Origin of the sequence: Rhizobium acaciae (genome assembly GCF_025941625.1) — a bacterium.
Classification (GTDB): Bacteria; Pseudomonadota; Alphaproteobacteria; order Rhizobiales; family Rhizobiaceae; genus Rhizobium; species Rhizobium acaciae.
Window position 1 is genome coordinate 1 of sequence record NZ_JAPCZO010000024.1, and the last position, 115343, is coordinate 115343.

Annotated in this window: 104 protein-coding genes and 2 pseudogenes (1 of these 106 running past the window's edge); 73 read left to right on the forward strand and 33 right to left on the reverse strand. The window is 59.8% G+C overall.

The annotated features are described in order from the left end of the window. From OLZ32_RS30265 to OLZ32_RS30275, 3 genes are all read left to right on the forward strand, one after another. Positions 1 to 458 (forward strand): hypothetical protein (locus OLZ32_RS30265; RefSeq protein WP_264424224.1); only part of this gene is annotated, 458 nt, incomplete at its 5' end. A 764-nt stretch (positions 459 to 1222) separates the two neighbouring features. Next, positions 1223 to 1789 (forward strand): sugar transferase, encoded by a 567-nt coding sequence (locus OLZ32_RS30270; protein ID WP_264424226.1) that lies wholly within the window; start codon positions 1223 to 1225, stop codon positions 1787 to 1789. Between the two features lie 124 nt (positions 1790 to 1913). Continuing rightward, complete coding sequence (locus tag OLZ32_RS30275; RefSeq protein WP_017992439.1) at positions 1914 to 3929, forward strand: polysaccharide biosynthesis protein; 2016 nt, start codon at positions 1914 to 1916, stop codon at positions 3927 to 3929. Between the two features lie 28 nt (positions 3930 to 3957). On the opposite strand, the gene OLZ32_RS30280 is transcribed toward OLZ32_RS30275, so the two are convergent. The 3 genes from OLZ32_RS30280 to OLZ32_RS30290 form a co-directional block, all read right to left on the reverse strand. After that, positions 3958 to 5256 carry an O-antigen ligase family protein gene (locus OLZ32_RS30280; RefSeq protein ID WP_264399141.1) on the reverse strand — a complete coding sequence of 433 codons (1299 nt, stop codon included), beginning with the start codon at positions 5254 to 5256 and terminating at the stop codon, positions 3958 to 3960. Between the two features lie 298 nt (positions 5257 to 5554). After that, positions 5555 to 5806, reverse strand: coding sequence for a hypothetical protein (locus OLZ32_RS30285; RefSeq protein WP_003549579.1), 252 nt, complete (start codon positions 5804 to 5806; stop codon positions 5555 to 5557). 53 nt (positions 5807 to 5859) lie between these two features. Further along, on the reverse strand, positions 5860 to 6264 hold the full coding sequence (locus OLZ32_RS30290; protein ID WP_264399142.1) for a DUF2934 domain-containing protein: 405 nt from the start codon (positions 6262 to 6264) through the stop codon (positions 5860 to 5862). Between the two features lie 268 nt (positions 6265 to 6532). On the opposite strand from OLZ32_RS30290, the gene OLZ32_RS30295 reads away from it, so the two are divergent. Further along, positions 6533 to 7255, forward strand: coding sequence for a GntR family transcriptional regulator (locus OLZ32_RS30295; protein ID WP_264399143.1), 723 nt, complete (start codon positions 6533 to 6535; stop codon positions 7253 to 7255). Positions 7256 to 7299: 44 nt separating this feature from the next. Beyond that, on the forward strand, positions 7300 to 8487 hold the full coding sequence (gene uxuA / locus OLZ32_RS30300; RefSeq protein WP_003549568.1) for a mannonate dehydratase: 1188 nt from the start codon (positions 7300 to 7302) through the stop codon (positions 8485 to 8487). Between the two features lie 71 nt (positions 8488 to 8558). Here the strand turns inward: uxuA and OLZ32_RS30305 are convergent, their stop codons facing one another. Continuing rightward, positions 8559 to 9206, reverse strand: coding sequence for a TetR/AcrR family transcriptional regulator (locus OLZ32_RS30305; RefSeq protein ID WP_264399144.1), 648 nt, complete (start codon positions 9204 to 9206; stop codon positions 8559 to 8561). A 132-nt stretch (positions 9207 to 9338) separates the two neighbouring features. Between OLZ32_RS30305 and OLZ32_RS30310 the strand changes: the two genes are divergently transcribed. Together OLZ32_RS30310 and OLZ32_RS30315 are read left to right on the forward strand one after the other, a co-directional pair. Continuing rightward, positions 9339 to 10523 carry an HlyD family secretion protein gene (locus OLZ32_RS30310; RefSeq protein ID WP_017992435.1) on the forward strand — a complete coding sequence of 395 codons (1185 nt, stop codon included), beginning with the start codon at positions 9339 to 9341 and terminating at the stop codon, positions 10521 to 10523. A 24-nt stretch (positions 10524 to 10547) separates the two neighbouring features. Continuing rightward, a complete protein-coding gene (locus tag OLZ32_RS30315; protein WP_264399145.1) occupies positions 10548 to 12137 on the forward strand; it encodes an MDR family MFS transporter in 1590 nt (529 codons plus the stop codon). A 99-nt stretch (positions 12138 to 12236) separates the two neighbouring features. On the opposite strand, the gene OLZ32_RS30320 is transcribed toward OLZ32_RS30315, so the two are convergent. Both OLZ32_RS30320 and OLZ32_RS30325 read right to left on the reverse strand, forming a co-directional pair. Then, complete coding sequence (locus OLZ32_RS30320) at positions 12237 to 13106, reverse strand: aldose 1-epimerase family protein (RefSeq protein WP_264399146.1); 870 nt, start codon at positions 13104 to 13106, stop codon at positions 12237 to 12239. Between the two features lie 104 nt (positions 13107 to 13210). Next, positions 13211 to 13540 carry a DUF6665 family protein gene (locus OLZ32_RS30325; RefSeq protein ID WP_032986963.1) on the reverse strand — a complete coding sequence of 110 codons (330 nt, stop codon included), beginning with the start codon at positions 13538 to 13540 and terminating at the stop codon, positions 13211 to 13213. A gap of 205 nt (positions 13541 to 13745) precedes the next feature. Here OLZ32_RS30325 and OLZ32_RS30330 point away from each other — a divergent pair, with 205 nt between their 5' ends. The 4 genes from OLZ32_RS30330 to OLZ32_RS30345 all read left to right on the forward strand — a co-directional run bounded on the left by OLZ32_RS30330 (position 13746) and on the right by OLZ32_RS30345 (position 16824). Continuing rightward, entirely contained in the window at positions 13746 to 15368 is a 1623-nt protein-coding gene (locus OLZ32_RS30330; RefSeq protein ID WP_003549557.1) for an ABC-F family ATP-binding cassette domain-containing protein, read from the forward strand. A 101-nt stretch (positions 15369 to 15469) separates the two neighbouring features. Next, entirely contained in the window at positions 15470 to 15862 is a 393-nt protein-coding gene (locus tag OLZ32_RS30335; RefSeq protein ID WP_264399196.1) for a VOC family protein, read from the forward strand. A 107-nt stretch (positions 15863 to 15969) separates the two neighbouring features. Further along, complete coding sequence (locus tag OLZ32_RS30340) at positions 15970 to 16560, forward strand: hypothetical protein (RefSeq protein WP_003549554.1); 591 nt, start codon at positions 15970 to 15972, stop codon at positions 16558 to 16560. Positions 16561 to 16659: 99 nt separating this feature from the next. After that, complete coding sequence (locus OLZ32_RS30345) at positions 16660 to 16824, forward strand: DUF1328 domain-containing protein (RefSeq protein ID WP_003549551.1); 165 nt, start codon at positions 16660 to 16662, stop codon at positions 16822 to 16824. An 82-nt stretch (positions 16825 to 16906) separates the two neighbouring features. Here the strand turns inward: OLZ32_RS30345 and OLZ32_RS30350 are convergent, their stop codons facing one another. Together OLZ32_RS30350 and OLZ32_RS30355 are read right to left on the reverse strand one after the other, a co-directional pair. Continuing rightward, on the reverse strand, positions 16907 to 17266 hold the full coding sequence (locus OLZ32_RS30350; RefSeq protein ID WP_003549548.1) for an EF-hand domain-containing protein: 360 nt from the start codon (positions 17264 to 17266) through the stop codon (positions 16907 to 16909). Between the two features lie 19 nt (positions 17267 to 17285). After that, positions 17286 to 17534, reverse strand: coding sequence for a membrane protein (locus tag OLZ32_RS30355; RefSeq protein WP_003549546.1), 249 nt, complete (start codon positions 17532 to 17534; stop codon positions 17286 to 17288). Positions 17535 to 18099: 565 nt separating this feature from the next. On the opposite strand from OLZ32_RS30355, the gene OLZ32_RS30360 reads away from it, so the two are divergent. Both OLZ32_RS30360 and OLZ32_RS30365 read left to right on the forward strand, forming a co-directional pair. Continuing rightward, positions 18100 to 18621: a DUF992 domain-containing protein gene (locus OLZ32_RS30360; RefSeq protein WP_003549545.1), complete on the forward strand. Its 522-nt coding sequence runs from the start codon at positions 18100 to 18102 to the stop codon at positions 18619 to 18621. Positions 18622 to 18698: 77 nt separating this feature from the next. Beyond that, entirely contained in the window at positions 18699 to 19190 is a 492-nt protein-coding gene (locus tag OLZ32_RS30365; protein ID WP_264399147.1) for a GNAT family N-acetyltransferase, read from the forward strand. A 32-nt stretch (positions 19191 to 19222) separates the two neighbouring features. Here the strand turns inward: OLZ32_RS30365 and OLZ32_RS30370 are convergent, their stop codons facing one another. Continuing rightward, on the reverse strand, positions 19223 to 20152 hold the full coding sequence (locus OLZ32_RS30370) for a LysR family transcriptional regulator (protein ID WP_264399148.1): 930 nt from the start codon (positions 20150 to 20152) through the stop codon (positions 19223 to 19225). A 72-nt stretch (positions 20153 to 20224) separates the two neighbouring features. Here OLZ32_RS30370 and OLZ32_RS30375 point away from each other — a divergent pair, with 72 nt between their 5' ends. From OLZ32_RS30375 to OLZ32_RS30445, 15 genes are all read left to right on the forward strand, one after another. Continuing rightward, positions 20225 to 21142 (forward strand): DMT family transporter, encoded by a 918-nt coding sequence (locus tag OLZ32_RS30375; protein ID WP_264399149.1) that lies wholly within the window; start codon positions 20225 to 20227, stop codon positions 21140 to 21142. A 97-nt stretch (positions 21143 to 21239) separates the two neighbouring features. Next, a complete protein-coding gene (locus OLZ32_RS30380) occupies positions 21240 to 22013 on the forward strand; it encodes a DeoR/GlpR family DNA-binding transcription regulator (RefSeq protein WP_003549541.1) in 774 nt (257 codons plus the stop codon). 120 nt (positions 22014 to 22133) lie between these two features. Next, positions 22134 to 23648 (forward strand): glycerol-3-phosphate dehydrogenase, encoded by a 1515-nt coding sequence (glpD, locus tag OLZ32_RS30385; protein WP_003549537.1) that lies wholly within the window; start codon positions 22134 to 22136, stop codon positions 23646 to 23648. Positions 23649 to 23689: 41 nt separating this feature from the next. After that, a complete protein-coding gene (locus tag OLZ32_RS30390) occupies positions 23690 to 24766 on the forward strand; it encodes an ABC transporter ATP-binding protein (RefSeq protein ID WP_264399150.1) in 1077 nt (358 codons plus the stop codon). A 9-nt stretch (positions 24767 to 24775) separates the two neighbouring features. Further along, positions 24776 to 25846, forward strand: coding sequence for an ABC transporter ATP-binding protein (locus OLZ32_RS30395; protein WP_264424229.1), 1071 nt, complete (start codon positions 24776 to 24778; stop codon positions 25844 to 25846). Positions 25847 to 25849: 3 nt separating this feature from the next. Further along, positions 25850 to 26716 (forward strand): carbohydrate ABC transporter permease, encoded by an 867-nt coding sequence (locus OLZ32_RS30400; protein WP_003549532.1) that lies wholly within the window; start codon positions 25850 to 25852, stop codon positions 26714 to 26716. A gap of 15 nt (positions 26717 to 26731) precedes the next feature. Then, positions 26732 to 27553, forward strand: a complete 822-nt coding sequence (locus OLZ32_RS30405) for a carbohydrate ABC transporter permease (RefSeq protein ID WP_130785530.1) — start codon at positions 26732 to 26734, stop codon at positions 27551 to 27553. A 13-nt stretch (positions 27554 to 27566) separates the two neighbouring features. Next, a complete protein-coding gene (locus OLZ32_RS30410) occupies positions 27567 to 27848 on the forward strand; it encodes a DUF2160 domain-containing protein (protein WP_003549529.1) in 282 nt (93 codons plus the stop codon). A gap of 77 nt (positions 27849 to 27925) precedes the next feature. Further along, positions 27926 to 29650: an ABC transporter substrate-binding protein gene (locus OLZ32_RS30415; protein WP_011649612.1), complete on the forward strand. Its 1725-nt coding sequence runs from the start codon at positions 27926 to 27928 to the stop codon at positions 29648 to 29650. A 150-nt stretch (positions 29651 to 29800) separates the two neighbouring features. Next, the gene (gene glpK, locus OLZ32_RS30420) at positions 29801 to 31303 is read left to right on the forward strand and encodes a glycerol kinase GlpK (RefSeq protein ID WP_264399151.1); all 1503 of its coding nucleotides are present in this window, start codon (positions 29801 to 29803) and stop codon (positions 31301 to 31303) included. Between the two features lie 247 nt (positions 31304 to 31550). Then, positions 31551 to 32414: a helix-turn-helix transcriptional regulator gene (locus tag OLZ32_RS30425; protein ID WP_264399152.1), complete on the forward strand. Its 864-nt coding sequence runs from the start codon at positions 31551 to 31553 to the stop codon at positions 32412 to 32414. 107 nt (positions 32415 to 32521) lie between these two features. Further along, positions 32522 to 32959, forward strand: a complete 438-nt coding sequence (locus OLZ32_RS30430; RefSeq protein WP_264399153.1) for a VOC family protein — start codon at positions 32522 to 32524, stop codon at positions 32957 to 32959. 40 nt (positions 32960 to 32999) lie between these two features. Next, entirely contained in the window at positions 33000 to 34046 is a 1047-nt protein-coding gene (locus OLZ32_RS30435) for an ABC transporter substrate-binding protein (RefSeq protein WP_264424231.1), read from the forward strand. A gap of 8 nt (positions 34047 to 34054) precedes the next feature. Beyond that, complete coding sequence (locus OLZ32_RS30440; protein WP_026160366.1) at positions 34055 to 34843, forward strand: ABC transporter ATP-binding protein; 789 nt, start codon at positions 34055 to 34057, stop codon at positions 34841 to 34843. Next, positions 34840 to 35610: an ABC transporter permease gene (locus OLZ32_RS30445; RefSeq protein ID WP_264399156.1), complete on the forward strand. Its 771-nt coding sequence runs from the start codon at positions 34840 to 34842 to the stop codon at positions 35608 to 35610. The genes OLZ32_RS30440 and OLZ32_RS30445 overlap by 4 nt, the downstream gene beginning before the upstream one ends. Before the next feature lie 88 nt (positions 35611 to 35698). Here the strand turns inward: OLZ32_RS30445 and OLZ32_RS30450 are convergent, their stop codons facing one another. Continuing rightward, entirely contained in the window at positions 35699 to 36601 is a 903-nt protein-coding gene (locus OLZ32_RS30450; RefSeq protein WP_264424247.1) for an alanine--tRNA ligase-related protein, read from the reverse strand. Between the two features lie 124 nt (positions 36602 to 36725). On the opposite strand from OLZ32_RS30450, the gene OLZ32_RS30455 reads away from it, so the two are divergent. Then, the gene (locus tag OLZ32_RS30455) at positions 36726 to 37157 is read left to right on the forward strand and encodes an antitoxin Xre-like helix-turn-helix domain-containing protein (RefSeq protein ID WP_003552236.1); all 432 of its coding nucleotides are present in this window, start codon (positions 36726 to 36728) and stop codon (positions 37155 to 37157) included. Next, a complete protein-coding gene (locus OLZ32_RS30460) occupies positions 37154 to 37636 on the forward strand; it encodes an RES family NAD+ phosphorylase (RefSeq protein WP_264424234.1) in 483 nt (160 codons plus the stop codon). Before OLZ32_RS30455 ends, OLZ32_RS30460 begins: the two co-directional genes overlap by 4 nt. A gap of 184 nt (positions 37637 to 37820) precedes the next feature. Here OLZ32_RS30460 and OLZ32_RS30465 read toward each other — a convergent pair whose 3' ends face one another. The 6 genes from OLZ32_RS30465 to OLZ32_RS30490 form a co-directional block, all read right to left on the reverse strand. Then, positions 37821 to 38228, reverse strand: coding sequence for a type II toxin-antitoxin system VapC family toxin (locus OLZ32_RS30465; protein WP_264424236.1), 408 nt, complete (start codon positions 38226 to 38228; stop codon positions 37821 to 37823). Continuing rightward, positions 38228 to 38482 (reverse strand): type II toxin-antitoxin system Phd/YefM family antitoxin, encoded by a 255-nt coding sequence (locus OLZ32_RS30470; protein WP_011649626.1) that lies wholly within the window; start codon positions 38480 to 38482, stop codon positions 38228 to 38230. Before OLZ32_RS30470 ends, OLZ32_RS30465 begins: the two co-directional genes overlap by 1 nt. Before the next feature lie 169 nt (positions 38483 to 38651). Beyond that, positions 38652 to 39638, reverse strand: coding sequence for a 4-hydroxythreonine-4-phosphate dehydrogenase PdxA (pdxA, locus tag OLZ32_RS30475; RefSeq protein ID WP_264424239.1), 987 nt, complete (start codon positions 39636 to 39638; stop codon positions 38652 to 38654). Positions 39639 to 39668: 30 nt separating this feature from the next. Then, entirely contained in the window at positions 39669 to 40802 is a 1134-nt protein-coding gene (locus tag OLZ32_RS30480) for an iron-containing alcohol dehydrogenase (RefSeq protein WP_264424241.1), read from the reverse strand. Between the two features lie 338 nt (positions 40803 to 41140). After that, on the reverse strand, positions 41141 to 42328 hold the full coding sequence (locus OLZ32_RS30485; protein WP_264424243.1) for a sialidase family protein: 1188 nt from the start codon (positions 42326 to 42328) through the stop codon (positions 41141 to 41143). Between the two features lie 11 nt (positions 42329 to 42339). Beyond that, positions 42340 to 43245 (reverse strand): dihydrodipicolinate synthase family protein, encoded by a 906-nt coding sequence (locus OLZ32_RS30490; RefSeq protein WP_264399162.1) that lies wholly within the window; start codon positions 43243 to 43245, stop codon positions 42340 to 42342. A gap of 325 nt (positions 43246 to 43570) precedes the next feature. Between OLZ32_RS30490 and OLZ32_RS30495 the strand changes: the two genes are divergently transcribed. The 7 genes from OLZ32_RS30495 to OLZ32_RS30525 all read left to right on the forward strand — a co-directional run bounded on the left by OLZ32_RS30495 (position 43571) and on the right by OLZ32_RS30525 (position 51096). Next, positions 43571 to 45205 carry an ABC transporter substrate-binding protein gene (locus OLZ32_RS30495; RefSeq protein ID WP_264399163.1) on the forward strand — a complete coding sequence of 545 codons (1635 nt, stop codon included), beginning with the start codon at positions 43571 to 43573 and terminating at the stop codon, positions 45203 to 45205. 129 nt (positions 45206 to 45334) lie between these two features. Beyond that, positions 45335 to 46291, forward strand: coding sequence for an ABC transporter permease (locus tag OLZ32_RS30500; protein ID WP_003549486.1), 957 nt, complete (start codon positions 45335 to 45337; stop codon positions 46289 to 46291). 2 nt (positions 46292 to 46293) lie between these two features. Further along, positions 46294 to 47250, forward strand: a complete 957-nt coding sequence (locus OLZ32_RS30505; RefSeq protein ID WP_003549485.1) for an ABC transporter permease — start codon at positions 46294 to 46296, stop codon at positions 47248 to 47250. Then, entirely contained in the window at positions 47247 to 48254 is a 1008-nt protein-coding gene (locus OLZ32_RS30510) for an ABC transporter ATP-binding protein (protein WP_003549484.1), read from the forward strand. Before OLZ32_RS30505 ends, OLZ32_RS30510 begins: the two co-directional genes overlap by 4 nt. After that, positions 48254 to 49246 carry an ABC transporter ATP-binding protein gene (locus tag OLZ32_RS30515; protein WP_319641144.1) on the forward strand — a complete coding sequence of 331 codons (993 nt, stop codon included), beginning with the start codon at positions 48254 to 48256 and terminating at the stop codon, positions 49244 to 49246. The genes OLZ32_RS30510 and OLZ32_RS30515 overlap by 1 nt, the downstream gene beginning before the upstream one ends. Beyond that, a complete protein-coding gene (locus OLZ32_RS30520; RefSeq protein ID WP_264399165.1) occupies positions 49243 to 50307 on the forward strand; it encodes a four-carbon acid sugar kinase family protein in 1065 nt (354 codons plus the stop codon). Before OLZ32_RS30515 ends, OLZ32_RS30520 begins: the two co-directional genes overlap by 4 nt. A 24-nt stretch (positions 50308 to 50331) precedes the next feature. Beyond that, positions 50332 to 51096 carry a FadR/GntR family transcriptional regulator gene (locus tag OLZ32_RS30525; protein ID WP_003549481.1) on the forward strand — a complete coding sequence of 255 codons (765 nt, stop codon included), beginning with the start codon at positions 50332 to 50334 and terminating at the stop codon, positions 51094 to 51096. Between the two features lie 95 nt (positions 51097 to 51191). Here the strand turns inward: OLZ32_RS30525 and OLZ32_RS30530 are convergent, their stop codons facing one another. The 5 genes from OLZ32_RS30530 to OLZ32_RS30550 all read right to left on the reverse strand — a co-directional run bounded on the left by OLZ32_RS30530 (position 51192) and on the right by OLZ32_RS30550 (position 55602). Beyond that, on the reverse strand, positions 51192 to 51500 hold the full coding sequence (locus OLZ32_RS30530) for a HigA family addiction module antitoxin (protein ID WP_264399166.1): 309 nt from the start codon (positions 51498 to 51500) through the stop codon (positions 51192 to 51194). Positions 51501 to 51574: 74 nt separating this feature from the next. After that, positions 51575 to 52027 (reverse strand): DUF421 domain-containing protein, encoded by a 453-nt coding sequence (locus tag OLZ32_RS30535; protein WP_264399167.1) that lies wholly within the window; start codon positions 52025 to 52027, stop codon positions 51575 to 51577. A gap of 10 nt (positions 52028 to 52037) precedes the next feature. Further along, positions 52038 to 53270 carry a protein-L-isoaspartate(D-aspartate) O-methyltransferase gene (locus OLZ32_RS30540; RefSeq protein ID WP_017992409.1) on the reverse strand — a complete coding sequence of 411 codons (1233 nt, stop codon included), beginning with the start codon at positions 53268 to 53270 and terminating at the stop codon, positions 52038 to 52040. A gap of 182 nt (positions 53271 to 53452) precedes the next feature. Then, on the reverse strand, positions 53453 to 54478 hold the full coding sequence (locus tag OLZ32_RS30545; RefSeq protein WP_264399168.1) for a sugar-binding transcriptional regulator: 1026 nt from the start codon (positions 54476 to 54478) through the stop codon (positions 53453 to 53455). Between the two features lie 89 nt (positions 54479 to 54567). After that, positions 54568 to 55602 carry a sn-glycerol-3-phosphate import ATP-binding protein UgpC gene (locus OLZ32_RS30550; protein ID WP_003549474.1) on the reverse strand — a complete coding sequence of 345 codons (1035 nt, stop codon included), beginning with the start codon at positions 55600 to 55602 and terminating at the stop codon, positions 54568 to 54570. A 156-nt stretch (positions 55603 to 55758) separates the two neighbouring features. Between OLZ32_RS30550 and OLZ32_RS30555 the strand changes: the two genes are divergently transcribed. From OLZ32_RS30555 to OLZ32_RS30615, 13 genes are all read left to right on the forward strand, one after another. Continuing rightward, positions 55759 to 57117 carry an extracellular solute-binding protein gene (locus OLZ32_RS30555; protein WP_264399169.1) on the forward strand — a complete coding sequence of 453 codons (1359 nt, stop codon included), beginning with the start codon at positions 55759 to 55761 and terminating at the stop codon, positions 57115 to 57117. 13 nt (positions 57118 to 57130) lie between these two features. Next, the gene (locus OLZ32_RS30560) at positions 57131 to 58096 is read left to right on the forward strand and encodes an ABC transporter permease (RefSeq protein WP_264399197.1); all 966 of its coding nucleotides are present in this window, start codon (positions 57131 to 57133) and stop codon (positions 58094 to 58096) included. Positions 58097 to 58098: 2 nt separating this feature from the next. Further along, a complete protein-coding gene (locus OLZ32_RS30565) occupies positions 58099 to 59019 on the forward strand; it encodes an ABC transporter permease subunit (RefSeq protein ID WP_264399170.1) in 921 nt (306 codons plus the stop codon). A gap of 28 nt (positions 59020 to 59047) precedes the next feature. Then, positions 59048 to 59776, forward strand: coding sequence for a glycerophosphodiester phosphodiesterase family protein (locus OLZ32_RS30570; RefSeq protein WP_003549466.1), 729 nt, complete (start codon positions 59048 to 59050; stop codon positions 59774 to 59776). Between the two features lie 3 nt (positions 59777 to 59779). After that, positions 59780 to 60502, forward strand: coding sequence for an HAD family hydrolase (locus OLZ32_RS30575; RefSeq protein ID WP_264399171.1), 723 nt, complete (start codon positions 59780 to 59782; stop codon positions 60500 to 60502). A 114-nt stretch (positions 60503 to 60616) separates the two neighbouring features. Next, complete coding sequence (locus OLZ32_RS30580; RefSeq protein ID WP_017992404.1) at positions 60617 to 61345, forward strand: SDR family oxidoreductase; 729 nt, start codon at positions 60617 to 60619, stop codon at positions 61343 to 61345. A gap of 55 nt (positions 61346 to 61400) precedes the next feature. After that, positions 61401 to 63038, forward strand: coding sequence for an FGGY-family carbohydrate kinase (locus OLZ32_RS30585; protein WP_264399172.1), 1638 nt, complete (start codon positions 61401 to 61403; stop codon positions 63036 to 63038). A gap of 109 nt (positions 63039 to 63147) precedes the next feature. Next, positions 63148 to 64095 carry a formylglycine-generating enzyme family protein gene (locus OLZ32_RS30590; RefSeq protein WP_264399173.1) on the forward strand — a complete coding sequence of 316 codons (948 nt, stop codon included), beginning with the start codon at positions 63148 to 63150 and terminating at the stop codon, positions 64093 to 64095. A gap of 104 nt (positions 64096 to 64199) precedes the next feature. Then, positions 64200 to 65432 (forward strand): ABC transporter substrate-binding protein, encoded by a 1233-nt coding sequence (locus OLZ32_RS30595; RefSeq protein ID WP_264399174.1) that lies wholly within the window; start codon positions 64200 to 64202, stop codon positions 65430 to 65432. Positions 65433 to 65460: 28 nt separating this feature from the next. Next, positions 65461 to 66348: a carbohydrate ABC transporter permease gene (locus tag OLZ32_RS30600; RefSeq protein ID WP_264399175.1), complete on the forward strand. Its 888-nt coding sequence runs from the start codon at positions 65461 to 65463 to the stop codon at positions 66346 to 66348. After that, on the forward strand, positions 66348 to 67184 hold the full coding sequence (locus OLZ32_RS30605) for a carbohydrate ABC transporter permease (RefSeq protein ID WP_264399176.1): 837 nt from the start codon (positions 66348 to 66350) through the stop codon (positions 67182 to 67184). Before OLZ32_RS30600 ends, OLZ32_RS30605 begins: the two co-directional genes overlap by 1 nt. A gap of 16 nt (positions 67185 to 67200) precedes the next feature. Beyond that, positions 67201 to 68484, forward strand: a complete 1284-nt coding sequence (locus OLZ32_RS30610) for a sulfatase-like hydrolase/transferase (RefSeq protein WP_264399177.1) — start codon at positions 67201 to 67203, stop codon at positions 68482 to 68484. Then, the gene (locus OLZ32_RS30615; RefSeq protein WP_264424245.1) at positions 68481 to 69527 is read left to right on the forward strand and encodes a LacI family DNA-binding transcriptional regulator; all 1047 of its coding nucleotides are present in this window, start codon (positions 68481 to 68483) and stop codon (positions 69525 to 69527) included. Before OLZ32_RS30610 ends, OLZ32_RS30615 begins: the two co-directional genes overlap by 4 nt. Positions 69528 to 69686: 159 nt before the next feature. Here OLZ32_RS30615 and OLZ32_RS30620 read toward each other — a convergent pair whose 3' ends face one another. Beyond that, positions 69687 to 70703: a LacI family DNA-binding transcriptional regulator gene (locus tag OLZ32_RS30620; RefSeq protein ID WP_028743324.1), complete on the reverse strand. Its 1017-nt coding sequence runs from the start codon at positions 70701 to 70703 to the stop codon at positions 69687 to 69689. A 129-nt stretch (positions 70704 to 70832) separates the two neighbouring features. Here OLZ32_RS30620 and OLZ32_RS30625 point away from each other — a divergent pair, with 129 nt between their 5' ends. The 8 genes from OLZ32_RS30625 (at position 70833) to OLZ32_RS30660 (ending at position 80952) form a co-directional block, all read left to right on the forward strand. Further along, positions 70833 to 71930: an ABC transporter ATP-binding protein gene (locus OLZ32_RS30625; protein WP_264399179.1), complete on the forward strand. Its 1098-nt coding sequence runs from the start codon at positions 70833 to 70835 to the stop codon at positions 71928 to 71930. Continuing rightward, positions 71927 to 72817 carry a carbohydrate ABC transporter permease gene (locus OLZ32_RS30630; RefSeq protein WP_003549443.1) on the forward strand — a complete coding sequence of 297 codons (891 nt, stop codon included), beginning with the start codon at positions 71927 to 71929 and terminating at the stop codon, positions 72815 to 72817. The genes OLZ32_RS30625 and OLZ32_RS30630 overlap by 4 nt, the downstream gene beginning before the upstream one ends. Beyond that, the gene (locus OLZ32_RS30635; RefSeq protein ID WP_020486893.1) at positions 72817 to 73662 is read left to right on the forward strand and encodes a carbohydrate ABC transporter permease; all 846 of its coding nucleotides are present in this window, start codon (positions 72817 to 72819) and stop codon (positions 73660 to 73662) included. The genes OLZ32_RS30630 and OLZ32_RS30635 overlap by 1 nt, the downstream gene beginning before the upstream one ends. 62 nt (positions 73663 to 73724) lie before the next feature. Continuing rightward, positions 73725 to 75053 carry an extracellular solute-binding protein gene (locus OLZ32_RS30640; protein ID WP_264399180.1) on the forward strand — a complete coding sequence of 443 codons (1329 nt, stop codon included), beginning with the start codon at positions 73725 to 73727 and terminating at the stop codon, positions 75051 to 75053. A gap of 105 nt (positions 75054 to 75158) precedes the next feature. Beyond that, positions 75159 to 77927 carry a glycoside hydrolase family 2 protein gene (locus tag OLZ32_RS30645; protein ID WP_264399181.1) on the forward strand — a complete coding sequence of 923 codons (2769 nt, stop codon included), beginning with the start codon at positions 75159 to 75161 and terminating at the stop codon, positions 77925 to 77927. Between the two features lie 214 nt (positions 77928 to 78141). Beyond that, positions 78142 to 79200 carry an alpha/beta fold hydrolase gene (locus tag OLZ32_RS30650; protein WP_264399182.1) on the forward strand — a complete coding sequence of 353 codons (1059 nt, stop codon included), beginning with the start codon at positions 78142 to 78144 and terminating at the stop codon, positions 79198 to 79200. 173 nt (positions 79201 to 79373) lie between these two features. Beyond that, entirely contained in the window at positions 79374 to 80423 is a 1050-nt protein-coding gene (locus OLZ32_RS30655) for a class I SAM-dependent methyltransferase (protein ID WP_003549432.1), read from the forward strand. 184 nt (positions 80424 to 80607) lie between these two features. Continuing rightward, positions 80608 to 80952, forward strand: coding sequence for a YkgJ family cysteine cluster protein (locus OLZ32_RS30660; protein WP_264399183.1), 345 nt, complete (start codon positions 80608 to 80610; stop codon positions 80950 to 80952). 303 nt (positions 80953 to 81255) lie between these two features. Here the strand turns inward: OLZ32_RS30660 and fcl are convergent, their stop codons facing one another. The 6 genes from fcl to OLZ32_RS30690 are packed head-to-tail and all read right to left on the reverse strand — an operon-like array spanning position 81256 to position 88853. Beyond that, positions 81256 to 82326 (reverse strand): GDP-L-fucose synthase, encoded by a 1071-nt coding sequence (gene fcl, locus OLZ32_RS30665; RefSeq protein ID WP_264399198.1) that lies wholly within the window; start codon positions 82324 to 82326, stop codon positions 81256 to 81258. Next, the gene (gene gmd, locus OLZ32_RS30670; RefSeq protein WP_017992390.1) at positions 82319 to 83410 is read right to left on the reverse strand and encodes a GDP-mannose 4,6-dehydratase; all 1092 of its coding nucleotides are present in this window, start codon (positions 83408 to 83410) and stop codon (positions 82319 to 82321) included. The genes fcl and gmd overlap by 8 nt, the downstream gene beginning before the upstream one ends. A gap of 52 nt (positions 83411 to 83462) precedes the next feature. Then, positions 83463 to 85670: a GumC family protein gene (locus tag OLZ32_RS30675; protein ID WP_264399184.1), complete on the reverse strand. Its 2208-nt coding sequence runs from the start codon at positions 85668 to 85670 to the stop codon at positions 83463 to 83465. Next, positions 85667 to 86812: a glycosyltransferase family 4 protein gene (locus tag OLZ32_RS30680; RefSeq protein WP_264399186.1), complete on the reverse strand. Its 1146-nt coding sequence runs from the start codon at positions 86810 to 86812 to the stop codon at positions 85667 to 85669. Before OLZ32_RS30680 ends, OLZ32_RS30675 begins: the two co-directional genes overlap by 4 nt. Then, positions 86806 to 87906 carry a glycosyltransferase family 4 protein gene (locus OLZ32_RS30685; protein ID WP_003549420.1) on the reverse strand — a complete coding sequence of 367 codons (1101 nt, stop codon included), beginning with the start codon at positions 87904 to 87906 and terminating at the stop codon, positions 86806 to 86808. Before OLZ32_RS30685 ends, OLZ32_RS30680 begins: the two co-directional genes overlap by 7 nt. Further along, complete coding sequence (locus OLZ32_RS30690) at positions 87903 to 88853, reverse strand: glycosyltransferase family 2 protein (RefSeq protein ID WP_264399187.1); 951 nt, start codon at positions 88851 to 88853, stop codon at positions 87903 to 87905. Before OLZ32_RS30690 ends, OLZ32_RS30685 begins: the two co-directional genes overlap by 4 nt. 609 nt (positions 88854 to 89462) lie before the next feature. On the opposite strand from OLZ32_RS30690, the gene OLZ32_RS30695 reads away from it, so the two are divergent. Then, positions 89463 to 90788: an O-antigen ligase family protein gene (locus tag OLZ32_RS30695; protein ID WP_003549416.1), complete on the forward strand. Its 1326-nt coding sequence runs from the start codon at positions 89463 to 89465 to the stop codon at positions 90786 to 90788. Continuing rightward, on the forward strand, positions 90785 to 92914 hold the full coding sequence (locus OLZ32_RS30700; RefSeq protein ID WP_264399188.1) for a right-handed parallel beta-helix repeat-containing protein: 2130 nt from the start codon (positions 90785 to 90787) through the stop codon (positions 92912 to 92914). Before OLZ32_RS30695 ends, OLZ32_RS30700 begins: the two co-directional genes overlap by 4 nt. A gap of 282 nt (positions 92915 to 93196) precedes the next feature. Here OLZ32_RS30700 and OLZ32_RS30705 read toward each other — a convergent pair whose 3' ends face one another. Then, a complete protein-coding gene (locus OLZ32_RS30705) occupies positions 93197 to 95434 on the reverse strand; it encodes a choice-of-anchor Q domain-containing protein (RefSeq protein WP_032986958.1) in 2238 nt (745 codons plus the stop codon). 395 nt (positions 95435 to 95829) lie between these two features. Here OLZ32_RS30705 and OLZ32_RS30710 point away from each other — a divergent pair. Beyond that, a pseudogene (locus OLZ32_RS30710) lies at positions 95830 to 96028 on the forward strand (hypothetical protein); the annotation flags it as partial. A 367-nt stretch (positions 96029 to 96395) separates the two neighbouring features. On the opposite strand, the pseudogene OLZ32_RS30715 reads toward OLZ32_RS30710, so the two are convergent. Next, a pseudogene (locus OLZ32_RS30715) lies at positions 96396 to 96596 on the reverse strand (IS5/IS1182 family transposase); the annotation flags it as partial. Positions 96597 to 96822: 226 nt separating this feature from the next. Here OLZ32_RS30715 and OLZ32_RS30720 point away from each other — a divergent pair. Genes OLZ32_RS30720 through OLZ32_RS30735 form a run of 4 tightly spaced genes read left to right on the forward strand, consistent with a single transcriptional unit; the run spans position 96823 to position 102125 of the window. Beyond that, entirely contained in the window at positions 96823 to 97689 is an 867-nt protein-coding gene (locus OLZ32_RS30720; RefSeq protein ID WP_003549410.1) for a WecB/TagA/CpsF family glycosyltransferase, read from the forward strand. A gap of 7 nt (positions 97690 to 97696) precedes the next feature. Continuing rightward, the gene (locus tag OLZ32_RS30725; protein WP_003549409.1) at positions 97697 to 99190 is read left to right on the forward strand and encodes a sugar transferase; all 1494 of its coding nucleotides are present in this window, start codon (positions 97697 to 97699) and stop codon (positions 99188 to 99190) included. A 45-nt stretch (positions 99191 to 99235) separates the two neighbouring features. Next, positions 99236 to 100279: a UDP-glucuronic acid decarboxylase family protein gene (locus OLZ32_RS30730; protein ID WP_264399189.1), complete on the forward strand. Its 1044-nt coding sequence runs from the start codon at positions 99236 to 99238 to the stop codon at positions 100277 to 100279. 4 nt (positions 100280 to 100283) lie between these two features. Continuing rightward, on the forward strand, positions 100284 to 102125 hold the full coding sequence (locus tag OLZ32_RS30735) for a glycosyltransferase family protein (protein WP_264399190.1): 1842 nt from the start codon (positions 100284 to 100286) through the stop codon (positions 102123 to 102125). Between the two features lie 448 nt (positions 102126 to 102573). Here OLZ32_RS30735 and OLZ32_RS30740 read toward each other — a convergent pair whose 3' ends face one another. Beyond that, the gene (locus OLZ32_RS30740) at positions 102574 to 103350 is read right to left on the reverse strand and encodes a response regulator transcription factor (protein ID WP_003549406.1); all 777 of its coding nucleotides are present in this window, start codon (positions 103348 to 103350) and stop codon (positions 102574 to 102576) included. Between the two features lie 552 nt (positions 103351 to 103902). Between OLZ32_RS30740 and OLZ32_RS30745 the strand changes: the two genes are divergently transcribed. From OLZ32_RS30745 to OLZ32_RS30775, 7 genes are read left to right on the forward strand one after another with little or no spacing between them, the layout of a single operon-like run. Continuing rightward, positions 103903 to 104406 carry an acyltransferase gene (locus OLZ32_RS30745; RefSeq protein WP_264399191.1) on the forward strand — a complete coding sequence of 168 codons (504 nt, stop codon included), beginning with the start codon at positions 103903 to 103905 and terminating at the stop codon, positions 104404 to 104406. Beyond that, a complete protein-coding gene (locus tag OLZ32_RS30750; RefSeq protein ID WP_003549404.1) occupies positions 104406 to 105443 on the forward strand; it encodes a Gfo/Idh/MocA family protein in 1038 nt (345 codons plus the stop codon). Before OLZ32_RS30745 ends, OLZ32_RS30750 begins: the two co-directional genes overlap by 1 nt. Continuing rightward, positions 105440 to 106543, forward strand: a complete 1104-nt coding sequence (locus tag OLZ32_RS30755) for a DegT/DnrJ/EryC1/StrS family aminotransferase (protein WP_003549403.1) — start codon at positions 105440 to 105442, stop codon at positions 106541 to 106543. The genes OLZ32_RS30750 and OLZ32_RS30755 overlap by 4 nt, the downstream gene beginning before the upstream one ends. Then, the gene (locus OLZ32_RS30760) at positions 106533 to 107252 is read left to right on the forward strand and encodes an acyltransferase (RefSeq protein ID WP_003549402.1); all 720 of its coding nucleotides are present in this window, start codon (positions 106533 to 106535) and stop codon (positions 107250 to 107252) included. Before OLZ32_RS30755 ends, OLZ32_RS30760 begins: the two co-directional genes overlap by 11 nt. Then, positions 107249 to 108223, forward strand: coding sequence for an NAD-dependent epimerase/dehydratase family protein (locus tag OLZ32_RS30765; protein ID WP_003549401.1), 975 nt, complete (start codon positions 107249 to 107251; stop codon positions 108221 to 108223). Before OLZ32_RS30760 ends, OLZ32_RS30765 begins: the two co-directional genes overlap by 4 nt. Further along, positions 108220 to 109434 carry a DegT/DnrJ/EryC1/StrS family aminotransferase gene (locus OLZ32_RS30770; RefSeq protein ID WP_264399192.1) on the forward strand — a complete coding sequence of 405 codons (1215 nt, stop codon included), beginning with the start codon at positions 108220 to 108222 and terminating at the stop codon, positions 109432 to 109434. Before OLZ32_RS30765 ends, OLZ32_RS30770 begins: the two co-directional genes overlap by 4 nt. Positions 109435 to 109442: 8 nt before the next feature. Continuing rightward, positions 109443 to 109757: a hypothetical protein gene (locus OLZ32_RS30775; protein ID WP_264399193.1), complete on the forward strand. Its 315-nt coding sequence runs from the start codon at positions 109443 to 109445 to the stop codon at positions 109755 to 109757. 45 nt (positions 109758 to 109802) lie between these two features. On the opposite strand, the gene OLZ32_RS30780 is transcribed toward OLZ32_RS30775, so the two are convergent. Continuing rightward, the gene (locus tag OLZ32_RS30780) at positions 109803 to 111311 is read right to left on the reverse strand and encodes an O-antigen translocase (protein WP_017992379.1); all 1509 of its coding nucleotides are present in this window, start codon (positions 111309 to 111311) and stop codon (positions 109803 to 109805) included. Positions 111312 to 111558: 247 nt separating this feature from the next. After that, the gene (locus tag OLZ32_RS30785; protein WP_264399194.1) at positions 111559 to 112872 is read right to left on the reverse strand and encodes a polysaccharide biosynthesis/export family protein; all 1314 of its coding nucleotides are present in this window, start codon (positions 112870 to 112872) and stop codon (positions 111559 to 111561) included. A gap of 620 nt (positions 112873 to 113492) precedes the next feature. On the opposite strand from OLZ32_RS30785, the gene OLZ32_RS30790 reads away from it, so the two are divergent. Beyond that, the coding region annotated (locus tag OLZ32_RS30790) for a N,N-dimethylformamidase beta subunit family domain-containing protein (RefSeq protein WP_264399195.1) crosses the window boundary (this coding region is incomplete at its 3' end): on the forward strand, positions 113493 to 115343 show 1851 of its 3316 nt. 1465 nt of the annotated region lie beyond the right edge of the window.

Consider the following 115343-nt stretch of genomic DNA (forward strand, 5'->3'; position numbering starts at 1 on the left):
ACGTGAAGCCGACCGAAACGGCGGCCGACAATCGGTTGAACGCCGCAGACAGTGCGGCCAAAGAAAAACCGGTCATTCACGAAGAACGCGAGGCGGTGTCAGCGGACCTGGATCATGCCGAGGAAGCGGCTAGTAGTGTTAATGACACGACAGATGTCAAAAGCGCCACGCTCACGAAAGCGGTTGATCCGGCCTTATCCAATGAGGCCGACGTAGCCGCGTACGCCGCACCAAGGGCATTGCCAGTAGGCGAACGTCCAACTCGAAAGCGCAGCAGGCGGAGTAAGAAAGTGAAAACGATTACTGTCGTTCTTCCATCTTCTCCGGGCGTTACCGCCGTTTCTGACGACGCAGTGAGCCTCGATGGCGAAATCAGACTGCTCCGGGATCAGCTGGCGACGAAGCTTAGGCTGCAAAACGCACAACTGAAGAGGATGCTGGATCGATTCGAGCGCTGAAATTGTCATTTCCTATCGTACCCAATCGCGGCCAGTGTGCCTTGGCTCGGAACGGGTATGAGCTGCGTTGCGCGCGAATTGGATAAGGTCTAGCTGGCCTGCCGCCCAAATGAGAGAGAGCTAGCCGCGGGGCTTTCATACGGCTGTGCTCAATTCCGATTCCGCCTGCCTTTACCGAAATTACTCGGCGGTCCCTCCGCCTCCACCATCAGCCCGGCTGACCGGTTGGCAGTGACGTGAAGTCATCCTGGCCAGTTTGCCCGACCACCGTCCCACGACATTGCGTGGCGTGGCAATAATTGCAAAGGCCACCTCGCGTCGTCGAGAGATTTGAGGCGACATACCTCCGTCTTTGCTTGCCTCGCCGAACAACAGCGCGATCGACCGTTGCCGACCGGCACTTGACCCCACTCTCGCGCCTTGCCTGGATGTTCATCGCTTAGGATGACGATCTCGATTGGCGCGTAATGTCGTATTGCACTCGGTTCATCTGCGAAGCTGGCGACGGAATGCCGGCTCGCGGATCTGTCATGCCGTCTAAACCTCCTCCTTGGATTGCGGCCATCGCGTCCTGCCCGGCTTTTGGTCCCGCCAGGCCCGCGATGGCCGCGACCTCGAATCGGAGGTTCGGTCAAGATTTTCCGACCCTCGTCCGTCCGCGTCCGCAGAATGATGGCAGTTGACGCGAAACGCTTTTTGACGATACGGCAACGCGAAGGGCGAATGGCGGATGGCCGGACGATAAGGCGGAAGAGCTGCGGAGAATGGGTTTGAAACGGGCGGTGGATTTTTTCCTGGCTTTGATTGCGTCGGCGATCCTGCTCGTTCCAATCCTTGTCGTCGCTCTTTGTGTTCGCCTTACCTCGCCGGGACCGATCCTCTATTGGTCAAAACGTGTCGGCCGTTTCAATCAGATCTTCCTGATGCCGAAATTTCGCAGCATGCGCGTCGACACACCGACGGTTGCCACGCATCTGCTCGAAGATCCGGATCGATTTCTGACACCCATCGGCTCGTTTCTGCGCAAATCCAGCCTCGACGAACTGCCGCAGCTCTGGTGTATTCTCGAGGGGAAGATGAGTTTCGTCGGCCCGCGGCCGGCACTCTACAATCAATATGATCTGATAGAGTTGCGCACCGCCCATGGTGTCGACAAGCTTCTGCCCGGACTGACCGGATGGGCGCAGATCAATGGCCGGGACGAATTGCCGATTCCGGAGAAGGTAACATTCGATGTCGAATATCTCGAACGCCGCTCGTTCGGCTTCGACATAAGCATCCTGCTTATGACGGCCGAGAAGGTCATCCGCCGTAAGGGCATACGGCATTAAGCTACCTACTTCTGATAGATAAGTCGGTGCGGAAGACCTTGATTTCCGATTATTTCAGTTGCGCTCGTTGCAGAAAATGACAAGAAGGTGGTTGTCTGATTGATCCGCGAGACGCTGGTAAGCAATGCCCGAAAATACCCCCACTGAGACGCCGCGCTCAGGATGGTTCTTAATGCCGATGCAAGCGCTCGTCGCCCCTCTGCTGGCGATGCCGCGGGTTGCCAAACGCGCTCTGGCCTTGCTGCTGGATTCCAGCTTTTGTGTTCTGACGATCTGGCTCGCCTATTGCTTCCGCCTCAACGAATGGACGGTGCTGACCGGTGTGCAGTGGCTGCCGGTCTTCGTTTCACTGTGCATGGCCCTTCCCATCTTCATCGTCATGGGCATGTATCGGGCGATCTTCCGTTATGCCAATATGGCTGCTTTCATAACTGTTCTGAAGGCGATTGCGATCTACGGCGTCGCCTTTATGACGATATTTACAGCCCTCAGCGTCCCCGGTGTTCCGAGAACCGTCGGCATCCTCCAGCCCTTCCTGCTGTTGATTGCGATCGGGCTGTCGAGGTTAAGTATCCGCTACTGGCTCGGGGATGCCTACCAGCGCATCCTTCACAAGAATATGCTCGCCAAGGTGCTGATCTACGGGGCAGGGACGGCCGGGCGGCAATTGGCCGGTGCCTTGATCAACAGTGCCGAACTCAATGTCGTCGGCTATCTGGATGATGATCCGCGTCTCAAGGGCGGCGTCATGGGTGGTTTGCCGATCTACGACCCCTCGGATCTTCCGGTGCTTGCCGAATCTCTCGGCGTGCACAACGTGCTTCTTGCTCTTCCCTCCGCATCGCGGCAGCGTCGCAACGAAATCCTGGAGCACATCCGTAAAGCCAGGGTCAATGTTCGCACGTTGCCGGATCTCACTGCCCTGGCTCAGGGACGCATCGCCGTCTCCGACATCCGAGAGCTGGAGATCGAAGATCTGCTCGGAAGAGAAGCGGTCGCGCCGCGCCAGGAGCTACTCGACAAGTCGATGCGCAACAAGGTGGTGATGGTCACCGGTGCCGGCGGCTCGATCGGCGGCGAGTTATGCCGTCAGATTTTGCGCACCGGGCCTTCCAGCCTCATCCTCATCGATCAGAACGAGTTTGCGCTTTATAATATCCATGCCGAATTGCAGAAGCTGGCCGAACTGTACAAGCATGAAAATATGCAGATCGTTCCGATTCTGTGTTCTGTCCGCGATCAGGATCGCATGGAACATGTCATGCAGAGCTGGCGACCTCAGACGCTCTATCATGCAGCCGCTTACAAGCATGTTCCCCTTGTCGAACACAATGCCGTGGAAGGCATCAAGAACAATGTGATGGGTACGCTGGTCGCGGCACGCGCGGCGAATAAATGCGGCGTCTCGAACTTCGTGCTGATCAGTACAGACAAAGCCGTGCGTCCGACAAATGTGATGGGCGCCAGCAAGAGGTTGGCAGAGATGGTTCTGCAGGCGCTCGCAGCAGAATCGGCGACCGACAGAATGCGAACGAATTTCTCCATGGTCCGTTTCGGAAACGTCCTCGGCTCCTCCGGATCCGTCGTGCCGCTGTTCCGGCAGCAGATCAAGGACGGCGGCCCGGTGACACTGACACATCCTGATATAACCCGCTATTTCATGACCATTTCGGAGGCTTCTCAACTCGTCATTCAGGCCGGCGCGATGGCGGAGGGGGGAGATGTCTTCCTGCTCGACATGGGAGAGCCGGTTCGCATCGCCGATCTCGCCCGCAAGATGGTCGAGCTTTCCGGGCTGGCCGTCCGCGACGAAGACAATCCCGAAGGCGATATCGAGCTGTCCGTTACCGGTCTTCGTCCCGGCGAGAAGCTCTTTGAAGAGCTGTTGATCGGGGATAATCCTGGAACAACCGAACATCCTCGGATTATGAAGGCGCGCGAGGATTTCCTGTCCTGGCCCGAGCTGTCGCGGAGGCTCAACGCGCTCAACGCGGCATTGGACCGGAACGATATGATCGCTGCACGTGCGACATTGGCGGAGCTCGTTTCCGGCTATTCGTCAACGGGTGAGGTCTCGGATCTGGCTTTCACCGGCGCCGAGCCAATACGGCTACCTCAGACAATTCAAAGCACGCTGTAGGGTCTGCAGGCTTAAGGGGTGCCGGACATCAGATCCGAACGACGGGCGCAAAGCCCGTGCTGCCGCGATCCGCACAAATAAGGGCGACCATGTAGGCGAAGATCGGATCCAAGGCCTTCTGATTGAACATAATGCCAAAGCTGCCCGTGATGACGTAGCTGCTGAACAGCAGAAGAGCGAGCGCAATCGCTAAATCCCGGCCCGGTCCCGCTTCCTTTCTGCAAGCGCCGATCACAGGCGTCAGCAGCATCAGCGAAAGCGCCGCAATGCCGAAAACGCCGGCGTCGATTCCCGCGGTGAGGAAACCGTTGTGGACATGCGAGTAGGGCAACTGCGGCCTCACGCTCTCGGGCAGCTCAGCCAAAACCGAAGCCATCCGGTTCTGCGGGCCATAACCCGTCAACGGGTCCTTGCTGATTGCTGATAGTGCGCCTTTGTACAAGGCGAAGCGCGCACCGATCGACGTGATCTCGCCGTCACTGCGTTCGAGCGACGTCAGATTCTCCTGAAGCGCCTGGATGCGATGGAGAACCTGGCCGCTGCCCAGGGCGATAAGTCCCGCCAACAGCAAGGAGCTGGTAATAGCGAGGCTGCGCAAACTTAGATGGAAGCTGTGTTTGCGAAAATACCAGAGAAAGATGACGACATGGACGGGAATGACCAGCCAGGCCGAGCGCGTTCCCGAAAGCAGAACACAGCCTAGCCCGGCGGCATATCCCAATATCGCAATTCTTTGCTCCACGCTTCTGGGAGATTGAACGTTGAGAAGCGCAATGCCGCCGAAAAGAACGCCTATGACGCCCAGGAGTGCAGCGTTCGAAGTCCCGGCCTCTGCCCTCTCCATCAGAAACATGATCTGCAGGAGACTGAAAAGAAAGGTGACGATCATGCCGATGCCTGCGCCGAGGATAAAGAGCGGCACGAGACGGCCATCGGGAGATTGGCGCATCCGCGGCAATAACAGCCAGACCGAAAAGAAAGGCAGAAGCCGGAATATCCAGTCCAGTTCTTCGGAGTAAGGCGGGTTGATGAAGATGCTCGCGATCATCACCAGCGGATAGATCGACATGCCAATGGCCACCAGCCGGTCGGATTTCGACAGGTTCAAGGCGAGGCTGCCCGTGGCCAGACAGTAGGCGCCCCATACCATCGACGCGAGGAGGATGAAGGAGTTAAAGTTCGGCGAAAGCCCTGGAAGTATCGCAAAGAGAAAGACCGCAATGCGGTTATTTCGGTCGAGTGCACTTCCGGCTTCATTCCCGGGATAAAGCACTGCCATCTTGAGTTGTCTGAAATAATTCACTTTGCCGGTCCTGACCGTGGCCATACTGCCTCGCTAAGGATCGTTATCACGGCTGTCAAGCTATGATGAGGATGCAATCTATGGCTTTATTCGACGTGGTATTCCAGCAACAGGCGTCCGGACAGACGTGGTTCTGTTCGATGATGGGCGTCCAATCGGTACGATGGTAAGGCCGGCTTCAGCAGAAAACACGTCTGGGGTGCGAGCGTGATGTGAAGGTTTGATAGCCAGCAGCCGACGAACGTACCGAGAGAAGAAGGCGGCATCATTGGGATCGGCGGAGAACCGATGCATGCGCCTCGTTGAAGCGAAGCGGCTGCCGCTACCGCCAATATGGGCGTGTCGAACCTTCCGCCGACGATCGACCAAGGAGATAGCCAAGCCCGAATGCGACAATGCCGGTAGTGAGCAGCAATGCGCTTGCGGTATGCGGGTGCTCTCTGGCACCGAAGGCGACGGCATAAGCCTCACGTTTCATCTCTCTGGCTGCCGACTTCGCGACCTTGGTCAATCCCTCCGGCTGCTCAGCGGGCGTTCCGGTGAATCCGGCGTTCAAGTTCTGTTTGTCGGTCATGTCTAGGACCTTTCTGAATGGCATGAGGTCTGAGATTGGCGCGAGGCGGAAAGTCAAACCTGCTCGCGTGTGCCGGGAGAGGCTTCGCGTTGATCGGCGTCCTCGAGATCGGTCTTGACGAGGAATGCATCGGTATGTTCGCGCGAGGCCTCTCGCAATGCTGCGAGGTTTGGAGGATTATCGGCTTCGCCCTGCTGCGCATCGAGTTCATGTTCGGCCAGGGCCCAGCGATGCCCGTGCTTGCCTTCCGGCCTCCCTTCATTCTCCCACAGGGAATATGCCCTTCTTCGGATCTCCTCCTCTCGGCTGGTTGCTGGCGACCCGCCGCTCAGCCTGTCGATTTGGTTTGCGGCTCGCCGAGCCATTTTCCGTCCGCCTGCGTCCACGGCGGGTGGAGTTTTCGGCCGGCCGCCGTCAGTCGTATTTTCGCTTGTCTTGCGTGGTGCTGGCTTTTTCATGAGAGTCTCCTTGCGGATCTCAACCAACTTGGCCGATCTAAGTTCCAAACAAAGAGTGCCTCGGCGTAGAGATCGGCTTTCCATAGGTCTACGCCGTTCACCCGCGCTTTCGCACCGTAATTGCCGTTCAATGTTTTTGCCTCGAGCCCGCGGCCCGCCGGTCGACTTGCTCAATTCGCGAAGCGCCGAACCTTGAGCGGCATGTCTTGGCACGGCGATAAAACTGATATACTAGTATGCCGCGGAGTTTCAGCGTCCCGGTATATCCATGCAGCAAGCATCAGAAACCGAAGTTTTGGTCGTCCCGGCATCGCGGGAGGCCGGGGGCAGGCTGCGCCGTATCACCACGGCCGGCGCCATCTACGATCGCCTCTATGCCGACATCGTGTCGTTACGGATGCCGCCTGGCATGCTGTTGCAGGAAAAGCGGATCGCCGATGATTTCGGCGTCAGCCGCACGCCGGTGCGCGAGGCGCTGCTCCGGCTTTCCGAAGGCGGACTGGTCGATATCTACCCGCAGTCGGGCACCGTGGTGTCGCGGGTGCCTGTCTCGGCGATCCCTGAGGCGGTCGTCGTGCGCAAGGCGCTCGAAGGCGCGACAGTCGAGGCTGCGGCTCTGACCGCGACGACCGCCGATATCGCCCGTCTCGACGCCATCATTGCCCGGCAGCGGGCGCATGCCGCGACCGGCAATGCCTCGAGCTTCCATGAGGAGGACGAGGCCTTCCATGAGGCGATCACGCAGATATCGGGTTATCCCGGCATCTGGGCAATCCTGAAAACGGTCAAGGTGCAGATCGACCGGGCACGGCGCCTGACGTTACCGGTGCTTGGGCGCATGGATAATGTCGTGCAGGAACACATGATCATCCGCGATGCGCTGGCCGCCCATGATGCAGCGGCGGCACGCAGTGCGATGATCCATCATCTGAGTGCCGTCATTCCCGATGTCGACGAGTTGCGCGCGCGTTACCCCGATTATTTCTGCTGACGGCAGGCCAACACGAAACGAAAAGCGAGAGGGAAGGAAGAAGGATGCGACAGGGTTGGAGATGGTTCGGACCGGAAGCGCCGGTGACGCTGGATGATGTCCGCCAGACGGGCGCGACGAATATCGTCTCTTCGCTGCATCAGGTGCCGATCGGCAGGGCCTGGACGGAGAAGGAAGTGCGCGAACGCCAGGCTCTGATCGAGACGACGCCCGGCGACCGATCGCCGCTCGTCTGGTCGGTCGTCGAGAGCATTCCGATCCCCGACGCCGTCAAGCGCAAGGGCGGGGAGGCGAAGGCCGAAATCGAGGCGTGGATCGCCAGCCTCGAAGCGGTCGCCGCCTGTGGCATTCCGATCGTCTGCTATAATTTCATGCCGGTGGTGGACTGGACCCGCACCGAACTCGATTTCGTGACACCGACGGGCGCCACTGCCATGCGTTTCGACCACGAGCGCTTCGCGGCCTTCGATCTCTTCATTCTGGAACGGCCGGATGCGGCGCAGCACTATTCTAGCGAAGACCGCGAACGGGCGCGTATCGTCTTCGAGGCGATGACGGACGATGAGATCGCCGACATCACCCGCATCATCACCTCGGCTCTGCCGGGCTCGACCACCGAGCCTCTGACCATTCCGGCCTTCCGGGAAAAGCTGGTCGCCTATAGCGGCATCGATGCCGCAAGGCTGCGCCGACACCTGGTCGAATTCCTCGAGGCGGTGACGCCGGCTGCCGAAGCGCGCGGCGTCAAGCTGACGCTGCATCCCGACGATCCGCCGCGTTCGCTGTTCGGCCTACCGCGCATTGCCTCGACGGCGGACGACTATGCCGCTCTCTTCGATGCGGTGCCGTCGGCTGCGAACGGCATGTGTTATTGCACCGGCAGCCTCGGCGTGCGCGCCGAAAACGACCTGCCGGCGATCGCCCAACGCTTTGCCTCGCGCATCCATTTCGCCCATCTGCGTGCCACGACACGCGAGGGTGACGGCCGGACATTCCATGAAAGCGCGCATCTGGAAGGCGACGTCGATATGGTCGCCGTTCTCAGCGAACTGGTCGCGGAAGACCGCCGCCGCAGTCCCGAAGACACCATCGTGTTCCGGTCGGACCATGGCCATCGCATGCTCGACGACCTCGACAAGGTCGTCACACCAGGCTACCCGGCCATCGGCCGCATGCGCGGCCTCGCCGAACTGCGCGGTATTCTGCATGCGCTGGGTGCGCCGCCGAACTGAGCTGGATTCCCACGCTTGCGCCGGCCGCTCGTCAAGGAAAAGTCATTGCGCTCTGAAGCCCGAGCGATGCTTCAGAGCGCGCAACCTTTCAGGAAAAGATCGGCGCACATCTTCGCCCGCGCCTGGATCGCCTCGATCTTCGGCGGCGGCTCCTGGTGCAGGATCGCCGCGCGCTGCGGCTCCATGGTCATCATGCCACGCAGCATGCCGCAGGCCAGATGCGGATCGTCGAGTGCAATGAGGCCGCGGTCGACCTGCAGGCGCAGCCAGTCTTCCATCAGCGCATTGGTGCGCAGGATCGCCCGTTCGTAGAAGGATGTGGCAATTTCAGGAAAACGGTCCGACTCGGCGATAACGAGGCGCATGATGGTGACCGTATCTTCCGAAAGCGTCAGCATGCCGTAAGCCATCAGCATGCGCTCCAGGCCATCTCTCAGATCGGCAGCGGCAAGCATCGGGGGATCGAGCGCCAGCAGGAAGCGGCTGATACGCTCGGAGACCACGCTGGCGAAGAGATCGGCCTTGGTCGGAAACAGCCGGTAGAGCGTCTTTGTGGAAATACCAGCCTCCTGGGCGATCGTGGCGATGCTTGCCGCCGCGTAGCCGTTCTCGTGAAACTGGGTGTCTGCCGCTTCGACGATCAGGTTTCTGGTGTCGTCGTCACAGCGTATCTGCGGCCGGCCTCTCGGCCTCTTCTCGATTTGTTGATTTTGGACCATAACGATTTTCCAAATTCATGTTGACATCCATTTTATAGTGCATATTTTAGAAAACATCAAGTTTCCTAAATCGCATTCACCCCATCAGAGGCCGCAGCCCTCGTGACAGCGACCGTCATCAGGAGAAAGATAATGACCATCAAGACGCTGCGTGCCCAGAACAACAATACCGCCCTCGAAACAACCGCCGAAGCCGCACCGGCAAGCCTGGACGCCGGCCAGCCGCCGCGCGTCGCGGAAGCTGCCGCCACTGTTGCCGAGGAAAAGCCCGCCCGCGGGCGCGGCGGGCGCTCCCTGCTTCTCGGCGCCACCGCACTCGTGCTGATCGCCGCCGGCGCCTATTACGGCCATGATTACTGGACGGTCGGCCGCTTCCATATCTCGACCGACGATGCCTATGTGAAGGCCGACAACAGCACCATCGCTCCGAAGGTTTCCGGCTATCTCGCCGAAGTCCTCGTCATGGACAACGAGACCGTGAAGGCTGGCCAGCCGCTCGCCCGCATCGACGACCGCGACTTCAGAACGGCCCTTGATCAGGCCAAAGCCGACGTCGCCGCAGCCGAGGCCACCGTCAACGCCAAGCAGGCTTCGCTCGATATCCAGCAATCGACGATCGCCGCCGCCCGCGCAACGGTCGACGTCGACCGCGCCAACGAGACTTTTGCCGAGCAGAACAACAAGCGTTATTCGAACCTTGCCACCAGCGGCTATGCCCCGGTCCAGACGGCGCAGCAGGCCGCCTCGCAGATCGCTGCCGCCCAGGCCACCATTGTCCGCGACACCGCCTCACTCGACGCCGCCGTCAAGCAGGTCGACCTGTTGAATGCCGAGCTTGCCCAGGCAAAGGCAGCACTTGCGAATAGCCAGGCCATTCAGCATCAGGCCGAGCTTAACCTTTCCTATGCGACGATATCAGCTCCTGTTGACGGCACCGTCGGCAACCGGACGCTGCGCGTCGGCCAATATGTCCAGGCCGGCACCCAGCTGATGTCGGTCGTGCCGACGACGGCTGCCTATGTCATCGCCAACTACAAGGAAACCCAGCTGACCGACGTCAAGGCCGGACAACCTGTCGATATCGAGGTCGATATGTTCCCGGGCCGCACCTATCACGGCCATGTCGACAGCCTTGCTCCGGCAAGCGGCCAGGAATTCGCCCTGCTGCCGCCCGATAACGCCACCGGCAACTTCACCAAGGTCGTCCAGCGCATTCCGGTCAGGATCGTGCTCGACGGCGATGCTGCCGCCAACGGCGACCTGCGCCCCGGCATGTCGGTCCAGCCTAGTATCGACACCAAGAACGACCGCAGCTAGGCCGGGGGACGAGGAGTTTGTGTCATGTCCACCATCGCAGCAACATCAATCGCCCTCCCGCAGCCGAAAACCGGCGCCAGCACCAGGGAATGGATCGCCGTTCTCGCCGGCATGATCGGCGCCTTCATGGCGATCCTCAACATCCAGATCACCAATGCCTCGCTTCTCGACATCGAGGGCGGCATCGGAACAGGCGTCGATAACGGCGCCTGGATCTCCACCTCCTACCTGATCGGCGAGATCGTCGTCATCCCGCTGACGGCCTATTTCAGCAACGTCTTCTCTTTCCGCCGTTATATCCTCGTCAATTCCGTCCTCTTTCCGCTGTTTTCGATCGGCTGTGCCTTCGCCCATGATCTCGGCACGATGATCGTGTTGCGCGGCCTGCAGGGTTTTGCCGGCGGCGTGCTGATCCCCATGGCCTTCACCATGGTGCTGACCAAGCTGCCGAAGCATCAGCAGCCGCTCGGCCTTGCGGCCTTCGCGCTCTCGGTCACCTTCGCACCGGCGATCGGCCCGACCATCGGCGGTTATCTCACCGAAAACTACGGCTGGCAGACGATCTTCTTCATCAACGCCGTCCCGAGCGCCATCATGGCGGTCGCCCTTGCCCTGACGCTCGACAAGCAGCCGATGCAGCTCGGCCTGCTCCGGGAAGGCGACTGGGCGGGGATCATCAGCATGGCGATCGGCCTCTCGGCATTGCAGACGGTGCTTGAGGAAGGCAACAAGGAGGACTGGTTCTCCTCGCCCTTCATCGTCAAGCTGAGCATCCTCGCCTTCGTCTTCCTGGCGGCCTTCATCTGGATCGAGCTGACGGTCAAGAAGCCGCTCGTCAAACTGCGGCTGCTGACCCAGCGCAATTTCGGCATCGGCGTGCTGGTCAATGTTCTGGTCGGCGTGGCGCTCTTCGGCACCGTCTACATCCTGCCGCAATATCTCGGCCAGGTGCAGCGATATAATGCCGAGCAGATCGGCAACGTGCTGGCCTGGACCGGCCTGCCGCAGCTGCTTTTGATTCCGCTCGTGCCGATGATGATGAAGCGCTTCGATGCGCGTTACATCGGCTTCCTCGGCATATCGATCTTCGCGATCAGCTGTTTCATGAACATCACGCTCTCGGCCAATAATGCCGGCGACCAGTTCCTGATCCCGAATATCGTGCGCGCCATCGGCCAAGCCCTGGTGCTGACACCGATCACCGCCATCACAACTGCCGGCATCGCTCCATCAGATGCCGCCGCTGCCTCGGGCCTGACCAACATGCTGCGCAATCTCGGCGGCGCGGTTGGCACGGCTTCGCTCGGCACGATCCTGACCAAGCGCGAGCAGTTCCATTCTAATATCATCGGCCAGTCGATCACGCTGACCCGTGACGAGGTCCGTGACCGCCTGACCCAGCTAACCGGCTACTTTACCCAGCATGGAGTGACCGATCCGGCCGTCGCCTCCCGGAAGGCGGCCGTTGCCCTTGGCCAGATCGTCAAGCGCCAGGCCCTGATCATGGGCTTCAGCGATACATTTGCAGTGATCGGCGTCGTGCTGGTGCTGGCGGCGATTGCTCTGCTTTTCACCAAGAGGCCGCAGGCTGGCGGCGGTGCCGGCGCCCATTGAAACGGCAGCGCTCGCCCGGCTTCCCGGCGAGCGCTATCTAAAAGATCCGGCTAACGAAAAGCCCTCTTTCTCGGGAAGGAGGGCCTAAATGCGAAAAGCCTATTGCGGAATTTCGACCGTAAAGGCGAAGCGGGCCACAGCGCCCGGCGCCAGGATCGTGGTGGACGGCCTCGCCGACAGCTCGCTCGAGCCTCCGGCTTCCGCAGCCGTTCCATGCCAGGGCTCGACGCAGAGGAAGGGCGCACCCGGCTTGGTCCATAGCGCAAGGTTGGGCAGGTTTTCGAAATGGAACTGCATGGTCGGCCCGCCTTCGGCGCCGTAACTCAAGCCGTCACCCGCACCATCAGGGAAAATCATCGCATCCTGTTCGAACATCGAATGATCCAGCACCAGCCGGCCGGCATCGAACGGCGAGGGCAGGGCCGCGGGGTTGATGAGTCCGCCTTCCAGCCGCACAAGAACCGGCTCGCCTTTATTGTCGAGCGTCACGATATGGTCGCGCCCGGAAGCATCTGGCAATGGCCAGGCGAAGGCCGAATGGAATCCGAGGCCGAACGGCATCGCCTTTTGGTCGCGATTGCTGACCTCCGCCGTGACAGTCAACGCCCGGCCCTCGACCGCATGCACAACGGCCAGCTGAAACTCGAAGGGATAGACCGCCCGCGTCGCCTCCGAGGCGGTCAGTTCGAACCGGCACATCGTCTCGGTGGATGCCGCAAGCGTGAATTCGCTGCGGCGGGCAAAACCATGCTGGGCCATCGGATAGACCGTGCCGTCGATCGCGATCTTGTCGTCAGGTGCTTTGCCGACGATCGGAAAGAGGATCGGCGAACGCCCGGTCCAGAAGGCCGCGTCGCCCGTCCACAGCCATGAGCGCCCATCGCTTGACGTGAGCGCCTGCATCTCGGCGCCGAGGGTGGAGACATCGACGGTGAGATCCTGATTCCCGATCCGGATGGAGGTTGGCATCGCGTTTCCCTTTCGCATTGGTTCGGCACCAAGCCATACCTTTCCGCACCGGGGATTTCCACTCGATAGGTGGAGTGACGGCTGCCGCATCAGCCGTCGCGGCGCTATTTTCGCACCGCGCCCAGTCTTGCGATCACTTCGTTCGGGATGCCGTAGCGCTGAATGGCGTCGCGGTTGTTCCGCAGGCCGCAGATCTCACGCTGGATGAAGAACGCCCAGACGGCGTCGGAGGCTTCGTTGAGAAGCCTCTCGCGGTCTTCGCCGCTCTGGCGGTTGGCAGCCCAGGCCTTCAGGGCGGCAAGGGCCGCCTCCACCTTCAGCCCGTGACGTCCAAGCGAATCCGCGCGTTCCGACATCAACTCGTATTCGAGGACGTTGAAGCCGTTTCTATCCTGCTCGGATTGTCTAAAGGATTGCGGCGGACGAACGCTCATTGGCACAGGTCTCCGGTGGCGTGAGCCGCGATATTAGCCAATCCTGTTCCAAATTAAAGAAGGTGGCCATGATGTCGTTCGAAAACCGCTCATGCCTTTCGGCATCATACTCGTGATCGAGAGGGTGGGAAACAGGGCTATCCTGCGGTTTCCCCGCATGGCATAAGCGCGCCAAAATCTCCTTCTCCAGGCTCCCGCGCAAACCATGATCCGTATCGAAAATATCAGCAAGCAGCTCAGCCACCGCATCCTCTTCATCGAGGCGTCCGCAGCGCTTAACAGAGGCGAGAAGATCGGTCTCGTCGGCCCGAACGGCGCCGGCAAGACGACCGTCTTCCGGATGATCAACGGCGAGGAGCAGCCCGACGAGGGGCAGGTCTCCGTCGAGAGGGGCGTCACCATCGGTTATTTCAACCAGGATGTCGGCGAGATGGCGGGCCACAGCGCCGTCGCCGAGGTGATGAACGGCGCCGGTCCGGTCAGCATCGTTGCCGGCGAATTGCGTGATCTGGAGGCGGCCATGGCCGATCCCGAGCAGGCCGACAACATGGAGGAGATCATCGAGCGTTACGGCGAGGTGCAGGCGCGTTACGAGGAGCTGGACGGTTACGCGCTCGAGGGCCGCGCCCGCGAAGTACTCGCGGGGCTGAGTTTCAGCCAGGAGATGATGGACGGCGATGTTGGTGCGTTGTCGGGCGGCTGGAAGATGCGCGTGGCGCTCGCCCGCATTCTCCTTATGCGCCCCGATGTCATGCTGCTTGACGAGCCGAGCAACCATCTGGATCTCGAAAGCCTGATCTGGCTGGAGGAATTCCTGAAAGGTTACGAGGGCGCGTTGCTGATGACCTCGCACGACCGCGAGTTCATGAACCGCATCGTCACCAAGATCATCGAGATCGATGCAGGCACGCTGACGGCCTATTCCGGCGACTATGAATTCTACGAGCAGCAGCGGGCGCAGAACGAGAAGCAGCAGCAGGCCCAGTTCGAACGCCAGCAAGCGATGCTCGCCAAGGAGATCAAGTTCATCGAGCGATTTAAGGCGCGCGCCTCGCATGCCTCGCAGGTGCAGAGCCGCGTGAAGAAGCTGGAGAAGATCGACCGGGTGGAGCCGCCCAAGCGCCGCCAGATCGTTTCCTTCGAGTTCCAGCCGGCGCCGCGCTCCGGCGAGGACGTGGTCAACCTGAAGAACGTTCATAAGAAATACGGCAGCCGCAGCATCTACGAGGGGCTGGATTTCATGGTGCGGCGCCGGGAACGCTGGTGCATCATGGGCATCAACGGCGCCGGCAAGTCGACGCTGCTGAAACTGGTGACCGGCTCCACCGCGCCGGATCAGGGCAGCGTTGCGCTGGGCGCCAGCGTCAAGATGGGCTATTTCGCCCAGCACGCCATGGACATATTGGATGGCGAGCGCACTGTCTTCCAGATGCTGGAAGACCAGTTCCCGCAGGCAGGGCAGGGGCCCTTGCGCGCGCTGGCCGGCTGCTTTGGTTTCTCCGGCGACGATGTCGAGAAGCGGTGCCGGGTACTATCCGGCGGCGAGAAGGCGCGGTTGGTCATGGCGATCATGCTGTTCGACCCGCCGAACCTGCTCGTGCTCGACGAGCCGACGAACCATCTCGACCTCGACACCAAGGAAATGCTGATCAAGGCGCTGTCGCAGTATGAAGGCACGATGCTGTTCGTTTCGCACGATCGGCATTTCCTCGCCGCACTCTCCAACCGGGTGCTGGAACTGACGCCCGAGGGTGTCCACCAATATGGCGGCGGCTACACCGAATATGTGGCGCGCACCGGCCAGGAGGCGCCCGGCTTGCGAAGCTAACGGCTTTTTTTGCCCAGCATGTCGAAACCGTCGGCGTCGAAACGACCAGCGGAGAGCCGGTGAGCGATATCGGTTGGCCGCTCGAAGCAACGGAGGAGAAAATGCCCATGCTGTTGGATCGGATCGAGGTCGTCACCCTGTTCGTCGATGATATCGACGAGGCCAAAGCGTTCTACCAAAAGGTCTTTGCGCCAGAGGTCGTCTATCAGGACGCAGTATCCTCGGTCCTGAAATTCTCCGGAACGATGATCAACCTGCTGAAAGTGACGGAAGCGCCTCAACTGGTCGAGCCGTCGGCGGTGGCAGCACCGGGTTCCGGCGCGTGCGTCCTGCTGACGATCAAGGTCGATGCCGTCGATGCGGTTTGCGCGCAACTGCGCAAGCTCGGAGTCACGCCGCTCAATGGTCCGATCGATCGTCCATGGGGCCGCCGCACCGCGGCCTTTGCGGATTCGTCGGGCCATGTCTGGGAGGTTGCGCAGGAATTGCGCTAAACTGGTGTCGCCGAGTTCTGAGGTCGCCTTCAGATTTTGCGACCATGACGCACCTCGGTAATGGCAGTTCGTCCACGCGAAGAGCGGATTCGACGGCCATCGCCACGATGATGACCAAATTCCGTGGTGTTCGAGGGCCTCTTCATGCAATCGGGGACGGGCACAACGGCATGGACTGGATCAATCGTTATATCGATCAGCCGCTACTGCACGGCGCGGCGGGTTTGTTGCGGAGTTGGCATCTCCGCACGCGGCAACCGCCGGAACTGTTGGAGCCGACATGGAATCTCGTCGTGCTCTCCTTTCTCCTGATCGCGAGCGGGCAGGTTATGGCCGGCGAGACTTTCACGCTCAGTGTTGCCGCGCTGATCATGCTGGCGCTGCCGTCCGCGCGAAAACTGCTTTCGGCTGTGAAGGCAGGGGGAGGCGGTTACGGTGCTCGGGAATATAAATCGCTGAGAGCGCGCGCCATCGCCAAACGTGAGGCGGAGTGGTCGGTGCGGATCATCGTCCTGTTCGCATCAGCCTGCCTTCCGTTCATCGCCCGCATCGACGATCCGGTCGGAGCCTGTTTCATGCTGGGAGCCAGCATCTGGTTCGTACTGACCGGGCCGCTCAAGGCCTATCTCGATGCGGCCGAACCTCCCGAGCCGAATGAAGGCGACCGGAGGTATAGCGGCGTTTTTCACTTCGGCTGAAATCAGCCGGAGCCACGTTGCATGTGCCGGCCATGAGACGGACGGGAACCAAATGGGGCGGCCTCCGTTATCTCCGCAGCAACGTAAAAGGAGATTGCGATGCTTTATTACGCTCTGGTGTTTCTCGTCGTGGCCTTGATTGCCGGCGTCCTCGGATTTGGCGGCATCGCAGGGGCTTCAGCTTCCATTGCCCAGGTTCTGTTCTTCATTTTCCTGGTGCTGTTCGTCGTATCGCTCGTCATGCGACTGATGCGAAAAGTATAACGCGGACAAATTAAAGTATAAAAACCCGGCGAAACACGTTGCCGGGTTTTTCTTTATTGCCACACTCGGTTTGACGTCTACATCACTGAAGGTTTCCGTCCCGGTCGTGGTCGGCGGTCGCGAAATCCGACATCACCCGCTGCATGAATTCGGTTCGGCTGATGCGGCCGTTGTGGTTCGCGTCGGTCAAAGTGAATTGCTCGACCGTCAGGATCTGCACCGTCTCGTCGGACTGCAGGCTGCCGTCCTTGTTCTTGTCGAGACTTCCGAAAGCTGTGCCCATGAAGGTCTCGTATTCCGAACGGTCGACGGCCTTGCTGGCATTGCCGTCGAGCCGGTCCATCTGGCCCTGATACATCGATCCGGGCTGTTGCTGCTGTTGCGCCACTGCCCCAACACATTGGCACAGGATGAGTGTCGTCGCGAAAGCCAAGGTTTTCATCGTTTGCTATCCCTCCCAATTATCGGCAAGCTAGGCGGTTGCCTACGAAACCGCCGCCGCCTATGCCGGCGCCGATAGCAAGCACCTGCCCGGTTCCGGCGCCGATTGTGCTGCCGATCAAGCCACCGACAATCGCGCCGCCGACCGTTCCCGCGATGCAGCCGAATTCGGAATTACGATCCGAGACGGCCTGCGAAGTCGGCCCGGACTGGCAGGCGGAGACGGCAAGGCATCCCGCCAGTATGATGTTTGTCTTGCGTATGCGCATCTTTCCCTCCCGATAAATTACCCGCTATCTCCAATAGAGATGAGCGGGCGTACGATTGTCCGGCCCCCGCGAAAATATCGCCTGATTATATTTCTCAAATTCAGACTTGGTTTCTGTTCGAACAGAAGCAGTTTTCCGGACAGCAAGCGGAAATTCTGTGGCAATGCCAAGCAATCATGCCGTTTCCTCTCCAGTTGCAGTGCTGCATGGAGAGTATTTTCAAATAGTACAGCTATCTATACGGCATGGCAACCTTCGCGATCATCGATCGCCTATCCAAATGGGGCGCCTGCAATTTGACGGCGATCAGGATCGTGCCTTTCCGGCAACCATCCCTGACAAGATCGTGAAATAACCGGATGACGCGAAAAGATGCCTTCGAAATGTCCCAATGGGAGCTGAACCGTAAGCGTGTTTGTCGCCTGCGCCCTCCCATGCGCTTTGACATGCGATGCGTAAATGATGCCGGGTCGGGAGCGTTTTGCGGTTCCATCCGTTATCTGTTGCCGAATCTGGTGGCGAGTAGCCGGGTATGCTCCCGTCACGATTTGAGAAGGAGAAACTTATGAAAAAAATTCTTGCGACGGCGTTTGCCGCGGTATCGTTGACGCTGGTCGGCGCTGGGGCGGTCAATGCCGCCGACCTCGGCACCAGGACCTATGAAGAGCCGGACCTGCGCAACGGCGTGAAGATCGGTTACCTCACCTGCGATATCGGCGGCGGCACGGGTTACGTGCTCGGTTCCTCCAAAGAAGCCGACTGCATCTTCCAGTCGACCGTCGGCAACGAACTTTCGGATCGTTATACGGGCGAAGTGAGAAAGCTCGGCATCGACCTTGGTTTCACCACGCGCAGCCGCCTGATCTGGGCCGTGTTCGCGCCGACGGCTGGCTATCACCGCGGATCGCTCGCCGGCCTCTATGTCGGCGCCACCGCCGAAGCGACGCTCGGTGCCGGTGTCGGTGCCAATCTCCTGGTTGGCGGCACCTCCGGCTCGATCCATTTGCAGACGGTCAGCCTGACCGGTCAGCTCGGCCTCAACGTTGCGGCCGGCAGCGCCTCGATGACGCTGACGGCAGCGAATTGATATGCCTTTTCGGTGCCTCCTGCCGTATGACGGCAAGGGGGCGCCATCTCTTCTGAGGCGCGATTTCGCGCCCTCGCATGCCCAAGCCGGATCACGACATGATGGATATTCGAATGGCAACGCCCGACGAGGACGAGATCCTGGTCGGGCACTATCTGAAGATCTGGGACAGCTACGGCACACCACCAGAACACTACAGGCCGGATGCGGCGGCGCGGATCTTGTCTTTCATCAGAAGCGGTCGCGAAGAGCGCCGCCTGACCTCGTTCCTTGCCATCATCGATGGTGACATCGCCGGTTCCGCCTCCTGCCAGCTGCACCAATCGCCCTTTCCGGAGGTCATCCGGCCGGAACAGCGGCTGCACGGTTACATCTGGTCCGTCTATGTTGCCGACGCCTTCCGCCGGCGCGGCATCGCACTGGCGTTGACCAACAAGGCTGTCGACTATCTGAAATCGATCGGCTGCACGACTGCTGTCATTCATGCCTCCGATGCCGGCGAACCCGTCTATCACGCCGCTGGTTTCGAACTGGCGAAGGAAATGCGCCTGAAGTTTTCGGCGGAGTAACGACCGGCGATCGCCGGAGCCCAGCTTTCCGTCTACGCTTTCGCTCGGCCGGGTGCGATAAAAGTAGCGATCGTCGCCTCGTCATGGCCGGCCTCGCGCAGGAAGCGGCTTGCGAATTCGATGGCCGGGCTTCTCAGGGCCTCGTCCGGTCTAATCAGGTGAAAGGCCACATGGTAATCGAGCGTCCGCTCGGATACGGCGACGACGCGCCCGGTGGCCAGCGCGGCATCCGACAGCGGCGGCCGCGCGAGCGCGATCCCGAGGCCCTGGGCGCAGGCATCGATCACCAGATTGTAGTCCTCGAAGCGCCGGTCATGGCCGCGCGGTATATAGTCGACGCCCTCACGAGAGAGCCAACGCCGCCAGCCTTCAATATTCGAATCGTGAAGGATCGGCAGATCGAGCAGCGCCAAGGCATCGGAGCGCTGCCCGAGCCGGTCCGCCAGCGCCGGGGCGGCGATCGGAAACGATTTCTCCTGCCAGAGCGGCAGGGCGCGCACGCCGGCCCATGGTCCCTTGCCGCAGCGAATGGCAAGATCCGTGCCTTCGCCGAAATCCGCCAGCCGGTGTTCGAGCGTCAACTCGACATGCAGCTCGTTTCCTTCGAGCGTCGGCAGGCGCTGAAACAGCCATAGAGAGGCGACGGAGGGCGTCACCGAAAGGCGCACTACCGTCTTGTTGCGGCGAGGCAGCCAGCGTTCGCCGCTATTGCCGAGCAGCGTAAGCGCTTCTTCCGCCCGCGCGAAAAACCGCATGCCTTCCGGCGTCAGGCGCACGCCGCGGGCTTCGCGCGCAAACAGGCGAACGCCCATCCAGCGCTCCAGCCGTGAGACCTGGCGCGACACCGCGCCGTGGGTGATGCCGCTTTCCTCGGCTGCAGCCGAAAACGATCCCAGCCGCGCGGCGCGGGCAAAGGTCTCGAGCGTATCGAGCGGCGGAAGCACTGGTGAGCTGTGAACCATGCGCACATTTGATCATCGATTGCGATGCTTTTCAAGCACGCATCGAAGGCCTAATCACTGTCGCAGCAACATATGGAGGCGAAAATGAGCATGGCGGCAAGCGCACCGATTTCGACGAAACAGCAAGGCGGGTTCGATCTGGTGGCCTTTGCGGCGATCGTCGTCACCATCCTTTCCTGGGCTTCGTCCTTCGTGGTGATCCGCATCTGTCTCGGGCCGCTGACGCCGATCGAACTGGCGACGGCGCGTTATGTGGCAGCCGGCGCCATCGCCCTCGTCTATCTCGTCATCTATCGGCCGATGCCGGAAAAACGCGATTTTTTCCGCCTCTCCGTTGCCGCCGTGCTCTTCATCGCCGCCTATGCGGTTCTGCTGAACACCGGCGAGCAGACCGTTGCGGCAGGACCGGCGAGCTTCATCATCAACACCATGCCCGTCTTCACCGCCCTCATCGCCACATTCGCGCTTGGCGAGCGCTTCGGCCGCTGGGGCTGGGTGGGCACCGCGGTTTCCTTCGGCGGCGTGGCGCTGATTGCGGTCGCCTCCGACAGCGGTTTCAAGGTCGATCCGAATGCCGTCCTCATCCTCGGCGCAGCGCTCTGCTCGGCGATCGCCAGCGTGCTGCAGAAGCCGCTGCTCGGACGGCTGCCGGCGCTTGCCGTCACTGCCTGGATCCTGCTCATCGGTTCCGTGCCGCTGTTTCCGGCCGTCCCGGCGACCATCCAGGCGCTGGCCGCCGCACCGGCGGAGGTGAACTGGGGCGTTGCCTATCTCGTTATCTTTCCGACCGCGATCGGCTACCTCACCTGGGCGATCGCCCTGAAGCGGCTGACGGCCGCCCGTGCCTCGAATTTCCTCTACGGCGTTCCCCCGGTCGCCACTCTGATCGGGTTCGTCTGGTTGGGCGAAACGCCGACGGCGCTCGGCGCGGTCGGTGGCGTCATGGCAATCCTCGGCGTGCTCGTCGTCAACGTGATGCGGAAGCGGTAGCGTCGAATTCAGGCCGTGAAGGCGGCCTGGTAACAGTTAGGCATTGCGCCGCCGTTCGCTTTCTTTAAAACGAAAGCAGATCGAAAGGCGCACGCTCATGTTCTTAACCGACCGGCAAACCGAAATCGTGGCGATTGCGAAATCGAGCGGCAGGGTGCTGGTCGAGGAGCTCGCCTCCCGCTTTTCGGTGACGCCGCAGACGATCCGCAAGGATCTCAACGATCTCTGCGATGCGCAGGTGCTGACGCGCATCCATGGCGGCGCCACATTCCCGAGTGGGACGGAGAACGTCAAATACGAAGCGCGCCGCCAGATCGCCGCTTCCGAGAAACAGGCGATCGGCATTGCCGCGGTCGAGCTGATCCCGAGCGGTGCCTCGCTTTTCATCAATATCGGAACGACGACCGAGGCGGTGGGCGAGGCGCTCGCCGACCATCACGAGCTGATGGTGATCACCAACAATATCAACGTTGCCAATAGGTTGCGACTTTTCCCGGCAATCGAGGTCGTCATTGCCGGCGGGGTCGTGCGTGGTTCGGACGGCGGGATCGTCGGCGAGGCGGCCGTCGATTTCATCCGCCAGTTCAAGGTCGACTACGCCGTGATCGGCGCTTCGGCGATCGATATCGACGGCGCGCTTCTTGACTATGATTTTCGCGAAGTGAAGGTCGCCCAGGCCATCATCGCCAATGCCCGGCATGTCATTCTCGTTGCCGATTCGACGAAGTTCGAACGCACCGCACCGGTCAGGATCGGCCAGCTTTCCCAGGTTCATACCTTCATCACCGATCACTGTCCGGTGCCGTCGATCCGTAATCTCTGCCTGGAAAACAATGTGAAACTGATCGAAACGAACGGCAGATTTCGCTAGACAACGACCCCTCGCAAACATTCGTTTGACATTCGTATTCCTTTCGTTTTAACTGTTGTTACTTTCGCAATTGCGCAAGTTTTGTGCGATGCGAAATTGACGGCGGGCTCGGAGGGGGAATTGGGCCGAAATATTCACGACATATTCGTCATCGGTGGCGGCATCAACGGCTGCGGCATTGCGCGCGATGCCGTCGGGCGCGGTTATTCGGTGGCGCTGGCGGAAATGAACGATTTCGCCTCGGGTACCTCGTCGGGCGCCACCAAGCTGATCCATGGCGGCCTGCGTTATCTCGAGCATTACGAATTCCGCCTGGTGCGTGAATCGCTGATGGAGCGCGAAATCCTCTGGGCGATGGCGCCGCACATCATCTGGCCGCTGCGCTTCGTGCTGCCCTACCACAAGGGCGGCATCCGCCCGGCCTGGTTGATCCGGCTCGGCCTCTTCCTCTACGACCATCTTGGCGGCCGCAAGCTGTTGCCGCCGACATCGGTGCTCGACATGCGCCGCGATCCGGCCGGCAAGCCGCTGAAGGCGCTGTTTTCCAAGGCCTTCGAATATTCCGACGGCTGGGTCGACGATGCCCGCATGGTGGTGCTGAATGCCCGCGATGCCGCCGACAAGGGCGCGCTGATCATGCCGCGCACCAAGGTGGTGTCGGCAAGGCGCGAAAATGGCCTGTGGCATATCGAGACCACCGATACCGTTACCGGTCGCAATGACAGCCATCAGGCCCGCATGCTGGTCAATGCCGCCGGTCCCTGGGTCGACCATGTCATTCGTTCCGCCTTCGGTCAGAACGAAGCCCACCATGTCCGCCTCGTCCAGGGCAGCCATATCGTCGTGAAGAAGAAGTTCGACGATGTGAGAGCCTATTTCTTCCAGAATCCCGACAACCGCATCATCTTCGCCATCCCCTACGAGGGCGACTTTACCCTGATCGGCACCACGGACCGCGACTACACCGCCGATCCCCGGGATGTCCGGATCTCCGAGGAGGAGACCGTCTACCTCTGCAATGCGGCGTCGGAATATTTCAAGGAGCCGGTCAGGCCCGAGGATATCGTCTGGACCTATTCTGCGGTCAGGCCGCTCTATGATGATGGCGCCTCGAAGGCGCAGGAGGCGACACGCGACTATGTGCTGAAGCTGGAAGGCGAAGGTGCCGGCGCGCCGCTGCTCAACGTCTTCGGCGGCAAGCTCACCACCTATCGCCGGCTTTCCGAACATGCGCTGGAGAAGATCGGTGCTGCGATCGGCGCCAAAGGAGCCCCGTGGACGGCCAAAAGCCATCTGCCGGGTGGCGACTTCGCAGTCAAGGGTTACGAGGCGGAGGTCGCCAAGCTGAAGCGGCGCTATTCGTTCCTCGCCGATCGGCATGCCCGCCGGCTGGTGCGCCGCTACGGCACCAGGGCCGAGGCGCTGCTTGGCGATGCCAGCGGCATCGACGATCTCGGACGGCTGTTCGGCGGCGATCTCTACGAGGCAGAGGTCACCTATCTCGTCGAACATGAATGGGCCCGGCACGCCGAAGACGTGCTGTGGAGGAGAACAAAGGATGGTCTGCGCCTTTCGAAGGAGCAGGCCCAGTCACTGGAGGAGTACATGGCTGCCATGCCGGCGATGGCCGGGTAGGAGCCATGTGGTCCCCGCTGCGTGGAGGCACGGGAATCGGAATGCTGGAACTGCGAAACGCCGCCAAGATGGTGGGCGCGGACTATCATATCTATCCGACCGATCTGGTTCTCGAGCGAGGCACGCTGAATGTTCTGCTCGGGCCGACGCTCGCGGGTAAAACGTCGCTGATGCGGCTGATGGCGGGGCTTGACCGCCCCACAGGCGGCTCCATCCATTTCGACGGCACTGACGTCACCGGCATGCCGGTGCAGAAGCGCAACGTTGCCATGGTCTACCAGCAGTTCATCAACTATCCGGCGCTGACCGTCTACAACAACATCGCCTCGCCGATGCGCATATCGGGCAAGGATGCTGCCACGATCGACCGTGAGGTGCGCAAGGCGGCCGAGCTGCTGAAGCTCACGCCCTATCTCGATCGCACCCCGCTCAATCTGTCCGGCGGCCAACAGCAGCGCACCGCGCTTGCGCGCGCACTCGTCAAGAATGCCAGCCTCGTGCTGATGGACGAGCCGCTCGCCAATCTCGATTACAAGCTGCGCGAGGAACTGCGCGAGGAACTGCCGAAGATCTTTGCCCAATCCGGCGCGATCTTCGTCTATGCGACGACCGAGCCTTCCGAGGCGCTCCTGCTTGGCGGCAATACGGCAACGCTGAACCAGGGCCGGGTGACCCAGTTCGGGCCGACGATCGAGGTTTACCGCCGACCCGTCAATCTCGCCACCGCCGGCATTTTCGCCGATCCGCCGCTGAACACCCTCGACGTCACGAAGTCAGGCAACGTGTTCACGCGTCCGAGCGGGGTCACGATCTCGGTTTCCTCGCATCTGGCCGTCGTGCCGGATGGTCCCGTCACCATCGCCTTTCACCCGCATCATCTCGGCCTTGCGCCGCAGACCGGCGACGCGGCCCGCCTGCAGGCGCGCACGCTGGTATCCGAGATCACCGGCTCGGAGAGCTTCGTTCACCTGGAATATGACGGTGTGCGCTGGGTGATGTTGGCGCACGGTATTCACGACATCGATCCCGACATGGAGGTCGAAGCTTTTCTCGACACCCGCCACCTGATGGCCTTCGGCAGCGACGGCCGCGCCATCGCTGCGGCCGAAAAGGTATAGGAGAGCACAATGGCACGCATCACGCTCGACCATATCCGCCACGCCTACGGCGCCAATCCGAAGTCCGACAAGGACTATTCCCTGAAGGAAGTCGACCACGAATGGAACGATGGCGGCGCCTATGCGCTGCTCGGTCCCTCCGGCTGCGGCAAGACCACGCTGCTCAACATCATCTCCGGCCTGCTGCAGCCCTCGCACGGCCGCATCCTGTTCGACGGCAAGGATGTCACGAACCTTTCGACGCAGAGCCGCAACATCGCACAGGTGTTCCAGTTCCCCGTCATCTACGACACGATGACCGTCTACGACAATCTCGCCTTTCCCTTGCGCAACCGCGGTGTGGCCGAGGCGGATGTCGACCGGCGTGTCCGCGACATCCTCGAAATGATCGACCTTGCCAGTTGGGCCAGGCGCAAGGCTCAGGGCCTGACCGCCGACCAGAAGCAGAAGATCTCGCTCGGCCGCGGACTGGTGCGCAACGACGTCAACGCCATCCTGTTCGACGAGCCGCTGACCGTCATCGATCCGCATATGAAATGGGTGCTGCGTTCGCAGCTGAAGCGGCTGCACAAGCAGTTCGGCTTCACCATGGTCTATGTCACCCACGACCAGACGGAAGCGCTGACCTTCGCCGAGAAGGTGGTCGTCATGTATGACGGCCAGATCGTCCAGATCGGCACGCCGGCCGAGCTTTTCGAGCGGCCGAGCCACACCTTCGTCGGTTATTTCATCGGTTCGCCGGGTATGAATTTCATGCCGGCCAGGATCGCGGGCAGCACTGTGGCGGTTGGAGACGAAACCCTGACGCTGGATTACGCGCCGAAGACGGCAGGCACGGCCAAAACCGAGCTCGGAATCCGTCCCGAATTCATTCGCCTCGGACGGGAGGGCATGCCGGTCACGATCAGCAAGGTCGAAGATATCGGCCGGCAGAAGATCGTGCGCGCCCGCTTTGCCGGCCAGCCGATCGCCATCGTCGTGCCTGAAGACGCCGACATTCCCGCGGACGCCCGCGTTACCTTCGACCCGTCCGCCATCAGCATTTACGCCGACAGTTGGCGTGTCGGCAGGGAGGCCTGAGCCATGCAGAAGACGTGGAATAACAAAGCCTGGTTTCTGGTTCTGCCGGTGCTGCTGCTCGTGGCGTTTTCGGCCGTCATCCCGCTGATGACCGTCGTCAACTATTCGGTGCAGGATACGTTCGGCAACAACGAGTTCTTCTGGGCCGGTACCGACTGGTTCGTTCAGACCCTGCATTCCGACCGCTTCTGGGAATCGCTCCAGCGCAATCTGCTGTTCTCCTTCATCATCCTGGCGCTGGAGATTCCACTTGGCATCTTCATCGCGCTCAACATGCCGAAATCAGGACCGGGCGTTCCCGTCTGCCTGGTGTTGATGGCGCTGCCGCTGCTCATTCCGTGGAACGTCGTCGGCACCATCTGGCAGGTCTTTGGACGCGTCGATATCGGCCTGCTCGGCCACACTCTCGAAGCGATCGGCCTCGACTACAATTATGTCCGCGATCCGATCGATGCCTGGGTGACCGTCATCGTCATGGACGTCTGGCACTGGACAAGCCTCGTCGTGCTGCTCTGCTATGCCGGGCTGGTCTCGATCCCGGATGCCTATTACCAGGCCGCCAAGATCGACGGCGCCTCGCGCTGGTCCGTCTTCCGCTACATCCAGCTGCCGAAGATGAAGCGGGTGCTGCTGATCGCCGTGCTCTTACGCTTCATGGACAGTTTCATGATCTATACCGAGCCTTTCGTCGTTACCGGCGGCGGGCCCGGCAACTCGACGACCTTCCTCTCCATCGACCTCGTGAAGATGGCGGTCGGCCAGTTCGACCTTGGCCCGGCCGCGGCAATGTCGATCATCTACTTCCTCATTATCCTGCTGCTCTCATGGGTGTTCTACACCGTGATGACCAGCAGCGACGACGCGAGCTGAAAGGGAGGGCGAGATATGACCAACAAATACAAACCTGCAGGCAGCCTCTCCTGGCTCGTTCCGACGATCTATATCGTCTTCCTGATCCTGCCGATCTACTGGCTCATCAATATGAGCTTCAAGGAAAACTCCGAGATCACCGGCGCCTTCTCGCTCTGGCCGACGAACCCGACGCTGCGCAACTACACGGTCATCTTTACCGATCCGTCCTGGTATAATGGCTATATTAACTCGATCATCTATGTGGTGATGAACACGGTGATCTCGGTCGCGGCGGCGCTGCCGGCGGCCTACGCCTTCTCGCGCTACCGTTTCCTCGGCGACAAGCACCTGTTCTTCTGGCTGCTGACCAACCGCATGGCGCCGCCGGCGGTCTTCGCGCTGCCGTTCTTCCAGCTCTATTCGGCCTTCGGCCTGATCGACACGCACATCGCCGTGGCGCTTGCCCACTGCCTGTTCAACGTGCCGCTCGCCGTCTGGATCCTCGAAGGCTTCATGTCCGGTGTGCCGAAGGAGATCGACGAAACCGCCTATATCGACGGTTATTCCTTCCCGCGTTTCTTCATCAAGATCTTCATTCCGCTGATTGCGAGCGGCGTCGGCGTCGCGGGCTTCTTCTGCTTCATGTTCTCGTGGGTCGAGCTGCTGCTGGCCCGCACGCTGACGACGACGGCGGCAAAGCCGATCTCGGCGATCATGACGCGAACGGTCTCCGCCTCGGGCATGGACTGGGGCGTGCTGGCGGCTGCCGGCGTGCTCACCATCATTCCGGGCGCACTCGTCATCTATTTCGTCCGCAACTACATCGCCAAGGGCTTCGCGCTCGGGCGCGTTTGAGGAGGAGACGGTCATGAATTTTTCCTGGATGGCCTGGACGCTGCCGACGACGCTGTTCTTCCTGACGATCCTGGCGCTTCTGATCGCCATGAGTGTCTGGGAATATTTTTCGCCGGGCGGCTCGCCGCGCACGGGCGTGCTGCGTTTCGAGACGACGCGCGGCGACCGGCTCTTCATTTCGCTGCTGGGCAGCGCTTTCATTCATCTTGCATGGCTTGGGCTCGGTGGGCCCAACCTGTGGTGGGCTCTTGCCATCTCCGTGGTCTACGCCATCGGCGTCTTCCGCTACGTGTGACGGCAAGGAGAAGACAGATGGCCGGGGGTACTGGCCGCCTGAGACGTGACTGCAATCGCAAACCCTGGGAGGATATTATGCGAAGGCACTTATTGACGACGACAGCAGGCTTGCTGCTGGCAATGACAGCATCGGCCTATGCCGGCATGGACGAGGCCAAGACGTTCCTCGACAAGGAAGTCGGCGACCTTTCGACGCTTCCGCGCGCCGACCAGGAAAAGGAAATGCAGTGGTTCGTTGATGCTGCGAAGCCTTTCGCCGGCATGGACATCAAGGTCGTGTCCGAAACGATCACGACCCATGAATATGAATCGAAGGTTCTGGCGCCCGCCTTCACGGCGATCACCGGCATCAAAATCACTCACGACCTCATCGGCGAAGGCGACGTGGTCGAGAAGCTGCAGACGCAGATGCAGTCCGGCGAAAACATCTATGACGCCTATATCAACGATAGCGACCTGATCGGCACCCATTGGCGCTATCAGCAGGCCCGCTCGCTGACCGACTGGATGGCCAACGAAGGCAAGGATGTCACCAATCCCGGCCTCGACATCGACGACTTCATCGGCAAATCCTTCACCACGGCGCCTGACGGCAAGCTCTACCAACTGCCTGACCAGCAGTTCGCGAACCTCTACTGGTTCCGTTACGACTGGTTCAACGACGAGAAGAACAAGGCGGACTTCAAGGCGAAGTACGGCTACGATCTCGGTGTGCCGGTCAACTGGTCGGCCTATGAGGATATTGCCGAGTTCTTCACCGGCCGCGAGATCGATGGCAAGAAAGTCTTCGGCCATATGGACTACGGCAAGAAGGACCCGTCGCTCGGCTGGCGCTTCACCGATGCCTGGCTGTCGATGGCCGGCAACGGCGACAAGGGCATTCCGAACGGCAAGCCCGTCGATGAATGGGGCATCAAGGTTGACGAGAACTCCCGTCCGGTCGGCTCGTGCGTCGCGCGCGGCGGCGATACCAACGGCCCTGCTGCAGTCTATTCCATCCAGAAATATCTGGACTGGATGAAGGCCTATGCACCGGCTGCCGCCCAGGGCATGACCTTCTCCGAATCCGGCCCGGTCCCGTCGCAGGGCGAAGTCGCCCAGCAGATGTTCACCTACACGGCCTTCACCGCCGACTTCGTCAAGGAAGGCCTGCCGGTCGTGAATGCGGACGGCACGCCGAAATGGCGGTTCGCTCCGAGCCCGCATGGCGTCTACTGGAAGGACGGCATGAAGCTCGGCTATCAGGACGCCGGTTCGTGGACGCTGATGAAGTCCACGCCTGACGACCGCGCCAAGGCGGCCTGGCTCTATGCCCAGTTCGTCACCTCGAAGACTGTCGACGTGAAGAAGAGCCATATGGGTCTGACCTTCATTCGCCAGTCGACGCTGGATCACAAGTCCTTCACGGATCGTGCGCCGAAACTCGGCGGTCTGATCGAATTCTATCGTTCGCCGGCCCGCCTGCAGTGGTCGCCGACCGGTACGAACGTTCCTGACTATCCGAAGCTCGCTCAGCTTTGGTGGCAGGCGATTGGTGATGCCTCTTCCGGCGCCAAGACGGCACAGGAAGCGATGGACTCGCTTTGCTCCGAGCAGGAAAAGGTGCTGCAGCGCCTGGAACGCGCCAAGGTCCAGGGCGACATCGGCCCGAAACTCGCCGAGGAGCATGATCTCGCCTATTGGAACGCGGATGCGGTGAAGAACGGCAACCTTGCCCCGCAGCTGAAGATCGAGAACGAGAAGGACAAGCCGGTCACTGTCAACTACGACGAACTCGTCAAGAGCTGGCAGAAGAAGTAAGGCGGACCCGGCCGGAGGCGACGAGGCTTCCGGCCATCACTTCCTGCCACCGGCAGCAAGCCGGTGGCACCCACAATCTTTCTCTCATGAACCGTCCGCGTCCTGCTGTCCTCTGCAGGCGGAGCGGTTTCGTGCGAGCCGGAGACGGATATGAGCGGCTATATTCTTTCAATCGACCAGGGCACGACATCGTCGCGCGCCATCATCTTCGATGGCGACATGAAAATGGCCGGCTCGACGCAGGCGGAGATCACCCAATATTATCCGCAGCCCGGATGGGTGGAGCACGACGCCGCCGAAATCTGGCGATCCGTCGTCGATACTGCGCGCAAGGCGATCGCTGATGCTGGACTTGATGCCGCCGATATCGCCGCGATCGGCATCACCAACCAGCGCGAGACGGCGGTCGTCTGGGACCGCGGGTCAGGAAAACCGCTTCACCGCGCGATCGTCTGGCAGGACAGGCGCACCGCAGAAATGTGCGAGAGCCTGAAGGCAGACGGCTACGAGAAGCTGTTCAGCGCCAAGACCGGCTTGCTGCTCGACCCCTATTTCTCCGGAACGAAGCTGCGCTGGCTGCTCGATAACGTCGATGGCCTGCGTGAGAAGGCCGAGGCCGGCGATGTCTGCTTCGGCACGATCGACAGCTGGCTGATCTACAATCTGACTGGTGGACGCGTGCATGCCACCGATGCGACCAATGCATCGAGGACTTTGCTCTACAATATCGATGACGGTGCCTGGGACGAGGAGCTTCTCGGCATTCTCCGCATTCCGGCCGCCATGCTTCCTGACGTCAGGGAATGCGCCGATGATTTCGGCCGCGTCGACGAGACGCTGTTCGGCGCGGAACTTCCGATCCTCGGGGTCGCCGGCGACCAGCAAGCGGCGGCGATGGGCAATGCCTGCTTCGAGCCCGGCATGATGAAATCCACCTATGGCACCGGCTGCTTTGCCCTGCTGAACACCGGCAGGGATCGTGTTTCCTCTTCCAACCGGATGCTGACGACGATCGCCTGCCGGCTCGACGGCGAGACGACCTATGCGCTCGAAGGCTCGATCTTCATCGCCGGTGCTGCCGTGCAATGGCTGCGCGACGGCCTCGGCATTATCGACCAGGCGTCGGAGGCGGGCGTGCTTGCCGCCAAGGCCGATCCCGGACAGCAGGTCTACATCGTTCCGGCCTTCACCGGCCTCGGCGCCCCCTATTGGGATCCGGCTGCGCGCGGCGCGATCTTCGGTCTGACGCGAAACAGCGGGCCGGCGGAATTTGCCCGCGCCGTGCTTGAATCCGTCGCCTACCAGACGCTCGATCTGCTGGTGGCGATGAAGAAGGACTGGGGTGTCAACCAGCTGGAAACGGTGTTGCGCGTCGATGGCGGCATGGCGGCTTCGGATTGGACGATGCAGTGCCTGGCCGACATGACCGGAAACCCTGTCGACCGCTCGGCGATCCGCGAGACGACGGCGCTGGGCGCAGCCTGGCTTGCCGGCTCGAAAGCCGGCATCTGGCCCGGCAAGCGGGATTTTGCCAAAGCCTGGGCCTGCGACCGCCGCTTCAGCCCTTCGATGGATGAGACCGAGCGGCAGGGCAAGATCATCGGCTGGAAGAATGCCGTCTCCAGAATGATTTCGGACGCTTCGGCGGGCTAGCTGCGAGCTTTCAGATAGCCCGCCGCCGCTCTTAAGGAATCATAAGCTGCATAATTCTTGCGCATGGCGACCAATCCGCCGTGGCGCGGATACTTGCTCAGCCGTGGTGTCGTGCGGGGACGGCAGGTGTAAAATCGCGATTAATAGGGCGCCGTCAGGTTTTATCTCGCAGCGCAGATATCCGGCACGAAGCTTGGCTTCCATTTGGCGCGCAACTTGCCTCTCTCCTGCCAGGGAGAATGAAACAATGCCCGACATCGACCCGCAGATTTTCTCAATAAGCCGACCATCTCTCGGAGGCTACAAGGCCTTCGTTCAACGCGACATGATCGTCGAGACCTATCGCAGCGCCGCGGGGCAAATGGTTTCGAAGGGCTCCCTTCATAGAATTTCGATCAACCGCACGGCGCACGGCAAATATGCCTATCGGCTTGGAAGCGGGGCATTCCGCAAAGTTGAGAGGCCGCCCTTCACCCTCGGATTTCAACCGGCCGCCACCGTCCTTGAAGTCGATGGCGATGCGGCGGATTATATCTCGATCTTCCAGTCACCTGCGCTCTACAGCGGCATCGGCGGCTCTCGCTTCGATCCCGAGCATTGGGATAGTGACGCGCTCAGCGCGACGACTGATCCGACAACGCTGCAGGTCGCCCTCTCTCTTGCATTTGCCGCCGAGAAAACCGGGCGCGACGACCCGCTTTTGATGCAGCATCTGGGGATGGCGCTCGCCTGCTGCGTCGTAAAACTGCTGGGCGCCAAACCTGAAGCCGGCGATCGTCCGCTGACATCGGACAATCTCCGGCGTGTGATCGATTACATCGAGAACCTGCTTGGCAAATCCGATCTGGGTGTCGAGGAGCTGGCCGGGGTGGCCCATATGAGCCCCTTTCACTTCAGCCGGGAATTCAAACGGGCGGCCGGCTTGGCGCCGCATCGCTTCGTTCTCGAACGCAGGATCGAGCGGGCGCGACTTTACCTCGCGGATGGCAAGGAGACGCTCGCAAACATCGCTTATGCCACAGGCTTTTCCAGCCAGGCGCATTTCTCCAGCGTCTTTCGCCGTCTGATGGGGGCGACCCCGAAGGAATACCAGCGTTCGGTCCGTCTTTGAGCCGGCTCTTGCCGATGACAGATCAGCAGCTTTGCGAAAGACAACCGCACGAATTTGAAATCTCTTGAGGCTGCGGTCTGCGAGGCTTTTCTCATCAGGAGGCCCATATGACCGCTTTTGCCCAAACCAATCCGATTACCGACATTTGCTTCCTGGTCGAGGATATCGACAAAGCATCGGCTTTCTATGTCGAGCGTCTTGGCTTCAAACCTCGCCGCCGTGCTCCCGGCTTTGCCGATTTCAAAGGGGCGGGCGTGACGCTGGCGCTCTGGGAGATCGAGCATATTGCCGAGAATACCGGTGTCTCAAGCCGCCGTGCCCCTCCAGGTGCGCACAAGGCCTGCGCGGCCATCGAGCTCGCCTCGCCAGAGCAGGTCGATGCTGCCTATGCGGAGCTGAAAGCTGCGGGCGTGCTCTTCCACGCGCCGCCGCAGGACTATGTCTGGAACGCGCGATGCGTCTATTTCGCCGATCCTGACGACAATCTCTGGGAAATCTATGCGTGGTCCACAGGCGGCCCGATCGGTGACATCGACCCGCAATAGGCCGGTCGTCCAACAATCTAACAAGGGGAAAGGCAACCAAATGAACGGGGATGACAAGCAAATCGTGGTCGGCAGACGTACCGTGCTGAAGGGCGGAGCCTTTGCCCTTGCTGCAGCGACGGCAGGGATCAGCGTGTTCGTACCGCGTCACTCGAATGCCGCCGCATCCAAGGTCGTCATCAAATATGACTGGCTGATGAGCAACGGACAGATCGGCGATATCGTCGCAGTCAAGCAGGGCCTCTTCGAGGCCGAGGGTCTCGACGTCGAGTTTTCCCCTGGCGGTCCCAATTCGGCGACGGTGCCGCCCGTGACCACGGGTGATGCGCAGCTCGGGCAATTCTCGGATTCGGCACAGCTTCTTCTTGCCCGGTCATCCGGCGTGCCCATCAAGATCTTCGCCTGCGGTTTCCGCATGGCGCCTTTCGCCTTCTATTCGCTGCCCAAGGCGCCGATTCGCACCGTCAAGGATATGGTCGGCAAGCGCATCGGCATCCAGCCGACGGCCCGTTATGTGCTCGATGCCATCCTGCTGAAGAACAATATCGATCCATCGAGCCTGACCATCACCAATATCGGCTTCGACATGACGCCGCTGATGACCGGCCAGGTCGATGCCGTGACCGGATGGATCACCAACACGCAGGCCCTTTCCATCATCGGCCCCGACCGCATCGATCTGATGATGAAGGACACGGGCCTACCGTCCTATGCCAACGTCTATTTCGCTACCGACGATGCCGTGAGCGGCCATGCCGAGACACTGGCAAAGGTGCTGCGCGCCGTTGCCAAGGGCTGGGCCTGGACGCATGAACATCCTGAGGAGGCGGTCAAATTGACGGTGGAGGCCTATCCGCAGCTCGATCTTGCCGTAGAGCTGAAGACGGTGCCGCGCATATTGTCGCTGAGCTTCGACGCGACGACAGGCAAGGATGGCTGGGGCAGCTTCGATCCGGCCGCTCTTGCCGAGCAGATTTCCGTCTACGACAAGATCGGCCAGTTCAAGAGCGGCGCGCCGAAGCTGGAGGACTGCTATACGGCCAAGATCCTGGAAATGACGGCAGACGACCGTCCGAAGATTGTGTGAGAGCGGATTTGCCTGAAGCAGCGGCCATCGAAACCAAGGATCTGGCTGTCGGTTATGCCGGCGCTGTCGAGACGACCCGCATTCTGTCCGGCGTCGACCTCAGCGTCGGCAGGGGCGAGTTTCTGACCATTCTCGGTCCTTCCGGCTGCGGCAAGTCGACCTTGCTGCGTGCGGTGGCGGATCTTCTCCCGCCGCTCCACGGGCGGCTGTCGGTGCTCGGCAGGACGGCGTCGGAGGCGCGCCGGCGGCGCGAGGTCGCCGTCGTCTTTCAGGACGCAACGCTGCTGCCCTGGCGGACTGTGAGGGAGAATGTCGCGCTGCCGCTGCAGGTGGGGAAGAACAGCGTCTCGCGATCGGTCGATCCGCGGCCAGACCACTGGATCGAACTGGTCGGCCTGTCGCATCTGGCCGATCGCTATCCGCATCAATTGTCCGGGGGCCAGCGCCAACGCGTCGCCATAGCGCGCGCGCTTCAATGCGAGCCGGATATCCTGCTCATGGACGAACCCTTCGGTGCGCTCGACGAGATCACCCGTGAACGACTGAACGACGAGCTTTTGGACGCCTGGCGCCGGACCGGCACGACCATCCTGTTCGTCACCCACAGCGTCGTCGAGGCGATCTATCTCGGCGGACGCGTGCTGGTCCTGGCCGCCAATCCGGGCCGCGTCCAGGCGCTGATCGACCTTGCCCCGCTGAAAGACGAGCGCGGCCTCTGTCGGCGCGAGAGCCTCGATGTTCAGGAGACCGCAGCCCGTCTGCGCCAATTGCTGCAGCAGGGGAGTTCGGCTGCATGACGCATCGCCCGTTGTCACTCGCCGAGGCAATCGGCCTTCCTGTGATCGGCGCCCTTTCGCTGCTTCTCGCCTGGCAGTGGCTGGTGCCGGCGCTCGGTATTCCGGCCTATATCGTTCCAACACCGCTGGCGATCCTGCGCACGCTCGGAACGGAATGGCGCTTCCTTCTGTCGAATGCGATCCCGACATGGGGTGAGGCGGGCCTCGGCTTCCTCCTGGGCAATAGTCTCGCTGTGATCATGGCAATTGCCTTTGTCTATAATCCGCGCCTCCAGGCCGCCTATTTTCCCGTTGTCCTGCTCTTCAACACTATTCCCGTGCTGGCGCTCGCGCCGATCATCATCCTCATCTTCGGCCTCGGCATGCTTCCGAAGGTCATCATCGCCGCTCTCATCTGCTTCTTCCCAACCCTGGTGAATACCGCCCGCGGCCTCAATCTGGCGACGGCGAGCGAGCTTGACCTGATGCATGTGCTTTCGGCGAGCGGGTGGGAGACGTTCTGGCGCCTGCGCGCCCCACGCTCCGCCCCCTTGCTCTTTGCTTCGCTGCGCATTTCGGCAACCACCTGTGTGATCGGCGCGATCGTCGGGGAGTGGATCGGTTCGAACCAGGGGCTGGGCGCCGTCATCATCCAGTCGACATTCAACTATCAGGCGGAAAGGCTCTTTGCCGCCGTCGTGCTCGCCTCTTTCTCCGGCATCGTCTTTTTTGCCGCTGTTGCCCAGATCGAGCGGATTTTCCGTCGGCTGCAGCCGGGGCAGAGCTGAAAGCGTTCAATGCGGGCGCCGCAACGCTGACGCTTTCCAGGATATGACAAGGCCTCCCGATGTTATCTGCGGGAGGCCTTGTACGTTGCTATTCCTCCATGCTCTCACTGATGTCGGAGAGATCGATGCCATGCGTGTCGAACCACCAGTCGGGACTCATCTCGGAATGGCGGTCACGCAGACGCAGATATTTGGGGCGCAACCGCTTCTGGCGTTCGGCCTCTTCCGCGAAGTAGGGATGATCGAGCGTGCCGCCCATCTTGTGGATGCGACGGAGCAGTTTCCGCAAGACGTATCCCTGCTCCTTGTTGCCCGGCCGGTAGCCGCTTTCCACGATGGTCATGACCGTCTCGCACAGTGTCCCGAGCGCATCGTCTTGCGGTGTGCCGTTGACAATCATGTCGAGACGCTCGAGACCGAAGCCGACGTCGATGCAGGTTCCGAGCGGATTGACGATGTTTCCGATCTCGACGCCATCCTTATAGAACTCGGTGCAGTATCCGCTGATGCTGCCATCGCTCCATATGCATTCCGGATCCGGCACGATGGGCACGCGTCCGCGATAGAGCGGCGTCCATTCCACCAGGCGGTCAGGATGGATCGTCACATGATCCGGCACGAGCCCCAGCGTTCTCAGAAACTCGAGCCAGAAATCGATGGCGTTGCCGACGGTCAATTCCCGGAAGGAGAAAAGGCCGAGCATGGTGAAGTGGAGAAGGTGGGTTCCGTCGCCGATCTCGTCGAGGTCGCCCATGCGCAGGCAGGCCTGGCTGTTTGCGACTGTTCCACTATGGGAGGGATCGGAGAAGAGGGGCTTGTACTGCTGCATTCCAGCGCTGCAGAAGAGCGTGGTATCATCATGCGGCCGTACGGATTCGATGCGTGTGAAATCGATGCCTTTGGAAAGGCAGAAGTCTTGGTATTGCTGGATCAGGCGTCCCGCGGTGACATAGGCAACCTCCTTTGCTGTTCGTGTGCCTTCGGGGAAGATAGCGATCTAGTGCGCCTGCGGCAATCCGCTGCTCGGCTGGCGAGCATCAAAAACCGGAACGGTGCACTTGATAACATCATCACTTGAGACTAAATATAGCCTCAAGTGAAAAGGAGCCGTTGCCATGATGGGATTTGCCGGTATCGCCGATGTTCTCGGGCTGCCCGCCAGGGAGCCAGTATCGCGTTCGGCCTTCGGCCTGCTCTCCAGCATCGAGGAAGGATTGCCGGTCAAGGCGCTTGACCGCATGGCGCTGCTTCTGGCGCCTGATGACGCCCAGTTCAAATACCGGCTGGTTCCGAAGGCCACCTATGAACGGCGCAAGTCCAAGCATCGGCTCTCCTCGGATGAAGGCATAAAGCTTGCCCGTCTCGCGCGTGTCTGGGGTCAGGCGCTCGATGTCTGGCAGACCGAGATCGAGGCCCGCGATTTCCTGTTTCGGCCGCATGCAATGCTTGAGGACAGGCGGCCGATCGACGTGGTCATCCAGAGCGAGATCGGCGGCGAGCTCGTGCTCGATATTCTCGGAAGCCTGAAATACGGCAGCGCTGCGTGAGCGCACAGGTTCTTGACCGCACACTGACATCCGTCTGCATCGGAGATCCCCATGGAACCTATCCGATCTTTGACGCCACCGGCTCGACCATCGCGCCGGGACGGTGGAACACATCGGGCAGCCCGATCATCTACACGAGCGAGCATTATTCGACCGCGCTGCTCGAAAAGCTCGTTCATGGTAGCGGAAGGCTGCCGCCCAACCAGCACTATGTCACGATCACCCTACCGCGGGGGCTAAGCTACGAGGTCTTCTCCCAGCCCGCGCTGCCCGGCTGGGACAGCATGCCGGCGAACGTCAGCAAGGATTTTGGCGAACGCTGGTGCCAGGAAAAACGCAGCGCCATCCTGCTGGTGCCAAGTGTCGTCGCCCGCGTCGACCGCAACATGCTGATAAACCCGGCCCACCCGGAATTCCGATTGATCACAGTAAGCCTCCACCAACCGGTCTTCTGGGATCGTCGCTTGTTCGGCATGTGACGGGTTGCGGTGCAATCAACGTTTCCGCAGAGCAGATCAAAACGCCGGACAGATGAGGCTTGGTCAGCAGATCATGATGCTGCCACCAAACGCACCGACAATAGTTCTCGTCCCGACGTAGCTAAGGCCTTTATCCAATTGCACAAGAGGCCACTTTAAACGAGGAGGTGGCTGCCTCGACTGCTCACGCGTCCGTCTCCCATGGATTTATCACCGCTGCGCCGGTGTCGTCGAAATCGCCGACATTGCGAGTGACGACAATCAGATCATGGACGATTGCGGTTGCGGCGATCAGCCCGTCGATATCGCCACGCGGCCGGATGGCGGCGATGCGGCCCCATTCGACGGCGATCTCGTCGGTCACCGGCAGGATCCGGTCGCCATGACCATAACGCAGCTTGCGCAGCCATTCGGTGAGATGCGCCGCGGTCTTCGGATCCGATTTCTGTTTGAGGGCAATGCCGCGCATGATCTCGCCAAGCGTCAGCGCGCTCAGGTGGATGGTGAGCGGATCGACGGAGCGCAGCCAGGAGACCGCCTGCGGCGTGCCGCGTCGCGCCTCCGAGACGATGTTGGTGTCGACCAGATACATCAGAAGGCAACGTCGCGGCTTGGGGTCTTGTTGCGTGCTTCGACCGCATCGGCGAACTCATCGTCCCAGGCGGGGCCGCCGAGCAGGTCGTCGACGAGCGTCGGCCTGCCGGCGCGCAGGGCGTCGTAGTCGCGGGCGGACAGAACGACGGCCGTACGCTCGCCCCGCACGGTCACCACCTGCGGCCCTTCTTGTCGGGCCTTCTGCACGACCTTCGAAAATTGGTTTTTGGCGTCCTGCAGTTGCCACTCCATCAATTCCGCTCCTGGCTAGACTGTCTAGCTATGTACGCGAGGAATGCTGGTGCGTCAACGGCGGGACGTTCCTGAACGACAGAGTCCGGTTCTGCTGTTAGGTGTCATAACGAAGTTCGACATCGTTGTGTCGGCGATCGGCGCCTGTCGGTCCTTCTGGAAGCCGCGATCACGCTCTCTGCCGCGGCGAGCGGGCCATCAGCCTGGCATAGGCAATGGCCGAGAGCATGTTGACGTGGTTTGCCTTGCCGGTGCCGGCGATGTCGAAGGCGGTGCCGTGATCGACCGAGACGCGGTCGATCGGCAGGCCGAGCGAGACGTTGACCGCGGTGTCGAAGGCGACGAGCTTGATCGGGATATGGCCCTGATCGTGATACTGGGCGATGACAAGATCGAAGGCGCCGTTATAGGCGCGGGCAAACACCGTATCGGCCGAGATCGGCCCGACGACGTCGATGCCCTTTGCCTGCGCCTGTTCAACGGCGGGCGCGAGGAACTCCATGTCCTCGGTGCCGAACAGGCCGTTTTCGCCGCAATGGGGGTTGAGGCCGGCAACGGCGATGCGTGCTTTGCGGCCGAGCCGCAGGAAATGCCGGTGACCGGCTTCGATGGTGGCGAGCACCCGCTCGGTCTTGGCGCGCTCGATCGCACCCTTCAGCGAAATATGGGTGGAGACGTGGATGGTGTTCAGCCGCTCGGAAGCGAGCAGCATGAAGGAGCTCTTCGAGCCGGTGAGATGCGCGAGCAACCCGGTGTGCCCGTCATGGTGATGGCCGGCGAGGTTCATCGCTTCCTTGTTGATCGGCGCGGTGACGATGACGTCGGCTTGACCAGACATGGCGAGATCGACGGCGCGGGTGATATAGCGCACCGAGGCATCGCCGGCGACGGGACTGACCTTGCCGATCTCGGGAAGGGCGGCGCCGAGCGCGACTTCGTCGACGGCGATCCTGTCGTCACCGGGTGCATCGGCGGGCCCGAACCGCAGTCCGGTGCCGGTGACGCGGTCGGCGCGCTCCAGTGCTTCGACATTGCCGACAATGACGAAATCGCGGCGCTCTTCCCTGGGCAGAGCTGCCAAGGCCTTGACGATCACCTCGGGGCCGACGCCGGCCGGATCGCCGAGCGTCACGGCGACTTTCGCATTCCTGTCCATCGATCGAATTCCTTCTGAAAACTTTGTGGCTTAAAAAGCGGCCGCATAAATCGAGCGAATGTCGGCGCGCGTGAGATCGCGCGGATTGTTATCGAGCAGACGGCGAATGGCAAAGGCGTCGTCGGCCATGGCGTCGAGATCGCTTTCCGGCACGCCGAGGCCGGAAAGTTTCATCTCGATACCGAGTTCGGCGCAGAAAGCGTAAGCCGCATCGAAGACGGATGTGACGTTTCCGGAGGTTTCACGCCCAAGCGCTTCCATCACCGCCCTGGTTTTCTCAGGAGCGGACGGTGTATTGAAGGCGAGAACATGCGGAAAAATCAACGCATTTGCCGCGCCGTGGGCCACATGCCAGCGCGTGCCGAGTGGATAGGCGAGCGCATGGCCGCCGGCGGTGTTGACCGGGCCGAGGCAGAAGCCGCCGTAAAGCGAGGCGAGCGAGAGGCCGGCGCGCGCCTCGGCGTCATTGCCGTCCCTGACGGCGCGAGCGAGATATTTGCCGACGAGGCGGGTTCCCTCGATCGCATAGATGTCGACCATCGGATGGGCCTTGCGGTTGGTGAAGGCCTCGACGCAATGAGCCATGGCATCGACGCCGGTGGCGGCCGTCGTGCGGGCAGGGACGCTGAAGGTCAGGGCCGGATCGATGACGGCGATATCGGCCAGCATATGCAGGCTTTCGACGGCAAGCTTTGCCATCGTCGCCGGATCGGTGACGAGCGCACGGATGCCGGCCTCACTGCCGGTGCCCGATGTCGTCGGCACCTGGGCGAGCGCCACCTTGCGCGGCCCGCGCACCTTGTTCGGACCGACGACCTCGTGCAGCGTCTGGGCGGAGCCGGCAAGCACGGCGGCCAGTTTCGCCAAGTCCATGGCGCTGCCGCCGCCGAAGCCGACAATCAGCTCGGCATCGGCGCGATTTGCCGCCGCCAGGACCTTTTCGAGATTGGCCGTATCCGGCTCGGGCGTCACTTCCGCAAAGACCGTAACCTCGCCCTTCAGCTCCAGCACGTCGATGCGCGAGGCGTTGAAGGCATCGGAGATGACAAGCGTACGCCGATAGCCCTTTTCGGCGGCCCATTTGCCGAGCTTTCCCGCCGTGCCGACGCCGAATTCGATCAGATGCGGCCGAACTATCGTGATCGGCGAATCCAAGCTGGCCATGAACCGGTCCTCCCTGCAAGATCTTGTGGCACTATCGTCGCCCTCTTTAATGTAAAGTTGTAAGATCAATGTCAAGCCGGCATTCCAGCGAGCGGAATTTTTTATCATCTGATGCGCGCTTCGAGGCGGCGGTGCCGTGCTCATATCGATAAATATATCAGTGTCTTATGAAACCAATCATGATGAAAACGACATGCCAGACACCAACTGGCCATCATCTTTGCGGCGGCGGTGAATTGTCCAACCCTGTTGTCAATTTTCCTGTCAGTCAACCCCGCATCCCACATCCCTTCGCATGCGAGCGGATGCAGGATGACAATTTTCGGCCGCCGCTTTGTTTACGGCAGGAATTGCGGGGCGAGGCGCACATATTTGATGGTGCGTCGGTAGTAGGTGTAGGCGATATGGAGCGCGCCGTCGCCGCCCTGGACGATCGAGGGATAGGAGAATTCGCGATTCAGCGAATCCTTGGAATTGTTGCTGAGGCAGAAGCCGTCGCCACTATCGAGATCGATGCGATGCGGAAAGCTCTTGCCGCCATCCCTCGATATCGCCAGGCTCAGCGGCGCACGCGGAACCCCCCAGACAGCCTTGCGTACGCTGCTATTGGCAAAGACGGCGGTCTCTCCAGCCTCGCCACCCTCGATTTCGTCATAGAGAGATTGGCGGCGTGCATCCGACATGGCGGCATTCGAATGGTTGTAAACTATTGCGATTGCTCCATCATTAAGAATCGTGGCCTGGATCGAGGAGTTGTTGTTCGGCAATTCGGCGGGCTCGGGCGCGCTCCATGTCTCGCCGCCGTCGGATGATCGGCTGGACAGGATGTTTTCAGCGAAACGGTTGCGGTAGAAGGCGATCATCTCGCCGCCGCCAAGCGGCAGGATGTTCATGTGCACCGCGCCGATACTGTCTGGAATATCGCGCATCTGCCAGCTCACGCCGCCATCACGCGACATCAGCACCGCAGCCGTATCGGCATCGCCGCTCCAGCGCTGGCCGTTCAGGCCGACACAGCGGAAGACCGGAAGCAGCCAGTCGCCCCGGCCGTTGACGACGATCTGCTGGCGGACGAAGGTGCCGGGACTGTCGCAGAGGATACGAACCGGGCCGAAGGTCTGGCCGCCATCACCTGAAATCCGGCATTTGACAACAGAGCCATCCTGATTGCCCGAGGTCTGCGAAGTATAGAGCAACCATACTTTTCCGTCTGGAGCATTGAAAATCAACGGGTTCTGTTCGGATTTCTCTGGGTCGTCGCTCATCTTTTCCGGCATGGACCAGCGCTCGGAGCCCGGCGCCAGCCGCGACATGTAAATCGAGATATCACCCATGCCCTCCATCGTGCCGCCGAACCAGACGCAGGTCAGCGTGCCGTCGGGCAAAAAGGCGAGATTTGCGGCATGGTTCTGGATGCAGGGGGAGGGTAGATAGGCATCCGCACGACCCTCGACGGTGGTGTGAGGGGTGATGGCGCCGGTCATCAGGGCAGGAACGGCTTCCGGAGGCAGGCCGGTAAAGGTCATGACAGATCTCCTCAAGGCAGCTTGGTGTAGCTTTCGGCGAGCGCGGCATAGTCGGCATCATCAAGGGGCATCAGCGGCGCGCGCGTGCGCTTCCAGGCGGGATTGCCGGTCTTCAGCCCCACCATCGCCTTGATGGTCGGGATCTGGACGTAGGAATTGGAAAGCGTGCGATAGGCGCTGATGCGTGCCTGCGCCGCCTCGACATCGGCGGCGCGTGCCTCGTCATGGACATGGTCGTAGATGGTGCGCAGCGAATTCGCCACGAGATTGGAGGTTGCGGTGATGCAGCCGGCACCACCCGCCTTCAGCAGCGGCAGCAGCAGCGGATCGGCGCCAGCCAGCACCGAAAAACCGGGATAGGCGGCGATGATCGCCTGCATGTTGTTGAAATCGCCAGCAGATTCCTTGATGCCGACGACCGTTTCCGGGAAGGCCGCAATCAGCCGCCCGATCAGCGGAATGGACAGCGGAACGCCTGACACCTGCGGAATGTGATAGAGGATGACCTGAAGGCGGGTGTCGGCGACCTTTTCCAGCACTTGCGAATAGGCGGCAAAGAGGCCGTCGTCAGAGACACCCTTGTAGTAGAAGGGCGGCAGCATCACCACCTTGGTCACGCCAAGCGACAGTGCGTGCCGGGTCAATTCCACGGTCTCGGGAATGGCGACGACGCCGGTGCCCGGCAAAAGCCTGTCGGCAGGAATACCGGCCTTCAGCGCTGCTTCCAGAATGGCGCGACGCTCGGCTCCGGAGAAGGAATTGGCCTCGCCCGTCGTGCCAAGCAGCGCCACGCCATGGCATCCCTCGGCCAGCAGCTGTCGGCAATGATCGGTGAATAGTGCGAGATCGGGTGAATTGTCTGCAGTCAGCGGCGTTGCGGACGCGCTGAATACGCCTGTAATCCTGTGATGGCTCATTTTGCCTCCTCGGCGCGTCCTGTCTTGCCGATCCGTGCTCGAACCGGGGGCTACGCATTGCGATTGTCATCCGTCTGTCGTGATGGAGTGCAAAGAACTTTTATATTGCCGCGCTTTTGTCAAGAAGACAAAATGCTGGGGCGTCACTCCAAAAAGTTATCTATCTGTTATAACGTGTTTATTTTCAGGATAAAATTTTGTTGGAATTGAAATCGCGATTTTTTGTTGACATATTTACAATAACGAGAGAACGATACGGAACGGATTGTGCTGCGCCTGGCAGGTGCAGGGAGAGCGCTGCCGAATTCACTCTGGGAGGAATGCCATGTCTGATCAATCGGATAAAACCAATATATCACGTCGTAACGCGCTGAAGCTCGGCCTTGCAGCCGGCGTCGGCCTCACCGTTTTCGGGATGAATGCCCGCATCGTCATGGCCGATGAAGGCCAGGTCCTGAAGGTCGCGCATCCGGCCTTCGACCAGGACTGGTCGCCGCTGCGCGGCGGCGGCAGGACGTTCCGCTGGAATTCGATCTGGTGGGCATCGCCGATGTATTTCGACAGCGAAGGCAATATCAAACCCTACGTCTTCACCAGCTGGGAATCGGCTGACAACACTGTTTGGACCTTCAAAATTGACCCCAAGGCCGTCTTCTCCGACGGCAGCAAGATCACCTCGGCCGACGTCAAGGGATCGTGGGAAGTCGCCTCGATGCCGAATACCAAGAGCCAGCGCGCCGACCAGGTGCTGAGCAAGGTTAAGGGTTATGCCGAAATCTCCGCCGGCTCCGGCAACGAGCTGACGGGTGTCGCGACACCCGACGAGGGGACGGTCGTCGTGACGCTGGCCGCCGCCGATCCGATCTTCTTCATGCGCCTAGCAAATCACATCGCGCCGATCACCAAGGCATCGCAGTCGCGCGGTAGCGACGGTGAGGAGATCATCGATTGGTATAAGCCCGATAGCAAGCCAGTCTTCTCAGGTCCCTTCAAGCTGACGAGCATCGATATCGACGCCGGCAAACTCACTTTCGAGCCGAATGAGAACTTCTTCGGACCAAAGCCGAAGCTTGCGCGCATCGAGGTCACCTCGATCGAGGACAATGTCAGCGCAACGTCGCTGATCAAGTCGGGAGAGTTCAACGCCCATACCGAATTGATCACCTCGACCATCATCCAGGATCTCGGCCCGGAATTCTCGGCCGGCCCGCTGATCCCGACCAGCCAGCACTTCTGGTTCAACATTTCCCGTGCGCCGATGGACGATCCGAAAGTCCGCCAGGCACTGATCATGGCGGTCGATCGCGATGGCCTGTTCAAGGCGTCCTATCCCGACGGGCCGCATAAGAAGGCGGACCAGATCCTCAATGCGGTGCCGGGTGCGGAGAATTCCGGCTTCGAGCCCTATCCCTATGATCCGGAGGCTGCCAAGAAGCTGCTTGCGGAATCGACCTACGGCGGCCCGGAGCGCCTGCCGAAGATCCTGTTCGTCGGCATCTCGGGGCCAGCCATTCAGGCTGCCGCCCAGTTCATTGCCGAGCAGTGGCGCCAGAATCTCGGCATCACCGCCGTAGACATGAAGCCGCAGCAGGATTCGTATGCGGGTCCGGATCAGAACTCGGTCCAGATCTTCCGCGACGACGTCGGCACCCGCGTTCCCGATGCCGTCTCCTATCTGGCGGGCAGCATCGCCTCAACCTCGTCGAACGCCCAGAACAAGCTCGGTGGATACAGGAACGACAAGGTCGACAGCGCTCTTGCCGAAGCCACGACCAAGGCTGCAGATGATCCGCAGCGCATTGCTCTCGCTCAGGAGGCCCAGAAGGCGTTCCGCGAGGATTGGGCCTTCATTCCATGGTATTCTCAGGCGATGTCGCGCTGGGCCACAAAGGACGTCAAGGGCCTGGAAAAGAACCTTGACTGGCAGGTCGTCGAACCCTGGAACATTTCCATCGGTTGATCCGGCGGAACCGTCCCAATCGACAATAGCCCGCGCGAAGGCCGCAAGGCCTTCGCGCAAGTTTCAAGAAGAAGAGATGCGATCGCAGCCAAAAGCGGGAACGCATCGAACAACCGGTGAGAGGTGGCCATGCTGCGCTACGTGCTAACCCGATTTGCCATCTGGATTCCGTCCGTTCTGGTGGTGATGCTGGCGGTCTACGCGCTGGCCTTCTATGGCGCCGGCGATCCGATCAAGCTGATCTTCCTGCGCGCGCCGGGCGACGTCGCCTATAATCCGCAGCGCATCGAAGCCATTCGCGAAAGTGCCGGCCTCAACAAACCCTTCATCGTCCAGTTTGGCCTTTACATCTGGAACCTGCTGCACGGCCAGTTCGGCAATTCGCTGACCTCGGGCCGCTCCGTCTGGGCGATGGTCTCAGCCGCGGCACCTGTCTCCTTCCAGCTTGCCATCTGTTCCATCATCCTGACGGCCGTCGTCGCGATCCCGCTCGGCATGATCGCCGCGCTCAACCAGAATTCACGCATCGATTATGCCATTCTGGGCTCCGCGCTCTTCCTGTGGGCGATCCCGGCCTATGTCGCCGGCCCGCTGCTGATGGTCGGCCTCATCGTGCTGCTGCCGGGTGCGAGCGTGCCTTATGGCTGGGGTGGCATCCTCGACGTCCGTATCCTGCTGCCGCTGCTCGTCCTTTCTTTCCAGCCGATCGCGCTGATCGTGCGTCAAACGCGTGCCGCCGTCATCGAGGTGCTGTCGGAGGATTTCGTCCGGACCGCCCGCGCCAAGGGCGTACCCGAGATCATGGTGGCGTTGCGCCATATCTTGCGGCCGGTGCTGACGCCCGTCGTCACGCAGCTCGGCCTGATCATGATCACCATCGTCAATGGCGCGATCTTCGTCGAACTCGTTTTCGGCCTGCCGGGTCTCGGCCGGTTGACGGTGCAGGCGCTGATCAATTCCGACTATCCGGTCATTCTGGCGATCACGCTGATCGGATCGTTTCTGGTGATGGTGTCGAACCTCCTGGTGGATGTGCTCTATCCGCTGCTCGATCCGCGCGCCAATGATTCAAGAAGGAGCCGCTGACCATGTCCGCCATCCCTCTTTCCACCATCGAAACTGTCGAAGAGCCGGTCAGCCTGTGGCGCGACGCCTGGTATCGGCTGAAGCGCAACAGGCTCGCCATCTTCGGCTTGATCGTCGTCGTGATCCTCGCCTTCACGGCGATCTTCGGGCCTTATCTCACGCCCTATGATTATCTGAGCCAGGATCTCAACGCCCGCAATGTCCTGCCGTCGATGAGCCACCTCTTCGGAACAGACGATCTCGGCCGCGACGTCTTCAGCCGCGTGGTCTTCGGCACGCGCACCGCTTTCCTTGTTGCCGTCATCGTCACCGTCTTCGCCGTGCTGATCGGTCTCGTGCTCGGTGCCGTCGCCGGTTTCTTCGGCAATCCATTCGATCGCGTCATCATGTGGCTGACCGACGTGACGATGTCGGTTCCCAACCTGCTGCTCGTCGTCGTTATCAACGCCTCACTGAAATCGCCGATCAGCAAATGGATGGAAGCGCGTTATCTCGAGACCCTCAATCCCTTCTATCGCGAAACCATGTGGGTGGATTTCGCCCTCGTCTTCGGGTCTATGGCGCTGATCTCCTGGCCGCCATACGCGCGGCTCGTGCGCGCCCAGGTGCTGTCGATTCGCAGTCGACCGTATATCACCGCGGCCCAGGCGCTCGGGCTTTCGAACTGGATCATCATCAAGCGTTATGTCATTCCGAATGCGCTAGGCCCCCTGATCGTCTCGGTCAGCGCCGGCCTCGGCACGGCGATGGTGCTGGAAAGCGCCTTCAGCTTCCTTGGCGTCGGGGTCAATCCGCCAACGCCGAGCTGGGGCAACATGATTTCGGACGGCCTGCGCGTCTGGCAGCATTATCCCCACCTTCTCGCCGCTCCGGCGGCCGTGCTCGGCCTTGCCTCGGTTGCCTTCAGTTTCCTCGGCGACGGCCTCAACGACGCGCTCAATCCGCGGGGCAGCAAATGATGGACACGAAAAGCACCAACCGCCTGCTCGATGTCAGGGGCCTTACCGTCGAAATCGATGGCCGCAACGGCCCCGCCATCGTCGTCGACGGCATCGACCTCCATGTCGACAGGGGCGAGACCCTTGGCGTCGTCGGTGAATCCGGCTGCGGCAAGAGCCTGACCATGCTGAGCCTGATGCGGCTCCTGCCGAACAAGATCAAGGTCACCAAGGGATCGGCGACATTCGACGGCCGCGACCTGCAGACGATGTCGAATAGAGAACTGCGCAAGGTGCGCGGCGGCGATATCGGCTTCGTCTTCCAGGATCCGATGACTTCGCTCAATCCCGTCATGCGCGTCGGCGACCAGATCTGCGAGCCTCTGATCTATCACCGCGGAATGAAAAAGGCGGCGGCCCGCGCCCGTGCTGTCGAACTTCTGCGGCTTGTCGGCATTCCCGGCCCGGAAGAGCGCCTGCAGGCCTATCCGCACGAACTTTCCGGCGGCATGCGCCAGCGCGTGATGATCGCGATCGGCCTTGCCTGCAATCCGAAACTGCTGATCGCCGACGAGCCGACGACGGCGCTCGACGTCACCATCCAGGCCCAGATCGTCGATCTGGTGAAGGATCTCAGGGCCAGGCTCGACATGTCGGTCGTCTGGATCACCCATGACCTGGCGCTGATCGCCGGCCTCGTCGATCGCGTCGCCGTGCTCTATGCCGGCACGGTGGTCGAAGATGCGCCTGTCGACGAGCTCTATGCCCGCCCAAGCCATCCCTATACGCGCGGCCTGCTGTCTTCGATCCCGAAGCTCTCGGACCCGCCGGCAAGCCGGTTGAGCTCGATCGGCGGCACGCCGCCGGAGCCCGGCCGCCGGCCGAAGGGTTGCCCATTTGCGCCGCGCTGCCCGCTTGCCGAAACCATCTGCCACGAAAAGGTGCCGCAGCTCGAACCGCTGAGCGGCAGCAGCAATCACCGCGCCGCCTGTTTCGTCGTCCAGAGAATGCAGGAGGCCGCATGATGGGTGCTCAACCGCTGCTCAAGATCGAAAACCTGGTCAAGCATTTCCACGTCAAGCTCGGCGCCTTCGGTGAGCGTTCGGCGACCGTCTATGCGCTCGACAATGTCAATCTCGACATCATGGAAGGCGAGACGCTGAGTCTCGTCGGCGAATCCGGCTGCGGCAAGTCGACGACCGGTTTCACCATTCTCAACCTCTACAAGGCGACCAGCGGCAGGGTCGTCTACAAGGGCCAGGATCTCGCGACGCTCGATGAAAAACAGATGCGGCCCTTCCGCCGCGACCTGCAGATCGTATTCCAGGATCCGTATTCGACACTCAATCCGCGCATGACGGTGGGCGAGGCGATCGGCGAGCCGATCCTTTTCCACAAGCTCTGCACCAAGGCCGAGCTGAAGGACAGGGTCGCGACACTGCTCACCGATGTCGGCCTGCCGACGCGGTTTGCCCAGCGCTACCCGCACGAGCTTTCCGGCGGCCAGCGCCAGCGCGTCGTCATCGCCCGCGCGCTCGCCTGCCAGCCGAAATTCATCGTCTGCGACGAGGCGATCTCGGCGCTCGACGTGTCGATCCAGGCACAGATCATCAACTTGCTGCTCGATCTGCAGGAAAAATACGGGCTGACCTATCTGTTCATCGCCCATGATCTCGCGGTCGTGCGCCATATCAGCACCCGCGTCGGCGTCATGTATCTCGGGCGGCTCGCCGAACTTGCCACCCGCGAGGAACTCTTCGACAATCCGCTGCATCCCTATACCAGGGCTCTACTGTCGGCCGTTCCGGAGACCGATCCGGAGCATGAGCGCACCCGCCAGCGCCAGATTCTTCAGGGTGACGTGCCGAGCCCGCTGAACCCGCCGTCGGGCTGCCGTTTCCACACGCGGTGCCCGATTGCCATGGATGTCTGCAGTAAGGTCATTCCCGCGTGGCAGGAAGCAAAACCCGGCCATCTCGTCGCCTGTCACGCCGTCAACACCGGACAGACTGCATGACGCTGAAGGCCGCCATCATTGCCGATGATCTGACGGGTGCGCTCGATACCGGCACGCCCTTCGTCGAAGCCGGCCTTTCGGTGGCGGTCGCCGTCGATGTCGGGGCCGCAGAGGATGCAGTCGCCACCGGCTGTGACGTTGTCGTTATCAATACCGCCTCGCGCGCGCTCGGCGAGCGCGAAGCTGCCGAAAGGGTGCGCTTGGCGACCGAGGCGCTTCGCGGCGTGAAGCCCGCAGTCGTGATGAAGAAGATCGACTCCCGGCTGAAGGGCAATGTAGCAGTGGAAAGCCTGGTGCTGGCCGATGCGCTCGGCCTGGAGACTATCCTCGTGGCGCCGGCTGTTCCCGATCAGGAGCGTGTGACCTATAGAGGCTGTGTCGTCGGCCGCGGCGTCGACAAGCCGCTGTCGATCGCCGATTTGTTCGAGAGCCGCGCAGGCAGCGTCACCGTTGCCGATGCGGAGGATGACAGTGATCTCGACCAGATCGTTGCCGATCATGACTGGCGGCTGACGCTTGCGGTCGGCGCACGGGGTCTGGGTGCTGCTCTTGCCCGCCAGCTCGGCGAAACGGGGCGGCAAGCGGTGCCGGAATTTGCAGCGAGTCGGCGCACCCTGTTTGCTTTTGGCTCGCGCGACCCGATTACTGCTACCCAGATGGACCAGCTCGAAGCCTCGGGTGTCCTGCGCATGGTGGTGGACGCGCCGATGGGGCAGGTCGAAGTCGGGGAGGGCATGGCGCTGCCGGCGCTGCTGCGTTGCTCCGGCGATATGACAGCCGATGCAGCACAGGTCGCCCGCCGTTTTGCGGCAGGCGTCAGATCGGTTATCGACGATACCAAGCCTGACATGCTGATGGTCGGTGGCGGCGATACGGCGCTTGCCGTTTTCCAGGCGCTCAGGGTCAGAGTGCTGGCGCCGCAAGGCGAAGTCGAAGCCGGCGTGCCGTGGTTCGATGTCACCGCAGCCGACGGGCGGCATTTTCGGTGCGCCGTGAAGTCCGGGGGCTTCGGCAATCCCGATAGTTTGCTAAGACTGGTTCTTTGGAATCGGGCGGCATAGTAAGATACCGCCGGGGAGAATGACGTGGCTGAAGTGAATGGCGAATCTTTGAACGCGGAAGCCGGCCCGCCGGGCAAGCCCGAACGCGGCAAGGCCGTCAAGCTGGTCGATCGCGTCTTCGACCAGTTGCTCGAGCGTATCCGCGGCGGAAACTATCCGCCGGATTCACGCCTTCCCGGCGAACATGAGCTTGCCTCGATGCTGGGCGTGTCGCGGCCGATCGTCCGCGATGCGCTGGCGCGCCTGCGCGATCAGGGCATGGTCTATGCACGGCAGGGCGCCGGCACCTTCGTCAGTGCGCATGGGTCGCCGACGACGCAGCTTGCCTATTCGCCGGTCAAGACGATCGCCGACATTCAGCGCTGCTACGAATTCCGCCTGACGATCGAGCCGGCGGCCGCCTATTTCGCCGCCAAACGCCGCAATGAGCAGGCGATTCAGAAGATCGCCAGCGCGCTTGCGGATCTGCGTGAGGCGACCAGCCATCAGCTTCACCGCACCGACGCCGATTTCCTCTTCCACCGCGCGGTGACGGAGGCTGCGAACAATCATTATTACACCGCCTCGATCGATGCGCTGAAGGCCCACATCGCCGTTGGCATGCATCTCCACGGCCTCTCTTTGCTCGGCCCCCGCCAAGGGCTGGAACAGGTCTATGAGGAGCATAACGCCATCTACAAGGCGATCGCCGATGGCCGGCCCGACGATGCGCAGCGACTGATGAAGGCGCATCTTGAAGGCTCCCGGGATCGTCTGTTCGAGGGCCGGGTGCTCGACTTATCCTTCTGAAGCGCATCCCCAACAAGCTGTCAGCTCGAAAGTGGCAGAGAGATCATCACGATATTTCGTTCCTGCCTCGGCAATGCCGATAAGCGCGCTTTCGATCATGCTGCCCTGATCGTCGGGATGGCGGAGACGTCGACTTCCCGTTCGGCGTGCCAAGCATCATACGCAGCCTGCATGCGCAGCCATATTGCGGGGCCATCACCGAACAATTTTCCAAGTCGAGCAGCGACATTGGGCGACACGGGCTTCTTCTCGTTCAGAATATCGTAAAGTTGCTGGCGCGAGATTCCGAGCAGATTGGCGATTTCCACCTTGGCTTTTCCCGTTGCGGGGATGATGTCCTCAAGCAATGCCCCAGGGTGGGAAGGGCAATGCGTCGTCGGCCTCGTCGTTTTACATACGGGCATTGGATCATTCCCCAGTCAGAGCCGCCTCAGTGTGACAAGATCACATTTGATCTTTTGATGCCAGAGATCGATTGTCAGTCGGATTTCTGATTCTTGATGATGCTGATGTTGCCGCTCACTTCGAGGATGGCAAATTTTATCTCCGTCACGCTCTCGATGCCTTCCTGGCTTCGAGCCGCTTGCATGACATCTTCTTTCTGCAGCCGGGCGCCTTTGAGCGCGCCTTCGTCATAGACGCCATCCGTCACCAGAATGGTTGGGACACCATCGATGATATGAGCTGCGCGAGGCCACCACCTCTTCACGTAGGACAGGCCGATGTCGGTCGTAAACAGCGTGAGGATCAAAATGACGGCGTTGGTGATCGAGAAGTCATCGCCCAGCATCGCCTGCTGGGTGGTTTCGGAGATCACCAGCACGATGACCAGATCGAACGGCGTCATCTGGGCCAATGTCCGTCTTCCCGACAGACGGATGATCACGAGCAGCGTGAAATAAATTGCCAGTCCGCGTAATACCGCATCCACCGTGGCGCCCTCATGGAAAGATGAAAGTCGTTTGGGTGCGCGTCTCGCCGCCCAAGCCGATGAGGGCGCGACGAGGGCCGGGGAGTTGCGTTTGCAGACGGAAGACGATCTGCGTCGGCCCAGCCGCGTCGGCGGGGAACACATAACCTATCCGGCCGTCGCGCGCGAAGGTCGCCTTTTGGGGCGGATCGATGCCCTGAACTGAAAAGCTTTGAAGAAAGGCGGCATCGATCGTGAAGACCCTATCTTCGGATGACGGCGTGAAGGTCACGGTCATGTCCTCGGGGGCATTCCATCGGGAGATGACGGGAAAATCCACGGATCCTTCGGACAACAGCAGTGTCTGCCGCGAAAACGGACCGCCTCTTCCCAGCAATCCCAGCAAGCAGGTCACTAAAAGAAGCGTGAACACGATCCAGGAAATACGTTGAACAGCCCAGAACCTTTGCTGAAATTCGCTATGATCGAGCACACCTTCCGGCAACGCGGGCAACTTGTGTATCTTTCCCATGCTCCCTGCCTTTGCGTTTCGCGGAGAACTTGGTTCGGAGGCAAACGTTCCCGGCAATGAGGAGGCCGTCGCCGTGTACATCGGATGGGAAGCTGTCCATGCGTCTTCGCCGATCAAGGGAACGAAGAGCACCCCGCCGAGATCTTCTTCCTCGAATGCGGCGGCGCCGGTGCGTGTGAGCCGTTTCAGGCGCTGCCCTTCACCGCCGCCGACCGGGATGATGAGCCGCCCTCCAAGGTGCAGCTGTTCTTTCAAGGCGGTTGGCACCTCGGGTGCGCCCGCAGAAACGATAATGGCATCGAACGGAGCGGCTTTCGCCCAGCCCTTGCTGCCATCGCCGACGCGAACGTCGATGTTGCGATATCCGAGCTTCTCGAACCGTTCCCTGGCCTGAAGCGCCAGCTTTTCATGGCGCTCGATGGAGTAGACATGCCTTGCTATCAGGCTGATCAGGGCCGAAGCATAGCCGGAGCCCGTTCCGACCTCGAGCACTTTGTCACCGGCATTCAGATTGGCCTTTTCGAGCATCAGCGCCACGATGAACGGCTGCGAAATTGTCTGCCCCTCGCCGATCGACAGCGGCGCATCCTCATAGGCGAATTCCTCGGAGCCTGGAGGAACGAATTTTTCGCGCGGCACCGTGCGCATGGCTTCGGTCACGCCTGGATCGCGAATGCCACGACGCGTAACGTGGTGCTCCACCATGCGATCTCGGATGCGCGTCATATCCATGGATCCGCTCCACTGTCGCCGATTGCGGCTTGAGCAAATTTCCGGGCGGTGCAGAATATAAAACAAATGGGCGACTGGGGAGTTCCTGCGATCAGCAGTTTTTCGGCAAGCGTCGAGCCTGTCAAAGCGGATTTAAAAATCTTCAGGGCAAAGCCATTGACATCAATGGCCGGAGAGGCGCGTCAGGAGCAGCTTTCGATGCTCGGCTCCCCGCCGCGCGTCCTCAAATCGATAGCAATACGTTGTGCCTGCCGTGCGGTCGCTTCATCACAAATCAGCACGTTTCCAAGGCCGGACAATAGAACCGCGGCAATTGCGTGAACCTTGTTCAGGCCGCCCGATGCGAAGACGACATTGGGAATGGCGCGTAACACCTCAAACTCGGGAGCGATCGCGCACCTGTTGATCGGATGCTCGATCGGGCGCCCGGTTTTATCGACAAACTGGCCAAGCACATCACCACAGGCGCCGGCTGCGACAAGCTCTTCTATGTTGATGTTGCTCGGCAGGCCGTAGCGCATCAGCAGCGAGCGCTCGGTCATGTCGCCGATGCTGAGCACGATGACGTCATTGGCCTCGATCTGCCGAAAGGCCGCTTCAAAGACGTCTTGTCTGACGATCGCCGTGCGCGACTCGGGGCTGCCGGCGTAGATGGGCGCGGCAAGATAGGAACACTCGGCATTGAGCTGGCGGGCAAGGTCGCTCGCGATATCAAACGTGTTGATTTCGATGCCATGCGTCAGTCCGCCCATGACCGAGTTGACACAGATTTCGGGTCGCCGCTGTGAAGGCATATGACGCACCATTTCGCGGAGCGTCGCTCCCCATCCGACGCCGATGCCGCGAATGTCGCCGCCGTTCAGCAGCTGAACGAGATAATCCGCTGCCGCTTGACCGAGCAGGACGGGGATGAGGTCCTCATCCTCAGGAGTCGGCACGATGATAGCCCGGGTGAGCGAGAATTCCGCTGCCAACTGCTGTTCCAGAGCCACACAGGATGTCAGCCGCGAATTAAGCGTGATCGTGACCAGGCCCGAACGGCGCGCTTCTGCGATGATCTTGTTGACGCGAAGCCTGTTGGTTGAAAGTGCTTCGGCAATTTCACCTTGCGTGCGCCCCTCCATGTAATAGAGCCAAACCACGCGCACCTGCATTTGCTCATCTGGGAGGGCAACGGGGGCGAATGGAGAATTTCTATTCTGCGTCATGCAATATCTGCGCCTCCGCTTTGACGGCTATGGATCGCGAATCCCTGCGGTTGTCAATTGTGACGGTTGGATGCCGTTTGCTTGCCCTGTCAATCGGTTCGACGCCCGGTCGCCCGGTTGAAGGGATGCAGGCCATCCATTCCCACGTGACACGAAATCCGATCGCCTTCCTGCAGGCGCTGATTGGTGGAAACGCTGGCAACGACGCGTTTGTCCGCGCCATCGATGCGCAAATGGACGTTATTCTCATCGCCAACGGTCTCGATCAATTCAACGGAGGCGTCGAAACGGAGATCATGCGCTGAACCGCTGCTGAGATTGATTGCACTCGGCCGAATGCCGATGACATCGGTATCCCTGGGAAGTGCGAGCTGGCAGGGGCCAAGCTCATCGAGATCGATCAGGTTCATCGGCGGCGAGCCGATGAACCCTGCTACGAACACCGTTTCAGGACGGCGGTACACCTCGATCGGTGTTCCGATCTGCTCGATCCGGCCACCGTTCATGACCACCAGCCTGTCGGCAAGCGTCATGGCCTCGAGCTGGTCGTGCGTCACATACAGGCTTGTCGTTTTAAGCTGTCGCTGCAGTCTTCGAATTTCGACGCGCATTTGCACACGCAGCTTCGCATCCAGGTTGGACAGCGGCTCATCGAAGAGAAAGGCGGCGGGATCGCGGACGATGGCGCGGCCCATGGCAACCCGCTGGCGCTGTCCGCCTGATAGCTGGCGGGGGCGCCGCTCGAGGAATTCGCCAATCTCCAGAATGCCGGCGGCGTTGGCGATCCGCCGCTCAATCTCGCCGCGAGGGATACGGCGATTTTTAAGGCCGTATTCGAGATTCTGCCGAACGGTCATGTGAGGATAGAGCGCATAGTTTTGGAACACCATGGCGATGTTGCGGTCGGCCGGATCGACATGGCCAACATCGCTTCCAGCGATCCTGAGGTGCCCGGAGCTTATGGCTTCAAGGCCGGCGATCATACGAAGCAAGGTCGACTTTCCGCATCCCGACGGTCCGACCAACACGATCATTTCGCCATCTGCGACGGTGAGATTGATCCCCTTCACCGCGGAGACGGGGCCGTAATTTTTCTTCAGGTCAATCAGTTCGATCGCTGCCAAAGTATCCTCCCTTTGATATCGTCATACATTTGTAACACGCTATTGACATTTGTAACAAGTAGCCCCAACCTTGTTTTTATCGCCACCTTGGGAGGGGTTGATCGGCGCTGGACGCGCCGATCGGCGAACACAAACGGCAATGGAGAGGAAAGCGAAATGACGACGGAGTTTTCGATGGGCGCCCGCATAGGACGGATATTCAGGTCCTTCGCGGCAGGCGCTGCACTTATGACGCTCGGATTGGCCAATGCAGGCGACGCCAGCGCAGCCGATCGTGTCAAGATCGAGTGGTGGAACGCAGCAAACGGCCGCCTGGCCGAGATCACCAACCAGCTGATTTCGGACTTCAATGCCTCGCAGGACAAATATGAGCTCGTTGGCATCAGCAAAGGCAATTACGAGGAAACCATGGCGGCGATGGTGGCCGCCTATCGGGTCGGTCAGCAGCCCGTGCTTATCCAAGCCGCCGAGCGAGGCTTTCTGACCATGTATAATTCCGGCGCCATCATCCCGGTGCCGGAGCTTATGGAGAAGGAAGGCTACAAGATCGACTGGGACAATTTCATCGCTCCGGTAGCGGGCTTTTATCTGGTCGACGGCAAGCCGGCGGCATTGCCCTTCAACAGCTCCACACCGATCTTCTGGTACAATGCCGATCACTTCAAGGCAGCCGGCTTCGACAAGCCGGCCGAGACCTGGCAGGAACTCGACAAGCAGTTGCACGCTATCAGGGAGAAGGGAATTTCAAAGTGCCAGATGGCGCTTGCGAACGACTTCTATTGGAGCCTGATCGAGAACTATGCCGCGATCCACGACCAGCCCTACGGTACCAAGGCAAACGGCTTCGGCGGTCTCGATACCGAATTTATCTTCAACAAGAGCCCGCTGATCGTCGGTCAGGTGACACGCCTCAAGACGTGGCTCGACGATGGGATTCTGCAGATCGCCGGGCAAGGTCTCTCTCCCGACCAGCTCTTCACCTCCGGCACCTGCTCGACCTACGTGGCCTCGACCGCGGCACATGCGGCTGTCGAAAGCGGTGCGAAATTTCAATGGAGCGCGACGTTCCTGCCGCATGAAGAGGGTATCGAGCCCAAGAACAGCACCATCGGCGGCGGAGCGCTTTGGGTGTTGAAAGGCAAGTCGGACGAGGAATACGCCGGCGCTGCGGCCTTCTTGAATTTTGTCGCTTTGCCGAAGACGCAAGTCTGGTGGAGCAAGCAAACCGGCTATGTCCCGGTGACGAATGCCGCCTACGAAGAGGCCAAATCCGAGGGCTATTTCAAGGAACATCCGACCCGCGAGGTCGCCATTCTCCAACTCACGCGCGGCACGCCAACCGACAATTCGCGCGGCTTCCGCTTTGGCAATCACAACCAGTCGATGGCGCTTCTGGTCGAGGAGATCCAGGGCGTGTGGACCGGACAGAAGACGCCGCAGCAGGCACTGGATGCTGCGGCGGCCCGCGGAAACCAGATCCTTCGGCAGTATGAGCAGCTTCATGCAGCAAAGTAAGACCCTCGCAAAGATGGGAGGCGCCACCCGGCGCCTTCGCATCCCGCACGCTCTTTCGGCGCGTCGCCTGATCGTGCCGTCATCGGATGCTGGATTGAAGTCCGCTCACTTCAACAGGCCGTGGCTCGCCTTCGGACTTGTCGCGCCGCAGCTGCTGATCCTGTTGTTCTTCTTTTTCATACCATCTTACAAGGCACTGTCTTTGGCCTTCGTTCAGGTCGACCCGTTCGGCGGCACGCAGATCTTCGTCGGGCTGAAAAACTTCTACAATCTGTTCGCAAGTCCGGAATATCGAAGCAGTGCGGTATTCACGCTCTGGTTCATCCTCGCACAGAATGCTGCAACGCTTCTGCTTGCCGGTTTGTTTGCATTTGCAACCGATTTCGTGATCAGGGGCAGGGGAATTTATAAAAGCATCATCCTTCTGCCATACGCGATCGCTCCGGTGATTTCAGGCGTGATCTGGGCCTTCCTGTTCAATCCTGCGGTCGGGCCGGTCGCTCAATTTCTGCATGGTCTGGGTTTCGAATGGGATCCGAACCGGCGCCCTTTCGATGCGCAACTCCTGGTGACCATCGCGTCGGTTTGGAAGAATGTCTGCTATGACTATATCTTTCTCGTCGCCGCATTGTTGGCCGTGCCCGTTTCACTGCTGGAAGCGGCAAAGCTCGATGGCGCAAGGCCGGTCCGGCGCTTCTTCACAATTTCGCTTCCCCTGATCTCACCGACGATCTTCTTCCTCGTGGTGATGAACTTCGTCTACGGGCTGTTTGAAACCTTCGGCATTATCGACGCGGTCACACGCGGTGGCCCGGCAGGCGCAACGAACAGCCTGGTCTACAAGGTTTACCAGGATGGTTTCGTGCAACTGGACCTCGGGTCGTCGGCCGCGCAATCCGTGCTGCTGATGTTCATTGCCATCCTGTTCACCGTCGTTCAATTCCGCGCCCTCGAGCGCAAGGTCAATTACCAGGTGTAATCATGCCCGAACGTCATCTCGGTCTTTCGATCTTCTGCCATGCCATACTGCTGATTGGCGCGGTCTTTGTCTGCCTTCCCCTCTACTTCGCTTTCGTCGCCGGCTCATTGACGTTGCAGGAGGTTCAGCAGGCACCGTTCCCGGTGATCCCAGGCTCCCATTTTATCGAGAACCTTGCCGCCGCCTGGCAGCAGGGCGAGTTCTCCCGGTTGTTTTTGAATTCGATCATCGTCACCGCCGGCATCGTGATCGGAAAGCTGGCGATCTCATTGGTCGCTGCATTTGGCGTCACCTATTTTCGCTTCCCGTTTCGCATGACGGCATTCTGGCTCATTTTCGTCTCGCTGATGCTTCCGGTCGAGGTCCGCATCATCCCGACCTATGAAGCGGTCGCCGATGCTGCCGGGCCGCTGCGCTGGTTGGCCGGGTCGATCGGTCTTTCCGGTGTCGTTGAAGGGCTCACCGGATACAGTATCGAAGCATCCCTGAAGTGGAACATGGTCAACAGCTACGCCGGCCTGATCCTGCCGCTCATCGCTTCTGCCTCCGCGACCTTCCTTTTCCGGCAATTCTTCCTGACCGTTCCCGATGAACTTTGCGAGGCGGCCAAGCTCGATGGAGCCGGCCCGCTGAAATTCTTCAAGGACATTCTCCTTCCACTCTCGAGCGCCAATATCGCGGCCCTGTCGATCATCCTGTTTCTCTATGGCTGGAACCAGTATTTGTGGCCGCTGCTTTTCACGACGGACAAGGAGATGGGAACTGCGGTCCTCGGACTGAAGCAGCTCGTTCCCGTCTCGGACTCAGCACCTGCCTGGAACATCGCGATGAGTGCGGCACTTCTCGTCATGCTTCCGCCTGCGGCCGTCATTCTCTTCATGCAGCGCTGGTTCACCAAGGGACTGGTGGACTCCGGAAAGTAACATCCCGAATTTCAAGGATAATCAGACAATGGTGTATATCATCGGCCACCGCGGTGGTCGCAATCTCTGGCCCGAAAACAGTCTTTCGGGCTTTCGTAAACTCGCGCAAATGCCGGTAGACGGTGTCGAATTCGACATTCATCTGACGCGATCGGGGGAAGTACTTGTCATTCATGACCCGACGCTGGAGCGAACGACAGACGCCGACGGGCTGGTCGCCGACCTTCACCCCGGCGAAAATCGCGCGGTGCGGCTCAAAGAGAGCGACGGCGAGACCATTCCCACATTGGAAGAGGTCCTCGCCGTCTTCAAGGACACGTCGCTCGAGCTTCATATCGAATTGAAAACCAATGCCGACGGAAAGCCCTATGAGGGGCTCGCCGCCAAGGCAGCCGCCGCGGTCGACCGTCTTGCTTTGGCGACACGGTCAATTCTCACCAGCTTTCATCCGGACGTGCTCGCCGACATACGCAAGGTTGCTCCACATATCCGCACTTTGTCGTCGTTCGATTCCAAGTCGGCCGAGCGTCTCGGCCTGATGAACGGCCTCAGCTTGCTGAAGGAATGTTCCGATATCATCGCCGTCGAGAAGTCGCTGCTTGCGGCACAATGGGAGCAGATTACCGAACTCGTGCCGGTCGAGCGGCTTGGAGCCTGGGTCCCAAACGACATCGGCGATCTCGAATACTGGCTTGCCAAACCGATCCGGCAGATCACCACGGACCGGCCGGATCTGGCATTGCAGGCGCGGAGGTGAGACATGCTCGATAGCCGCGTCGATTGCCCCACTATGCCGGGCCGCCAAGCCTTGGAAAACATTGATCTCGTGATCTTCGATTGCGACGGCGTGCTGATCGATAGCGAGCCGATTGCCAGCCGCACATTGGCGGAGACTCTGCAAGGTGCCGGCGTTGCAATCACCGCCGCAGAGGCTCATCTCAAATTTACCGGCAATTCAGAAAGCATCATCGGCGAGATGTGCCGGCGTGATTATGGGCTTGTCGAAATCCCCGCGCTGTTTGAAACATGGCACCAGCGTCTATTCGAGGAGTTTTCTCGCTCGCTGCTGCCGATCCCCGGCATTGCCGATGTCGTCTACGGTCTTCAACGGCCAAAATGCGTTGCGTCAAACAGCACGATGCAGCGGCTTCGCAACAGTTTGGGCATACTGGATCTGTGGAGCGCGTTTGGGGAGGGGGTCTTCAGTGCCGAAGCCGTCGCCCGGCCGAAGCCCGCGCCCGATCTCTTGCTACACTGCGCGGAGCGTTTTCGAGCCCGTCCCTCCAGATGCGTCATGATCGACGATAGCAGTCATGGCGTGGCGGCAGCCGTTTCCGCAGGAATGACGGCCGTTGGATTTGTCGACCCGGCCGATCCGAGACCTGACCGGCATACGGCATTGGTGACAGCTGGAGCATTTGCCGTTGCCATGGGGGCGGAGCAGCTTGTCGCCATCCTGGAGGAGATCGGAGGCACGCTGTGAGGGTCTCCGTCGCAAAAGACCTTTCATTCCCGGTCTCACCCGATGGCGTCTGGTTCGGGTGCTCTCGTGTCAGCTGTGAACGCGCGCCATCCGCTTCTGCAAGGAGTATTTCTCATGTCTGATCTCATGAAAGGCAAGGTTGCCGCCATTACGGGTGCCGCATCGGGCATCGGTTTGGAATGTGCGCGCAGCCTCCACGCCGCAGGTGCGACGGTCGTGCTCATCGACCGCGCCAGGGACAAGCTCGAAGCTCTTTGCAAGGAGATCGGCAGGGGCGCTCTGCCGCTCGTCATCGATCTTCTCGATGGAAAGCAGGTCTCGGGCATATTGCCTCGCATTCTTGACGTGGCCGGCGGGCTCGACATTCTCCACGCCAATGCCGGCGCCTATATTGGCGGTCCCGTTGTCGATGGCGACCCGGACGCCTGGGACCGCATGCTAAATCTCAACATCAACGCCGCCTTCCGCTCGGTCCATGCGGTGCTGCCGCACATGATTGCCCGGAAGTCCGGCGACATCCTGTTTACGAGCTCGATCGCAGGCGTCGTGCCGGTCGCATGGGAGCCGATCTACACGGCCTCGAAATTCGCAGTTCAGGCCTTCGTCCATTCCACGCGCCGGCAAGTGGCGCAGCATGGCGTCCGCGTCGGTGCAGTGCTGCCAGGACCTGTCGTCACGGCCTTGCTCGACGACTGGCCGAAGGCGAAAATGGAGGAGGCGCTGGCCAATGGCAGCCTGATGCAGCCGGAAGAAGTGGCCGACGCCGTCCTTTTCATGCTGTCGCGGCCGCGTAATGTGACCGTCCGCGATCTGGTGATTCTGCCAAATAGTGTGGATCTGTAAACACCGGCCCCAGACTGCAGTTAGCCTGATCCTTGCCGATTTCAAAGGAGAGACCATGAGCGACACATCTCGCACGCCCGAAGCAGATGCCAAACATGTCATCGGCGTCGACGTCGGCACCGGCAGCGCCCGTGCCGGCTTGTTCGACCTGACCGGCCGGATGCTTGCGTCCGCCAAGCGGAATATCACCCTGTTTCACGAACCGGGTTCCATGGTTGAGCAATCGAGTACCGAGATCTGGGCGGCGGTTTGCGCGGCAGTGCGCGAAGTGGTTTCCTCGGCCGGGGTCGATCCGGCGTCCGTCATGGGGCTCGGGTTCGATGCCACCTGTTCGCTCGTCGTCCTCGGCGAAGGCGGCAAGCCGCTTCCCGTCGGGCCTTCGGAAGATCCGAACCGGGACATCATCGTATGGATGGACCACCGCGCCGTCCCGCAGGCGGAGCGCATCAATGCGCTCGGCCATGACGTCCTGCGTTACGTCGGCGGCCGCATCTCGCCTGAGATGGAAACGCCCAAGCTTCTCTGGCTGAGGGAAAATCGCCCTGAGGTTTTTGATGCCGCCTGGCAATTCTTCGACCTTGCAGATTTCCTGACCTGGCGGGCGACCGGCGATCTGTCGCGTTCGACCTGCACGGTCACCTGCAAGTGGACCTATCTCGCCCATGAAAAGCGCTGGGATGGCGATTATTTTCACCAGATCGGCCTCGGCATGCTCGCCGACGAAAAGTTTGCCCGCATCGGTCAGGCTATCGTCGAGCCCGGTTCGGCCCTCGGTCAAGGACTGACCGCAGCTGCAGCCGGCGAACTCGGCCTGAAGCCGGAAACGCCCGTCGCTGCCGGACTGATCGACGCCCATGCGGGGGGAATAGGAACCGTTGGCATCGGTACCGATCCACAAGCCAATCTGGCCTATGTTTTCGGCACTTCCTCCTGCACGATGACATCGACAGCTGAACCGTCGTTCGTGCCCGGCGTCTGGGGGCCTTATTTTTCGGCCATGGTGCCGGGACTATGGCTGAACGAGGGTGGCCAGAGTGCCGCCGGCGCGGCGATCGACCAGCTGCTCTCCTTCCATCCGGCTGCCGCGGAAGCGAGGGAGCTTTCGAAGAGGGCGGGTGTTCCGCTGCCGGTTCTGCTCGCAGATATGGCCGCCCGAAAGGCGGGCCGTTCTGCCGACGCCGTCACGCTTGCGACCGGGCTGCACGTCGTTCCTGAGTTCCTCGGCAACCGCGCGCCCTTTGCCGATCCGCATGCCCGCGCAGTCATTGCCGGTCTCGGAATGGAGGACGATATCGGCAGCCTGGTCTCTCTTTACGTCGCAGGGCTTTGCGGTATCGGCTACGGCCTCAGGCAGATCATCGAGACGCAGGCTGATGCGGGCGTTACCATTGAAAACATCGTCATCAGCGGTGGCGCCGGCCAGCACGATTTCGTTCGACAGCTGCTCGCCGATGCGAGCGGCAAGCCGGTCATCGCGACAAAGGCTGAGGAACCGGTGCTCCTGGGGGCGGCCATCCTGGGCGCTGTCGCCGGCGGGCTGTTTGCGGATGTGCGCGAAGCGATGACGACACTCTCGGCGGTCGAAACGACATTCCTGCCATCAGAAGGGGCGATCCCCGACATTCATCATAAACGCTATGAAGGGTTCAAGGAGCTTCAGGCGCTGGCGCGCAAGCTGCGTATCGACAGTTAAAATGTCCCAACGCCAAGCCAGGCGGCGCGGTAGCTCGAGGGCCGCGGGATTATGGTTCCATCAGCCCCTTTTGTAAGCTTAGATCTGCGATGCTGTAGGAGGTGGGCTGATGGCGCGTTGTTGTGGTTTTCAATCGATGGGCGGACAGGACGTTCCGCAGGGACCGCGGACCTCGATCCATTCTGCTTCATCCCGTCCGGTGTTGCAAACTGCCCGAATTGAAGGTGGTCGCGTTTCGGTCGGAACAAGCCAGCCTTTGTTGCCTCAAGACGGTGAGGGGCCGGTCAGGTCGGTTCGAATAAACGCGTTCGAACTTTCTGTCGGCGCAGTCACCAACGAAGAATTCGGGCGGTTCGTCGAGGCAACCGGATATGTGACCGAGGCGGAGCGACTTGGCTGGTCCTACGTTTTCTATAAATTCCTCGATGGAAATATTCCGACATCGGGAGTAGTCGGCGCCGAATGGTGGCGGAAGGTCGAGGGCGCAAATTGGGCCTACCCAAGCGGTCCAGGTTCGTCGCTTGAAAAGCTCGGGAACTTTCCTGTCGTGCACATCTCCTGGCAGGATGCGTCGGACTATTGTCACTGGGCGGGCGGGCGATTGCCGAGCGAAGCTGAGTGGGAACACGCCGCACGCGGCGGCCTCGACCAGCCCGTTTACCCATGGGGCGATGAACAACCGACCGAGACGTTCACCCCCTGCAACATATGGCAAGGACGTTTTCCCGACCTTGATACCGCTGCGGACGGGTATGCCGGCCTAGCGCCGGCACTCTCCTTCGAACCCAACGGATATGGTCTCCACAATATGGTCGGAAACTGTTGGGAATGGACCGCCGATCCATTCCGCGTTCGGTCTCTCCGAAAAGCGGCAAACTCAGCCAATTCGGCATCCAAACAGGAATGGAAAAGAGTTCTGAAAGGCGGCTCTTACCTTTGTCACGCGTCTTATTGCCATCGCTACCGCATCGCTGCTCGAATGGGCAGCACAGGCGACTCCACGACCGGGCACATCGGCTTTCGCATCGCTTTCGACGTCAACTCATCGGCAGATTGACAGTTCGAGCAAGTTAAGTTAATCCATTAACCTACTGGCTGCAGGACGTTCTTGAGGAGGGCCGTCCTGCGACATACGGCCAGCATTGCGCTAGGAGGAGACAGATGAAACTCGTCAATCGCATAGCCGTTACCGCACTTGGCCTTGCGCTTTGCGCATCAGCAAAGGCCGAAACTCTAAAAATCTATTGGAACGCCGGCCACGCCTACCAAGCTTATGCCGACGTCATCAAACAGTTCGAAGCGGATCATCCCGGCTGGACCGTGGAGTGGGGCCGGTTTCAATGGCCGGATCTGCGCACGAAGCTGGTGGCCGACCTGTCTGTTGGCAACGCGCCGGATCTTGTTGCCGAACCTGGCGGTTGGGTGCCGGAATTCGCGTTGCAAGGAAGAATAACCGCCCTCAACGACTTCGTCGCCAAAGACGGAAAGGCGATGGGTTATCCTGATGACTGGCAGGACTTTTCGGTGGCGAGAAATACCATCGACGGAAAGTACTACGGCGTCCAATTACACCTGACATGCGCGACGCTGGTTTATAACGTCGATCTGCTGAAAGCGGCAGGTTTTGAAAAGCCGCCCGCCAATTGGGAAGAGTTCCGCAACGCTGCCATCGCAGTAACGAAGACCGGAAGATTTGGCTTCGCTCCCAACCAGGTGGCAGCGTACTTCACGCCGTGGATCTATCAAAACGGCGGTAAGTTTTACGACAAAGCCTCCAATAAGGTGACCTTCGACAGCCCCGAAGCCGCGCAAGCGCTGCAGTTCGTCGCCGATCTGATCCACAAGGACAAGGCCGCCACCCTTCCTGTCGCCGGCGCTGATTATGAGGGGCCGCAAAAGCTATTCACGGCCGGACGGGCAGCCATGATCCTGACAGGGCCATGGGATGTCGGACCCATCAAAACAGGCAATCCGAAACTGCGTTGGGATGTTGCGCCTTCGCTGACGGAGAAGGATCAGGCTACGATGTCCGGAGGTGTCAGCCTCTTCATTCCAAAGGATGCCAAGCATCCGGCGGAAGCGTGGGATCTGTTGAAGCGCTTCGTCTCGCTTGATGCCGAACTCGCCGCCTCGATACCAAATGGCATGACAATGCCGCGCAAATCCTGGGCTGCCGATCCAAAGGTCAAGTCCGACCCGGTGCTCGGGAAATTCAGCCAGTGCCTCCCATACGCCGTGGATTCGTCGGCGGAACTCTCCCTGACGGGCAAGAATGCGACTGTTCAGGACCTTTTCAAAGCGGCTGTTCAGGACATTCTCTACAATAACAAGCCCGCCCAGGCAGTGCTGTCGGACTACGCTGCGAAGGCAAACACAGAACTTCAGAAAAAGTGACGAAAACGTAGAACCGGAGATCGCCGGCATGAAGTTCTTGAACAGCCACCAAGGCCGTCAGGCAACGTTTGCCTACATCGTGCTGTCGCCGGCGATCCTCTATTTCACCGTCTACTTCTTCTACCCGATCGCCGTTGAACTCTGGGCCAGCTTCTTTCGCGGGCAGCCGCTGATCGGTGACTCCGAATTCGCCGGATTTGACAACTATATGCAGGCGCTGACGGATGAGAGGGTTCGCGATGCCTTCATCCGGACTGCTGTCTTCGCAATCTGCGGAACGATCGGGACTCTGTTGCCTGCCCTTTGCCTGGCCGCCCTCCTCGCCGGACCCGTCAAGGCTGCAACGACGATCCGGGCGATCATCTTTTTCCCCTACATCATTTCCTTCGTCATTGTCGCGCTGATGTGGAAAAGCATTCTCGACCCATACACCGGCATGCTGAATGCAGTGTTGGCCTCCCTGGGGCTGCCGATGCAGAACTGGCTGAGCACACCGTCGACCGCCTTGCCAACCATCATCGCAGTCACGGTGTGGAAGGATATCGGATATGCGATGCTGATCTACATTGCGGCGATTCAATCGATTCCCAAGGATCTCTATGAGGCGGCTGACGTCGATGGGGCATCGGCCCGGCAGAAGTTTTTTCGCATTACCGTACCGCTGCTGACGCCGACGACGCTCTTTCTCGCCGTCATCAGCATGATCGCCCACCTCCAGGACCTTTCGGCCCCATATCTCTTGACGGGCGGCGGCCCTGCCGAAGCGACAAGACTGTACGCGCTGCATGTTTACGAAACGGCTTTTGTCGAACTCAACATCGGTTATGCATCGGCGCTGTCATTTCTGATGTTGATCGTCATCCTGGTCGTCACTGCCTTGCAGTTTCGCTTTCTGAACCGGGAGATCTCCTACTGATGGCAGGTGTGGTAAACCAGCGCCCGGTCGCAACGTCTCTGATCACTTATCTTGTGCTCGCATTCTTCGTGGTCCTGGCGCTTTTTCCTTTCTTCTACATGGTGTCGTTGTCGCTGCAGAGCGATGCCGATCTGTTCAGCGGCGTGCCCGTTATCATTCCCTCGGACCTGCGGTTCTCGAACTACATCACGATTTGGGACAAAGCTCCCTTTGCCCGCTTCATCGTCAATAGTTTCGTGATCGCCGGAGGCATAACAGTGCTCCACCTCCTATTCGATCCGCTGATCGGGTATGTGTTTGCCAAGCTTGAATTCCCGGGCCGGCGCTTCATGTTTGCCGCCCTGCTATCGACCCTGATGCTGCCCTTTTTCATCAGAATGATCCCGCTTTATATTCTCACGGCGGAGCTCGGCTGGCTCAACACCTATCAGGGGCTCATCATGCCGTTTGCGATGAGCGCCTATGGCATCTTCATGATGCGCCAGTTCATCCGGCCAGTCCCTTCGGAGCTTCTCGATGCGGCAAGGCTGGATGGAGCGTCGGAGTGGCGGATCTATCGTGCAATCGTTCTCCCGCAGCTTGGCCCCCCTATGGCCACGCTCGGGCTTCTCACATTCGTCTTTCAGTTCAACGAGTTTCTCTGGCCGCTGGTCGTCGTCAGCTCGGTCGAAATGCGGCCGATCACCACAGGGCTCACTCTGTTCAATTCCGAATTCTTTACACAGTGGAATTTGACTGCAACGGGCGGCGTCATTCTCTTCGTCCCGAGCCTTCTGCTGTTCGTGTTTATGCAGCGTTATTTCGTCCAATCGGTGATGATGTCCGGGATGAAATAGTCGAATGAGGACCACCATGAACTCTTCTCCGAATGTCATCGTATTCTTCACGGACCAGCAGCGCTGGGACACTGTTGGACTGCACGGCCATCCACTCAGGCTTACGCCGAATTTCGACCGTTTGGCCCAAGCAGGCATGTTTGTTCCCAATTCGTTTACCTGCCAGCCCGTTTGCGGTCCGGCCCGCTCCGCGCTTCAGACCGGGCTCTATCCGACGACGACCGGATGCTTTCGAAACGACATTCCGCTTCCTCCGGAACAGAAGACGCTCGCCCACCATTTCGCCAAGGGCGGCTACGAGACGAGCTATATCGGCAAGTGGCATCTTGCCTCCAGGGAACCGGTGCCGCCGGAGCAGCGAGGTGGATATCAGCACTGGTTGGCGTCCAACATCCTGGAGTTCACGTCCTATGCTTACGACACCACCATGTTTAATGCGGCAGGCGAGGCGGTGAAGCTGCCGGGCTACCGGGTCGACGCTTTGACAGACGCCGCAATTCGTTATGTCGCCCAGCCGCGGGACAAACCGTACTTCCTGTTTCTCTCGTTCATCGAGCCACACCACCAAAACGAGTTTGATGATTATCCAGCTCCGGTTGGCTACGAGGAGCGTATCCGAGAGAAAATGGAATTGCCCCCGGATCTGGCCATGCTTGGCGGATCGTCCTCAGAGCATTATCCAGGCTACATGGGAATGATACAGCGGCTTGACGAAGCGCTGGGGCGGCTCGTCGATACGTTGATCAGTCTCAAGCAGCTCGACAACACTGTGATCCTGTTCACGTCGGACCATGGCTGCCATTTCAAGACGAGAAACAAGGAATACAAACGATCGTGCCATGAGGCATCGATCAGAGTTCCGACGTTTTTTCATGGCCCCGGATTTATGAACCGCGACCCCTACGAGGGATTGGCAAGTCTTATCGATCTTCCCCCAACTTTGCTCGCGGCGGCCGGTTTGCCGGTGCCGGACGAGATGCAAGGACGGTCGATATTCCGAGATTCTCCGTTGGAGAACGAGAGTATTTTCGTGCAAATAAGCGAGAGCCATGTCGGACGGGCCTTGAGGACCAGGCGCTGGAAATACGAGGTGGGTGGACCGGAACTGAGTGGCTGGGACGACATGAACGGTTCCGCTTATGTCGAGACCCATCTTTACGACCTCGAAAAGGATCCGTATGAGCTGGATAATCTTTGCAGGCACGGCGAATTCGAGGACGTTCGCGAGAGCCTGCGAACGGAACTCCTACGCCGGATCGCCGACGCAGGTGAACCTCTACCGACGATAACGCCGATATGAATGAACACGGGAAACAGGCGCGGCCGTTGCAGCCGGTGTCCAACGAGAGGAACGTGACGGTCGCTGACGTCGCGCGCCATGCAAGCGTTTCTACAGCAGCCGTTTCCTTCTACTTCAGTGACAGAGCCGAACATCTGAAGCGTGTCGGCCCAGAGGCCAGGGAGCGTATCCGAGCAGCGGTCGAGGCGCTTGGATATGTGCCAAACAAGACTGCGCGTCATTTGCGCCGCCAGAAGAGCGAGCGCCTGTGCATCATTCTGCCAAAACTCGGCATCCCTTACGCCGATAAGATGGTGCAGGATCTGGGCCAGGCTGCCGTAGAACGTGGTTTGCTGCCAATCGTGTCAACGGCATCGAACATCGCTGAGCTGCAGAAAATCCTTGCGGAGGTGGAAGCCGGCTTGGCCGATGGTGTGGTCGCTGACGTTGAGTATCTGGGCGAAGAACAGGTCGACGCAGTTTTCGCCGGCATGGGCAAAGATTGTCTCATCATACATCCGACGGCCCGATCAAAGCGATTCAGCGTGCTGAACAACGGCCTCGTGGCGGCGCTCGAAACCGCATTCGAGGATCTCATTTCGAAAGGGCACCGAATATTTGCCTATGTTCAAAATACCGGCCTTAGTCCCAATCACCGTCTTCAGGTCATCATGGACCGCCGGAGGCGGCACAATAGTGATGTCGTCATCGACACAATGGTGGGGGCCAGCGAAAGATCATTAGCCGCCGACTGCGCGCGCAAGATCGTGGCGCTCGAGCGACGCCCAACAGCGGTTTTTGTCGAGTCGGACTATACTGCCGTAACGGTAATCGAGGAGTTTTCCCGTCTGGGTATCCATGTGCCCCGGGAGATCGCCGTCGTGGGATGTGGCAATGCGGAGGAAGGCTTTTATTGCGAGCCGCGCCTCACCACGATCGGCCCGGAATGGGGATCGTTGGAGGAAGCGGGGCGCTATCTCATAGATAGCATTGCGACAAGCGAGCGTCAGCCGCCCAGAGCGTTCCACACGAACTGGACGTATATCCTGCGAGCGAGTGCTTAAACTATCGGAGCTGAGCAGTCAGCTCCTCTCCAGCTGTCGGCACCAGCCCGGGGGTGCGGACAACCAAATGCACCGGCACTGCCACAGCGTTGGGTCCCGTGCGCCGTTCATCCGAGGAAGCGCTTGTGAACAACCGGGGAATCCACCCTGGCATCCGGCCTATACGGCGTCTATTGGCGCGACCGACTGGCGCACGATCATTTCGCACTCCAGCTTGACCTTGTGGTTGTCATGCCGCATCCGCGGCGCGGCGATCATCTCTGCAAGCTTCTCGACGGCATAGCGCGCCATGTCGGCATGGGGCAGTTGCATCGTCGTGAGCGGCGGCAGCATATCGCCGGAATAGGATTCATTGTCGAAACCGATGACCGAAAGGTCGCGCGGGATGGACAGGCCGGCTTCCTTCGCGGCTTCATAGACACCCATGGCAATGCGGTCGCAGAAACAGCATATTGCCGTGGGCCGGTCATCGAGCGCTTGCAGGCGCTTGAAGGCTGCATAGCCTCCCTGAATCGTCCAACGCCCCTTGATAATAAGATGGTTGTCGACAGGAATGTCGCGCATCGTCAATGCTCGGCGATAACCCTTGATGCGCTCGCGAGAAGCTTCGATCGCGTCCTCGCCACCGATATAAGCAATGCGCGTATGCCCGGCATCGATCAGCGACAGCGTTGCCTTCATGACAGCCGACAGGTCTCCGGGCACCACGCTCGGCAGGGGCTTGTCGACCGTATAGCAGTTCAAAAGTACGGTCGGCCATTCCGCGAGCTGCGGAGCAAGCGTCACTTGCTGCGTAATCAGCCGCGCATAGATGATGCCCGCAGCGGGCAGCGTCGCGAGATGGCTGAGAGCTGCCTGCTCTGCCTCCTCGTCGGCGTCGGTCGGCATCACCGAGAGCAGATAGCCCAGCTCGTTTGCCGCCTCTCCGGCTCCGTCGATCAGGCCGGCGACATGGGGCGAACTTGTCACCTCGTTGATGAGCATGGCAATCAGCGGACGCCGGTCGATGCGCCGAGCCTGCGTCCTGTAACCCATCCTGGCCGCCGCACTTAGAACAGCCTCGCGCGTTGCCGACGATATGCGCGTTCCCGGAGCATTGTTGAGCACAAGCGACACGGTCGCCTGCGAGACGCCGCAGGCGGCAGCGATGTCGGACATCGTCGGCTTTTTGATCACGCGAACCCCTTGCAAGACTGACTATCCGCTTAGCACGAAGTTTTACGAACGCAAAAGCGGCGAGGGCTTGCTTGATAATAATTTTAGTTATAACCAGTGATTTATAACTAATCACTCTGGGAGGGGTGCATGGCAGGCGTAACGCTCGCTGGGGTGTCCAAAAGCTATGGCACGGTGAATGTCATCCGTGACATTTCGCTTTCGATCAACGACGGCGAGTTCCTGGTTTTTGTCGGACCATCCGGCTGCGGGAAATCGACGCTTCTGCGCATGATCGCCGGTTTCGAAACCATCACCGGCGGCGACGTCCTGCTCGGCGGCAACCGGGTCAATGACATGGCCGCCCGCGATCGCGGGGTGGCGATGGTCTTCCAGAACTACGCGCTGTACCCCCATATGACAGCTCGCGAGAACATGGCCTTCGGCCTGCGCAATATTGGTACGCCGAAGGCAGAAATCGCCTCACGCATCGATAAAGCCGCCGCCATTCTCCAGCTTGAGCCTTATCTCGACCGCAAGCCCAAGGCGCTTTCCGGCGGCCAGCGTCAGCGTGTTGCGATCGGCCGCGCCATCATGCGCGAACCGGATGTCTTTCTGTTTGACGAGCCGCTCTCCAATCTCGATGCCGCTCTTCGCGTCTCGATGCGCACCGAGATCGCCAAGCTCCACCACCGCCTTGCCGCAACCATGATCTACGTCACGCACGATCAGACGGAAGCCATGACCATGGCAGACCGTATCGTGGTCCTCAGGGACGGGCAGATCGAGCAGGTCGGCGCGCCGATCGAGCTTTACGAGCGCCCAGCCAATGCCTTCGTAGCTGGTTTCCTCGGTGCGCCGCGCATCAATCTGCTCCCGGCAACAGTTACAGCCGTCGACGGCGAAGCGGTCGAACTCGCCTGTGCGGGAGACGCCCGCCTCACTGCCAAGGTTCGTGCCAGTCCCGCCAAAGGTGACACGGTGACAATCGGCCTGAGGCCGGAAATCCTGTCGCCGGCCGATGAAGGAGCGCTCAGCGGTATCGTTGATGTCGTTGAGCAGCTCGGCTCGTTGCAACTTGTCTATGCGACACTTGCTGATGGCACCGCCATCGTCTCCGAACTGCGCGGCGGCGCAGCGCCTTCGATCGGCTCCGTCGCCCGTTTCGCGATCGGTCCCGGTACGCGCCACGTCTTCGATGCAAACAAGGTCTCGATCACCCTGCATGCTGAAGTGGGTGGGGCATGAGCACCAGCAGCCTGACCGCCGCGCGCAGGCGCGATGCACTCGCCGCTTACATCTTCCTCGCGCCTTTCGCGGTGATCTACGCGACGTTCCTGGTCTACCCCTTCTTCAAGGGCTTGTGGATCAGCCTCCACGACTGGGAGCTTGCCGGCAACTACCGGAAATATATCGGCCTCCTCAACTATGAGGACATGTGGTTCGACACGATCTTCTGGAAGACCGTGGGCAATACGCTGGCCTTCGTCGCCATGACCGTGCCGACCATGACAGCACTGGCCCTGGTACTGGCTCTTGCCGTGTTCGGGCAGGGGCGGCTCAAGGGTGTTCTGCGGTCCGTGTTCTTCATGTCGAGCGTGTTTTCGGTATCGGTCGTGACGCTGATCTGGTCGATGGTGCTGTCTGCGGACAACGGCCTGCTGGTGCCGCTCTTCAATCTCATCGGCGTCAAGCCCATCAATTTCCTCGGGCACCCGACGCTCGCCATGCCGTCGATTGCGTTGACGACGCTTTGGTGGGGTGTCGGCCTCCCCATGGCGCTGTTTCTGGCGGCACTAAGCCAGATACCGCCGGAACTTTACGAAGCGGCCGAACTCGATCATGCCGGTCGGTTCAGCGTCCTGAAAAACATCACCCTGCCGTCGATCCGTCACACCGTGCTCCTGGTTCTGGTCCTGCAGATCGTCGGTCAGTTCCAGATTTTCGGTCAGGCCCACCTGATGACACAGGGCGGGCCCGCCAATCGGACGCGTACGCTGGTTCAGTACATTTACGAGACGAGCTTCCGCGACTGGCAGGTCGGTTACGCCACGGCCATGTCCTTCGGGCTCTTCATCCTGATGCTTGGCTTTACAATGCTGCAGCTCTGGCTCGGCCGCAGGGGGGACGAATAATGGCAAGCGCACGCACAAGCGGCCTGCGCCGCGCCACGGACGTTCTCATCCTCGCCGCGACCATTGCCTTTGCGATCCTCTGGCTTCTGCCCGTCATCTGGGTCGTCGCCATGTCGCTGAAACCGAATACCGAGTTGATGCGTTCCACGGCAGGCTTCCTGCCGGTCCCATTCACCCTCGATAATTATATCGGCCTCCTGAAGCTCGATACCGTGCCGCGCTGGCTGATGCACAGTCTCATCGTCTCGGTAACGATGACGATTATGGTTCTGGTCGTCTCGTCTATGGCCGGCTATGCGTTCGCGCGCCTGGAATTCCCCTTCAAGAAGACGCTGTTCATACTCGTGATTGCCGGCCTGATGGTACCCGAGCAGGCAGTGTTCATTCCGCTGCACACGATGGTCTCGGGCTGGGGACTGCACAATACCCACTTCGCACTGGTCATGCCGCGCGTCGCCGTGCCGATCGGCGTGTTTTTGATGATGCAGTTCTTCCGCAGCGTTCCGAAAGAACTGGAGGAAGCGGCCGCCATTGATCACGCCTCACGGCTGACGATCTTTCTGAAGATTATGTTGCCGCTCTCCGTGCCTGCACTGACCACGCTCGGTCTGTTCACCTTCATCTTCGCCTGGAACGACTTTCTCTGGCCGCTCGTCTCGGCGACCAAGGCCGACATGTACACGGTCACGGTCGGCCTTGCCTCGATCCAGACCAACTTCGCTTTCTCGGAGGGCATCGGCGCTGTCATGGCATCGGCGGTCTTTGCCAGCCTGCCCATCGTTCTTCTGTTCCTGATCTTCCAGCGCTTCATCGTGGCAGGTGTTGCCATGAGCGCCGGCAAATAGGCACCGGCCCGACCGGCCATGCCGGGACGGGTTTTTCGCAACGGCATCGCAAGGAGGATATGATGCACAAGACGAAAATGCTGCAACGTCTGGCGCTCGCCACGACACTGATGACTGCGCTCTGGGGAGGAGCAGCCCAAGCAGTCGACATCTCGTTCTTCCGCTTCTTCGGCGATTGCCAAGGCGAATACGGCGAGGTGACAGACGTGACCAAGGCCAATGGCGAATGCGGCATCATCACCGCGCTCACCAACAAGTTCAACGCAGAAAACACCATCGGCGCCAAGGTCGTCACCCAGACGGCCGAATGGGGCGCCTATTACGACCTGCTGACCGCGACTTATTCCACCGGCAACATCCCTGACGTCGCCGTCATGCACGCCTCGATAATGCCGAATTTTTCGGACCGGGATCTCCTGACGCCGCTGACCAAACCGATTGCCGATCTCGGCATCCAGACAAGCGACTTCGTACCGGCGGCGCTGAAGAACGCTACCGCCAAGAATGAAATTTATGCCCTCCCATACGACCTTCATGCGCTGCTCTTCCATGTCAACATGGACCTGATGAAGAAAGCGGGCCTTGTGAATGCAGACGGCTCGCCGATCCTGCCGAAATCGCCAGAGGAACTGCTCGAGCAGGGCAAGAAGTTCAAGGAAGCGACCGGCAAGTACTACATCGGTTCGGAAGCCCAGAGTTCGGAAGGCATGATGGTGCGCCTGTTCGACACGCTTCTCTGGCAGCAGGGCGTCGATGTCCTCTCCGCCGACGGCAAGACGGCCAGCATCAATACAGCGGAAGGGCTGAACGCAGCCAAGCTGATCTCATCGATATTCTCGCAAGGTCTTGCCAATCCGGCGCTGGATTATCCCGGCTCCGAACAGGCGTTCCTCAACGGCGAAACCGGGATTCTGATCAACGGCACCTGGGGCGTCGACAACTACGATACCCAGGCCAAGAGCGGAAAAGTGGCCCTCAAGGACTATCGCGTCGCCAATGTGCCGCAACTCTACGCCAAGCCCTCCGTCTGGGCCGACAGCCATATGTGGGTCATCCCGAAGGACGACGATCGCAGCGAAGACAAGACGAAAGCCGCTCTCGCCTTCCTCAAGTTTCTAAACGACAACAACTTCCAATGGTCGCGCACCGGCCATTTGTCGACCCGTCAGTCGGTTCTGAATTCCGAAGAGTTCAAGGCCCTGCCGCATCGCGCCGAGTTTGCCGACACTGCCAAAAATGCCACGTCACTGCCGCAGATCCAGAACCAACGTGCCGTCTACAACGCGATGATCACCGACTTGAACGCGATGTGGCTGACAGGCACCGATCCGCAGGCGACGCTTGAAGCGATGCAGGCCGGCGTCGAGCGCGTCCTGCGTCGCAATCGCTAGTGCCTCCAACCCCTCCTGAGGGGGTGGTCTCCCACCGGGATACGCGCCAGGCCGCGCGTATCCCGGAACCCCAATCGAAAAAAACCGATCTTCCAAGGACAACCGATGAACGCCTATTCCCAGTCGCTCGCCCCAGCGAACACGCCGCTCCGCGAAACACTTTCCCTTGATGGGACCTGGGAGTTCCGCCACGAGACCGATCGTGCTTGGCGGCACGCAAAGGTGCCGGCGCACTGGCAAGCTTGTTTCGAGGATCTCGCCGTCAGCTTCGGATCGGCAACCTATCGCAGGACCTTCAGGCTCCCCGCGGAATGGTCGGCTCGGGAAATCGCCATCCGCTTCGGTGCGGTCAGCGATCTGGCCACTGTCTCCATCAACGGCACCGAGATCGGCCGTCATGAAGGCGGTTATCTTCCTTTCGAATTCGTGATCCCACCCACTCTGTTGCAGGCAGAGAACACTGTCGAGGTCCTGGCCTGCCTGCCGGATGCCCATCGCAACGAGAGTGGCGCCGATTTTGCGGAGATCCCGCATGGCAAGCAGAGCTGGTATGGCCCGCAAGGCGGGATCTGGCAGCCCGTCCTCATCGAGGCCCGCGATCCCGCTCACATCTCATCGCTTCGCCTCGACCCGATTTGGCCGGAAGCTAGGCTCGATCTTAAAGCCCGCTTTGCGAGCATGGTTGCAGGCTCGCTGAAAATCGAGATCATCGGCCCGCAGGGCATGCCAGTCTTTACCGGAAACATTCCGGCTGCGGGAGATACGCTCGAACATTCGATCCAGCTCGATGCCGTCGCGCCATGGTCGCCGGACAGCCCGAACCTCTATACGATCACAACGATCCTCAGCGCCGACGGCGTCGAGATCGACAGCCGGCAGGAAAGTTTCGGCTTTCGCTGCTTCGAAGCCAAGGACGGCTTCCTGCATCTGAACGGCAAGCCGCTTTATCTACGCGCCGCGCTCGATCAGGATTATTATCCCGATGGTTTCGGCGCGCCGCCTTCGCTCGACCTGCTCGAAGACCAGTTGCGCAAGGCCAAGGCAATGGGACTGAATTGCCTGCGCTGCCACATCAAAGTGCCGGACCCGCGCTATTACGAGGTCGCCGACCGGCTGGGCATGCTGATCTGGAGCGAAATTCCAAATATCGAGACCTTCACCCCGGCCTCCGCCGAGCGCCTGCGCACGACAATGGAAGGTATTCTCGCCCGTGACGGCAATCACCCCTCCATCGTAATCTGGACCCTGATCAATGAAGATTGGGGCACTCGGCTGCGCGAAGCGGCCGAACAGCGGCAATGGATTTCCGACATGGTCGACTGGCTGCGTGTCGAAGACCCGCTACGGCTCGTTGTCGACAATTCCGCCTGCTTCCCGAACGTCCACGTCAAGACCGACATCAACGACTACCACTTCTACCGAACGGCGGTGGATCGGCGCGAGGAATGGGACACGCTCTGCCGCGAATTCGCCGGCAATGCCGACTGGACCTTCTCAACCGAAAAGGAAGCGGTGCGCACGAGGAAGGAACCGCTTGTCCTCTCCGAGTTCGGCGTCTGGGGTCTACCCGATCCTGCCCGTCTACGCGAAAAGAACGGCCGCGACCCCTGGTGGATGGCCTATGGTGCCACTTGGGCGGATGGAACGGCACTGCCGCAGGGCCTCGAAGCCCGTTTCCGCGAACTCGCCCTTGAGAAGGTTTTTGGCGATCTCGGCCAGTTCATCGAGCAGGTGCAGTGGTATCAATACATGAACCTGAAATACGAGATCGAAGTCATCCGAACGCACGCGCCGATCGGAGGCTATGTCATCACCGAACTCACCGATGTCCATTGGGAAGGCAACGGGCTGATGGACATGGCACGCAATCCGCGCGTCTTCGCCGAAGCGCTGCCGGCCGTCAATTCCGACATCGTCATCGCGCCGGGTGCTGCCCGCCACGCCGTCTATGAGGGGCAGACGGCCAGCTTCGACATCAAGGTGTCGAGCGGCGGAACAGCACTGCCCGAAGGCAGTCGCCTCGTCTGGGAATTTGGCGCTGAAAAAGGCGAGATACCGCTGCCGGCCATGGCGCCGATGCAAGTTCACAATGCCCCGATCACCACAACAGCAGATGCGGTGCCGGTGCCCGCGATCCAAAAGGCCCGGTTCCAGGTCGTGTCGCCCGATGGAAGCGTGCTGTCCCAGAATTTCGAGACACTCGCGGTCTACGGCAAACGGGATGCGCTACCCCCCATCCGCTTTGCTTCGAACGACGACGGGATTTCCGAGAGGTTGTCGGCCCTTGGCCATGTCAGCGTCTCGCCGCACGAGGCGGATGTCTTCATCACCAAGGACATCGATGCCGCTCGCGTCGAGGCAATCCATTCCGGCCAGCGGGTGCTGCAGATCGTCGACAAGGCCCCCGGCCGTCTGCGCGATGACGCGCCGCCGCGCGATGGCCCGATGTCGATTGAAATCGATCCGGGTGCCGGTGGCATGGTTTCCGGGCCATACTTCAGTTTTCCCGGCTACAATCTCGTCAATCGTCACAAATCGATCTGGCGCGGGGATTGGGTCGGCAACTTCTCCTGGTTGCGCCGGGATGGTGTCTTCGCCCATGTGCCGGGTAGTCCGCTGTTCGACCTGTCCTTCACCGGCGTCGCGCCGCACCAGGTGATGGCCGGCCTCCGTCCTTGGGAATTCCAAGGTCGCGTGCACGCCGGCGTCGTCATCGGCTGGGTTCACAAACCCGCTGCCTTCATCATCGAAAAGCGGCTCGGCCGCGGTAAGCTTGTTGCGACGACCTTCCGCCTCCACCAGGAGGCACCGGATGTCGACCCGCTTGCCACCGCGCTTTACGATGGCCTCCTCGCTCTTGCCACGAGACCGTGAGCTCAGCGACAGTCAACGGAGGTCGCGGCAACTTCGCTTCGTGCTCAAGCGCTAGCGGGAGGGCTCAAGTCGCGGGTCGGGTATATGGCCCGAAGCGGGCGAAATTGATCGAAAGGCTTCGTAGCGAGCATCCTAGGCTGAACTGTCTTCCGGGAGAATCATCCCGTAGGAGATAGGTCTGTTATGCGATCTTCGGCTGCGATATTCTCGACCGATGAAACTCAGTCAGACCATACGGTTCTGTACAGCCGAGGACGGCACCCGTATTGCCATGGCGTCTTGCGGGCAGGGTCAGGTGATCCTGCGGGCGGCGCACTGGCTGAGCCATGTCGATTACGATCTCGAAAGCCCGGTGTGGCGGCCGTGGCTCCAGGCGCTATCCGCCCACAACCGGTTTGTGCGCTACGATCCGCGCGGCTGCGGTCTGTCGGACCGGCATGTCTTTGACCTTTCGGTCGAAGCGTGGCACGCAGACCTTGCCGCCGTGGCAGCGTCGATCGAGGAGCCGCGCTTCGTCCTCCTCGGTCTTTCGCAGGGCGGCGCGCTCGCTATCGCATATGCCCTCAAGTATCCCGAGCGAGTATCGCATCTGGTGCTTTTGAACGCCTATGGTCAGGGTGCCCGCGCCAGAGCTCAGACCGAGGCCGAGCGGCTGGAAGCCGAGACCCTTGTCAATTTCGTTCGCGTCGGCTGGGGACGCGATAATCCGGCGTTTTGCCGGTTCTTCACCAATCTCTTTATCCCCGACGGCACGCCTGAACAGCATTGCTGGTGGGGCGATCTCGAGCGACAAACGGCAACGGCCGACGTCGCTGCACAGCTGCTTTGGCAGATGCAGGGGATCGACGTGCTGGACCTTGCGGCGATGCTGCGGGTCCCGACGCTGATCGCACACAGCCGCGGTGACATGCGCGTGCCGTTTGACCAGGGTTGCAAGCTCGCCGCCGCGATTCCGGGCGCGAGCTTCGTGCCGCTTGAGAGCAAGAACCATGTGCTCTTGCCGGACGAGCCGGCGTGGAATGTGTTTCAAACGGAACTTGCTGCCTTTCTCGGGCAGGATCGGTCGGTGCGGCCGCGTGCGGTCAGTGAGGCCGGTCTGACACCCGCCGAGGCCGCCCTTCTCGACCTCGTCGCGGAGGGGCTAGACAACCGCGCGATCGCCGAACGGCTTGGCAAGAGTGCAAAGACCGTGCGAAACCAGCTGTCGGTGATCTTCAGCAAACTCGGCGTGCATAGCCGCTCGCAAGCGATCGTCGTCGCGCTCTCCCGATAGTCCCGCTTCTGCAGGTAGATAGACCTCCTCCGATGCCGATGGGACATGTGTCCCTCCAAGGAGCAGGATTTCTTCGCAGGCGCGGGACAACCGCCTCATGCTCGCCGAGACGACAAGCTTCATCCTGGCGTCACGGATAGCAAGACGCCGTCCGAGCACCGGGAGGAAATCACATGACGGAAATCAACGAAACAACGCTCAATGAACTCGTGGGCCGCGTCCTTGGCGATCTTGGCGGAGCGGTCAGCGTGCCGCTGGTCCGGATCGGAGATGCTCTCGGGCTTTACAGGACGCTGAAGGAGATCGGGCCGGTGAAGGCCGACGAACTTGCCGATGCCTCGGGATGCGCACCTCGCTATGTGCGCGAGTGGCTGGCGGCACAGGCTGCCTCAGGTTATGTGCACCATGAGCGAGGATTGTTCTCGCTGACGCCCGAGCAGGCCTTCGTGTTTGCCGAGCCGGACAGCCCGGTCAATCTGATCGGCGCTTTCGATACCGCTGCTGCGATGGTCGAGAACCAGCCGAAGGTGCAGTCTGCCTTCAAAACCGGCCGAGGCGTTGCTTGGGGCGATCAGGCCGGCTGCATGTTCTGCGCCGTCGCACGACTATTCCGCCCAGGTTATGTCAATGCCCTTGTGCAGGACTGGCTGCCGGCGCTCGACGGTGTCACCGACAGGTTGAAGACGGGGGCGAAGGTGGCAGACGTCGGATGTGGGCACGGGCTATCGACGATCCTGATGGCGCAGGCGTTTCCCAATTCCCGGTTCGTGGGCTACGACTTCCATCCAGGCTCGATTGCCGCTGCGTCCGCGCACGCCCAGGCACACGGGTTGACGAACCTGCACTTCGAGGTCGGCAGGGCGCAGGATTTCGACGGCCGAGATTTCGATTTGATCACCTGCTTCGACTGCTTGCACGATATGGGCGACCCGAAAGCCGCTGCGGCCCATATCCGAAAGGCGTTAAAAGAGGGCGGCGTCTGGATGGTGGTCGAACCAATGGCCGGAGATACGCTGGAGGAGAACATCAATCCGGTTGGACGGCTCTACTACTCAGCCTCGACGATGATCTGCGTTCCGACCTCGCTCGCGCAGGAGACAGGGCTGGCACTCGGTGCGCAAGCGGGAGAGCGGCGCTTGGCCGAGGTGATCCGCTCAGGCGGTTTCACTCATATCCGGCGTGCAGCCCAGACGCCCCTTAACATGGTTCTCGAGGCCACCTGACAGGTCGCGCGTCGCGTTGGAAATGCCGCGCCGCATTCCCGGCCTCGTCAGGAAGGTCGACGAGTGCGGCGATTGGCTTGCAGGACAACGCCAGCAGGAGCCTGATGAAGGTGGATGCCTCGCTCCAGGTTAAGCGCATAGCCGAAGGCTTTGCTCTTGGCGGGCTGTGTGGTAGGAGCGAGCCATGACATCATTGATCGATTTCGATTGCCAAAGCTGTGGAGCCTGCTGCTCCTTTTCGCCGACCTGGCCCAGATTTTCCACCGAAACAGACGCTGCTCTCGATTTGCTGCCGGCGCATTTCGTAGCCGCGAACGAGCAGGGAATGCGTTGCGACGGTGCGCGCTGTTCCGCACTGGTCGGTCGCGTCGGTTCGCAGACATCCTGTCAAGTGTACGATCTTCGGCCTGACGTCTGCCGCGCCTGCGTCCCGGGGGATGACGCTTGCTTGACCGCACGCGCGTTCTTCGGGCTCGGTCAGCCAGGTTTGCCGCCCGGTCACATCGATGCGGAACCGCCAATCAACTGAGGCGGGGTCCGTCCGGCTCCTCTCTTCGCCTGTCGACTTTACTGCAGCGATTGTCATCCGAAAGTCCAGCCGAAGGTAAGGCCCGGTGGGGCCATCGGATGTGGACTATCTGCCTAATAGCGCGACAAGCGATATCGGCATTTCGACCGCGAAAAAATCCATTGCCGCACCGATAATCATCACCCACACCACTATCAGGAAAATGAGCGCTGCAATCCTGATTTCTACAGGCCGCATTATTTGCGCCGTCCCAGCATATGCGTCCCCCCGAGACAAAAGCCTGTTATCCCTCGTGCAAATTCCCTATGGCGAGGGATGATGCGCAACGGTCGAGAGCGTGGGCGCATGCGGCGCCGAACCCTTGGCTTTCTCGAAACTGATGTCGCTTTGACCGATCAAGTCGCCGGACGTAGCTCTGTCGCTGCGTTCGAGATGATGGCCATCAACGAAGGAGCGGTAGGCATCTGCGATGCCCTCCTTGAGACCTATCTTGGGAGACCAGCCGAGAGTGCGAAGCTTGTCGACGCTCAGGAGTTTACGTGGCGTGCCATCTGGCTTGGTGAGGTCGCGCGTGATCTTGCCTTCGAAACCAACGATCTTGGAGACGAGGTATGCCAATTCGAGAATGGTAACGTCTTCGCCACAACCTACGTTCACATGACTTTCGGCGGAATAGGTCTTCATGAGATGGAGGCAAGCGTCGGCGCAATCGTCAACATGCAGGAATTCGCGCCGGGGCGTGCCGGTACCCCAGACGCATATCTCTTGTTGCCGGTTGATCTTGGCCTCATGTGTCTTGCGTATGAGCGCCGGCATGACATGGCTTGACCCGAGGTCAAAGTTATCTCCTGGACCGTAAAGATTGGTGGGCATGGCCGAGATGAAATCTCTACCGTGCTGTTTGCGATAGGCTTGGCAGAGCTTCAATCCGGCAATTTTGGCGATCGCATACCATTCGTTCGTGGGCTCAAGCGATCCGGTCAGAAGTGAGTCCTCAACGATCGGTTGATCGGCGAATTTCGGATAGATGCAGGACGAGCCCAGAAACATCAGTTTTTCGACGTGAGTTCTATGGGCTGCGTGGATGACGTTCGCCTGGAGAATCAGGTTGTCGTAAAGGAAGTCGGCCGGATAGGTAGCGTTCGCGAGAATACCGCCGACCCTCGCAGCAGCCAGGAAGACAGCATCGGGACGATGCTTGCTCATCCAGGCCTCCACCTGCTCCTGCCGTCTGAGATCGACCTCGGCGCGGGTGGCCGTCAAAATCTCGCACCCCTCGGAAGCGAGACGCCGCACGATCGCAGAGCCCACCATGCCGCGGTGGCCCGCGACATAGACCCTCTTTCCGGCAAGGCTGTAAATCACCTCAGGCATAGGCAAAACCTTTGGCTGCACCGACCGACGGAACATTTCGTGCCATGACTTTCAGATCCTCGCGAACCATCTCCGCAACCAGCTGATCAAGACTGGTCTCATGTTTCCAGCCAAGCTTCGTGTGCGCCTTCGTCGGATCGCCGATCAGAAGATCAACTTCAGTCGGACGGAAGTAAGCTGGATCGATCTCCACCACACACCGGCCGGATGTCTTATCGTATCCCTTTTCCTCAACCCCGTTCCCACGCCAATCAATCGGCATGCCCACCTTGGCAAAGGCTTTGTCGACAAAGGAACGAACCGAGTGCGTTTCGCCGGTCGCAAGTACATAGTCCTCCGGTTCATCCTGTTGCAGCATCAGCCACATGCCGCGGACATATTCTCGTGCATGTCCCCAGTCGCGCTTGGCGTCCAAGTTGCCGAGATAGAGCCTTTCCTGCAGCCCAAGATGGATCGCAGCCGCCGCCCGGGTGATTTTACGTGTCACGAATGTTTCGCCGCGGATCGGGCTTTCATGATTGAACAAAATGCCGTTCGAGGCGTGCATGCCATATGCCTCGCGATAATTGACCACAATCCAATAGGCGTAGAGCTTGGCCGCCGCGTAGGGGGATCGGGGGTAGAAAGGTGTCGTTTCGCTCTGCGGGATTTCCTGAACTTTGCCGTAGAGCTCTGAGGTGGACGCTTGATAGAACCGCGTCTTCTTGGTCAGCCCCAGGAGGCGAATTGCTTCAAGGAGCCGAAGCGTGCCGGTTCCATCGGCGTTAGCCGTATATTCCGGCGTCTCGAAAGAGACTTGAACGTGGCTCTGTGCGGCGAGATTGTAGATCTCGTCCGGCTGCGTTTCCTGAACGACGCGGATGAGGTTCGTTGAATCGGTCATGTCCCCGTAATGCAGAATAAAGCGAGGATTTTCGACATGGGGATCCTCGTATAGATGCTCGATGCGACTGGTGTTGAAAGACGATGAGCGTCGCTTGAGGCCGTGAACAATATAGCCCTTCTCCAGGAGCAATTCGGCCAAATACGCACCGTCCTGACCCGTTATACCCGTAATCAGCGCGACTTTATTTTCGTTCTTCACTGCGGTCTCCGTAATTTATTTCGATGGAATCAGGCGGATACGCTGTTCGAACTCATGAGAACTCGTGGTACTTCCTCAGTGAGCTCGCAAACAGTTCGGAATCGCTGAAGTTGTACATGGCGTGTTTGTTCGGATCGACGTTATTTATGGCAACGGCAATCTCTGCGTTGCGCGCGGTCTTCAGCTGATGTAGGCAAAACTCTACGGCGCGACGGCTCGTCTTCCCCCATTTTACGACCACCAGCGTTCGTTCCGCTAACGCTGTCAGATGCATCGTATCAGTCGAGGCGAGCACAGGCGCGCTGTCGAAGATGACGATTTGGCCCTGTGAGGCGGCCATCGCGACGATGTCAGCCACATCGGTCAAACGAACGCGCCGATGGAGACTGGCATTGCCAGCCGGGATGAAGTCGATGCCGCTTGGATGGTGATGGATGATGTCCCGCATTCCGGCCTGTCCACACAGGAAATCGTTCAACCCCTGCTTTAGCTCTGATTTGAAAAACGAGTCGAGATTTCCGAGTCTGAGGTCGCCATCGACAAGCAGCACCGGAATTCCGTTGGCGGCGAGATCGATTGCCAGGGATCTGGCGACAAGCGACTTGCCCTCTCCGCTGTGAGCCGACGTCACGACGATAGTGTTTGGCAGTTTTCCACCGTTGGATTGTTTGAGCGAAGTCATGACGGAGCGAATTGCTTCGTCAAACATCCCGCCTTGCATGCGCCCGAAGAGCATCGACGGATCTCTCTGGTCTTTCCGTTTCAGGTGCGGGATAAATCCGGCGGGTACGATGCGCGACATTCCGCCCATCTGGTCGAAGCTGCGGACTGAGTTGTCCAACATCTCGACCACGAAAGCGGCCGTCACCGCGATCGAAATCGAAGCCAAAAGGGCGCCGATCAAATAGAAAAGCCGCCCGCGTCCCTGCGGCGCCAGCGGCACCGCGGCCGGTGACAAAACTTCCAGTTCCGCGCCCGGCAACATGGCTTGCGCAGCCAGGCCACGGCGCTGCTCCTCGAGCTTGTCCAGCGCCGTCTGCTCTTTGTCAGCCAGGCGCTGGAGTCGGGCCAACTCGGTTTGCGCCAGGGCAGAGCGAGCGCGTTTCTCGTGAGCAGCCGCCAATGCCGACCCGACCGCGTCGTCCTCGTGATCGAGCGCCGCAAGCTTGGCGCGTATCGATTGGAGATATCGATCGGTCGCAAGGCTGAGATCGGTGCGGGATTTAAGGATCTTGGTCCGCGCGTCGACCACGGCTGCGGCTGTGTTGCCATATGTCTCGAGAAGGCGCCCGAGATCTTGCTCCTGCGCCCGAAGCTCGCGTTGCATTGCGCCAATGCTATCGGGAATGACCATATTCTGCAGGACGAGCGAGGGGTCATCGGTCGCTTCGAGTGCAGATATCGTTGCTCTCGCTTCGACGCGGCTCTGTTCGATTTTTGTCCGCCGCTCGCCCAGCTCCATTATCGACTTGATCTGTTCAACCTGAGCGTCGTCATTTGAGACGACGTCCATGGTTTCCTGATACTCGTCGGCGGCATTGCGTGCTGCCTTGGCGCGCCCCATCTGTTCGTCGATGCGCAGCAGAATCCATTCTTCTGCTGCGTCCACTCGACCACGCAGACTGTCCTTGCGCTCTTCGAGATAGATGCTGATGAGCCGGTTCGGGACCGAAGCGGCCAGTTCGGGTTCACTCGCATCGAAACCGATCTGAATGACGTCACCCTGGCCATCGCGCCAAACGCGGAGGGCCTTGTAGTACTTTGGGATTATCGGCTCGATGCTGTCCCGTATCGGCAAGGAGGGTTTTTCACTATCGACCCAACCGCGCAGCATTGATCGGATCTTGTCGATAGGCGAGATTTCTTGCAGCGCCGGATTGAATTCCGGCCATTGATTGAGCCGCAGGTCGCGGATTACCCGCTCTGCTATGCTTCTGGAAAGAAGCCGTTCGGTCTCAGATGTGGCGTCCAGCGGATCGCTGCGGCCGGACTCGTCGGTGCCGAGCTTTGTCGCCAGAGGCGTGTGGATGATCAGCCGGGACTCGGCATGATAAGTCGGCTTCAATCCAGAAATCACGGTTGCGGCAACCGCCATAAGGAGCATGACGATGGCCATTATCATGACCATCCGTCGCCGGATAAGGCGCAGGCCTGAAGTCAGATCAATTTCGTCCGAACGAGTCTCTACCTGAAGCCGGGGATCGTAGCGCATCGATGAGAGCGAGGTGTTGCGGTCTGGCGGCAGGGTCGAAATAGTCATCGTTCACCAGCCATTGTTTGAGGTTGCGCGGAGATAGCGTCGTAGAGTTTGTCCAGCGATCGCATGTAAGCCTTCATACTGAAATTGTTGAGATAATGAGCACGGGCCTTGGCCGACAGATGGTTGCGGAGTTCCGGGTCGGTGACGAGCTTAGCCAGCGCCGCAGCCAGCGCATCCTTGTCTCCGACAGGTACGAAGACGCCGGTTTCACCGTCGGAGATGACTTCGGCATGCGCGCCGACGCGCGTGGTAACGACGGCGAGCCCATGGGCAAGCCCTTCGACCACAGCCATTGCCAAACCCTCGGCATGCGAAGGTAAGACCAGGATATCTGCCCGTGTACACAAGGCTCGCGCCTCGTCGGCGCCAAGCCAGCCCGGCATTTTCACCAGATCTGAAAGTCCCATGGCGGCAGCCTGGCGCCGGTAGTCTTCCACCGGTCCGTCGCCTGCCAGCACGGCTCGCCACCTGAGCTCTTTCATGATCGGATGACTTAAGGCAAGCAGAAGCTCCTGAACGCCTTTGCGTTCGCTCAGCCGGCCGAGAAATATGATCAACGGCATTTCGCCGACATGAACATTGCGCGGCCCCGGGTCGGGAACACAATTGCCGATGACGACTACGCGGCGCTCTTCCACGCCGAGAAGCGTCGTGAGCGTCATGCGGTCGCGCTGGCCCAGTGCCACGACCTGGTCAGCATGTTGGAACATCCGGCGTACGAGCATTTGTTGACGTGGCGAGCGTGCGGCAAAGTCGGTCGCGTAGTCGTAGTCGTGCAGGTGCAATATGTAAGAGCATCCGAGGAGACGGGCAGCCTCGGTCAGGATCAGCTTTCTTGCGGTGCTGCCGCGACCCGCCACGTGAATATGGTGAATGCGTGCCGGAGCAATTATCCGGTCCTTTGCCATCATCAAGACGGCACCGAGCAGGCGCACAGGCGACGCAACTGAGGACCAACGAGGCCCTCTGGTGTCGGTGACGAGGTGTGTTTCGCCGGCCTCCTTCGCCGTGTTCGAAATATAGCCGACGAGCCTGCCAATTCCGCCACCGTTTTCGCAACCACCAGGGACGTAGTGGCGGACGGTTGCTGCTGCGTTCCGCGTCGCTACCCGATTCCCATCCGTGAGCGTGTTCATTAGCATGCCTCGACCACCTTGCGATAAACGGCCGCAGCCTGTGCTCCGACCTGTTGAGGCGAATTCGGACCCGTAGCCCATGCGAGCGCGTTGACCCCGAAGCTGCTTCTGAGCTCGTTGTTTTCCGCCAGTGTCCGTATGGCTATCGCCAGCTGTTCCACATCCCCGGGTGGAACCACCATTCCCAGTCCGTTTGGCAGAACGGTGGCTCGCAATTCGCCGACATCAGTCACGATAACCGGTTTGCCAAATGCAGCGGCAAGATTGAGGACGCCGCTTTGAGAGGCTTCCGTATAGGGGAGGACAACGATGTCGGCATCCAGAAAGAGCTGGGCGACCTCCATATCCTCGATAAAGCGGTTGCGAATATCATAGCGGGCGGCGTCCCCCATAAGGGGCTGGAAGATCCGCGGATCATCGCCGCGGCCTGCCACCGTGATGCGTAGATTGGGGAGCAGGTCCTTGAGCATCGCCTCGGCACGGATCAGATGCTCCAATCCCTTGTAAGCAAAAATCCGTCCGAAAAGCAGAACGCGCAAAGTTCCATCTGCGCCGCGCCGCGCCATCTGGTGCCGCCGAGCGAGTTCCGCGTAGCGATGAATGGCGGGATGCGACAGGACATGGACACAATCAGGCGATTTTGAATATCGCTTGAGGACCATTTGTTTCAGCCCTTCGCCATGGACGACGACATGACCCGATTGCCGCACCATCAATTGAGGAGCCCAGGCTGGCAGAGTGCGGGTGTCGGAGTCGCCGGGATGCACTTCCACGTCATGGACGGTGGTCACGATCGGGATCGGGCGCCAGAACGGCGCGGCAAAGTTCAACCAGAGCGTCGAGTTGCTCAGAAGGTGAATGACGTTCGGTCGCTCCTGCCGGATAAGACGCGTGAGTTGGTGCAGGAACCAGGGATTGGAGAGCGAGCGGTGCCTTGGCCAGTCCATGAGGTGCAGATCGACAGCCGGATCGATCCATGAAGCAAGGTGTGCGTAGCGCCGGCGCGGAACCGCTAGGACGACGTGCGCATGTCGCGCAACGCCGCTAGCGAAGGAGATGGTGTAGTCTTCCAGCTCGGAAACCAGCAGCAGCGCCTTCATCCCGCTGCCTCCGACACGCCGACATCCTGGCCAAGTCGGGGCAAGTCGTAGGCTGTGCGCAATGCATCACGCGTCCGCCTCAGAAAGTTTGGTTCTCCGGCGAAAAAGAGCCCTTCCACAGCAAGGCTGAACCGGGTGCGTGTATCGGCGCCCTGCAGCCTGGCTGAGGCCACCCGGTACGGATAGTGATCAGTCAGACGCAGCCTTCCCGCCAGATCGTGTGCGGAAAGAAACCGGTTCGTCGCTTCAACGGTAGCCTGCCAATGGGCCATCCGCTTCCGCAGCATGGCGGCGTCATCGACTGGCCGATACCAATTATTGTTGTGAATCCGATAGAACCCGAGTGGATCCGACAAGGCGACAACGCTCCCCAGAAATGGATAGATGCCTGTGAGCCAGGCATCGGCAGACATGCGGAACTGCTCGGGAATATCCCCCGCAACATCCCACGCGCTACGTCTTACAGCGACGGCTGATGTCATTGGGAAGGGCCACCAACCAGCCGATCTGGCGAGCCGTGGCGGCAAATTTCCTGAACACAGGGTTCGAGGGATTGGCTTGAAGGCTGGTGAGCCATCGGTCCGCGTTGGCTGAAGTCGGTGATAAACAAGCGATGCCTGAGGATTGGAGTGGAAAGCAGCGGCTGTTGCCGACAGCTTGCCTGGCGCCCACCAGTCATCGGCATCAAGAAAACAGAGGATGTCGCCACTGCTCAACTTCACAGCAGCATTTATGGCGGCGGCCTGTCCCTGGTTCTCCTGGAAGAGCACCTTCACCCGCTTGTCATAGCCGTCGAGAACAGAGCGCGACTGGTCGCTCGAGCCGTCGTCGACGACGATTATCTCGACATTGGACGGCTGTTGGCTCAAGGCGCTGTCAATTGCCCGGGCAACGAAGCGACCGTAGTTGTAGTTATTGATAAGGACGCTGATTGTAGGCCGCTCCATGACACCCCTCAAGCGCGTCGCTGGGCGACACGTCGGTGCGCCGGAGTTGCGAACGCTCGCGCGTTTGGCAGCGCGAATTGATGGAAGGAGTTCTGCTCGATCAGGATTTCGCCTTGAGCCGGTAGGGTCACCGCCGACAACGCCGCAACGCGTGACGCTCCCTTTATATAACGTACAAAACCAGGACCATGACGCAGAACCATTGCAATCCCAACCCTTCTAAGCGTCACCGGCCAACAGCCGGCTGCGCCAGAATTATTGCCTCGCTTCACCGGAAACTGTGGCTCAGCGCGACGTGCTTCGCGGTATGCTTTCATCGTCAAGCTACCGGTGATTGGTCACGGGTGACATCTCCTCTTATGGGCAATGTCGTAGGCCCCAGCACCAACTTTTGGGGGAGGGGTAGACCGTGGGCTTAATCCAAACAACGTCCTTGGGTGGTGGGTATGGACGTTAGGCTTAGCCCCGCCTTCGTTTGCGTTGGTTGACCGGGGATGTGGCGGGATGATTGTTCGTTGGTAAGCAGCGCAGCTATGAAAGGGGACCCATGTCTTTCCAAATTGCCGCGATCAACAGCCTCTCATCTGTCCAAGCAAGTCGGGACGGGTAATGAGAGCGTATACGCTTAGAATAGCGAATGGGCCGACTGTCAGCTGGCGAGCGATAGAGTGCTGGGGCGCCGGCCTATGCCTTTTTCTTCAGACAGGCGCGCTTTTCCCGCTCATGCTGGCGGATGCCGACGGAGGCCTTAGCGATCATGCCAGGTCCATATTGCGTCTGCTTTGTTTACCCGTATACGGGTTTACATTGCTGATGCTGGCACGAAATTATCCGCAATTCATCACAGCGCTCAAGCGAAATTGGCTTGTCCCCCTGATGGTCGCCATGCCCTTCGTGTCTGTCTTCTGGTCGGTTGGCCCGTCGACGACTTTCAGGCGTGCCATCGGCCTGCTCTTCACCGTACTTCTGGCTTATGTGTTGGCGTTACGCTTTACACCGAGGCAGTTGCTTCTCGTTGCATTTGCGACCTTCGGAACATGTATCGTCCTCAGCCTGTTGCTTCTTGTGGTGTCGCCGGGGCTTGCTCGCATGCCCACGGACAGCGCGGTGCGCGGCATATTCATCCACAAGAACAGCCTTGGTTGGTACGCCGGCATGATGATACTGGTGTCGACTGCCGTCGTAATGGACGGCAACCGAGGCTTGCGGCGAACCGCTTTGATCTTGCTGATGGCGGGCGGAGCTTGTCTCTTCCTTTCCGGATCGATGACCGCGACAATTGCGACGGTATCGGCATATTGCCTGATCGGGTTCTACTCCATGTTGCAGCGAATCCGTGGCATCGGTCGCATCGTCTTCATCCTGCTTTTCGTTCAAATGTTCGTCGGGATCCTCCTTTTGCTTCACGAATTCCTGGTCCCATTCCTTGAGGCGCTGGGCAAGGATGCCACTTTGACGGGCCGAGTGCCCTTGTGGGAGCTGGTCGATGGTCAGATCGCCGATCATCTGCTGCTCGGCTTCGGCTACCAAGCGTTTTGGACAGAGGCGAATCCCGAAGCCTGGATTATCTGGTCAAAGATCCAATGGATGGCTCCCCACGCCCATAATGGATTCCGCGATACGCTGCTGAGCTTCGGAATAAGCGGAATGACTTTGTTCGCTCTCATGCTTCTGCAGGCACTCCGCCAAGGGGGGGGCCTCCAATGCGGGGACCCGCGTTATGGCTGGCTCTGGCTGAACGTCTTCACGGTTGTGGTTTTGGTGATGAACCTGACCGAGACGATCTTCCTGATTCAGAATGACGCGATTTTCATTCTGTTCACAACAGCCATCATCATGTTCTCTCTATACAAGCCTGTTGTTGTTTCGACGGCTCCCGGCCGGCAACTGCGAGCACCGGCCCGCAGCAGAACGGCGGAGCTGCAAATCTCATGAGGCTGCGCTTCGCACCGATCTTGAGCATTTTGCTTGCGATGCTCTTTCCGCAGCCGGGCAAGCTGGCCTCGGTGAGTTCGGACGCAGATGCGCCCGACAGGCTGCGGACGGCGGTCAGGGAGGCAACTTGCGCGGAAGCCTCGCCGGCGACCTTTTCGGACAAGCTGAAGGGGACTTCACTGAGCAACATATTGACCGGAGCACCCGCGGCCCGGGCAGTATTCTATGTCTCTCCCGATGGCAAAGACACCTGGAGCGGGGACCTTCCTAAAGCAAATTCTCGGCGTACAGACGGTCCTTTTGCCAGTATTGAAAGAGCGCGGGATGCTGCGCGCCAGAAGGGCGGCCAGAATACGATCGCAATGGGCAATGGGGATTACTATCTCGCTGAACCGATAGTCTTCGATGCTCGCGATGCGGGACTGATCATCGCGGCGAGATGCAACGAGGCGCCGGTTCTGCACGGCGGCCCGATTGTGCACAATTGGACGGCGCAGGCCGATGGTCGCTGGAAGGCGTCACTGAAGCTGCCTGCGGGCCGGGACTTGGGCGATCTTTTCGTCAGCGGCGCGCGCCAGACGCGGGCTCGCTTTCCCAACGCTCCACTCGATGGAGACCCGCGCAAAGGGTGGCTTTTCGCGGCTAAGTGCACGCAGGACGACGATATATGGCATGGTAACACGCGCTTTTGCTTCCATGCCGGCGATCTTCCGATATCAAAAAATGCAGCAGGGCTTGTCGCCCACATCGTAGGTGGTTTTCACCCCGGCAGCCAGTGGGGCAGTGACACTCTCCCAGTGGCTTCAATCGACACCGCGAACCGGGCGATAAATACCCAAGGCACCAGCTATTTCTTCACCGCAGAAGGCAGCCGCTATTTCCTGACCGGGGCGGCGGCGCTGCTCGATGCGCCCGGGGAGTGGTGGTATGACCGCGCCAAGAGTCAACTCGATTATATCCCGACCGATCGACTACCAACCAGTTCTACGGCTGTCGCCGGCATCCTGCCGACCTTCTTCAGGCTGGATGGGGCCGACGGGATGGTTGTATCGGGGCTCCAGTTTCGGGATGGGGATCCGCAGGGTAGCGGCAAGTTCGGCACCGACACCAGAAGCTTTGGGGCCATACGGCTCGATCACTCGGACGGCGTCCGGCTGCTCGGCAACTCCATCGACAATGTCGGCGTCGGCATCCATGTTTCCGAGAGCAAAGATGTCCTGATTGCCGGCAACGTGATTGGAGATGTGGCTGGCAATGGGATTTACGTTGGCACGACCTATGGCAGCTTCGGCAAATCCGACGGAGCCAGAATCCTGTCGAACCATATTCATGACATCGGAAGAGTCTACTTCGAAACCGCGGGGATATGGTTCCAGGCGGCCGACAATATCAGGATCGCCCATAACCTGGTCGAAAATACTGCGCAGTTCGGTATCGCCGGCGGCTCATTGTGGGGAGCACAAGACGCAGTCCACGACGCAGTCATCGAACATAACGAAATCCGCAATGCCAATCAGCAGACGGCAGATGGCGGTGCCATCAAGCTGATGGGCGAGCAGGCAGATCTCCTGAACAGCAGTATCCGTTACAATGTAATCACCGGGACAAGTCAACTTATGAACAGGGCCGATGGGACGTTTTGGCCTTTCGGATATGAAAATATCAATGAATGGCCGACTCCCATCAGTTGGGCGATCTACACCGATGGCAAGGCCAGTGGTGTGCGCATCGAAGGAAATACGCTCTCGGACAATATATCGGCGATCGGCATCAACGGCGGCTGGAGCAACTTGGTGACGGGAAACGTCATCACGCGCGGATCGGGGGCGGCTTTTCGCGTTGATGACGGTACCGGCAGGGGCTGGCGTCCGCCATGGGCACGTCCCAATCGTATCGAGAGCAATATCGTGTCGATCGACAGTAGTAACGGGCTTGCAGCCTATGTCTACGCTCCTGACCATGGGTCTGGATACGTGCAGTTCGCGCATAACCGCTACGCCGGCAATTTGAACGACAAGAGCTTCCGAATACATCCGAGCATCATGCCTTCGGGAGAATTTGGCAGTTTACAGGATCTTCAGAAGGCTGGGGCGGACACCGAAAGCGTAGTCGCGCCGTCCGAGTAACGAAAGGGCACTACGACGAGCAGTGTTCCCGGGCTGGAGCAATTCAGATTCAACACTGACTTTTGGAGGTCGGTGATGGATGCGACGCACTTCGCCGGGTGGGACCAGGGCAAACGTGGTCCCCGGCGATATAGGCGATCCAGGGCAAAGGCTTCTCCGTTGCTGCACGAGTGGCGTCAACGGAGAATGCGGGCGGGACTTTCGTGCCGGCAAGAGCAGGAGACACGATTGCCCGTGACGCTGTAGTAGGCCCGCCGCCTGAAAGGCGACGGGCCGAGCCGGTTAGACAAGCAGGAAATCTTTGAAGTGAAGTGCTGCGGAATTATCGAGATCCGCGACATGGACGGCCGCGCCCGCTGCGCTTCCATCCGCGTCATAGGATAGATAGCCGCTCTTCTGATCGTAGATCAGCTTGTCATCGGCCTCGAGCGCCTTCGTTCCCAGAACGAAATTCTCATCCGAAAATCCGGATAGGCTGAGCGCGGCGAAAATCGAATGATCGAGCATCAGCTTGTCGCCCGCCGCGGAGGAAAAATCCCGGATATGGTCGACGCTGATATTGTCGGGCTTCACATTGAAGACGAAAGTATCGCCTCCGCCGCTGCCGGTCAGAATGTCTGCGCCGGCTTTCCCAACCAGCTTGTCGTTGCCGAGTCCGCCGTTCAGCTTGTCCGCGCCGGCCCCGCCATCGAGAACGTTGCTGCCGCTATTGCCGGTCAGCACGTCGTTGTAGCTGGAGCCAGTCAAGTTTTCGATGCTGACGAACTTGTCACCGGCGGCATGGCCGCCCGTTGCGGCCCCAGTCGCCAAGTTGACGTTGACCGCGCCGGAGCCCGCATACCCGGCCGTGTCGTTGTCGGCACCACCATTGATGACGTCCCCGCCGGCGCCGCCGCTGAGCTTGTCCGCGCCAGCCCCGCCATTGAGAACGTTGCTGCCGCCATTCCCGCCGGTCAGCACGTCGTTGTAGCTGGAGCCAGTCAAGTTTTCGATGCTGGCGATCTTGTCACCGGTGGCCTGCCCGCCCGATGCGGCCTTGGTCGCCAAATTGACGCTAACCGCGCCGGAGCCCGCATAGCTGGCCGTGTCGGTACCATTACCGCCGTCGAGCACGTCCGCGCCGGCGCCGCCCTTCAACACGTCACTACCGCCGAGACCCTTGAAGGTCTCGTTGCCGCTGTTGGACTGACCGGTGTGTGGCAGGATGTCGTTGCCGTTGGTGCCGATGATTTCCTTCGTCGGCGCAGTTGGCGTTCCCGGTTGCGTCGGCGTCGTCGGCGTGGTTGGCGTGGTTGGCGTCGTCGGCGTGGTTGGCGTTCCCGGTGCCGCGCTGGAGCCCGATTCGTAGGCACCCATATCGACAGTTCCAACGACGCGAGCGTGGCCGTCCAGATCGACCGAGGCGACGCCGTACTTGCTGGTTCCGCCGTCGATCGCCGACGAGCCGGAGCCTAGGTGGAAGTTGTCGCTCGATGCCCCCGCGAATTTCGGGTCGACGCCGAGCTTGTTGCCGTTCGCCGCGCTCGGCATCGCGTTGCCGCCGTCGGTCTTGACCGATGCCTGGCCGGCCGTGCCGTTGTAGGTGATGTTGTTGGCCCAGACGACGTTAGTGTTCTTGTAGCTGTCGGTCGACGTGTTATCGATCGCGGTGTTGTTCTTGTTCAGCGATGGGTCCGCCACGGCGATGTTGTTGACCCAGGTGTTGTTGCTCGACGCCGAGTTGCTGAGCTCGCCGCGCCAGGTGCCGCTGTTCTGTGGGTCCTGATTGTTGTGGTATGCGGTGTTGTTTTTCACCGTGACGGAGTCGCTCCAGGTAACCTGGATGCCTTTGCCGCCGTTCTCGTAGACGAGGTTGTTCTCGACCAGGGTCTTGAACGTGTAGTTCGGATGACCGCTCGTCTGCGTGCTCTGGAAATCGTCGATGATGATGCCGTTGCCATCGGTGTGCGCACCCGACTTGGTGACGTTGTCATGCGAGATGTTGTTGCGCACGATCGTCCGGTAGCCGTCCGTCGAAGTATCGCCGGTGATGTTCCGGTTCTGGTAGATCGAGATACCCGAGAACCAGCCCGTCGATGCGTTATTGTAGGTCTCGTTCCCTTCGATTTTGATGAAGTCCGACTGGTTGAACTGGATGCCGGACTCGCCGCTGCCGTGGACCTTGTTGTTGAGAACTGAGATGTGGTGGACGTTGTTCGCTTCGATGCCGTCGCCTTTGGCGCCGCCGATGTCAAAGCCGTCGATTGTCACGTAGTTGGCGTTGACACTGATCGCGTTCCACGAGCCCGCGGGCGGCCGGATCAGCGCCCCGCCGGGCACTTCCGAGCGCAGCGTGATGTCGGCTGCCGCCGAGCCGTCCTTGTCGATATTAATAGCTTCGTTGTAGGTTCCCGCCCGCACCACGACCTCGTCGCCGGGCTTAAGGTTCGCCGACATCGCCTCGCTGATCGTGCGAAACGGAGAGGAGGTGCTGCCGTTACCGCCGTTGCTGCCAGTCGTCGCTACGTAGTATGTTGTCATGGTCGTGTTCCTCAACCCCCGCCCGTTAATATTTGTGGTTAATCCAGCGCTACGGCGGCAGGTTATAGGGCGACATTTTTGAGGGCGCAACAGCAACGAGACAGTAAGTGCTTGACAAGCATAGCCTTATTGCTGCCACAATATCCGAATCGATCCAAAGTTACGTTTTGAAATATTTGGTGAATTTCGAGTCGCGCAAAATGTGGCAGTATTAATATCTCGCTTGCCGCGAGTTATTCTTTCTGCAACCAGGGCGACATGCATCCATTGAAAACTTTAGAAAAACCTGATGGGCGTGGCTGGATTGCTCCCGCCAAATGCGGAATCGACATTTTTTTCTGAATTCGGCAATTTTGGGCAACATCGCCTTAAGATTGGTGCTGATCGAGATGGTAATGGGAGGTCGACCGTATCGATTCGACCAACCCGTTGACCAGCATTTCAAGCGCCACCGCTTTCCCCCCGAGATCATCGGGCATGCGGTGTGACGACACTTTCCGCTTCCTGAGCCTGCCTTATGTCGACAATCTGCTTGCCGAGCGTGGTATCGATGTCTCGTTCCAGACCGTGTCTGACTGGGCGATCAAGTTCGGCCGCTGGTGCGAGACCTCGGAAAGGCTCTAGATCGGCAGCCGTGGAAGTCCCTCTCTATGGAATCCAGCTTGCTCCGTCGGCTGACCGAGCTAGGATCGATCCGGTGTGCAAGATGCATGCACCAATTCATCTCATAAGCGGGCCGCTCCGCAGGGTCCCTGGTTTTTCTCGCCGCGTTGTAAAGAAGCATATCGACGGTTGCCGCAGACCTATGAGTTGCCCCAGTCGCAGGAAACGGATGGGGGCAACTGTTTAACTCGGATGGCAACGTTGATGGCCGCTTCGATCTTGCTCTGCATCCGGCAGTCCTGGTAGAAGATCAATGGTGGCGGACGCTTCGCCTCCCTAGAGGGTGGCGACGATTTAACTATTTGAGCCACATCGCGATTGTGGCGAACTTGGCCAATCCCATGACGTTCACGAGCAGTTTGTCGTATCGGGTTGCGGCGCGTCGAAACTGTTTGAGCTTGCTGAAGAAGCGCTCGATGCGATTGCTCTCCTTGTAGAGGTCTGCGTCGTGGGCGCACTGGACTTTTCGGTTGCGCTCTGGTGGGCTGACGAGCTGGGTTCGGCTTTGCCGAGATCAAACCGCTCTTTCGGGACAGCGCTTATCAAAAAGAGCAGCCTGGCAAACAGTGGGGGTACATCGCCTTACTTCGAATATGTAACCTATCTCGGCATAAGACGTAGAAACATGAAGTCTCTTCTACGTCCAATAGTTAGAGCCGCAAGTATGGAGGCAATCGTCTTGGCAGCATATTCTCATGACAGTTTAGATCGCGAAAGCGTAGGTCATGAGAAAGCAATCAGCAGACGGAAGCCAAGGTTCAGTTCTCAATCAAACGAGTTCTTTGGAATGTATTAATGTCCTTGGTGTTCGCATTTCGGCAGTTAATCTCAAAAGCGCGACTGGCTTTATTCAAAAAGCGATCGAAGACGGCAGGAAGGAATATGTGTGCGTTCGCGACGCGCACGGCGTGGTCCGGTGTCAAGATGATCCCGAGCTCCGGTCGATACATAACCGGGCTTTCCTCGTAACACCCGATGGCATGCCGTTGGTATGGGCATTGAAGCGTGCCGGTCATGCGGAAAGCGACAGGGTCTATGGACCTGACCTGATGTTATCCGTTTTCGATGCCGGCAGCTCCAAGGGCTTGCGCCACTTCCTCTATGGCGCAACGGCCGAAACGCTCGAACAGCTGCAGGCGCGCCTTCTCGCAAAATTTCCGCAAGCACGGATCGTCGGCTCCTATGCGCCACCTTTTCGCAAACTGTCGACGCGGGAGGAAACGGAGATTGCTGAACAGCTCAATCGATCGGGCGCCGATATCATCTGGGTCGGGCTGAGCAGTCCCAAGCAGGAACTCTGGATGGCGCACATGCGCGATCGTCTGGAAGCATCGATGCTCATCGGTGTCGGAGCCGCATTCGATTTCCACGCCGGTCTCAAGCGGCAGGCTCCAAGGCTCATTCAAAGAAGCGGCTTCGAATGGGCGTTTCGTCTTTTATGCGAGCCGCGACGGCTGTGGCGGCGCTATGCGGTCGTCGTGCCGACCTTCATCTCACTGACGGCATTCCAGAGACTAGGGCTTCGGAAGTTTCCGATCGAAGACGCGGTTTTTGGATCAAGCGCGCCAAAAGCAGCAGCTGCAAAGGTGTAAAGTCATCATGTCCCTATTTGCGTCGCCAGCAATGACACCGGGTCCGTCGAAGGCGGCCACTTCAAATGACATGACGTCGCGGGCGATTGCGGCAGGTTCCGTGCCGCCCATAGCAGCTAAGACCGCCGATCCCTTTGACCGGGCGGGGCTGAATATGCCCGCCGCACTACGGCGTCGGCTTTCTCGGCTTGCAACCTCGTCCTTGCTGGTCTCCGGCGACATTGCAAGCTATTTGGTTGCCTATTTTGTTGTCGTGTCCTTTTTCCCCAGTGGTTTGGAGGGCACGCTGGCGGAGCGTACGTTCACGATCGCAGCACTCGCCGCGATTATTCTTTACGCGTCGGCCGGCCTCTATCCTGGATATCGGTTGCATGACCACGAACATCTGCGGCGGCGCACTGTAGCTGCCGTCAAGGTGGCTGTCCTGGCGGCGTTTGGAGCAATTGTCCTGCCCGAGGGGGAACGACTGCTGCTTGCCGTCATTGGGTTCCTCGCTCTCGGGCTGATTGCTCAGCCATTTGTGCATTGGCTTGCACGGGGCCTGTGCTGGAAACTTGGAGTCTGGGGAGAGCGCGCGGTTGTCATAGGGGGGTGCAACCTTACTCCCGCTCTCGTGGCCCATTTCAAGAACCACTGGCAGTATGGCATCAGGCCGGAGGCCATTTCCCCCGATAGTTTGGAGGCATTGACCGACGGCGGGCCATCCATTGCCGTGATTGCGGGTGACACCGGCGCGCTTGCACTCGATTTGGCGGCGATGCGTCGGAAGTTCGCCGAAGTCATTTTGCTGTCCGACACACCGAGCCTCAAGGTAAGCGGATTGCGACCTGCGGATGTCGGCGGAGAAATCGGTATTCGCCTTACCAACAGTGGGAGTTCAGTGAACTCGGACCTGGTTCGCCGGATCCTCGATCTCGCAATCGCCATCCCTGCATCGATCGTCGTCGCCCCATTCATCGCGTTTGCAGCGGCCGCAATCTATGCCATCGATCCGGGCCCGGTGTTCTTCCGGCACACCAGGGAGGGGCGGTCCGGTAAGCCGGTGCACGTCCTGAAATTGAGGACGATGTATCAGGATGCAGAGCAGCGCCTTGAAGCAGTCTTCCGAGATGACCCTAACATGCGCGCCGAGTGGTTGAGCCACTTCAAGCTCAAGGACGATCCGCGCGTCCTTCCGGTTATAGGACATATGCTGCGCTCTTCGAGCATCGACGAGCTGCCGCAATTGGCAAACATCATTGCGGGGCAGATGGCCATCGTCGGACCGCGCCCGTTTCCAGAATATCACCTCTCAGCGATGGATAGCGAATTTCGTGACAAGCGGCGTTCGGTAACACCGGGGCTGACGGGCCTCTGGCAGATATCCGAACGAAGCAATGCGGATATCGAACTGCAGCAGCAACTCGACGAGTTCTACATCGACAACCGGTCTCTGTGGTTCGACTGCCAAATTCTTCTCAGCACAATCCCTGCGGTCTTCAAGCGCAGGGGAGCCTACTGACAATCCTTGCTTCCGCGAGGCAACCATCAACAACGGAGCATACCAATGCACGGACAAAAGCGAATTATGGTAACCGGCGGCACCGGGTTTCTGGGATCATTCCTGTGCGAAAGGCTCTTGCGAGAGGGCAATGACGTCCTCTGCGTGGACAATTACTACACCGGTTCGCGCGACAATGTGCTGCATCTTCTTGACGATCCTCGCTTCGAGGTGCTCCGCCATGACATTACCTTCCCACTCTATGTGGAGGTCGACGAAATCTACAACCTCGCCTGTCCAGCATCCCCGGTCCACTATCAGCACGACCCCGTGCAGACCGTGAAGACCAATGTGCACGGGGCCATCAATATGCTCGGCTTGGCAAAACGCACCAAGGCGAAGATCTTCCAGGCATCCACAAGCGAAGTTTATGGCGATCCGGCAGTCCACCCTCAACCCGAGGAGTATCGAGGCAGCGTCAATCCCATAGGACCGCGGGCATGCTATGACGAAGGCAAGCGGTGCGCCGAGACGCTGTTCTTCGACTATCATCGTCAATATGGCGTGGAAATCCGGGTGGCGCGGATCTTCAATACCTACGGTCCGCGCATGCAGACCAATGACGGCCGTGTTGTCTCCAATTTCATCGTTCAGGCGCTTCGAAACGAGCCGATCACGATCTTTGGCAACGGCAGGCAAACACGATCGTTCTGCTATGTAGACGACCTGATCGACGGCTTTATCCGTCTGATGGGCGCGCCCGCTGGGGTCACGGGCCCCATCAATCTCGGCAACCCCGGAGAATTCCAGGTCCGTGAATTGGCAGAAATGGTGGTCGAAATGACCGGATCGAAGTCCGGCATCGTCTTCAAGGATCTGCCAGTTGACGATCCGACACAGCGCAAGCCCGATATCAGCCGCGCAACGCAACAACTGGGCTGGCAGCCGAAGGTGAACCTTCGTGAGGGGCTTGAGAGAACGATCGCTTATTTCGAGTGGAAGCTTTCCGGCGGCGCAAGGAACTGGCCCAGCGCCAAGTCCTCGCAAGCGGCCTATCCGCATCTGGCGTCCGCGAACGTCGAGCTCACTACTCCTGAAGCCATTCGATAGGGACATGAGTAGCAACGTTAATGATCGAAAACCGCGGCTCGTTTTTTTTCAATGGGACCATCAGCCCAATGCGAACGCGGCCGGTTACCTGCTGCTGCACATGCAGCAGCAGGTCAAATGCCTCGCAACACATTTCGATGTCGTCGTCATTAACCGCGACTGCGACTATGCAGAGATATGCGACAGGTACGAGCCGGATCTGACGCTGTTTGAAAGCGGTTATCGGTCGCATGGGTCGCGTCGGATAAAAATCACCAACACCAATACCCATGTCGCCGTTCCGAAGCTTGGCCTTCATAACGCCGACGCATGGTGCGATCGACGCGCGGGCTTCCTTTCCGATATGGAGCAGTGGGGCATCGAGACATATTTCGCGATCGCAACGATGACTCCGGAATATATGCCGGCGGTGAAGGAGAATCTGTTCGTCTGGCCAAATTTCATCGATCCCGAAGTCTACCACGACTATGGCCAGCAAAAGGTCATCCCGGCCATGCTCACAGGTCAGGCCTATGGCCTTTATCCCTGGCGACAGACGGTCTTTCCGATGATCCGAGACCGTTACCCCTGCCTGGTCTCGCCGCAACACGCCTATGAGAGCAAGCTAGCTTCCCAGTTCCTGTCTGGAGAGGCTTATGCGCGCGCGCTCAACGCGAGCCTCATCGTCCCCACATGCGGCACTATGGGCGGCGAGGTCGTACGCAAGCACTTCGAGATTCCCGGGGCAGATGCCTGTCTCGTGACCGAACGCACGGCAGCAGTGGAGGCAGCCGGCTTTGTCGACATGGAGAACTGTGTCTTTGTTGACGGCCACAACGTGGTCGAGCGACTAGATTACCTTTTTGCCCATCCCGACGAGATACGGCGTATCACGACAGCCGGTTACAGTTTGATCCATGCGTGTCATACACTGAGCCACAGGCCGCAAATATATCAGTGGTTCATGCTGAACAAGGGCCTGCAGTTCGGCGAAAAGATCATCCAGTCCGGCCCCTTCGGCGATCTTACAAAGGTCCAGCGGATCTCTAAGCAAGAGAGCGTCCATATCGTGGGGGAGGCGAGCGATCGCGCTTTGCTGAAGCAGGGCGACCGGCTTCTCGAGCAGGGCAGGGTGGAGGAAGCCAAGCAGTGCTATGCGCACTGCCTGGACTATGTATCCTACCTGCCCGAAGCCAAATTCCGCCTTGCCGTCTGTGCATTGCACGAGGGCGACGCCGATCGCGCCTATGACCTTCTGGTGGACCTGGTCAAGGTGACCATGACCGAATATGGGGCACTCAACCCGGATCCGGTCGAGTGGGCGTACTTCCTTCTCGCTTTGATCTGCAGAGGCCAGTTTGAGCGGGCGCGGAGGCTGCAAGATTTCTATCCATCTCTATCCCACGACGAATTCAGGCGCGCGCGCCTCGTCATCGCGCAGCTCGGTCGCTCAGGCGATGGGGTCGTCTCGGGACGGTATGGCAGTGATCAAAAAAGTATTCACCAGATTCCCGATCGGAGCGATTCCGAGTGGCTTGCATGGTTCTCCGATATTCTTGAGCGCTGTCAGCAGCCAGATCTTGCAAATGTTCTTCGTCACGCTCCCGTCGGCGGAAGCGGCGCCGGCGAGAAAGTAACATTTCTACATTTCAAACGTGATGCTGGTTGGCGTTTGCGACTATATTCAGGCGTCGATGGTCTGATGGTCAGACTGCGCCTGAATGGCCTGAGACCCAATGTACCGCCGCTGCCTGAGTTCCGATATTTCTGGCACCTTGCGCGCGGTCTGGTCCCCCATTCGCAGAGAGGCCCGTTGCGCAGGATCCGAACGGCGCTTTCCAGGCTTCCTATGGGCACCGGCAATTAGAGCCTTTCCGGGTTAGATTGAAGCATTCTGTTGGCTCAAACGGAGTCGGATGGTCGACCGGCCGGCGCGCGTCGTAGCCAAGCTCTACGGCCAAGCCGGCCGGTCGATCAGCCGGCCCGTTTCAGCCAACCCGAAGGGCCGGGCATCTCTTCGCCAGGGCAGAGGCGATCGGCTCGGACGTACCAAGGGGTATGCCCGTCGCCAATCGCCTCTGCCCTGACGAAAACCTGCTCCGGCAGAATGCTTCAATCTAACTCGGAAAGGCTCTAGCTGTGGGAAAATCGCACATGCAGACAGCCTCACCTGGAGAGGCGTACATGACAAACTTCCCAGGTGAGGCTGAAGATGCGATCGCGGACTCGGTGGTGCATTTGGCGCGCAGCCACCGAGGATGTTTAGCGCGAGAATGCGCTCGTGATGCGATGCAAGATCTGATCGGGCGACCGCATCAGCACAGGCTGCTTGCCGCGGAACTGCCCGAAAGAAAAAGATCGTTGAGCTTGAACACGACTTCCGTTCGGTTCGTCGCTTTGACCTTTTTCATAATATTGCGAACATGCACCTTTACGGTGCTTTCTCGCAGGTTGAGCTCATAAGCGATAATTTTGTTTGCCTTTCCGCGCCGGAGCGCCTCCACGACTTCGACCTGACGATCCGTGAATATGCCGGATAGCGGGCGTGCGGTCGAATTGCTCGAGTCCAGCAAGTGACGCATGGCGAACAGGGCGCTTGCAGGCACAAAAATTCCTCCTGCCACCGACAGCGCGATCAGCTCCATACAGACATTGACGCTGACTGAGGCGGGTATGAACCCTTTGGCTCCGTACTCAAGTGCCCTAACGATTTGACCGAAATCGTCGCTATCGGCCAATACGATGAGTGGCGTCGATGCGAATTCCGACGAAAGCTTCCGGATTTGCTCCGAAACGGCCGGTTCATCGATCTTTTTGCCGCCGACGTTCAAGAGGATTGCCGAAAGCGGAGGATATTCGTCGCGCTTCTGCTTCCACTCCTCAATTGATCCAAAAGCCAAAATCTGCAAATCCGCTTTTTGGGCAGCCATGCATTGCGCCAGGCATTGACGATCGAGCTCACGATTATCGAGAATGACAAGAGAATGCGTGTGTCTTCCCGGCACGGCAGACGTGTTCGGATTATCTATCCTGAGGGGAAGAGCTACGTTCTCCTGCCTGAGGTCCAAATTCGGTATAAGTGCTGAATTCACAGCTTCACCCTCCCCTAACACGTTACGCTCAACTACGGCCCGAGTACCAACCCCTCTCAATACGGGGGTTTAGTAAACTCTAAAGTAGGAATCGAATACCACAATTCGCGGAGCGTTACAGTAGCTAATATAGGCTAAGTAGCGTGCAACTTCCATTGCAAGTCAGAAATAGAAAGATAAATCTGAAGTAGTCTTGAGAGTTACTAGATATGTTTCAGGATAAACTTCGTCGTTGCACAGTGGTTTGCGACGGACCACTAAATGCATGGAAACAATCGCAGTCTCCGGCGTAGGACCGGCAACGGATGCGGTAGGTGAGCCCGCCACCAACGTTGGTCGATGTATGAACATGGGCGTAAGTCATCATAAGTAGATACGCCTTTAGGTGAATAACCTTAAACGTTTTGTTTCTTTACTCAGATGCGGAAAACAATTCTCTTTGGGATGTAGAAAAATATTAGTCCTGTCGGTGTGAAACCTTGGGCGCAATCAAGCGATTGTTGGTTTCAACTGAAAGTCTGGACCTGTTCAAGTGTCAGGAGTTTTGCAGGGATGATTGCATCAAACGTCAAGCTGGATGACGGCACCATTATCCACCATCCGGACCTCGTCAATCTTTATGGCTGTACGATCGGTGCGGGAACGCGCATCGGCACCTTCGTTGAGATTCAGAAAAACGTCCTAGTCGGAAAAAGCTGCAAGATCTCCAGCCATTCCTTCCTCTGTGAGGGCGTGACGCTGGAAGACGGCGTTTTCATAGGCCATGGGGTCATGTTCACGAATGACATATACCCGCGCGCCGTCAATCCGGATAGCAGCCTTCAGACGGAGGCCGACTGGATTGTCGTCCCGACCCTCGTCAAGCGCCATGCGTCGATCGGCAGCAACGCCACCATTCTGCCTGGCATCACGATCGGAGAAGCTGCGCAGGTGGGCGCCGGAGCGGTTGTAACAAAGGACGTGCCCGATGGCGCCATTGTCGCTGGCGTTCCGGCCAGGATGATCGGTCGCGTCAATGACGGGCCAGTCGACATGCACGCGTTGGAGGGAATGTAATGATCGGCATCGCTGTTGTTGGGTATGGATATTGGGGGCCGAATCTGGTTCGCAACATCTCGGAGGCAGCCGGAGCGCACCTCGTTTCTGTCTGTGATCTCAATGTTGACCGGTTGGCGGCTGTCAAAAGCCGCTACCCCGCAGTGACGATCACCGATGATTTCGAGGAGGTGCTGCGTGATCCAAGAGTGGATGCCATCGCTATCGCGACGCCGGTCTTTACCCATTTCAAGCTCGCAATGCAGGCTATGATGGCCGGAAAGCATGTCTTCGTCGAAAAGCCGATGGCATCGACGACGGAGGAAGCCTCGCGGATGGTCGAAGAGGCCACACGCCGACGCCTCGTGCTGGCGGTGGATCACACCTTCGTCCACACCGGCGCCGTCCGCAAGATGCGCGAACTGGTCGAGAACGGCTTGGGCGACATGTATTATTATGACTCGGTTCGGGTCAATTTGGGGCTCTTTCAGCATGATGTCAGCGTCATCTGGGACCTCGCGGTGCATGATCTCTCCATCCTGGACCATGTTGTGCAGGAAAGGCCGGTGGCTGTTTCAGCGACAGGCATGAGCCATGTACTCGGCGAGCCGGAAAACATCGCCTATCTGACGCTCTTCTTCGAAAGCAAGCTCATCGCACATATCCACGTCAATTGGCTGGCGCCGGTCAAGGTGCGCCGCACGCTGATCGGTGGCAGCAACAAGATGGTCGTCTACGACGATTTGGAGCCCAGCGAAAAAATCAAGGTCTACGACAAGGGCATCACGCTGAACCCCAATTCTCAGGCTTATGGCGAGAAAGTGCATCAAATGATGGTCGGCTACCGCAGCGGCGACATGTGGGCGCCCAAGCTCGATATGACCGAAGCACTGAAACGCGAACTGGATCAGTTCGTCGAGTGCATCGAGCAGAATTCGCGGCCCATTACGGACGGCCATGCCGGCCTGCGCGTCGTTCGCATTCTGGAAGCAGCAAGCCGGTCGTTAGCCCAGCGCGGTCGCATCATCGAGCTCGAAGAGGCAAGGCGCATCGCATGATCCCGTTCCTGGACATTAAGGCACAATATCAATCAATCAAGGGTGAGATCGACGCCGCCGTGCTCGGCGTCCTCGCCTCGGGGCAGTACGTATTGGGCGACGAGGTCGCGCATTTCGAGCAGGAATTCGCAGACTATTGCAACGTCAAGCATGCGATAGCCGTCAACACCGGAACGAGTGCCTTGCATCTTGCGCTCCTTGCGGCAGGCGTTGGTCCCGGCGATGAGGTCATTACCGTGCCATTCACGTTCGTCGCAACCGTGTCGGCGATCTGCTACACGGGCGCACGACCCGTGTTCGTCGATGTTGAGCCCGTGACACTCACGATGGATCCGACTGAGGTCGAGGCAAAGATTACTCCCCGCACCAAGGCCATTGTTCCCGTCCATCTCTACGGTCAAATGGCCGATATGGACGCGATCAAGGCAATTGCCGAGCGCCACGGGATACCCGTCATCGAAGACGCCTGCCAGGCCCATGGCGCGCAATACAAAGGCCACCGCGCCGGCAGTATCGGCCTATCCGGCTGCTTCAGCTTCTATCCGGGCAAAAACCTCGGCGCCTGCGGCGAGGGGGGTATGGTCGTTACCAATGACGATGATCAGGCCAAGACGATGCGCATGCTGCGAGACTGGGGTCAGGAGCAGCGCTATCACCATCTGCTGAAGGGCTTTAACTATCGCATGGACGCCATTCAAGGCGCGATCCTGCGTGTCAAGCTCCGGCACCTTGAAGCCTGGAGCGAGGCGCGTCGCACGCATGCGCGCCGCTACTCTTCGCTGCTTGCCGGATCGACGGTTTTGACGACCCCTGTCGAAGCAGCCGACCGGCGTCACGTCTATCATGTCTATGCCATAAGAAGCCATGATCGCGATGGGCTTCAACGCCTGCTCAGCGCGGAAGGCATTCCGTCCGGGCTCCATTATCCCATCCCTGTTCATCTGCAGAAAGCCCATGCCGACCTTGGTTACCAGGCCGGGGATTTCCCGGTCTCGGAAGCCGCGGCACGCGAGGTCCTCTCGCTGCCGATCTATCCAGAGATGCCTGTACGACACGTCGACCAGGTGGCCGCCGCGCTGGAGTACGCCTATGTCAGTTAACCGCGCCGGCGAGGCTCGACTGGTGCAGGCGGTCCATGGTCGCCATGAAAGGCCGGCAGATCCTGGCTACCAAGCTGGGTTGGTCGAAGAGCTAAGGCAATCATACGGGCGCGCTGGCCTGATAGACCTCTATGGTCGTTTCGCCACAGGCGACGGTGTCGTCGACACTCTGATGCGGAAAGCCATCTGGCAAGCGATCGCGCGGAGCTGCGGCACGGGACTGCAGGTTGCGGGCGGCGCCGGTTTCAAACATCCGGAAACGTTTGAAATCGGCAATGGCGTGTTCATCGGCGCTCAGGCCTATATCCAGGGCCGCTTCGACGGCACTTGCGTGATCGGCGACAATGTCTGGATCGGCCCGATGGCTTATTTCGACGCACGCGACCTGGTTATCGAGGATTGTGTCGGCTGGGGCCCGGGCGCCAAGGTGCTTGGGTCGACCCACACCGCACTGCCGGTGGATGTGCCGATCATTCGCACGGATCTCGAAATCAAGCCGGTCCGCATTGGCGCATGGGCCGATATTGGAACGAACGCAACAATTCTTCCCGGCGTGAGCATCGGAAAGGGGGCGATCGTCGGAGCGGGCGCAGTTGTTGTTTCCGATGTCGAACCGTTTTCAGTGGTGGCGGGTGTGCCGGCGAAGTTCATACGCTGGCGCATGGAAGCCGATCCTGTGCTGGATATATCGCATGGAGGAAGATCGTGAGAAATCAACGGGTACTCATTACCGGCGGGGCCGGCTTGATCGGGTCGCATATCGCCGATCTCGTCGCATTGGAGAAGCCGCGTGAGATTATCATCCTCGATAACTTCGTGCGTGGACGCCGGGACAATCTCAGCACGGCAATAGCCGGTGGGTCCGTCAACATCATCGAGGGAGATATTCGTGATCGAGCGTTGTTGGCGAAAACCTTCGAGGGCGTGGACATCGTCTTTCATCAGGCGGCCATCCGCATCACGCAGTGCGCGGAAGACCCACGGCTTGCATTCGATGTGCTGGCAGAAGGCACGTTCAATGTGCTCGAAGCGGCCGTAAAGGCAGGCGTGTCGAAGGTCGTAGCTGCCTCTTCTGCCTCTGTGCTGGGTTTGGCCGAAAGCTTTCCGACCACCGAAGCGCATCATCCCTATAATAACAGGACGATCTACGGCGCGGCCAAGACGTTTAACGAGGGGCTGCTTCGCAGTTTTGCGGAGATGTACGGCCTGCGCTATGTGGCGCTGCGCTATTTCAACGTATACGGGCCGCGAATGGACGTTTACGGCGCCTATACCGAGGTGCTGATCCGCTGGATGGAGCGTCTGGCGACCGGAATGCCACCCCTCATCTATGGAGACGGCAGCCAGACGATGGACTTCGTCGATGCACGTGACATCGCTCGGGCAAACCTGCTCGCTGCGAAGAGCGATGTCACGGATGAAGTGTTCAACGTCGCGAGCGGCAGGGAAATAAGCCTCCTGGAACTCGCGCAGATGCTGAGCAGCATCATGGGGGTCTCACTCGAACCGCAGCACAAAGAAGCCCGCGCGGTAAACGGCGTAACCCGTCGTCTTGCCGATATCAGCAAGGCCGAGAAGCTTCTGGGCTTCAAGGCGGAAATATCGATGGAACAAGGGCTTCGCGACCTTGTCGCCTGGTGGAAGATGAAGACCGATGCGGCAGGAGGGCAAGCTGCATGAGCCCGTCTCTATCAATAATTCCGGTCGCCAAACCCGTCCTCGGAGAAGAGGAGGCCGAGGCCGCGCGCCGCGTTATCCTGTCAGGATGGGTGACGCAGGGACCGGAAGTCGCGGCCTTCGAGGGCGAATTCGCAGCCTTTGTCGGCGCTGCACATGCCTGCGCCGTTTCAAACTGCACGACCGCACTGCATCTCGCCTTGATGGCGGTCGATGTCGGTGCCGGCGATGAAGTCATCACGGTTAGCCATTCGTTCATCGCCACCGCGAACGCTGTTCGATACTGCAATGCGGTGCCTGTCTTCGTCGATATCGAGGCAGATGGTTACAATATCGACCCCAGCCTGATCGAAGCGGCCATCACGCCTCGCACCAAGGCAATCCTATGTGTGCATCAGCTTGGCATGCCCTGCGATCTCCGCTCGATCGTGGAGCTCGGCAAGCGCCATCAGATCCCGGTTATCGAAGATGCGGCATGCGCGACGGGAAGCGAAATCCTGTGGGACGGGCGTTGGGAAAAGATCGGCAAGCCGCATGGCGACATTGCCTGTTTCTCCTTCCATCCCCGGAAGGTCGTCACGACAGGTGATGGTGGCATGCTGACCACCGCCAATCCCGAATATGATCGAAAATTCCGGCTGTGGCGTCAGCATGGCATGAGCGTTACCGATGCTGTTCGCCACGGCTCGAAACAGGTGATTTTCGAAGACTATGACGAATTGGGCTACAACTACCGTATGACCGACCTTCAGGCTGCCGTCGGAAGGGAACAGTTGCGGCGGCTGCCGGGGCTGATTGCGCAGCGGAGGCGGCTTGCTGAGCAATATTGCGAACGCCTGTCTACGATCCCTGGGATCTCACCGGTCGAGCCGCATTGGGCTCGCAGCAACTGGCAGAGCTTTTGCGTGAGACTACCCGATGCCGTCGACCAGCGGGCGGTCATGCAGGCATTGCTCGATCAAGGGATCTCGACCCGGCGCGGCGTGATGAATATCCATCTGGAAGGTGCCTATTCCGACCAGAGTTCTCATCGCGCTGCCACAAGTCTGAAGCGAGGCGTGGCAGCGCAACGGCAAACGATAGTTCTGCCGCTTTATGCTCAGATGATGGATCTCGACATCGTCAGGGTTGTTGAAGCACTTCGAAGCTCATTGGCTGAAGCCGCCAGCATACCCGCCGCCGTACAGCACGATCGGGACATCGCTCTTGTGTGATTTCCTGATTGCGTGATGCGATCTTCGTTGTGCCGCAGGGCCTGATGCGCATCGCCTCGATGCGCATTTTTGTTGGAGCCTTTCCTGATCAAATTGAAGCATGCTGTTGGCTCAAACGGAGTCGGCCGGTCGATCAGGCGGCCCGTTTCAGCCATCCCCCGCAGATTTGCCCAGCAAATCTGCAAGACTCTAGAATCACCGGCCGCATTGCTTCGCATGGCGAAGCAATGCGGCCGGTGGGCCGGGCATCCTTCCGCCAGGGCAAAGGCGATCGGCTCGGACGTACCAAGGGGTATGCCCGTCGCCAATCGCCTTTGCCCTGACGAAACCTGCTCCCGCAGAATGCTTCAAGCTGACCGGGAAAGGCTCTATGCGAATTTCGCGATCCATCCTCTGATCACTGCGGGCATCACCTCGGGCGGAAGAAGCTGGATCAGCATGCGCAGCGAGTAGATCCCCGTCAGAGCTACGGCCAAGGCGCCGATCCCTATCGCCGGCCACAGCGGCAAGACCCAAAATGCCGAGAATACCAACACCGATGCAGGCAGGAAAAGCAGCACGTGCCTGCGGTTGGCTGCGGATCCGCGGAAGCCGGTAAGCCGCCGCACGATCACGTAAATGAGGATGCTATGCCAGACGTAGAGGCCGAAAAACGCCATGCCGGCCCCTGGCGTACCGAACTTCGATACGAAGTGCCAGGCCAGCCCTACATGCACGAGCGTGGCCGCCACCTCCGTCCAGAAAAAAATTGTTTGTGCACGCTTCGCCAAGATGATGAAACCCATCGGCCACGCGATGATCCTGAGCATCATGCCAAGGCAGATCCAGCGCAAGAGATCCACTGCCCCATGAAACTCCGAAGAATAGAATAGGCTCATCATGAGCGGCGCCAGCGTCAACGTCGCGAGCAGACCGGGACCGGCAAGAAGGATGCTGATTTCCATCTGCTCATTGACCAGGCGGTTGCATTCGGCATGGTTGTCCGCAGTCGTGGTCAGGCGCGGATAGAAGTCCGTTCCCATCGCCTGCAAAATGAAGCCGGCATAGAGGCCGCCCAACCCCCAGGCCGCCTGATACAATCCTGCGGCCATCACGCCCCCGTCCTTCAATACGATGATGCGGATGGCATAGGCCGCGCCGAAGGTCAGAAGTCCGCTCGCCATGAACACGGCGCCGAATCTCAGCAGAGGTGCCCACTCTTGACCAAATTGGCGAGCCGACATTCGCGGTGAGTGTTCGCCTATCCGTCTGCTGTACCACCAGCTGGAGAGTGTTGTGACGGCCGCAATCGCTACGACCGAGGGTGCGATCGCCTGCGCGCCGAACAGGTAAATCAGCGGGACGGTGATCACCGTGCCGAAAAAACCTACAAGCACATTGATGCGGGCAAGATTTGCGATGCCACGTAAGCCCTGGATCAACGCCGTCTGCCCGGACGACACTATCCGGAAAAATACAGCGAGCGAGAGCAGCGCGATGCCACCGGCGTGCTGGTAGTCGCCGAAGGTGAAATCCGAGACCGGAAATGCCAGCGCCGCAAGAAGGAGCGCGCCAAGCAGGCCGAGTATCATCGATATGCGTCTCAGCGCTTTCGCCGACTGTGCGATCCTCGCTTCGTCGCCGGTACCGGCAGCCTCGGCGACCTGGCGCACCCCGCTGCCGCCCAGTCCCAGACCAGCGGCCGTTTGCGCGATATCGACGATTGACTGGTAGAGGCCCATGAGCCCCACGCCTTCTGGCCCAACCAGAACGGCAAGGGCCTTATTGCGAATGATGCTCAGAGCGACGTTCACGAGCGAGGAACCGCCCATCAGCATCGTCGACTTTAGGATCTGGGTATACGTCTGCCCACTGGCTGGGATCATACGCAAAGTCATCAATTATCCCTAGCCGCCATCCCGTGGGGCAGGATCCCCGGCACACTTTCGCGGGCATGTTGCACAACGCTGCTTCGGAGATACGCGGTACAGGCAGTCCTGTTGGGGAAGGAAGCGAACTTCAAGATCTGGTCGGGTTCACGCCAGCCTGCATCAAGAGCGATTTCTCGCGCGCTGGTAGTCTGAGCGCCTCGGCGCTGCTCAATCGTCTGCTGCGAGTTCGTTTGCAGTACATGCTTTTCGCGGGTCACTGGCTTGCCTGACTGGCGTGTGTCTCGGTTTCACGCGGCAGGTCGGCAGGGGCGGTCTGAGACACGCCATCCGCAATGCGGGTTCGGCCGACCCTCACCACATCACCCGGTATCAGCGCCGTTGTTTCGGAGGCCTGGAACTGCCTGACTTGCCCTTCGTTTCGCCGGCTCACGGTAAAGGTCAGCGGGAGCGCCTCGCCGCTGATATTCGAGCTTCCCCCTGCCGCGAGGTCATCGAGAAGCAGTTTTTGCGTCATCTCGCGCTTCAATTTGAGCTGGTCGAGACTTGCCTGTTCCGACTGCAATTCGGAAGCGACTTCGCTTCGCCTCGTATCATAAAGCCCCTCAAGATTTCGCGTTGTCTCACTGATCGCCTGACGGCCCCGCATGATGGCGGTGACAAGGTCGAGCCGATCGGAGCGGTAGGTGGTGAGCAACCGTTCCAGATCCAATTGACGCGACGAAACGGTGAGGCCTTTCGAAACCAGCGTTTTGACGCTGGTCAGCTGGTCCTCGATCGATTTGATATTGTCCTCCGAGCCCTGCACCTTCTCGCCCAGCATGCCGACTTCACTGTTCAAAAGATCACGCAATTCGGTGAGCGCCTTCGACTGCCTGTCCAGCGCATTTGCGCGAGCCTGAAAAATGACCCGTTCCTCGTTGTATATTCCCGTGGCGTATTGCTGATCGACGCCGAGCATCCGATCGAACGTTATCTCCTTTGCCCCGGTCATCTCTGCTTGGAGCCGTGCTAATTTGGCAGTGCTGCGCAGCAGGGAGTGGTCGATTTCCCGCAGTTCGCCTGCGAGTTTGATCGTCTGCGATTGCTGCAGACTTGTGGCGCGGAACGGGCCGCCGCTCATTGCCAGGGATTGCAGGACGGTAAGTCCTGAGCGGAATTTGTACTGCCCAGGCGTGGTTACGTCTCCGACGACATAGATTGGCGGGTATTCGAGAATTTCGATGGTGACCGCGGGTGGCTGAACCAATCCGATTTTTTCTTGCAGACGCTTGGCAATCTCGTTCGTAAGGCTGGTGTTATCGCGATTGCCGACGGAAACGGATCCAAGAAAGGGCAAAAAGACAGCGCCTTCATCCGAGACGGTATATTCGCCGCCAAGCGCATCCCATCGTTCATACTGGCCTTTGGACTGCATCCATTGGACAATCGTCAGACGGATTTTCGTTTGCGGAGTGAAAGCAGTGTCATCGGCGAGAGCCGGCGGCACAGTTCCGGCAAGAAAGACGAGTGTACTGATGACAAGCGTCGCCGGAAAGAACACGTTGAGAACGCGATACGATAGCTTCATTTACATGTCCAGCCTGCAAAAGCGTCCTTAAACGGACATCGGTTCAATGCCTTAGGCGCTACGCGAGCGTCGGGCGCGAGGTCCGAAGCCGCAATGCCAGTGTGCAATCTGGCGAAGCCTTGAGGAAGGTGGCGGTTGTTTGCTTCGCCTTATCACTATTGATGAGGTGGGTGAGGGGGCTTAGCCCAAACCGAGTAGGAACATATACCTTCGGCGCGGTACAGAGGCATCGGCTCGGGAAACCAGGAGGTCATGCGCGCAGGAAGAGGCGCGCCAGAGCATGTAAAAACAAAGTTCTAAAGCGCGACGCGCTTTAGCCGCGAGGGACAGCGATCCCTCGCGGCAGAGCCGACGTGTTTGGATCGTTGATTTAGCAAGACGATGATATTGACCGGCGGGGTCGCCTTAACAGTCGGTGCAAAAAAGGCCTCGAAACGAACACCTTGCGTGTCTCGCCCATCACGTCGTCCATGCCAACACGGCCGCTTGCCCAAAGGATGCCGCCTGTAGAGCGAAAGGCGTAGGACCTACTCGCTTATTTTTGAGCTATCATTCAGGGCTTCGTAGCAAACGATCCCCGTAGATTCGATCCCGATAATCTCGCGAGAGAGGGGCCTGCCATGTATCGCAACGCTCGCCGGTGGACATCACGCTCACTCCTGCTGGATTCGTTGGTTCCCCGATGGTTGACCGTCGGGGGAAAGGGAAGGCCTCGCAAGCCTGCCGATAAGCGCGAGGATAGTGCTCAACTTGCGACATCCGTGCAAACGGCGGATGGACACAAACATGATGGTACGCTTGTCGACAATCCCTACAACAAGGCGGCGCTCAATGAGCATTATGTTGGACAGAGAGCGGGCGTGATCGGCGACGCAGATGGTCGGGCCGATAGCAACCACCCAGCGCCGCCCTTGCCTGCCCTGCCCGACGCTTTCGCAGCAAATCGCGAGACAGGGGGTCGAAGCGGGGACACTGCCGCGTCTCGGTTGTTCGCCCACACGCCTGGTTTGGCAGGTTTCGAGCGGGACGCGCACGGAGTTGCATTCGGGGCTCAATCGTCCCTTTACCGCACCTACGCTGGAATGAGCCTCATAGGCGACGATCCTTTGGCTCCGTATCTGTCGCAAAGCCCTGCACCGATAGTTTCGGCACAAGGTTCTGCCGCGGTGACGGGCGAGCGTGCTCACTCGGGCAACGTCGTCATTCTCGAATCGAACCCGTCAGCGCAGGCGACCGCGCAGCATGATGGAGTTAACTCGCTGGCGTTTGGCATGCCCTTTGGTGTGTGCGGATGCGGCTACTTTACCTCCCCCACGCGGCTTCTCGATTGGGCCCATGGCGGCGCCATGCTTCAACAGGACGGCCAATTGCCGGGCACCAGACTGACCGAGGGCCCGGACTTTGTATCGACGATCAAGCGGGCCATCGGCGCCTCGATCAGCGATCCGCTTCTCGATCGGACCCTGTCCCCTCTCTCGGGCTGGCGCGGGACCGCAACATGGACGGATTCGACGATCTTGAACGGATCGTTGCCAGGCGGCGGAGAGACCGGAATAGGCACCGCCACATCCAAGGGCATCGGCATCCTTTCCGGCTCGGTGACGACGCCACCTTCAACGCAGCGGTCGTTGACGACGCAAAATCTGGCGGCCGCGGCTGCGGCCAGCAACCTGATCGTGCTGGAAAACCAGAAGCAGGGTAACCCGGAGAGCGAGTGGGGCATCGACGGTGCCGGCAGCTCCAACATCGAGGGATTTGCGACCGACATCAGCGTCGACAATGGCAAGACGATCAGCTTCAAGATCAATACGAATTCCACCAACTACCGGATCGATATCTACCGCCTCGGCTATTATGGCGGCATGGGCGCCCGCAAGGTCGACACCATTCAGCATACCGGATTGCAGAGTCAGCCAAATCCGTTGCGCAACGCCTCGACCGGCACGGTGGATGCCGGTAATTGGGCCGTGTCAGCCTCGTGGACCGCACCTGATGATGCCGTATCGGGCGTCTATATCGCCAAGCTCGTGCGTCAGGATGGCACTTCCGGCGAAAATCACATCCCGTTCATCGTGCGCGACGACGACAGCCAAAGCGACATCGTCTTCCAGACGGCAGACCAGACCTGGCAAGCTTACAACGGTTGGGGTGGCGCAAACTTCTATGGCGGCAACGGTCCGGCGACGGGGCAGGGTGCGGGTCGCGCCTATGCGGTCAGCTACAACAGACCGATTGCGACCCGCGGCGGGGTTGGCACTTTTGCGGGTCCGCAGGATTACCTGTTCGGCGCCGAATATGCGGGTATCTACTGGCTGGAACAGAACGGCTATGACGTCTCCTACCTGTCGGGTGTGGACGTCGACCGCTATGGCAGCCTGTTGCTCAATCACAAGACCTATATTGATGCCGGGCACGATGAGTATTGGTCCGGACAGCAGCGGACCAATGTCGAAGCCGCGCGCGATGCGGGC

Coding starts and splice junctions, on each gene's coding strand:
- OLZ32_RS30270 (WP_264424226.1), top strand. CDS start 1,223: ATGGGTTTGAAACGGGCGGTGGATTTTTTCCTGGCTTTGATTGCGTCG.
- OLZ32_RS30275 (WP_017992439.1), top strand. CDS start 1,914: ATGCCCGAAAATACCCCCACTGAGACGCCGCGCTCAGGATGGTTCTTA.
- OLZ32_RS30280 (WP_264399141.1), bottom strand. CDS start 5,256: ATGGCCACGGTCAGGACCGGCAAAGTGAATTATTTCAGACAACTCAAG.
- OLZ32_RS30285 (WP_003549579.1), bottom strand. CDS start 5,806: ATGACCGACAAACAGAACTTGAACGCCGGATTCACCGGAACGCCCGCT.
- OLZ32_RS30290 (WP_264399142.1), bottom strand. CDS start 6,264: ATGAAAAAGCCAGCACCACGCAAGACAAGCGAAAATACGACTGACGGC.
- OLZ32_RS30295 (WP_264399143.1), top strand. CDS start 6,533: ATGCAGCAAGCATCAGAAACCGAAGTTTTGGTCGTCCCGGCATCGCGG.
- uxuA (WP_003549568.1), top strand. CDS start 7,300: ATGCGACAGGGTTGGAGATGGTTCGGACCGGAAGCGCCGGTGACGCTG.
- OLZ32_RS30305 (WP_264399144.1), bottom strand. CDS start 9,206: ATGGTCCAAAATCAACAAATCGAGAAGAGGCCGAGAGGCCGGCCGCAG.
- OLZ32_RS30310 (WP_017992435.1), top strand. CDS start 9,339: ATGACCATCAAGACGCTGCGTGCCCAGAACAACAATACCGCCCTCGAA.
- OLZ32_RS30315 (WP_264399145.1), top strand. CDS start 10,548: ATGTCCACCATCGCAGCAACATCAATCGCCCTCCCGCAGCCGAAAACC.
- OLZ32_RS30320 (WP_264399146.1), bottom strand. CDS start 13,106: ATGCCAACCTCCATCCGGATCGGGAATCAGGATCTCACCGTCGATGTC.
- OLZ32_RS30325 (WP_032986963.1), bottom strand. CDS start 13,540: ATGAGCGTTCGTCCGCCGCAATCCTTTAGACAATCCGAGCAGGATAGA.
- OLZ32_RS30330 (WP_003549557.1), top strand. CDS start 13,746: ATGATCCGTATCGAAAATATCAGCAAGCAGCTCAGCCACCGCATCCTC.
- OLZ32_RS30335 (WP_264399196.1), top strand. CDS start 15,470: ATGCCCATGCTGTTGGATCGGATCGAGGTCGTCACCCTGTTCGTCGAT.
- OLZ32_RS30340 (WP_003549554.1), top strand. CDS start 15,970: ATGATGACCAAATTCCGTGGTGTTCGAGGGCCTCTTCATGCAATCGGG.
- OLZ32_RS30345 (WP_003549551.1), top strand. CDS start 16,660: ATGCTTTATTACGCTCTGGTGTTTCTCGTCGTGGCCTTGATTGCCGGC.
- OLZ32_RS30350 (WP_003549548.1), bottom strand. CDS start 17,266: ATGAAAACCTTGGCTTTCGCGACGACACTCATCCTGTGCCAATGTGTT.
- OLZ32_RS30355 (WP_003549546.1), bottom strand. CDS start 17,534: ATGCGCATACGCAAGACAAACATCATACTGGCGGGATGCCTTGCCGTC.
- OLZ32_RS30360 (WP_003549545.1), top strand. CDS start 18,100: ATGAAAAAAATTCTTGCGACGGCGTTTGCCGCGGTATCGTTGACGCTG.
- OLZ32_RS30365 (WP_264399147.1), top strand. CDS start 18,699: ATGCCCAAGCCGGATCACGACATGATGGATATTCGAATGGCAACGCCC.
- OLZ32_RS30370 (WP_264399148.1), bottom strand. CDS start 20,152: ATGGTTCACAGCTCACCAGTGCTTCCGCCGCTCGATACGCTCGAGACC.
- OLZ32_RS30375 (WP_264399149.1), top strand. CDS start 20,225: ATGGAGGCGAAAATGAGCATGGCGGCAAGCGCACCGATTTCGACGAAA.
- OLZ32_RS30380 (WP_003549541.1), top strand. CDS start 21,240: ATGTTCTTAACCGACCGGCAAACCGAAATCGTGGCGATTGCGAAATCG.
- OLZ32_RS30390 (WP_264399150.1), top strand. CDS start 23,690: ATGCTGGAACTGCGAAACGCCGCCAAGATGGTGGGCGCGGACTATCAT.
- OLZ32_RS30395 (WP_264424229.1), top strand. CDS start 24,776: ATGGCACGCATCACGCTCGACCATATCCGCCACGCCTACGGCGCCAAT.
- OLZ32_RS30400 (WP_003549532.1), top strand. CDS start 25,850: ATGCAGAAGACGTGGAATAACAAAGCCTGGTTTCTGGTTCTGCCGGTG.
- OLZ32_RS30405 (WP_130785530.1), top strand. CDS start 26,732: ATGACCAACAAATACAAACCTGCAGGCAGCCTCTCCTGGCTCGTTCCG.
- OLZ32_RS30410 (WP_003549529.1), top strand. CDS start 27,567: ATGAATTTTTCCTGGATGGCCTGGACGCTGCCGACGACGCTGTTCTTC.
- OLZ32_RS30415 (WP_011649612.1), top strand. CDS start 27,926: ATGCGAAGGCACTTATTGACGACGACAGCAGGCTTGCTGCTGGCAATG.
- glpK (WP_264399151.1), top strand. CDS start 29,801: ATGAGCGGCTATATTCTTTCAATCGACCAGGGCACGACATCGTCGCGC.
- OLZ32_RS30425 (WP_264399152.1), top strand. CDS start 31,551: ATGCCCGACATCGACCCGCAGATTTTCTCAATAAGCCGACCATCTCTC.
- OLZ32_RS30430 (WP_264399153.1), top strand. CDS start 32,522: ATGACCGCTTTTGCCCAAACCAATCCGATTACCGACATTTGCTTCCTG.
- OLZ32_RS30435 (WP_264424231.1), top strand. CDS start 33,000: ATGAACGGGGATGACAAGCAAATCGTGGTCGGCAGACGTACCGTGCTG.
- OLZ32_RS30445 (WP_264399156.1), top strand. CDS start 34,840: ATGACGCATCGCCCGTTGTCACTCGCCGAGGCAATCGGCCTTCCTGTG.
- OLZ32_RS30455 (WP_003552236.1), top strand. CDS start 36,726: ATGATGGGATTTGCCGGTATCGCCGATGTTCTCGGGCTGCCCGCCAGG.
- OLZ32_RS30465 (WP_264424236.1), bottom strand. CDS start 38,228: ATGTATCTGGTCGACACCAACATCGTCTCGGAGGCGCGACGCGGCACG.
- OLZ32_RS30470 (WP_011649626.1), bottom strand. CDS start 38,482: ATGGAGTGGCAACTGCAGGACGCCAAAAACCAATTTTCGAAGGTCGTG.
- pdxA (WP_264424239.1), bottom strand. CDS start 39,638: ATGGACAGGAATGCGAAAGTCGCCGTGACGCTCGGCGATCCGGCCGGC.
- OLZ32_RS30480 (WP_264424241.1), bottom strand. CDS start 40,802: ATGGCCAGCTTGGATTCGCCGATCACGATAGTTCGGCCGCATCTGATC.
- OLZ32_RS30485 (WP_264424243.1), bottom strand. CDS start 42,328: ATGACCTTTACCGGCCTGCCTCCGGAAGCCGTTCCTGCCCTGATGACC.
- OLZ32_RS30490 (WP_264399162.1), bottom strand. CDS start 43,245: ATGAGCCATCACAGGATTACAGGCGTATTCAGCGCGTCCGCAACGCCG.
- OLZ32_RS30495 (WP_264399163.1), top strand. CDS start 43,571: ATGTCTGATCAATCGGATAAAACCAATATATCACGTCGTAACGCGCTG.
- OLZ32_RS30500 (WP_003549486.1), top strand. CDS start 45,335: ATGCTGCGCTACGTGCTAACCCGATTTGCCATCTGGATTCCGTCCGTT.
- OLZ32_RS30505 (WP_003549485.1), top strand. CDS start 46,294: ATGTCCGCCATCCCTCTTTCCACCATCGAAACTGTCGAAGAGCCGGTC.
- OLZ32_RS30510 (WP_003549484.1), top strand. CDS start 47,247: ATGATGGACACGAAAAGCACCAACCGCCTGCTCGATGTCAGGGGCCTT.
- OLZ32_RS30515 (WP_319641144.1), top strand. CDS start 48,254: ATGGGTGCTCAACCGCTGCTCAAGATCGAAAACCTGGTCAAGCATTTC.
- OLZ32_RS30520 (WP_264399165.1), top strand. CDS start 49,243: ATGACGCTGAAGGCCGCCATCATTGCCGATGATCTGACGGGTGCGCTC.
- OLZ32_RS30530 (WP_264399166.1), bottom strand. CDS start 51,500: ATGCCCGTATGTAAAACGACGAGGCCGACGACGCATTGCCCTTCCCAC.
- OLZ32_RS30540 (WP_017992409.1), bottom strand. CDS start 53,270: ATGGATATGACGCGCATCCGAGATCGCATGGTGGAGCACCACGTTACG.
- OLZ32_RS30545 (WP_264399168.1), bottom strand. CDS start 54,478: ATGACGCAGAATAGAAATTCTCCATTCGCCCCCGTTGCCCTCCCAGAT.
- OLZ32_RS30555 (WP_264399169.1), top strand. CDS start 55,759: ATGACGACGGAGTTTTCGATGGGCGCCCGCATAGGACGGATATTCAGG.
- OLZ32_RS30560 (WP_264399197.1), top strand. CDS start 57,131: ATGGGAGGCGCCACCCGGCGCCTTCGCATCCCGCACGCTCTTTCGGCG.
- OLZ32_RS30565 (WP_264399170.1), top strand. CDS start 58,099: ATGCCCGAACGTCATCTCGGTCTTTCGATCTTCTGCCATGCCATACTG.
- OLZ32_RS30570 (WP_003549466.1), top strand. CDS start 59,048: ATGGTGTATATCATCGGCCACCGCGGTGGTCGCAATCTCTGGCCCGAA.
- OLZ32_RS30575 (WP_264399171.1), top strand. CDS start 59,780: ATGCTCGATAGCCGCGTCGATTGCCCCACTATGCCGGGCCGCCAAGCC.
- OLZ32_RS30580 (WP_017992404.1), top strand. CDS start 60,617: ATGTCTGATCTCATGAAAGGCAAGGTTGCCGCCATTACGGGTGCCGCA.
- OLZ32_RS30585 (WP_264399172.1), top strand. CDS start 61,401: ATGAGCGACACATCTCGCACGCCCGAAGCAGATGCCAAACATGTCATC.
- OLZ32_RS30590 (WP_264399173.1), top strand. CDS start 63,148: ATGGCGCGTTGTTGTGGTTTTCAATCGATGGGCGGACAGGACGTTCCG.
- OLZ32_RS30595 (WP_264399174.1), top strand. CDS start 64,200: ATGAAACTCGTCAATCGCATAGCCGTTACCGCACTTGGCCTTGCGCTT.
- OLZ32_RS30600 (WP_264399175.1), top strand. CDS start 65,461: ATGAAGTTCTTGAACAGCCACCAAGGCCGTCAGGCAACGTTTGCCTAC.
- OLZ32_RS30605 (WP_264399176.1), top strand. CDS start 66,348: ATGGCAGGTGTGGTAAACCAGCGCCCGGTCGCAACGTCTCTGATCACT.
- OLZ32_RS30610 (WP_264399177.1), top strand. CDS start 67,201: ATGAACTCTTCTCCGAATGTCATCGTATTCTTCACGGACCAGCAGCGC.
- OLZ32_RS30615 (WP_264424245.1), top strand. CDS start 68,481: ATGAATGAACACGGGAAACAGGCGCGGCCGTTGCAGCCGGTGTCCAAC.
- OLZ32_RS30625 (WP_264399179.1), top strand. CDS start 70,833: ATGGCAGGCGTAACGCTCGCTGGGGTGTCCAAAAGCTATGGCACGGTG.
- OLZ32_RS30630 (WP_003549443.1), top strand. CDS start 71,927: ATGAGCACCAGCAGCCTGACCGCCGCGCGCAGGCGCGATGCACTCGCC.
- OLZ32_RS30635 (WP_020486893.1), top strand. CDS start 72,817: ATGGCAAGCGCACGCACAAGCGGCCTGCGCCGCGCCACGGACGTTCTC.
- OLZ32_RS30640 (WP_264399180.1), top strand. CDS start 73,725: ATGCACAAGACGAAAATGCTGCAACGTCTGGCGCTCGCCACGACACTG.
- OLZ32_RS30645 (WP_264399181.1), top strand. CDS start 75,159: ATGAACGCCTATTCCCAGTCGCTCGCCCCAGCGAACACGCCGCTCCGC.
- OLZ32_RS30650 (WP_264399182.1), top strand. CDS start 78,142: ATGAAACTCAGTCAGACCATACGGTTCTGTACAGCCGAGGACGGCACC.
- OLZ32_RS30655 (WP_003549432.1), top strand. CDS start 79,374: ATGACGGAAATCAACGAAACAACGCTCAATGAACTCGTGGGCCGCGTC.
- OLZ32_RS30660 (WP_264399183.1), top strand. CDS start 80,608: ATGACATCATTGATCGATTTCGATTGCCAAAGCTGTGGAGCCTGCTGC.
- fcl (WP_264399198.1), bottom strand. CDS start 82,326: ATGCCTGAGGTGATTTACAGCCTTGCCGGAAAGAGGGTCTATGTCGCG.
- OLZ32_RS30675 (WP_264399184.1), bottom strand. CDS start 85,670: ATGACTATTTCGACCCTGCCGCCAGACCGCAACACCTCGCTCTCATCG.
- OLZ32_RS30680 (WP_264399186.1), bottom strand. CDS start 86,812: ATGCTAATGAACACGCTCACGGATGGGAATCGGGTAGCGACGCGGAAC.
- OLZ32_RS30685 (WP_003549420.1), bottom strand. CDS start 87,906: ATGAAGGCGCTGCTGCTGGTTTCCGAGCTGGAAGACTACACCATCTCC.
- OLZ32_RS30690 (WP_264399187.1), bottom strand. CDS start 88,853: ATGGAGCGGCCTACAATCAGCGTCCTTATCAATAACTACAACTACGGT.
- OLZ32_RS30695 (WP_003549416.1), top strand. CDS start 89,463: ATGAGAGCGTATACGCTTAGAATAGCGAATGGGCCGACTGTCAGCTGG.
- OLZ32_RS30700 (WP_264399188.1), top strand. CDS start 90,785: ATGAGGCTGCGCTTCGCACCGATCTTGAGCATTTTGCTTGCGATGCTC.
- OLZ32_RS30705 (WP_032986958.1), bottom strand. CDS start 95,434: ATGACAACATACTACGTAGCGACGACTGGCAGCAACGGCGGTAACGGC.
- OLZ32_RS30720 (WP_003549410.1), top strand. CDS start 96,823: ATGAGAAAGCAATCAGCAGACGGAAGCCAAGGTTCAGTTCTCAATCAA.
- OLZ32_RS30725 (WP_003549409.1), top strand. CDS start 97,697: ATGTCCCTATTTGCGTCGCCAGCAATGACACCGGGTCCGTCGAAGGCG.
- OLZ32_RS30730 (WP_264399189.1), top strand. CDS start 99,236: ATGCACGGACAAAAGCGAATTATGGTAACCGGCGGCACCGGGTTTCTG.
- OLZ32_RS30735 (WP_264399190.1), top strand. CDS start 100,284: ATGAGTAGCAACGTTAATGATCGAAAACCGCGGCTCGTTTTTTTTCAA.
- OLZ32_RS30745 (WP_264399191.1), top strand. CDS start 103,903: ATGATTGCATCAAACGTCAAGCTGGATGACGGCACCATTATCCACCAT.
- OLZ32_RS30750 (WP_003549404.1), top strand. CDS start 104,406: ATGATCGGCATCGCTGTTGTTGGGTATGGATATTGGGGGCCGAATCTG.
- OLZ32_RS30755 (WP_003549403.1), top strand. CDS start 105,440: ATGATCCCGTTCCTGGACATTAAGGCACAATATCAATCAATCAAGGGT.
- OLZ32_RS30760 (WP_003549402.1), top strand. CDS start 106,533: ATGTCAGTTAACCGCGCCGGCGAGGCTCGACTGGTGCAGGCGGTCCAT.
- OLZ32_RS30770 (WP_264399192.1), top strand. CDS start 108,220: ATGAGCCCGTCTCTATCAATAATTCCGGTCGCCAAACCCGTCCTCGGA.
- OLZ32_RS30780 (WP_017992379.1), bottom strand. CDS start 111,311: ATGACTTTGCGTATGATCCCAGCCAGTGGGCAGACGTATACCCAGATC.
- OLZ32_RS30785 (WP_264399194.1), bottom strand. CDS start 112,872: ATGAAGCTATCGTATCGCGTTCTCAACGTGTTCTTTCCGGCGACGCTT.